The sequence below is a fragment of the Paraburkholderia dinghuensis genome (assembly GCF_003837865.1).
Taxonomy (GTDB): domain Bacteria; phylum Pseudomonadota; class Gammaproteobacteria; order Burkholderiales; family Burkholderiaceae; genus Paraburkholderia; species Paraburkholderia dinghuensis.
The window spans coordinates 1-110,625 of the sequence record NZ_RQIS01000017.1 but is presented as its reverse complement, the minus strand read 5'-3'; the positions used below and the strand labels follow the sequence as shown (position 1 = coordinate 110,625).

General features: G+C 63.5%; 120 protein-coding genes, 1 tRNA gene, 2 pseudogenes and 1 riboswitch. Of the genes and pseudogenes, 25 read left to right on the top strand and 98 right to left on the bottom strand.

Features of this window, described 5'->3' with window-relative positions; all coding sequences use genetic code 11:
- Positions 1–202 precede the first annotated feature (202 nt).
- The 3 genes from ychF (at position 203) to D1Y85_RS21455 (ending at position 4,488) form a co-directional block, all read left to right on the top strand.
- Entirely contained in the window at positions 203–1,297 is a 1,095-nt protein-coding gene (ychF, locus tag D1Y85_RS21465) for a redox-regulated ATPase YchF (RefSeq protein ID WP_124153082.1), read from the top strand.
- Positions 1,298–1,535: 238 nt separating this feature from the next.
- Positions 1,536–3,200, top strand: a complete 1,665-nt coding sequence (ettA, locus tag D1Y85_RS21460; RefSeq protein WP_124153081.1) for an energy-dependent translational throttle protein EttA — start codon at positions 1,536–1,538, stop codon at positions 3,198–3,200.
- A gap of 127 nt (positions 3,201–3,327) precedes the next feature.
- Positions 3,328–4,488: a DUF748 domain-containing protein gene (locus D1Y85_RS21455; protein WP_124153080.1), complete on the top strand. Its 1,161-nt coding sequence runs from the start codon at positions 3,328–3,330 to the stop codon at positions 4,486–4,488.
- A gap of 50 nt (positions 4,489–4,538) precedes the next feature.
- Here D1Y85_RS21455 and D1Y85_RS21450 read toward each other — a convergent pair whose 3' ends face one another.
- From D1Y85_RS21450 to D1Y85_RS21440, 3 genes are all read right to left on the bottom strand, one after another.
- Entirely contained in the window at positions 4,539–5,162 is a 624-nt protein-coding gene (locus tag D1Y85_RS21450) for an HAD family hydrolase (RefSeq protein ID WP_124153079.1), read from the bottom strand.
- A gap of 8 nt (positions 5,163–5,170) precedes the next feature.
- Complete coding sequence (locus D1Y85_RS21445) at positions 5,171–6,985, bottom strand: aminopeptidase P family protein (protein WP_124153078.1); 1,815 nt, start codon at positions 6,983–6,985, stop codon at positions 5,171–5,173.
- A gap of 67 nt (positions 6,986–7,052) precedes the next feature.
- On the bottom strand, positions 7,053–7,307 hold the full coding sequence (locus tag D1Y85_RS21440; protein ID WP_124153077.1) for a hypothetical protein: 255 nt from the start codon (positions 7,305–7,307) through the stop codon (positions 7,053–7,055).
- A 190-nt stretch (positions 7,308–7,497) separates the two neighbouring features.
- Between D1Y85_RS21440 and D1Y85_RS21435 the strand changes: the two genes are divergently transcribed.
- The 7 genes and pseudogenes from D1Y85_RS21435 to D1Y85_RS21405 all read left to right on the top strand — a co-directional run bounded on the left by D1Y85_RS21435 (position 7,498) and on the right by D1Y85_RS21405 (position 13,846).
- Positions 7,498–8,244 carry a response regulator transcription factor gene (locus D1Y85_RS21435; protein ID WP_124153076.1) on the top strand — a complete coding sequence of 249 codons (747 nt, stop codon included), beginning with the start codon at positions 7,498–7,500 and terminating at the stop codon, positions 8,242–8,244.
- 27 nt (positions 8,245–8,271) lie between these two features.
- A pseudogene (hemA, locus tag D1Y85_RS21430) lies at positions 8,272–9,558 on the top strand (glutamyl-tRNA reductase); the annotation flags it as partial.
- Positions 9,559–9,784: 226 nt separating this feature from the next.
- Positions 9,785–10,867 (top strand): peptide chain release factor 1, encoded by a 1,083-nt coding sequence (prfA, locus tag D1Y85_RS21425; RefSeq protein WP_124153074.1) that lies wholly within the window; start codon positions 9,785–9,787, stop codon positions 10,865–10,867.
- On the top strand, positions 10,864–11,730 hold the full coding sequence (gene prmC / locus D1Y85_RS21420) for a peptide chain release factor N(5)-glutamine methyltransferase (protein WP_425466965.1): 867 nt from the start codon (positions 10,864–10,866) through the stop codon (positions 11,728–11,730). The genes prfA and prmC overlap by 4 nt, the downstream gene beginning before the upstream one ends.
- Before the next feature lie 107 nt (positions 11,731–11,837).
- The gene (gene grxD / locus D1Y85_RS21415; protein ID WP_124153073.1) at positions 11,838–12,149 is read left to right on the top strand and encodes a Grx4 family monothiol glutaredoxin; all 312 of its coding nucleotides are present in this window, start codon (positions 11,838–11,840) and stop codon (positions 12,147–12,149) included.
- 109 nt (positions 12,150–12,258) lie between these two features.
- A complete protein-coding gene (locus tag D1Y85_RS21410) occupies positions 12,259–12,861 on the top strand; it encodes a UbiX family flavin prenyltransferase (protein WP_124153072.1) in 603 nt (200 codons plus the stop codon).
- Positions 12,862–13,045: 184 nt separating this feature from the next.
- Positions 13,046–13,846: a DODA-type extradiol aromatic ring-opening family dioxygenase gene (locus D1Y85_RS21405; RefSeq protein WP_124153071.1), complete on the top strand. Its 801-nt coding sequence runs from the start codon at positions 13,046–13,048 to the stop codon at positions 13,844–13,846.
- A 102-nt stretch (positions 13,847–13,948) separates the two neighbouring features.
- Here D1Y85_RS21405 and D1Y85_RS21400 read toward each other — a convergent pair whose 3' ends face one another.
- A complete protein-coding gene (locus D1Y85_RS21400) occupies positions 13,949–15,544 on the bottom strand; it encodes an APC family permease (RefSeq protein ID WP_124153070.1) in 1,596 nt (531 codons plus the stop codon).
- 436 nt (positions 15,545–15,980) lie between these two features.
- Here D1Y85_RS21400 and D1Y85_RS21395 point away from each other — a divergent pair, with 436 nt between their 5' ends.
- Positions 15,981–16,184: a cold-shock protein gene (locus D1Y85_RS21395; protein WP_124153069.1), complete on the top strand. Its 204-nt coding sequence runs from the start codon at positions 15,981–15,983 to the stop codon at positions 16,182–16,184.
- 211 nt (positions 16,185–16,395) lie between these two features.
- On the opposite strand, the gene D1Y85_RS21390 is transcribed toward D1Y85_RS21395, so the two are convergent.
- The 3 genes from D1Y85_RS21390 to D1Y85_RS21380 all read right to left on the bottom strand — a co-directional run bounded on the left by D1Y85_RS21390 (position 16,396) and on the right by D1Y85_RS21380 (position 19,824).
- Positions 16,396–17,658 (bottom strand): Hsp70 family protein, encoded by a 1,263-nt coding sequence (locus tag D1Y85_RS21390; RefSeq protein WP_124153068.1) that lies wholly within the window; start codon positions 17,656–17,658, stop codon positions 16,396–16,398.
- A gap of 175 nt (positions 17,659–17,833) precedes the next feature.
- Complete coding sequence (locus tag D1Y85_RS21385; RefSeq protein ID WP_124153067.1) at positions 17,834–18,436, bottom strand: nitroreductase family protein; 603 nt, start codon at positions 18,434–18,436, stop codon at positions 17,834–17,836.
- A 104-nt stretch (positions 18,437–18,540) separates the two neighbouring features.
- Positions 18,541–19,824, bottom strand: coding sequence for an MFS transporter (locus D1Y85_RS21380; protein ID WP_124153066.1), 1,284 nt, complete (start codon positions 19,822–19,824; stop codon positions 18,541–18,543).
- 172 nt (positions 19,825–19,996) lie between these two features.
- On the opposite strand from D1Y85_RS21380, the gene D1Y85_RS21375 reads away from it, so the two are divergent.
- On the top strand, positions 19,997–20,677 hold the full coding sequence (locus D1Y85_RS21375; RefSeq protein ID WP_124153065.1) for a TetR/AcrR family transcriptional regulator: 681 nt from the start codon (positions 19,997–19,999) through the stop codon (positions 20,675–20,677).
- A 48-nt stretch (positions 20,678–20,725) separates the two neighbouring features.
- Positions 20,726–21,310 (top strand): DUF1415 domain-containing protein, encoded by a 585-nt coding sequence (locus D1Y85_RS21370; protein ID WP_124153064.1) that lies wholly within the window; start codon positions 20,726–20,728, stop codon positions 21,308–21,310.
- A 7-nt stretch (positions 21,311–21,317) separates the two neighbouring features.
- On the opposite strand, the gene D1Y85_RS21365 is transcribed toward D1Y85_RS21370, so the two are convergent.
- Positions 21,318–22,184: a class I SAM-dependent methyltransferase gene (locus D1Y85_RS21365; RefSeq protein WP_124153063.1), complete on the bottom strand. Its 867-nt coding sequence runs from the start codon at positions 22,182–22,184 to the stop codon at positions 21,318–21,320.
- A 380-nt stretch (positions 22,185–22,564) separates the two neighbouring features.
- Here D1Y85_RS21365 and D1Y85_RS21360 point away from each other — a divergent pair, with 380 nt between their 5' ends.
- Positions 22,565–22,885 (top strand): DNA-binding protein, encoded by a 321-nt coding sequence (locus D1Y85_RS21360; RefSeq protein WP_124153062.1) that lies wholly within the window; start codon positions 22,565–22,567, stop codon positions 22,883–22,885.
- Positions 22,886–23,043: 158 nt separating this feature from the next.
- Here the strand turns inward: D1Y85_RS21360 and D1Y85_RS21355 are convergent, their stop codons facing one another.
- A complete protein-coding gene (locus tag D1Y85_RS21355; RefSeq protein WP_124153061.1) occupies positions 23,044–24,177 on the bottom strand; it encodes a methyltransferase in 1,134 nt (377 codons plus the stop codon).
- Positions 24,178–24,273: 96 nt separating this feature from the next.
- Between D1Y85_RS21355 and D1Y85_RS21350 the strand changes: the two genes are divergently transcribed.
- Positions 24,274–27,177 carry a type IIG restriction enzyme/methyltransferase gene (locus D1Y85_RS21350; protein ID WP_124153060.1) on the top strand — a complete coding sequence of 968 codons (2,904 nt, stop codon included), beginning with the start codon at positions 24,274–24,276 and terminating at the stop codon, positions 27,175–27,177.
- A gap of 257 nt (positions 27,178–27,434) precedes the next feature.
- Here D1Y85_RS21350 and D1Y85_RS21345 read toward each other — a convergent pair whose 3' ends face one another.
- Together D1Y85_RS21345 and D1Y85_RS27155 are read right to left on the bottom strand one after the other, a co-directional pair.
- Positions 27,435–27,701, bottom strand: a complete 267-nt coding sequence (locus tag D1Y85_RS21345; protein WP_124153059.1) for a hypothetical protein — start codon at positions 27,699–27,701, stop codon at positions 27,435–27,437.
- A 9-nt stretch (positions 27,702–27,710) separates the two neighbouring features.
- Entirely contained in the window at positions 27,711–27,884 is a 174-nt protein-coding gene (locus D1Y85_RS27155) for a hypothetical protein (RefSeq protein ID WP_185219061.1), read from the bottom strand.
- Between the two features lie 4 nt (positions 27,885–27,888).
- Between D1Y85_RS27155 and D1Y85_RS21340 the strand changes: the two genes are divergently transcribed.
- Positions 27,889–28,224 carry a hypothetical protein gene (locus tag D1Y85_RS21340; RefSeq protein WP_124153058.1) on the top strand — a complete coding sequence of 112 codons (336 nt, stop codon included), beginning with the start codon at positions 27,889–27,891 and terminating at the stop codon, positions 28,222–28,224.
- Between the two features lie 101 nt (positions 28,225–28,325).
- Here D1Y85_RS21340 and D1Y85_RS21335 read toward each other — a convergent pair whose 3' ends face one another.
- From D1Y85_RS21335 to D1Y85_RS21295, 9 genes are all read right to left on the bottom strand, one after another.
- Entirely contained in the window at positions 28,326–29,654 is a 1,329-nt protein-coding gene (locus tag D1Y85_RS21335; RefSeq protein WP_124153057.1) for an ATP-binding protein, read from the bottom strand.
- A gap of 46 nt (positions 29,655–29,700) precedes the next feature.
- On the bottom strand, positions 29,701–30,441 hold the full coding sequence (locus tag D1Y85_RS21330; RefSeq protein WP_124153056.1) for a response regulator: 741 nt from the start codon (positions 30,439–30,441) through the stop codon (positions 29,701–29,703).
- Between the two features lie 214 nt (positions 30,442–30,655).
- A tRNA-Thr gene (locus D1Y85_RS21325) sits at positions 30,656–30,731 on the bottom strand.
- Positions 30,732–30,749: 18 nt separating this feature from the next.
- The gene (locus D1Y85_RS21320) at positions 30,750–31,241 is read right to left on the bottom strand and encodes a ClpXP protease specificity-enhancing factor (protein ID WP_124153055.1); all 492 of its coding nucleotides are present in this window, start codon (positions 31,239–31,241) and stop codon (positions 30,750–30,752) included.
- A gap of 94 nt (positions 31,242–31,335) precedes the next feature.
- Entirely contained in the window at positions 31,336–31,947 is a 612-nt protein-coding gene (locus tag D1Y85_RS21315) for a glutathione S-transferase N-terminal domain-containing protein (RefSeq protein ID WP_027797364.1), read from the bottom strand.
- Between the two features lie 96 nt (positions 31,948–32,043).
- Positions 32,044–32,793 (bottom strand): cytochrome c1, encoded by a 750-nt coding sequence (locus D1Y85_RS21310; protein WP_124153098.1) that lies wholly within the window; start codon positions 32,791–32,793, stop codon positions 32,044–32,046.
- Between the two features lie 61 nt (positions 32,794–32,854).
- Entirely contained in the window at positions 32,855–34,240 is a 1,386-nt protein-coding gene (locus tag D1Y85_RS21305; protein WP_124153054.1) for a cytochrome b, read from the bottom strand.
- Positions 34,240–34,860, bottom strand: a complete 621-nt coding sequence (gene petA / locus D1Y85_RS21300; RefSeq protein WP_124153053.1) for a ubiquinol-cytochrome c reductase iron-sulfur subunit — start codon at positions 34,858–34,860, stop codon at positions 34,240–34,242. The genes D1Y85_RS21305 and petA overlap by 1 nt, the downstream gene beginning before the upstream one ends.
- Before the next feature lie 250 nt (positions 34,861–35,110).
- Complete coding sequence (locus D1Y85_RS21295) at positions 35,111–35,857, bottom strand: Nif3-like dinuclear metal center hexameric protein (protein ID WP_124153052.1); 747 nt, start codon at positions 35,855–35,857, stop codon at positions 35,111–35,113.
- Between the two features lie 19 nt (positions 35,858–35,876).
- On the opposite strand from D1Y85_RS21295, the gene D1Y85_RS21290 reads away from it, so the two are divergent.
- On the top strand, positions 35,877–37,097 hold the full coding sequence (locus tag D1Y85_RS21290) for a Do family serine endopeptidase (protein WP_124153051.1): 1,221 nt from the start codon (positions 35,877–35,879) through the stop codon (positions 37,095–37,097).
- Positions 37,098–37,261: 164 nt separating this feature from the next.
- Here the strand turns inward: D1Y85_RS21290 and tatC are convergent, their stop codons facing one another.
- From tatC to D1Y85_RS21150, 28 genes are all read right to left on the bottom strand, one after another.
- Positions 37,262–38,044 (bottom strand): twin-arginine translocase subunit TatC, encoded by a 783-nt coding sequence (gene tatC / locus D1Y85_RS21285; RefSeq protein WP_124153050.1) that lies wholly within the window; start codon positions 38,042–38,044, stop codon positions 37,262–37,264.
- 40 nt (positions 38,045–38,084) lie between these two features.
- Positions 38,085–38,657: a Sec-independent protein translocase protein TatB gene (gene tatB / locus D1Y85_RS21280; RefSeq protein ID WP_124153049.1), complete on the bottom strand. Its 573-nt coding sequence runs from the start codon at positions 38,655–38,657 to the stop codon at positions 38,085–38,087.
- A 44-nt stretch (positions 38,658–38,701) separates the two neighbouring features.
- Positions 38,702–38,944 carry a Sec-independent protein translocase subunit TatA gene (gene tatA / locus D1Y85_RS21275; RefSeq protein ID WP_124153048.1) on the bottom strand — a complete coding sequence of 81 codons (243 nt, stop codon included), beginning with the start codon at positions 38,942–38,944 and terminating at the stop codon, positions 38,702–38,704.
- 149 nt (positions 38,945–39,093) lie between these two features.
- On the bottom strand, positions 39,094–39,462 hold the full coding sequence (locus D1Y85_RS21270; protein ID WP_124153047.1) for a histidine triad nucleotide-binding protein: 369 nt from the start codon (positions 39,460–39,462) through the stop codon (positions 39,094–39,096).
- 114 nt (positions 39,463–39,576) lie between these two features.
- On the bottom strand, positions 39,577–39,969 hold the full coding sequence (locus D1Y85_RS21265) for a DUF4870 family protein (protein ID WP_124153046.1): 393 nt from the start codon (positions 39,967–39,969) through the stop codon (positions 39,577–39,579).
- A 39-nt stretch (positions 39,970–40,008) separates the two neighbouring features.
- Positions 40,009–40,377, bottom strand: coding sequence for a phosphoribosyl-ATP diphosphatase (locus D1Y85_RS21260; protein ID WP_124153045.1), 369 nt, complete (start codon positions 40,375–40,377; stop codon positions 40,009–40,011).
- Positions 40,374–40,790 (bottom strand): phosphoribosyl-AMP cyclohydrolase, encoded by a 417-nt coding sequence (gene hisI / locus D1Y85_RS21255; RefSeq protein WP_124153044.1) that lies wholly within the window; start codon positions 40,788–40,790, stop codon positions 40,374–40,376. Before hisI ends, D1Y85_RS21260 begins: the two co-directional genes overlap by 4 nt.
- A 2-nt stretch (positions 40,791–40,792) precedes the next feature.
- Positions 40,793–41,566: an imidazole glycerol phosphate synthase subunit HisF gene (gene hisF, locus D1Y85_RS21250; RefSeq protein ID WP_124153043.1), complete on the bottom strand. Its 774-nt coding sequence runs from the start codon at positions 41,564–41,566 to the stop codon at positions 40,793–40,795.
- Between the two features lie 343 nt (positions 41,567–41,909).
- Positions 41,910–42,662 carry a 1-(5-phosphoribosyl)-5-[(5-phosphoribosylamino)methylideneamino]imidazole-4-carboxamide isomerase gene (hisA, locus tag D1Y85_RS21245; protein ID WP_124153042.1) on the bottom strand — a complete coding sequence of 251 codons (753 nt, stop codon included), beginning with the start codon at positions 42,660–42,662 and terminating at the stop codon, positions 41,910–41,912.
- Between the two features lie 180 nt (positions 42,663–42,842).
- Positions 42,843–43,484 (bottom strand): imidazole glycerol phosphate synthase subunit HisH, encoded by a 642-nt coding sequence (hisH, locus tag D1Y85_RS21240; protein ID WP_124153041.1) that lies wholly within the window; start codon positions 43,482–43,484, stop codon positions 42,843–42,845.
- A 240-nt stretch (positions 43,485–43,724) separates the two neighbouring features.
- Positions 43,725–44,312, bottom strand: a complete 588-nt coding sequence (gene hisB / locus D1Y85_RS21235) for an imidazoleglycerol-phosphate dehydratase HisB (RefSeq protein ID WP_124153040.1) — start codon at positions 44,310–44,312, stop codon at positions 43,725–43,727.
- A 57-nt stretch (positions 44,313–44,369) separates the two neighbouring features.
- Complete coding sequence (gene hisC, locus D1Y85_RS21230; RefSeq protein ID WP_124153039.1) at positions 44,370–45,446, bottom strand: histidinol-phosphate transaminase; 1,077 nt, start codon at positions 45,444–45,446, stop codon at positions 44,370–44,372.
- A 196-nt stretch (positions 45,447–45,642) separates the two neighbouring features.
- A complete protein-coding gene (hisD, locus tag D1Y85_RS21225) occupies positions 45,643–46,956 on the bottom strand; it encodes a histidinol dehydrogenase (RefSeq protein WP_124153038.1) in 1,314 nt (437 codons plus the stop codon).
- A 111-nt stretch (positions 46,957–47,067) separates the two neighbouring features.
- Positions 47,068–47,754, bottom strand: a complete 687-nt coding sequence (gene hisG, locus D1Y85_RS21220; RefSeq protein WP_124153037.1) for an ATP phosphoribosyltransferase — start codon at positions 47,752–47,754, stop codon at positions 47,068–47,070.
- Positions 47,751–49,118: a UDP-N-acetylglucosamine 1-carboxyvinyltransferase gene (gene murA / locus D1Y85_RS21215; RefSeq protein WP_425466964.1), complete on the bottom strand. Its 1,368-nt coding sequence runs from the start codon at positions 49,116–49,118 to the stop codon at positions 47,751–47,753. The genes hisG and murA overlap by 4 nt, the downstream gene beginning before the upstream one ends.
- Positions 49,119–49,136: 18 nt before the next feature.
- Positions 49,137–49,376, bottom strand: coding sequence for a BolA family protein (locus D1Y85_RS21210; RefSeq protein ID WP_124153036.1), 240 nt, complete (start codon positions 49,374–49,376; stop codon positions 49,137–49,139).
- Positions 49,377–49,402: 26 nt separating this feature from the next.
- On the bottom strand, positions 49,403–50,167 hold the full coding sequence (locus tag D1Y85_RS21205; protein ID WP_124153035.1) for an ABC transporter permease: 765 nt from the start codon (positions 50,165–50,167) through the stop codon (positions 49,403–49,405).
- Positions 50,164–51,090: an ABC transporter ATP-binding protein gene (locus D1Y85_RS21200; RefSeq protein WP_124153034.1), complete on the bottom strand. Its 927-nt coding sequence runs from the start codon at positions 51,088–51,090 to the stop codon at positions 50,164–50,166. Before D1Y85_RS21200 ends, D1Y85_RS21205 begins: the two co-directional genes overlap by 4 nt.
- A 226-nt stretch (positions 51,091–51,316) precedes the next feature.
- Positions 51,317–51,589, bottom strand: coding sequence for an STAS domain-containing protein (locus D1Y85_RS21195; RefSeq protein ID WP_124153033.1), 273 nt, complete (start codon positions 51,587–51,589; stop codon positions 51,317–51,319).
- The gene (locus D1Y85_RS21190) at positions 51,586–52,215 is read right to left on the bottom strand and encodes an MlaC/ttg2D family ABC transporter substrate-binding protein (RefSeq protein ID WP_124153032.1); all 630 of its coding nucleotides are present in this window, start codon (positions 52,213–52,215) and stop codon (positions 51,586–51,588) included. Before D1Y85_RS21190 ends, D1Y85_RS21195 begins: the two co-directional genes overlap by 4 nt.
- 158 nt (positions 52,216–52,373) lie before the next feature.
- Positions 52,374–53,387 carry an MlaA family lipoprotein gene (locus D1Y85_RS21185; protein ID WP_124153031.1) on the bottom strand — a complete coding sequence of 338 codons (1,014 nt, stop codon included), beginning with the start codon at positions 53,385–53,387 and terminating at the stop codon, positions 52,374–52,376.
- Positions 53,388–53,398: 11 nt separating this feature from the next.
- Positions 53,399–53,944, bottom strand: coding sequence for an outer membrane lipid asymmetry maintenance protein MlaD (gene mlaD / locus D1Y85_RS21180; RefSeq protein WP_185219060.1), 546 nt, complete (start codon positions 53,942–53,944; stop codon positions 53,399–53,401).
- A 77-nt stretch (positions 53,945–54,021) separates the two neighbouring features.
- Entirely contained in the window at positions 54,022–54,798 is a 777-nt protein-coding gene (mlaE, locus tag D1Y85_RS21175) for a lipid asymmetry maintenance ABC transporter permease subunit MlaE (protein ID WP_124153029.1), read from the bottom strand.
- Positions 54,795–55,616: an ABC transporter ATP-binding protein gene (locus tag D1Y85_RS21170; protein ID WP_124153028.1), complete on the bottom strand. Its 822-nt coding sequence runs from the start codon at positions 55,614–55,616 to the stop codon at positions 54,795–54,797. Before D1Y85_RS21170 ends, mlaE begins: the two co-directional genes overlap by 4 nt.
- Positions 55,617–55,788: 172 nt before the next feature.
- On the bottom strand, positions 55,789–56,901 hold the full coding sequence (gene thiE / locus D1Y85_RS21165; protein ID WP_124153027.1) for a thiamine phosphate synthase: 1,113 nt from the start codon (positions 56,899–56,901) through the stop codon (positions 55,789–55,791).
- On the bottom strand, positions 56,901–57,713 hold the full coding sequence (locus D1Y85_RS21160) for a thiazole synthase (protein ID WP_124153026.1): 813 nt from the start codon (positions 57,711–57,713) through the stop codon (positions 56,901–56,903). The genes thiE and D1Y85_RS21160 overlap by 1 nt, the downstream gene beginning before the upstream one ends.
- 35 nt (positions 57,714–57,748) lie before the next feature.
- On the bottom strand, positions 57,749–57,946 hold the full coding sequence (gene thiS / locus D1Y85_RS21155; protein ID WP_124153025.1) for a sulfur carrier protein ThiS: 198 nt from the start codon (positions 57,944–57,946) through the stop codon (positions 57,749–57,751).
- A gap of 37 nt (positions 57,947–57,983) precedes the next feature.
- Complete coding sequence (locus tag D1Y85_RS21150; protein WP_124153024.1) at positions 57,984–59,126, bottom strand: FAD-dependent oxidoreductase; 1,143 nt, start codon at positions 59,124–59,126, stop codon at positions 57,984–57,986.
- Between the two features lie 234 nt (positions 59,127–59,360).
- A riboswitch (TPP riboswitch) is annotated at positions 59,361–59,475 on the bottom strand.
- 257 nt (positions 59,476–59,732) lie between these two features.
- Between D1Y85_RS21150 and D1Y85_RS21145 the strand changes: the two genes are divergently transcribed.
- Positions 59,733–61,484 carry an ABC transporter ATP-binding protein/permease gene (locus D1Y85_RS21145; protein ID WP_124153023.1) on the top strand — a complete coding sequence of 584 codons (1,752 nt, stop codon included), beginning with the start codon at positions 59,733–59,735 and terminating at the stop codon, positions 61,482–61,484.
- 225 nt (positions 61,485–61,709) lie between these two features.
- On the opposite strand, the gene thpR is transcribed toward D1Y85_RS21145, so the two are convergent.
- The 4 genes and pseudogenes from thpR to D1Y85_RS21125 all read right to left on the bottom strand — a co-directional run.
- Entirely contained in the window at positions 61,710–62,264 is a 555-nt protein-coding gene (gene thpR, locus D1Y85_RS21140) for an RNA 2',3'-cyclic phosphodiesterase (protein WP_124153022.1), read from the bottom strand.
- A 203-nt stretch (positions 62,265–62,467) separates the two neighbouring features.
- Positions 62,468–63,934: a glutamate synthase subunit beta gene (locus D1Y85_RS21135; RefSeq protein ID WP_124153021.1), complete on the bottom strand. Its 1,467-nt coding sequence runs from the start codon at positions 63,932–63,934 to the stop codon at positions 62,468–62,470.
- 102 nt (positions 63,935–64,036) lie between these two features.
- Positions 64,037–68,737, bottom strand: a complete 4,701-nt coding sequence (locus D1Y85_RS21130) for a glutamate synthase-related protein (RefSeq protein ID WP_124153020.1) — start codon at positions 68,735–68,737, stop codon at positions 64,037–64,039.
- 582 nt (positions 68,738–69,319) lie between these two features.
- Positions 69,320–70,009 (bottom strand): annotated as a pseudogene (locus D1Y85_RS21125) (transposase); the annotation flags it as partial.
- A 183-nt stretch (positions 70,010–70,192) separates the two neighbouring features.
- Between D1Y85_RS21125 and D1Y85_RS21120 the strand changes: the two are divergent.
- Together D1Y85_RS21120 and D1Y85_RS21115 are read left to right on the top strand one after the other, a co-directional pair.
- Positions 70,193–70,951, top strand: coding sequence for an OmpW/AlkL family protein (locus D1Y85_RS21120; protein WP_124153019.1), 759 nt, complete (start codon positions 70,193–70,195; stop codon positions 70,949–70,951).
- Between the two features lie 336 nt (positions 70,952–71,287).
- Positions 71,288–71,665, top strand: coding sequence for an ElaB/YgaM/YqjD family protein (locus D1Y85_RS21115; RefSeq protein ID WP_124153018.1), 378 nt, complete (start codon positions 71,288–71,290; stop codon positions 71,663–71,665).
- Positions 71,666–71,705: 40 nt separating this feature from the next.
- On the opposite strand, the gene ugpQ is transcribed toward D1Y85_RS21115, so the two are convergent.
- The 8 genes from ugpQ to pilM form a co-directional block, all read right to left on the bottom strand.
- A complete protein-coding gene (gene ugpQ, locus D1Y85_RS21110) occupies positions 71,706–72,452 on the bottom strand; it encodes a glycerophosphodiester phosphodiesterase (protein ID WP_124153017.1) in 747 nt (248 codons plus the stop codon).
- 34 nt (positions 72,453–72,486) lie between these two features.
- Positions 72,487–73,647, bottom strand: coding sequence for a deoxyguanosinetriphosphate triphosphohydrolase (locus D1Y85_RS21105; protein ID WP_124153096.1), 1,161 nt, complete (start codon positions 73,645–73,647; stop codon positions 72,487–72,489).
- 72 nt (positions 73,648–73,719) lie between these two features.
- Entirely contained in the window at positions 73,720–74,802 is a 1,083-nt protein-coding gene (aroB, locus tag D1Y85_RS21100) for a 3-dehydroquinate synthase (protein ID WP_124153094.1), read from the bottom strand.
- A 25-nt stretch (positions 74,803–74,827) separates the two neighbouring features.
- The gene (locus D1Y85_RS21095) at positions 74,828–75,334 is read right to left on the bottom strand and encodes a shikimate kinase (RefSeq protein ID WP_425466963.1); all 507 of its coding nucleotides are present in this window, start codon (positions 75,332–75,334) and stop codon (positions 74,828–74,830) included.
- A 122-nt stretch (positions 75,335–75,456) separates the two neighbouring features.
- Positions 75,457–77,049, bottom strand: coding sequence for a type IV pilus secretin PilQ (locus D1Y85_RS21090; RefSeq protein ID WP_425466962.1), 1,593 nt, complete (start codon positions 77,047–77,049; stop codon positions 75,457–75,459).
- Positions 77,050–77,060: 11 nt separating this feature from the next.
- Positions 77,061–77,924: a hypothetical protein gene (locus D1Y85_RS21085; protein ID WP_124153016.1), complete on the bottom strand. Its 864-nt coding sequence runs from the start codon at positions 77,922–77,924 to the stop codon at positions 77,061–77,063.
- Positions 77,921–78,598: a fimbrial assembly protein gene (locus D1Y85_RS21080; RefSeq protein WP_124153015.1), complete on the bottom strand. Its 678-nt coding sequence runs from the start codon at positions 78,596–78,598 to the stop codon at positions 77,921–77,923. The genes D1Y85_RS21085 and D1Y85_RS21080 overlap by 4 nt, the downstream gene beginning before the upstream one ends.
- The gene (gene pilM / locus D1Y85_RS21075) at positions 78,595–79,593 is read right to left on the bottom strand and encodes a type IV pilus biogenesis protein PilM (protein WP_124153014.1); all 999 of its coding nucleotides are present in this window, start codon (positions 79,591–79,593) and stop codon (positions 78,595–78,597) included. Before pilM ends, D1Y85_RS21080 begins: the two co-directional genes overlap by 4 nt.
- A gap of 247 nt (positions 79,594–79,840) precedes the next feature.
- Between pilM and D1Y85_RS21070 the strand changes: the two genes are divergently transcribed.
- Positions 79,841–82,285: a penicillin-binding protein 1A gene (locus D1Y85_RS21070; RefSeq protein WP_124153013.1), complete on the top strand. Its 2,445-nt coding sequence runs from the start codon at positions 79,841–79,843 to the stop codon at positions 82,283–82,285.
- A 134-nt stretch (positions 82,286–82,419) separates the two neighbouring features.
- Here D1Y85_RS21070 and cyaY read toward each other — a convergent pair whose 3' ends face one another.
- Complete coding sequence (gene cyaY, locus D1Y85_RS21065; RefSeq protein WP_124153012.1) at positions 82,420–82,737, bottom strand: iron donor protein CyaY; 318 nt, start codon at positions 82,735–82,737, stop codon at positions 82,420–82,422.
- 35 nt (positions 82,738–82,772) lie between these two features.
- Between cyaY and lptM the strand changes: the two genes are divergently transcribed.
- Entirely contained in the window at positions 82,773–83,105 is a 333-nt protein-coding gene (gene lptM, locus D1Y85_RS21060) for an LPS translocon maturation chaperone LptM (protein ID WP_124153011.1), read from the top strand.
- Positions 83,106–83,117: 12 nt separating this feature from the next.
- Entirely contained in the window at positions 83,118–84,386 is a 1,269-nt protein-coding gene (lysA, locus tag D1Y85_RS21055; protein ID WP_124153010.1) for a diaminopimelate decarboxylase, read from the top strand.
- A gap of 231 nt (positions 84,387–84,617) precedes the next feature.
- Here lysA and msrQ read toward each other — a convergent pair whose 3' ends face one another.
- The 5 genes from msrQ to D1Y85_RS21030 all read right to left on the bottom strand — a co-directional run bounded on the left by msrQ (position 84,618) and on the right by D1Y85_RS21030 (position 90,867).
- Positions 84,618–85,343, bottom strand: a complete 726-nt coding sequence (msrQ, locus tag D1Y85_RS21050) for a protein-methionine-sulfoxide reductase heme-binding subunit MsrQ (protein ID WP_124153009.1) — start codon at positions 85,341–85,343, stop codon at positions 84,618–84,620.
- A 26-nt stretch (positions 85,344–85,369) separates the two neighbouring features.
- Positions 85,370–86,371 (bottom strand): protein-methionine-sulfoxide reductase catalytic subunit MsrP, encoded by a 1,002-nt coding sequence (gene msrP / locus D1Y85_RS21045; RefSeq protein ID WP_124153008.1) that lies wholly within the window; start codon positions 86,369–86,371, stop codon positions 85,370–85,372.
- Positions 86,372–86,578: 207 nt separating this feature from the next.
- Entirely contained in the window at positions 86,579–87,817 is a 1,239-nt protein-coding gene (gene ccsB, locus D1Y85_RS21040; RefSeq protein WP_124153007.1) for a c-type cytochrome biogenesis protein CcsB, read from the bottom strand.
- A gap of 4 nt (positions 87,818–87,821) precedes the next feature.
- Positions 87,822–90,071 carry a cytochrome c biogenesis protein ResB gene (locus tag D1Y85_RS21035; protein WP_124153006.1) on the bottom strand — a complete coding sequence of 750 codons (2,250 nt, stop codon included), beginning with the start codon at positions 90,069–90,071 and terminating at the stop codon, positions 87,822–87,824.
- Between the two features lie 145 nt (positions 90,072–90,216).
- Entirely contained in the window at positions 90,217–90,867 is a 651-nt protein-coding gene (locus D1Y85_RS21030; RefSeq protein WP_124153005.1) for a c-type cytochrome, read from the bottom strand.
- Between the two features lie 237 nt (positions 90,868–91,104).
- Here D1Y85_RS21030 and yihA point away from each other — a divergent pair, with 237 nt between their 5' ends.
- Entirely contained in the window at positions 91,105–91,776 is a 672-nt protein-coding gene (yihA, locus tag D1Y85_RS21025; RefSeq protein ID WP_124153004.1) for a ribosome biogenesis GTP-binding protein YihA/YsxC, read from the top strand.
- Between the two features lie 323 nt (positions 91,777–92,099).
- The gene (gene hemB / locus D1Y85_RS21020; RefSeq protein WP_124153003.1) at positions 92,100–93,098 is read left to right on the top strand and encodes a porphobilinogen synthase; all 999 of its coding nucleotides are present in this window, start codon (positions 92,100–92,102) and stop codon (positions 93,096–93,098) included.
- 93 nt (positions 93,099–93,191) lie between these two features.
- Here the strand turns inward: hemB and dsbD are convergent, their stop codons facing one another.
- The 32 genes from dsbD to D1Y85_RS20860 all read right to left on the bottom strand — a co-directional run.
- Positions 93,192–95,093: a protein-disulfide reductase DsbD gene (gene dsbD, locus D1Y85_RS21015; protein WP_124153002.1), complete on the bottom strand. Its 1,902-nt coding sequence runs from the start codon at positions 95,091–95,093 to the stop codon at positions 93,192–93,194.
- Complete coding sequence (gene cutA, locus D1Y85_RS21010) at positions 95,086–95,397, bottom strand: divalent-cation tolerance protein CutA (RefSeq protein WP_185219063.1); 312 nt, start codon at positions 95,395–95,397, stop codon at positions 95,086–95,088. Before cutA ends, dsbD begins: the two co-directional genes overlap by 8 nt.
- 215 nt (positions 95,398–95,612) lie before the next feature.
- Positions 95,613–96,005 (bottom strand): 50S ribosomal protein L17, encoded by a 393-nt coding sequence (gene rplQ / locus D1Y85_RS21005; RefSeq protein WP_124153000.1) that lies wholly within the window; start codon positions 96,003–96,005, stop codon positions 95,613–95,615.
- 150 nt (positions 96,006–96,155) lie between these two features.
- Positions 96,156–97,133 carry a DNA-directed RNA polymerase subunit alpha gene (locus tag D1Y85_RS21000; protein WP_124152999.1) on the bottom strand — a complete coding sequence of 326 codons (978 nt, stop codon included), beginning with the start codon at positions 97,131–97,133 and terminating at the stop codon, positions 96,156–96,158.
- 124 nt (positions 97,134–97,257) lie between these two features.
- Positions 97,258–97,881, bottom strand: coding sequence for a 30S ribosomal protein S4 (rpsD, locus tag D1Y85_RS20995; protein ID WP_124152998.1), 624 nt, complete (start codon positions 97,879–97,881; stop codon positions 97,258–97,260).
- 164 nt (positions 97,882–98,045) lie between these two features.
- Entirely contained in the window at positions 98,046–98,450 is a 405-nt protein-coding gene (gene rpsK / locus D1Y85_RS20990; protein ID WP_017777173.1) for a 30S ribosomal protein S11, read from the bottom strand.
- 25 nt (positions 98,451–98,475) lie between these two features.
- Complete coding sequence (rpsM, locus tag D1Y85_RS20985) at positions 98,476–98,841, bottom strand: 30S ribosomal protein S13 (RefSeq protein WP_124152997.1); 366 nt, start codon at positions 98,839–98,841, stop codon at positions 98,476–98,478.
- A 35-nt stretch (positions 98,842–98,876) separates the two neighbouring features.
- Entirely contained in the window at positions 98,877–98,993 is a 117-nt protein-coding gene (gene rpmJ / locus D1Y85_RS20980) for a 50S ribosomal protein L36 (RefSeq protein ID WP_027819338.1), read from the bottom strand.
- 21 nt (positions 98,994–99,014) lie between these two features.
- Positions 99,015–99,233, bottom strand: coding sequence for a translation initiation factor IF-1 (gene infA, locus D1Y85_RS20975; protein ID WP_004521905.1), 219 nt, complete (start codon positions 99,231–99,233; stop codon positions 99,015–99,017).
- A gap of 8 nt (positions 99,234–99,241) precedes the next feature.
- The gene (gene secY, locus D1Y85_RS20970) at positions 99,242–100,588 is read right to left on the bottom strand and encodes a preprotein translocase subunit SecY (RefSeq protein WP_124152996.1); all 1,347 of its coding nucleotides are present in this window, start codon (positions 100,586–100,588) and stop codon (positions 99,242–99,244) included.
- Positions 100,589–100,647: 59 nt separating this feature from the next.
- The gene (gene rplO, locus D1Y85_RS20965; RefSeq protein WP_028206523.1) at positions 100,648–101,082 is read right to left on the bottom strand and encodes a 50S ribosomal protein L15; all 435 of its coding nucleotides are present in this window, start codon (positions 101,080–101,082) and stop codon (positions 100,648–100,650) included.
- A gap of 30 nt (positions 101,083–101,112) precedes the next feature.
- A complete protein-coding gene (gene rpmD, locus D1Y85_RS20960; protein WP_124152995.1) occupies positions 101,113–101,295 on the bottom strand; it encodes a 50S ribosomal protein L30 in 183 nt (60 codons plus the stop codon).
- 11 nt (positions 101,296–101,306) lie between these two features.
- The gene (gene rpsE, locus D1Y85_RS20955) at positions 101,307–101,825 is read right to left on the bottom strand and encodes a 30S ribosomal protein S5 (protein ID WP_124152994.1); all 519 of its coding nucleotides are present in this window, start codon (positions 101,823–101,825) and stop codon (positions 101,307–101,309) included.
- 14 nt (positions 101,826–101,839) lie between these two features.
- Positions 101,840–102,205, bottom strand: a complete 366-nt coding sequence (gene rplR, locus D1Y85_RS20950; RefSeq protein WP_124152993.1) for a 50S ribosomal protein L18 — start codon at positions 102,203–102,205, stop codon at positions 101,840–101,842.
- Positions 102,206–102,217: 12 nt separating this feature from the next.
- On the bottom strand, positions 102,218–102,748 hold the full coding sequence (rplF, locus tag D1Y85_RS20945) for a 50S ribosomal protein L6 (RefSeq protein WP_124152992.1): 531 nt from the start codon (positions 102,746–102,748) through the stop codon (positions 102,218–102,220).
- An 18-nt stretch (positions 102,749–102,766) separates the two neighbouring features.
- Positions 102,767–103,162 (bottom strand): 30S ribosomal protein S8, encoded by a 396-nt coding sequence (rpsH, locus tag D1Y85_RS20940; RefSeq protein WP_124152991.1) that lies wholly within the window; start codon positions 103,160–103,162, stop codon positions 102,767–102,769.
- A gap of 14 nt (positions 103,163–103,176) precedes the next feature.
- Positions 103,177–103,482, bottom strand: coding sequence for a 30S ribosomal protein S14 (rpsN, locus tag D1Y85_RS20935; protein WP_028228152.1), 306 nt, complete (start codon positions 103,480–103,482; stop codon positions 103,177–103,179).
- A 7-nt stretch (positions 103,483–103,489) separates the two neighbouring features.
- A complete protein-coding gene (gene rplE / locus D1Y85_RS20930; protein ID WP_028222621.1) occupies positions 103,490–104,029 on the bottom strand; it encodes a 50S ribosomal protein L5 in 540 nt (179 codons plus the stop codon).
- A gap of 16 nt (positions 104,030–104,045) precedes the next feature.
- On the bottom strand, positions 104,046–104,354 hold the full coding sequence (gene rplX, locus D1Y85_RS20925) for a 50S ribosomal protein L24 (protein ID WP_124152990.1): 309 nt from the start codon (positions 104,352–104,354) through the stop codon (positions 104,046–104,048).
- A gap of 9 nt (positions 104,355–104,363) precedes the next feature.
- Entirely contained in the window at positions 104,364–104,732 is a 369-nt protein-coding gene (gene rplN / locus D1Y85_RS20920) for a 50S ribosomal protein L14 (protein WP_124152989.1), read from the bottom strand.
- 387 nt (positions 104,733–105,119) lie between these two features.
- A complete protein-coding gene (gene rpsQ, locus D1Y85_RS20915) occupies positions 105,120–105,392 on the bottom strand; it encodes a 30S ribosomal protein S17 (RefSeq protein WP_124152988.1) in 273 nt (90 codons plus the stop codon).
- Positions 105,389–105,583 carry a 50S ribosomal protein L29 gene (rpmC, locus tag D1Y85_RS20910; RefSeq protein ID WP_075159014.1) on the bottom strand — a complete coding sequence of 65 codons (195 nt, stop codon included), beginning with the start codon at positions 105,581–105,583 and terminating at the stop codon, positions 105,389–105,391. Before rpmC ends, rpsQ begins: the two co-directional genes overlap by 4 nt.
- A gap of 10 nt (positions 105,584–105,593) precedes the next feature.
- A complete protein-coding gene (gene rplP, locus D1Y85_RS20905; protein WP_092002755.1) occupies positions 105,594–106,010 on the bottom strand; it encodes a 50S ribosomal protein L16 in 417 nt (138 codons plus the stop codon).
- A 2-nt stretch (positions 106,011–106,012) separates the two neighbouring features.
- Entirely contained in the window at positions 106,013–106,807 is a 795-nt protein-coding gene (rpsC, locus tag D1Y85_RS20900) for a 30S ribosomal protein S3 (RefSeq protein WP_028213348.1), read from the bottom strand.
- An 11-nt stretch (positions 106,808–106,818) separates the two neighbouring features.
- Positions 106,819–107,148 (bottom strand): 50S ribosomal protein L22, encoded by a 330-nt coding sequence (gene rplV / locus D1Y85_RS20895; RefSeq protein WP_004199272.1) that lies wholly within the window; start codon positions 107,146–107,148, stop codon positions 106,819–106,821.
- A 12-nt stretch (positions 107,149–107,160) separates the two neighbouring features.
- Positions 107,161–107,436 (bottom strand): 30S ribosomal protein S19, encoded by a 276-nt coding sequence (gene rpsS, locus D1Y85_RS20890; protein WP_027797286.1) that lies wholly within the window; start codon positions 107,434–107,436, stop codon positions 107,161–107,163.
- A gap of 10 nt (positions 107,437–107,446) precedes the next feature.
- Positions 107,447–108,274, bottom strand: a complete 828-nt coding sequence (rplB, locus tag D1Y85_RS20885; RefSeq protein ID WP_124152987.1) for a 50S ribosomal protein L2 — start codon at positions 108,272–108,274, stop codon at positions 107,447–107,449.
- A 2-nt stretch (positions 108,275–108,276) separates the two neighbouring features.
- The gene (gene rplW, locus D1Y85_RS20880) at positions 108,277–108,591 is read right to left on the bottom strand and encodes a 50S ribosomal protein L23 (protein ID WP_124152986.1); all 315 of its coding nucleotides are present in this window, start codon (positions 108,589–108,591) and stop codon (positions 108,277–108,279) included.
- Positions 108,588–109,208, bottom strand: a complete 621-nt coding sequence (rplD, locus tag D1Y85_RS20875) for a 50S ribosomal protein L4 (protein WP_124152985.1) — start codon at positions 109,206–109,208, stop codon at positions 108,588–108,590. Before rplD ends, rplW begins: the two co-directional genes overlap by 4 nt.
- Positions 109,208–109,867 carry a 50S ribosomal protein L3 gene (gene rplC / locus D1Y85_RS20870; protein ID WP_124152984.1) on the bottom strand — a complete coding sequence of 220 codons (660 nt, stop codon included), beginning with the start codon at positions 109,865–109,867 and terminating at the stop codon, positions 109,208–109,210. Before rplC ends, rplD begins: the two co-directional genes overlap by 1 nt.
- A gap of 222 nt (positions 109,868–110,089) precedes the next feature.
- Positions 110,090–110,401 carry a 30S ribosomal protein S10 gene (gene rpsJ / locus D1Y85_RS20865; protein ID WP_017777154.1) on the bottom strand — a complete coding sequence of 104 codons (312 nt, stop codon included), beginning with the start codon at positions 110,399–110,401 and terminating at the stop codon, positions 110,090–110,092.
- Positions 110,402–110,537: 136 nt separating this feature from the next.
- A partial coding sequence (locus D1Y85_RS20860; protein ID WP_080361398.1) for an EF-Tu C-terminal domain-related protein occupies positions 110,538–110,625 on the bottom strand: 88 nt, incomplete at its 5' end.

Sequence of the window (110,625 nt, the reverse complement as noted above, 5' to 3'; positions counted from 1 at the left end):
CCGCCACACTCAGGCCGTAGCGACGCGCGGAGGCAGCACCCGCCCCGAATCCGCACGCAGACAAGGTTACAATTATGGTTTTGGGTGACCTGCGTCACTCCTCCGACGTGCCGCCAGTGCCCGCCCCACCGCTCCTTGCGAGCAAAGCGGCCGCCCGGATCCGGCGAACCGCACGTCCCCACCCTGACATGCAGAGAATTTCATGAGCCTCCAATGCGGCATCGTCGGCTTGCCTAACGTCGGCAAGTCCACCCTGTTCAACGCCCTGACCAAGGCGGGCATCGCCGCCGAAAACTACCCGTTCTGCACGATCGAGCCGAATGTCGGCGTGGTCGAAGTGCCGGATCAGCGTCTGAACCAGCTCGCCGAAATCGTCAAGCCCGAGCGCGTCCTGCCGGCCGTGGTCGAATTCGTCGACATCGCGGGGCTCGTCGCGGGCGCGAGCAAGGGTGAAGGGCTCGGCAACCAGTTCCTCGCCAACATCCGCGAAACGGATGCCATTACGCACGTCGTGCGCTGCTTCGAGGACGAGAACGTGATCCACGTCGCGGGCAAGATCGACCCGCTCAACGACATCGAAGTCATCAACACCGAACTCGCGCTCGCCGACCTCGGCACCGTCGAGAAGTCGCTCACGCGTTACTCGAAGGCCGCGAAGTCGGGCAACGACAAGGAAGCCGCGAAGCTCGTCGCCGTGCTCGAGAAGGTGCGTGCGCAACTGGACCAGGCAAAGGCGGTCCGTGCGCTCGACCTGAGCGACGACGAGCAGGCGCTCCTCAAGCCGTTCTGCCTCATCACCGCAAAGCCGACGATGTATGTGGCCAACGTGAAGGAAGATGGCTTCGAAAACAACCCGCATCTCGACGCTGTGCGCAAGTACGCCGAAGCCGAGAAGGCGCCGGTCGTCGCCGTGTGTGCGGCAATCGAAGCCGAAATCGCAGATCTCGAAGATGCGGACAAGGTCGAATTCCTCGCCGACATGGGCATGGACGAGCCGGGTCTCGACCGCGTGATCCGCGCGGGCTTCAAGCTTCTCGGCCTGCAGACGTACTTCACGGCGGGCGTGAAGGAAGTGCGCGCGTGGACCATCCACATCGGCGACACCGCGCCGCAGGCCGCTGGTGTCATCCACACCGATTTCGAGCGCGGCTTCATCCGCGCGCAGACGATCGCGTTCGACGACTTCATCGCGTACAAGGGTGAGCAAGGCGCGAAGGAAGCCGGCAAGATGCGCGCCGAAGGCAAGGAATACGTCGTGCACGACGGTGACGTGATGAACTTCCTGTTCAACGTCTGACGCTTTCGCCCGACGCCGCCCCGTGCGGCGTTGGTGCATGTCGCACAAGCCCGCACGCCTGCGGGCTTTTTCATGCCCAGCCGGTTCGGCTGTCCTGGCCAGAGGACATAAGCCGGCACCTGCGTCTTCCGCGCCACGTACAATAGCGCCTTGCGCAATGCCCCAGTTCGCGGTCAAGACGCAGCGCGGCACTTCGCGCCTCGTCCCGCCCCTTTTCCCCGTTTCCAAAGAACCCCTCATGGCCCAATACGTCTTCACCATGAACCGGGTCGGCAAAATCGTGCCGCCCAAGCGCCAGATCCTGAAAGACATCTCGCTGTCGTTCTTCCCCGGCGCGAAGATCGGCCTGCTCGGCCTGAACGGCTCGGGCAAGTCCACGCTCATCAAGATCATGGCCGGCGTCGACAAGGACATCGAAGGCGAAGCCACACCGATGCCCAACCTCAACATCGGCTATCTGCCGCAGGAGCCGCAGCTCGATCCGGAAAAGACCGTGCGCGAAGCGGTCGAAGAGGGCTTGGGCGACGTGTTCAACGCGCAGAAGAAGCTCGACGAGATCTACGCCGCCTACGCCGAACCCGACGCGGACTTTGACGCACTCGCCGCCGAACAGGCGAAGTACGAGGCGATTCTCGCCACGACGGATGGCAGCGCGGAACAGCAGATCGAAATCGCCGCCGACGCCCTGCGCCTGCCGGCATGGGACGCGAAGATCGGCAACCTCTCGGGCGGCGAGAAGCGCCGCGTCGCGCTGTGCAAGCTGTTGCTCGAAAAGCCCGACATGCTGCTGCTCGACGAGCCGACCAACCACCTCGACGCCGAATCGGTCGAGTGGCTCGAACAGTTCCTCACGCGCTTCCCGGGCACGGTCGTGGCCGTCACGCACGATCGCTACTTCCTCGATAACGCCGCCGAGTGGATTCTCGAACTCGACCGCGGACATGGCATCCCCTGGAAGGGCAACTATTCGAGCTGGCTCGACCAGAAGGAAGAGCGCCTGAAGCAGGAAGAATCGTCGGAATCGGCGCGCCAGAAGGCAATCAAGAAGGAACTGGAGTGGGTGCGCCAGAACCCGAAGGGCCGCCAGGCGAAGTCGAAGGCGCGTATCGCGCGCTTCGAGGAGCTGTCGAGCCAGGAATACCAGAAGCGCAACGAAACGCAGGAAATTTTCATTCCAGCGGGCGAGCGTCTGGGCAACGAAGTCATCGAGTTCAAGAACGTCAGCAAGTCGTACGGCGACCGCCTGCTCATCGATAACCTGAGCTTCAAGATCCCGGCGGGTGCGATCGTCGGCATCATCGGGCCGAATGGCGCCGGCAAGTCGACGCTGTTCCGCATGCTCACGGGCAAGGAGCAGCCGGATTCGGGCGAGATCGTGCAAGGCCCGACCGTCAAGCTCGCGTACGTCGATCAGAGCCGCGACGCACTGGCCGCGGACAAGACCGTGTTCGAGGAAATCTCGGGCGGTGCGGACGTGCTCACGGTCGGCAAATACGAAACGCCGTCGCGTGCCTATATCGGCCGCTTCAACTTCAAGGGCGGGGATCAGCAGAAGATCGTCGGCAACCTGTCGGGCGGTGAGCGTGGTCGTCTCCACCTCGCTAAGACGCTGATCTCGGGCGGCAACGTACTGCTGCTCGACGAACCGTCGAACGACCTCGACGTCGAAACGCTGCGTGCACTCGAAGACGCGCTGCTCGAATTCGCGGGCTCGGTGATGGTGATCTCGCACGATCGCTGGTTCCTCGACCGTATCGCGACGCACATCCTCGCGTTCGAAGGCGACTCGCAGGTCACGTTCTTCGACGGCAACTACCACGAGTACGAAGCCGACAAGATCAAGCGCCTCGGTGAGGAAGCCGCGCGTCCGAAGCGTCTGCGTTACAAGCCGATCAGCCGCTGAGGCTGAATACGTCCGCCGCCGCGCAGACGGCGGACGCCCGGCTTTCGCACGCGGCATGGCGGTTGCTGACGAGCCGCCGTGACGCGCGTCCTGCGCGCCGTCGTTCCTCAATGATCAGGAACCCTGCATGGCGATGCCGATCCGCTCCCGCACAGGTCTCATCGTGGCAATCGTCGCCGCGGTGCTCGTGCTGGGCGGGCTCGGCGGCCTCTACGCCATCCAGCGCGAGATAAAGCAACGCGTAGCCGAGGCGCTCGCGCCCATCGGCAGTGCAAGCCGCATCGACATTTCGTTCTGGCTCACTTCAGTCGAACTCCGTGACGTCCACCTCAAAGCGCCGCACGGTTGGCCCACCACTGATTCGTTGCGCGCCGGACGCATCACCGTCACCACCGATCCGCGCGCGTTTCTCCAGCATCGCATCCATATCCGCGACGTGACCGTTCACGACTTCGTGATGGTGGTTGTGCGCAATGCTGACGGCTCGATCCAGATCCTGCCGAATCTACGCGACGCAGTAGCGAGTGCAGCGCCTGCGCCCGTGGCCGATACGTCATCACATCCGGGGTTGCCTCGCGAAAACGTCATCGACCGCGTCGCTTTCGAAAACGGCTCGTTCGAGTTCTACGACCGTTCGGTGAGCGATCCACCCCACCGCGTGACATTGAGCGATGCGAAGGCGACGGTCGGCCCCATCCATCTGCCAGCGCTCGCCGATCGGACGCAGGTCGCAGTAACCGGCGAAATCAAGGGGCCGCAGCACACGGGCCAGGTATCGTTCAGCGGCTGGGTGAAGATCGCGAGCGAGGACTCGCAGACCACCACGACACTACGCGGCGTCGATGTCGCGACGCTCGCGCCTTACCTCATCAGGAAGCCCGGCGCGAGGACGCAGATCGCGGGCGGCACGCTCGATCTCGACATCACGGCCACGGTGAGCGCCTTTCACGTGCATGCGCCGGGTACGATCACGCTGCGCCAGCTGCAACTTGCGAGGCCCGCGCAGGGACACGAGGCCCTCGACACGTTCCTCGCGATCCCGACGCACATCGCCATCGACGCGCTCAAGGCGCACAACGGCGACATCACGCTGCATTTCGTGCTCGACGGAGATTTGCACGATCCGAAGTTCAAGCTCGACGAGAGCCTCATGACCGAAGTGCGTGCGGGTTTTGCGAAGGCGCTCGGCGTGAGCGCGGAAGACGTGGTGAAGGGCGCGGGCGAGACCGCGAAGGGCATCGGCGAGGCCCTACGCAGACTGCTCGGCGGTGGTCAGCCGTCGAAGTGAGGTCAAAGTGAGCGGCAGGCGGCCCTACCGTAACACCCGAACGACCGGTATCAAACAGGCAGGCCCAGTTCGCGCAGGCGCGCGTCGGTGGTGGCGTTGCTCGTGTGATGCAGGCCGTGCCAGCCGAGCGCCGTGGCAGCCTCGGCGTTGTGGCGATTGTCGTCGATGAAAACGAGTTCTTCGGGCGCAATGCCCGGCAGTTGCGCGTCGATGCGACGGAACATTTCCTGGAAGATCGCCGGATCGGGCTTCACGAGCTTCACGCGACCCGACACCACGATATCGCGGCAGCGCCGCAGCACGTCAAAACGCTCCCACGCCCACGGAAAAGTCTCCGCCGACCAGTTCGTGAGGCCGAAGAGCGGCACGCCTGCCGCCTCCAGCCGCTCGAACGTCGCAACGCCGCCGTCGAGCAACCCTTGGACCATCTCGCCCCACCGCCCGTAGAACGCACGGATCAGCGCCTCGTGCTCAGGAAACTTCGCGACGAGTTCCGCCGTGCCCTCGGCGATCGGCTGGCCGCCGTCCTGGCGCACCACCCAGTCCATCGTGCAGACGTGGGTGTAGAACCAGCGGCGCGCGTCGTCGTCCGGAATCAGCTTGCGATACAGATACTCGGGACTCCAGTCCACCAGCACACCGCCGAAATCGAACACCACCGCCTTGATCGCCATCGTTTGTCTCAGATGGGTTGCGTGCGCGCTTCGAGCCACGCAAGCGCAGCACCCGAAACGTGCGGCGATACGCGCTGCCGGACCGTCCGGTGGTAGTCGTTGAGCCACGCGCGCTCGTCGTCGCGCAGCAGCGCGAGGTCGATGCAGCGCGTATCGATCGGGCACAGCGTGAGGGTCTCGAATGAAAGGAAGTCGCCGAGTTCGGTCTTCTGCGCGCTCTGGTTCAGCACGAGATTCTCGATGCGCACCCCCCATCTGCCCGGGCGGTAGATGCCCGGTTCGACCGAGGTAATCATGCCCTCCTCCATCGCGGTCCACGGCTCGGGGCTCGCGTAGTGCGAGATCACCTGCGGGCCCTCGTGAACGTTCAGGAAATAGCCGACGCCGTGCCCGGTGCCGTGGCCGTAGTCGGCGCCCGCTTCCCAGATCGGCGCACGTGCGATTGCGTCGAGCATCGGCGAGCGGATGCCGCGCGGAAATTGCGCACGCGAAAGCGCCATCGTGCCCTTCAGGACGATCGTGAAGTCGCGTTTTTGCTCGTTGCTCGGCGTGCCGATGGCAACGACGCGCGTGATGTCGGTCGTGCCGTCGAGATACTGCCCGCCCGAGTCGATCAGCAAGAGGCCATTGCCTTCGATCACGCTGTGCGATTCCGGCGTGGCGCGATAGTGCGGCATCGCGCCGTTCGCGTTGAAGCCCGCGATCGTCGCGAACGACGGCGAAACGTAGCCCGGCCGGCGTGCGCGCGCGGCGGTCAGCTTTTCGTCGATCGTGAGTTCGGTGATGGTCTCGCGACCGAGCGCCGCTTCGAACCACGCGAAGAATTCGGCGAGCGCCGCGCCGTCCTGCTCCATCGTCGCGCGGACATTCGCAGCTTCCGCGGCGCTCTTGCGCGACTTGAGGAACGTGCTCGGATTGACCGACTCGACGAGCTTCACCGCCGACGGTACCGCCTGCAGCAAACCGAACGTCACGCGCCGCGGATCGACGAGGAGCGTGGCGCCCGCGGGCAACGCGGCAAGCGCCTTCGCAGCCTGCGCATAGGGCGCGATGAACACGTTATCGCGCGCGAGCGATTGCGCGAGCGCCTCGGGCACCTTGCCGTCGGCGACGAACACCGTCGCCTGATCCGGCCCGACCAGCGCGTGCGCAACGAACACCGGGTTGTAGCTCACGTCGGCACCGCGCAGGTTGAAGAGCCACGCGAGGTCGTCGAGCGTCGAGATGAAGTGCCACTGCGCGCCCTTCTCTTGCATCGCGCGACGCACCTGGTCGAGCTTGGCGGCCCGGTTTGCGTCGGCATGCGGCGCCGCGTGCTCGTAAACCGGTTCGAGCGGCAGGTCCGGACGCGCGGGCCAGACGACTTCGAGCAGATCGAGGTCGGTGCGCAGCTTCACGCCGCGCGCGGCCAAGGCATCCGAAAGCGCACGCGCCGAGGCGACGCCGAGCACCGCGCCGTCCACCGTCAGCGTGCCGCCAGCGGGGACGTTCTGCGCGAGCCAGTCGATGTGAGGCGAAGTCTGCTGACCGCCAGTCATTTTCATCAGCACGATGCCGGTGCCCGTTAGCTGATGCTCGGCCTGCACCCAGTAGCGGCTGTCGACCCAGACGCCCGCGAAGTCCTTCGTCACGACCAGCGTGCCCACAGAACCGGTGAAACCGGACAGCCACTGCCTCCCCTGCCAGCGCGGCGGCAGATACTCGGAGAGATGTGGATCGGCGGACGGAACGAGAACGGCATCGACGCTCGCGCGCGTCATGGCAGCGCGCAGGGCGGCGATCCGTTCGGGAATCGAAGAGGTTTCGGGGAGTCGTGCGTTCATGGATTCACCTGCGAGAAATGTTCGTGCGGGACGGCGGCCGGATACCGCGAGCGGAGGGTCGATGCGTTCAGCGGCGCGCGCGCAGCGCGATGGCCGTGGCGACAAAGGCAAGCGCGAGCGCCGTGCAGACTGGCCATTCGAGTAGCTCGCCATCGTGGAAGAGCCCGGTGACGCGCCCAGCGAGGCGCGCGAGCACGGCGCCAGACACGCCCGCGACGACCGCCATCACGAGGCCGCCACGCGCGCGCGTGCGCATCGGGTGGAGCCACCGTCCCGCGACGCCGACCACGATGCCGAGCACGACGATGCCAGCCCAGCCCATTAGCGACTCGTCCTATCGTATTTCAGATTCATCCGATAGAACCGCCGCACCATTCGGACTAGCATTTTTGTCTCAATAACTGATTTTCAATGATAAACGGTCGACCCGGCACTTCCCGCGTAGCGGTTGAGTGTAGGTGGCAGGGTGTCGCAAGGCAAGCGCATCCGGCCCGCCGCGGCTGAAATCCGCTATGCGAATTGCACTTGTCGAACCGGATGCGCGCCAGGCTGAAATTCTCCAGCACCTGCTAATTGCAGGCGCGCACGCATGCCAGCCATTTCGCGCCGGCGCATCGCTGCTCGAAACGCTCGGGGATGAAGCGTTCGACCTCATGATCACCGCCTGGTGGTGCGGCGACATCAGCGCGGACGAACTGATTCCGCGCGCGCGCCGTTTGCTGCCCGGTCTTCCGGTGATCGTGCTGATGGTGTCGCCGCACGAAAGCGAGATCGTGGCAGCGCTTCACGGGGGCGCCGACGACTGCATGACCAAGCCGGCAAGCGGCCCGGAACTGCTCGCACGCATCGATGCCCTGTTGCGTCGCGCCGGCGTGCGCCGGCCGCGCAACCGCGCGCACCACGGCTTCGGCGAGTACCTGTTCGATTCAGCACGCCATGGCGTTTCCTTCAGGGGCCAGACCGTCACGCTCACACCCAAGGAATTCCGCTTCGCGCTGCTGCTGTTCACCAACGCATCGCGCCCTGTTTCCCGGGCGCGCATTCTCGAAACGGTCTGGCAACTGAGCCGCGACGTTCAGTCGCGGACGCTCGACACGCACGCCTCCCGGCTGCGCAACAAGCTCCAGCTATCGCCCGAACACGGCTGGCGCCTGACCACGTTGTACGGCGTCGGCTACCAGCTCGACAGACTCTCAACGCCCGGTACGGAACCTTCGGGCTCGGCTGACGGACATATAGGAAGCGAAGAAAAGTTATAATATTTGTCTAAATTTCGCCTCCACGGTATGCAGCTTCTAACGATCGGAATCAATCACCACACCGCGCCTGTCGCCTTGCGCGAGCGCGTGGCATTTCCGCTCGAACAAATCAAGCCTGCGCTCGCCCTGTTCAAGGAGGCGTGGTCGGGCCGTCGTGCGCTCAGCGCACCGGAAGCCGCCATCCTGTCCACCTGTAACCGCACCGAACTCTACTGCGCCACCGACGACCGCGCCGCGCGCGACGCCGCCGTCCACTGGCTCTCGCAGTACCACGGTATCCGCGAAGAGGAACTCGCGCCGCACGTCTACGCGCTGCCGCAGTCCGAAGCGGTGCGCCACGCGTTCCGGGTGGCGTCGGGGCTCGACTCGATGGTGCTCGGCGAAACACAGATCGTCGGTCAGATGAAAACGGCTGTGCGCACCGCCACCGAGGCCGGTGCGCTCGGCACCTATCTGAACCAGCTGTTCCAGCGCACCTTCGCCGTCGCGAAGGAAGTGCGCAGCACCACTGAAATCGGGGCTCAATCCGTTTCGATGGCCGCCGCTGCCGTACGGCTCGCGCAGCGCATCTTCGAGAACATTTCCACCCAGCGCGTGTTGTTCATCGGCGCGGGCGAGATGATCGAACTGTGCGCCGCGCACTTCGCTGCGCACGCACCGCGCGAGCTTGTCGTGGCGAACCGCACCGCCGAGCGCGGCCGCGAGGTCGCCGAGCGCTTCGGCGGCCATGCGATGCCGCTGTCTGACCTGCCCGCGCGCATGCATGAATTCGACATCATCGTGTCGTGCACCGCGTCCACGCTGCCGATCATCGGCCTTGGCGCCGTCGAGCGCGCCGTCAAGGCGCGCCGTCACCGCCCGATCTTCATGGTCGACCTCGCGGTGCCGCGCGACATCGAACCCGAAGTCGGCCAGCTCGAAGACGTGTTCCTCTACACCGTCGACGACCTCGGCACGATCGTGCGCGAAGGCAATGCCTCGCGCCAGGCCGCCGTCGCGCAGGCCGAGACGATCATCGAGACGCGCGTCGCAAACTTCATGCAGTGGCTCGACGCACGCAGCATCGTGCCCGTGATCCGCCACATGCACACCCAGGCCGACACGCTGCGCCGCGCCGAACTCGAGCGCGCACGCAAGATGCTCGCGCGCGGCGACGATCCGGCGGTGGTGCTCGAAGCGCTCTCGCAATCGCTCACGAACAAGCTGATCCACGGCCCGACGCACGCGCTCAACAGCGCAAGCAGCGAGAATCGCGACTCGCTCATCGAAGTCATGAGCGGTTTCTACCGGCACGGCCAGTCGAGCCGCGAGTCCCGCGAATCCCCTGAAACACGCGACGCCCGCGATGAGCAGGCCGCGCCTGCCGCCTCATCCGCGGCGGATAGTCCTTCCGAATCGTCCGGTTCCTCGGACCGTTAGCGGCACGGACCGCTGACCAGCGCGTCCCTTTTTACGCTAACGCGCCCAACGACCGGGCGCACCGCCCGTCCCCCTTTTTCTCTCGCAGTCCTTTTTCGGAATTCCCGCTTCGAACCGCCCGATGAAAACGAGCATGCAATCGAAGCTCGACCAGCTGACTACGCGCCTGGCCGAGCTGAACGACCTGTTGAGCCGTCCCGATGTGACGTCCAACCGCGACCAGTACCGCAAGCTCACGCGCGAGCACTCGGAACTGGAGCCCGTGGTCGAGCACTACGCGCAGTGGCGCCAGGCGAAAGAGGACGAATCGGCGGCGAAGGACCTGCTTTCGGACGCCTCGATGCGCGAGTTCGCCGAAGACGAGGTGAAAAGCGCGCGCGATCGCATGGCGCAATTGCAGACCGACCTGCAGAAAATGCTGCTGCCTAAGGACCCCAACGATGAGCGCAACGTGTTCCTCGAAATCCGCGCGGGCACGGGCGGCGACGAATCGGCGCTGTTCGCGGGCGACCTCCTGCGCATGTACCTGCGCTACGCCGAGCGCAATCGCTGGCAAATCGAAATGATGTCGGCGAGCGAGTCGGACCTCGGCGGCTACAAGGAAGTCATCGTGCGGATCGCGGGCGAGGCCGCCTATTCGAAGCTCAAGTTCGAGTCGGGCGGCCATCGTGTGCAACGCGTGCCGGCCACGGAAACGCAGGGCCGCATCCACACGTCGGCGTGCACGGTCGCGGTGATGCCCGAAGCCGACGAAATCGGCGAAGTCGAGATCAATCCCGCCGATCTGCGCATCGACACGTTCCGCGCCTCCGGCGCGGGCGGCCAGCACATCAACAAGACCGATTCGGCCGTGCGCGTGACGCACCTGCCGACCGGGATCGTCGTCGAGTGCCAGGACGATCGCTCGCAGCACAAGAACAAGGACCGCGCGCTCAAGGTGCTGGCCGCGCGTATCAAGGACAAGCAGTACCAGGAGCAGCACGCGAAGGAAGCGGCGACGCGCAAGAGTCTCGTCGGCTCAGGCGACCGCTCGGAACGCATCCGCACGTACAACTTCCCGCAAGGGCGACTCACCGATCACCGCATCAACCTCACGCTCTATCGCCTTGAATCGATCATGGACGGCGAACTCGACGAACTGATCGGCGCGCTCCTCTCCGAGCATCAGGCCGAACAGCTCGCCTCGCTCGGCGACGCGGACTGAGAACCGCCCCGCCCGTGAGTGTGAACCCCGTCACCGCCGACACCCTGCTGCGCGCCTCGCCGTTGCCAGCCCTGGAGGCTCGCGTACTGCTCATGCACGTGCTTGGCTGGCGCCGCACCGAACTCATCACGCGCGGCGACGAAGCGCTCGATGCAGCCCAGATCGACGCGTATCGCGCGCTCGAGGCACGGCGTGTGGAAGGCGTCCCGGTCGCGCAACTGGTGGGTGCGCGCGAGTTCTACGGCCTCGATTTCGAAGTCACGTCCGATGTGCTGATTCCGCGACCCGAAACCGAACTGCTCGTCGAAACAGCGCTCGCCGCCATCGAGGGCCAAACCGCGCCGCGCGTGCTCGATCTCGGCACAGGCAGCGGAGCGATCGCGGTGGCGATCGCCTCGGCGCGGCCGGACGCGCGTGTGTGGGCCGTCGACCGCTCGGCGGCCGCGCTTGCGCTAGCCGAGCGCAATGCCACGCGGCTTCTCCACGCGAAACGCCCAGGCGGCGCGCTCGCCTTCCTCTCGGGCAGCTGGTACGACGCACTCGATCCGTCACTGCGCTTTGAGGCGATCGTGAGCAATCCGCCGTACATCGCGAGCGGCGATCCGCATCTCGAACAGGGCGACCTGCGCTTTGAGCCGCGCGGCGCGCTCACGGACGAAGCCGACGGCCTCACGGCCCTGCGGGCCATTGTCGCGGGCGCGCTCGCGCATCTCGCTCCGGGAGGCGTGCTGTGGATGGAACACGGCTACGACCAGGCGGCAGCCGTGCGCACCCTGCTCGCTGCGCAAGGCTTCTCCGATGTACATTCACAGCAGGATCTCGCCGGTATCGAGCGCATCAGCGGGGGTCGGTCGCCGCGCTGAGACGCACGGCGAATGTCCCCTCCGCCGACCATGTCGCACCCCGCCTGATCAGGCGAAATCCGCTATCATTTCAGTCTGTTCCGCATCAATACTTTGCAAGGTCACTCATGGAAACCCAACAACGCATCAAGCAGATCGTCGATGAAAACGCAGTCGTCCTGTTCATGAAGGGCAATGCGCAGTTTCCGATGTGCGGTTTCTCGGGTCGCGCGGTACAGATCCTCAAGGCATGCGGCGTCGATCAGTTCAAAACCGTCAACGTCCTCGAAGACGACGCGATCCGCCAGGGCATCAAGGAATTCTCGAACTGGCCGACCATCCCGCAGCTTTACGTGAAGGGCGAATTCATCGGCGGCTCGGACATCATGATGGAGATGTACGAGAACGGTGAACTGCAGCAGCTTTTCGCGCAGGCGTAAGCGCCTCGCCGGGGGGTGGTCTGAACGCGGCCCGAACCGCGCCACCACCCGGCCGTCCCGCCTGGGCAGCCTTTCGATCTCCCGCACGCCCTACGCGCCCCGTCCGTTCGTGAACGCTTCCCATCTCGCTCCGCCGCGCAGGCTGATCGTCGCCATTACCGGCGCGACCGGCGCGATCTACGGCGTGCGCATCCTCGATATGCTGCGCCGCGTCGGCGGCGTCGAGAGCCATTTGCTGGTCTCATCAGCGGGCTGGCTCAACATCCAGCACGAACTGCAGCTCACCAAAGACGACCTCCACGCGCGCGCTGACGTCGTTCATTCGGTGCGGGATGTGGGCGCGAGCATCGCGTCGGGTTCGTTCGCGACGGACGGCATGATCATCGCGCCGTGCTCGATGAAAACACTCGCAAGCGTCGCGCACGGGCTCTCCGATAACCTCATCACCCGCGCCGCCGACGTCACGCTCAAGGAGCGCCGCCGCCTCGTGCTGCTCGTGCGGGAGACGCCGCTCAATCTCGCGCACCTGCGCAACATGACGTCGGTGACCGAAATGGGCGGTGTCATCTTTCCGCCACTGCCCGCGTTCTACAACCAGCCTGCCTCGATCGACGAAATGGTCGATCACACGGTCGCGCGCGTGCTCGACCTGTTCGCACTCGGGCCTGCGCTTGCGCCTGCGTGGCAAGGTCTGCGCGAAAGCGCGGACTAAAGCGGAAAGCGCCCCCGGCACTTTCCGATCGCCATCTGGTCCTGCGAGCCGTTGCTGCGGCAGGCGACTATTATCAACATTCGCGACGCAATCAATTCTCTCGCAGCCGGTTTAATTCCCAGCGGTGGGCATCTATATTCATCGCAACCGAACCTTCAGCGCCGCCTCGCCGCGGCCCTCGATCATGACGACCCCCACCCGCATGCCGGCCGTGTTCCTTTCGCACGGCGCACCCACACTGCCGATCGACCCGTCGCTGCCCTCCGGCGCCTTCGCGACGCTATCCTCCGAGCTGCCGCGCCCCGAGTCGGTGCTGATGCTGTCTGCTCACTGGTGCACGCTGCAGCCCGTGGTCAGCACAGCGGCGCAGCCCGAAACGATCCACGACTTCTACGGCTTCCCGCGTGCGCTCTATGAAATCGAGTACCCCGCGCCGGGGGCGCCCGAGACAGCGCAGCGCGCCGCCGCGCTGCTGCGCGAGCGAGGTGTGCCGGTCGACGAAGAAGAGCACGGCATCGATCACGGCACTTGGGTTCCGATGCTGCTGATGTTCCCGCACGCCGACGTGCCCGTCACCCAGCTCTCGATTCAGCCACGTGCCGACGCCGCGCATCACTTCGCGATCGGCCGCGCGCTGCGCGCATTGCGCGACGAAGGCGTGATGGTGATCGGCTCCGGCCAGATCACGCACAACCTGCGTGCGGCGGATTTTTCGGCACGTCCGGAGGATGCGGACCCGCACGTCGCCGAATTTACGGACTGGTTCGAAGACCGTCTCGCCGCGCGGGACATCGACGCCTTGCTCGACTATCGCCACCGCGCGCCCCACGCGCAACTCATGCATCCGACCGACGAACATCTGTTGCCGGTCTTCGCTGCGCTCGGCGCCGCCGACGATGACTACACGCTCGGCGTCCAGTCGCTCGGCACGTACCAACGCGCGCTCGCGATGACGAACTACGTGTTCGGCTCGGCGCAGCGCTGACCACGCCGCCGCCCCCGGAAACGAAAAAGCCCGCCTGAATCGCTTCAGGCGGGCTTTTTCGTTACATCGATCGCAGCCGGTGCCGCGATCGACGTCCGGCGCTCAGTGCGCGCCGATGCCTTCGAGCACCTCGTCGTGCTCCTGACGCTCGCTGAGGTACGGCGTGCGGTAGCCTGAGTTGATGCCCCAGTAATAGAAGACGAGCGCAACAAGCGCGACCACCAGCATGTCCCAGCCGTAGGGAAGCACGTTGGCACCGCCGAACTGCTTGCTGCCGATCAGCGAGAGAAGCGCCATGACCGGAAGGTACCCGCACAGCCACCAGGCGGCCTTCAGGTCCGCGCCCCAACCTTCAAAGCCTTGCTTGGCCTGGAAATAGAAGTAGACCGGCAGCGCGACGACCATCAGCAGGATGATTTCGCCAGTCAGCGGCCATTTCGCCCAGTACAGGATCAGCGATGCGCAGACGAACGCAAATGGTGCGATCACGTTCATGAACGGCACCGAGAGCGGCCGCTTGAGATCCGTCGCGGAGCGCTTGAGCGCCATCAGGCTGATCGGGCCGGTGAGGTACGAGATGACCGTCGCCACCGAGATCACCGCCGCGAGCGCGCTCCAGCCGCGGAAGAAGAACATGAAGATGAACGAGACCAGCAGGTTGAACCACATCGCGTTGCGCGGCACGCCGTAGAACGGGTGCACGCTGCCGAACATCTTCGGCATCGTATTGTTGCGCTCCATCGCGTAGATCATGCGCGAGGTCGTCGCCATGTATGTCGTACCGGTGCCGCTCGGGCTCACGAATGCGTCCACGTAAAGCAGGATCGCGAGCCAGTTCAGGTTCAGCGCGATCGCGAGTTCAGCGAACGGCGACTTGAAGTCGAACGTGTTCCAGCCGCCGGCGACGTGAGCGGGGTCCACCGCGCCGATGTAAGCGACCTGCAGCAGCACATAGATCACGAGCGCCAGCAGGATCGAGCCGATCACCGCAAACGGCACGCTCTTCGCCGGGTTGCGCGCTTCACCCGCGAGGTTGATCGGGCTCTGGAAGCCGTTGAACGCAAACACGACGCCGCTCGTCGCGACTGCCGTGAACACCGCCGACCAGCCGTACGGCGCGAAGGTGGTCGTCGTGCCGAAGTTTTCGTGGTGGAAGGCGCCGGCCATCAATCCGATGATCGTCAGACCCGGAATGACGAACTTGAACACCGTGATGGCGGTGTTGGCCCGCGCGAAGATCTTCACGCCCCAATAGTTGAGCATGAAGTACACGATCACGAGCAGCGCCGAGAGCCCGAGCCCGGACGGTGTCAGCTCCCCGTGGACGAATAGCGCGTGCGCCCACTCATAGGGCCAGGTGCTCATGTACTGGATCGATGCTTCCGCTTCGATCGGAATCACCGAAACGATGGCGATCCAGTTTGCCCATGCACTGATGAAGCCCACCAGCGCACCGTGGGAGTAGCGGGCATAGCGCACCATGCCGCCCGACTCCGGGAACATCGCGCCGAGTTCGGCGTAAGTGAGTGCAATGGCCAGAATCACCACGGCGCCGATGATCCACGCGCAGATGGCCGCCGGACCCGCAATCTTCGCAGCCTTCCACGCGCCGAACAGCCAGCCCGAACCGATGATCGAGCCGAGACCCGTAAACATCAGTGCGAACGGGCCGATGCTCCGTTGAATAGAACTTTTCACGTCTTCTCCTGTATCAAGAGCGGTTTGATGCCGAGGGTCCCATCTGTTTTGTGGACAGGTTTCCGGGCGGTCGCACCTCCCGCGCACTGAGTGGATTGCACCCCTTGGGCGCAACCTTTGCGCGGCGCGTAGTTTAACGGTTGCACCGAAAAACGGCGTCGAAAGTCCCCTGCTTGCTACAAAAAAAGTTGCGCTCGCGACAAGGCTTGTGTGCTTTTGTTTCGACCCCAGCGTAAAAAAACGTCGAGTTTTCCCCGCTCCCAGTTGACCTTACTGCGATTTCGCCGTATAAAGACCACGCAGGATTTCAAGCGGCGAGTGTGAATTGGTCTTTCGTAGTTCGCCCATCAACGGTACTCCGGCTGGTCCCATACCCCTTCCTTGATTTTCGTGCACCTCTCTGGCTTCGGCCTCAATTTATTTTTAGGAAAGTAATATGGAAACCGGTACCGTCAAGTGGTTCAATGACGCAAAGGGCTTTGGCTTCATCACTCCGGACGGCGGCGGCGAAGACCTGTTCGCGCACTTCTCGGAAATCAAGGTCGACGGCTTCAAGACGCTGCAAGAAAACCAGAAAGTCCAATTCGAAATTCGCACTGGCCCGAAGGGCAAGCAAGCTGCGAACATCAAGCCGGTCTAAGACTGCGTCTTGAGGTAATGTCCGCCAGGATGCCTGCTACGGCATCCTGCCCGACAAGCTTACCGAAAAACCCCACGCTTCCTCTGGAAGGTGGGGTTTTTTCTTGTCTGCTCCCGGCGAAGTGGCGCCAGGTGGGGCTGCAGCATCGCGTTACGCGATGGGAGTGACGGTTTGCGGGCGCCGCGTATCGTGTCCCGCGGCCGCTCCGGCTTCAGCCGAACAGGCGCTGCGCGTGAATGCCAAGGCCTGTCGCCACGCTCGCCAGCCGGTCGCCGAACACCGGCCGCGCCTGCGGGAAGGCCTCTGAGAGCGCCTCGGTGAGGAACCGCAAACCCGTCGAGCCGCCCGTGAAATACAGCGCGTCCACGTTGGCAGGCGCGACACCGGCCGCCTGCACCGTATCGCGCGCAGCCTGCACGATGCGGCGCGTTTCCTCGCGGCCGGCTTCGACCAGTTGCGCGTCGCAGAACGCAAGGCGCAGATCGGCCTCCACCGTTTCCAGATCGATCATCGTCTCGCCGCCCGCCGATACGCCGATCTTCGCCTCCTCGCCACGTGCCGCCAGCGCGTGTCCCAGACGCTGCTCGACCACGCGCATGAGCCGGTCGTGGTGTTGTGTGTCGCGATACAGGTGACGCATCAGCTTCAGCTCGGTCGTGCGCTTCGGCGTGTAGACGGTGTTGATCAGGTGCCACGTCGCGAGATCGAAGTAGACGCGGTTCGGAATCTCCCGGCCTTCCGGATCGAGTGTCTGGTAGCCGAGTTCGCACAGGATCGTCGAAAGCGCCACGCGGCGGTCGTAGTCCGTGCCCGCGACATGCACGCCGTGATGCGCCAGCACGTCATCCTTGCGTTCGAGCCGATGCATACGCTGCGGGCCCACGCGCACGAGCGAAAAGTCCGATGTACCACCGCCGATGTCGGCCACGAGCACGAGACCTTCTTGCGTCAGGCGCGATTCGTAGTCGAATGCGGCGGCAATGGGCTCGTACTGGAAGTGGATCTCGCGAAACCCCACGGCACGCGCAGCCGCTTCGAGCTGATCCTGCGCGAGCTGGTCGGCGCGCGGATCATCGTCGACGAAAAAGATCGGGCGGCCCAGCACCGCACGGGCGATCGGCGCATTCGCGCACGCTTCGGCGCTGCGCTTCAGATGGTCGACAAAAATCGCGATGATTTCCGTGTAGGGAATCGCGCTGCCGTCGCCGAGATCCGTCGTGCTTTGGGCGAGCGGCGAGCCGAGGATGCTCTTCATCGACCGCATGAGGCGGCCGTCGAAGCCGTCGATGTACGACGCCAGCGCCGCGCGGCCGAACTCGCGCGTGTGCTCATCGGCGTTGAAAAATACGGCGGTCGGCAACGTGACGTGGTCGCCTTCCACGGGCGCGAGCCGCATGGTGCCGCCGGGCGAAGCATCGGGCAGCGCCACGGCCGAATTGGAGGTTCCGAAGTCGATCGCGCAGAACGTGGTCATGGCAGGAAGCGCGCCGCACGGGGCATGCACGCGTGCAAGGAAGGGCTGGGAGGGACGGGCTTTGTATCACGAAAGCCTGGCGCGCCGCAACCGCAACGCCGTGATGCGTCCCCGCAAAGAAAAACGCGCGGTCAGGCCGCGCGTTTATTCGTGCTGGTCAGGCGTCGATCGCTCGTCAGCCCTTGAACGGCTGCTTCCACGCGTTCGCGTAAGCGATCTCACCCATCGCCGCGCGCGTGCGCTCCGCCTTTTCCCGATCGCGCAGGACCGGATCGAGCTTCTCGGTTTCGCCGTAGTGGCCAATCGAGATGATCGCGAGCGGTTCCACGTCGTTCGGCAGCGCGAACTCCTTGCGGAATGCGTTGACGTCGAAGCCGCTCATCTGGTGCGCCGCGAGGCCTAGCGCATGCGCCTGCAGCACCAGCGACATCGCCGCCGCGCCCGCGTCGTACTGCGCCATGCGGTTCACTTCGCCCTTCGTGTTGAGCGTCTGCGCGGTCACCGCGATCAGCACCGGCGCCGGCGCGTTCCACTGCTGGTTGAACGGCACGAGCGTTGAAAACGCGCGCTTGAACGCGACTTCGTCAGCCGTGCGGTCGAAGACGATGAAACGCCACGGCTGCAGGTTGAAACTCGACGGCGCCCAGCGCGCCGCTTCGATCACCGCATGCAGCGCCTCACGGCTCACCGGCTCGTTTGAATACGCGCGCGGACTCCAGCGGCCGGCAATCAGTTCGTGGATGGGCACGGCTGTCGGTGCAGGTTTTTGCTTCGTCATGCCTTGTCTGTCCTTTACGTGAGGGCGGCTCGCCCCAGGGGACACTAGCATACCCTCACCTTATCAATCGCGCTGCAGCAATTCCGGAAGGGTAAACGCCCGCCTTATGCTGTTTGCACGGCCACTTCACGCGGGCCGCGGTTGATCCGCAGTACGAGGAACGACGCAATGAGACACAACCCGCCGGAAATCATCGACGCCACCGTGTAAGTGCCAAGGCTCGAGCGCAAAAGTCCCGCGCCGTAGGCCGCGAACGCCGCACCGAGCTGGTGTCCTGCCACCACCCAGCCGAAGACGATTGGCGCGTGCTCCTTGCCGTAGACGTCGGTGGTGAGACGCACCGTTGGCGGCACGGTCGCGATCCAGTCGAGTCCGTAGAACACGGCGAAGATCGGCAGCCCGAAGAACTCAATGCCGAACGCGTGCGGGAGATAGATCAGCGAAAGTCCGCGCAGGCCGTAGTACCAGAAGAGCAACAGACGGCTGTTGAAGCGGTCCGAAAGCCAGCCCGACAACGTCGTGCCGAAGAGATCGAAGATGCCCATCGCCGCGAGCAGCGACGCGCCCTGAACCTCCGATAGACCGTAGTCGCCGCACATCGCGATGAGGTGGGTGCCGACGTAACCGTTCGTGCTCGCACCGCAGATGAAAAAGCTGAAGAAGAGCAGCCAGAAGTCACGCGTGCGGCTTGCCGATGTGAGCGCGCCGAACGCGATCTTCAGCGGATTTCCCTGCGGCTGGGGCGGCGCGGACGGCATGTCGTGGCCTTCGCCATAAGGGCGCAGTTTCATGTCGGCGGGCCGCTCCGGCAACAGCAACGCGACGAGCGGAATCACCACCGCCGACGCCGCCGCGACCACCAGCACCACCGGCTGCCAGCCGTACTTCTGCGCGATCGCCGCCAGGAACGGCAGGAACACGAGTTGACCGGTGGCCGAGCTTGCGGTGAGGATGCCCATCGCCAGACCGCGGTGCGATGTGAACCAGCGCGTCACCACGGTTGCCGACAGCGACAGCGCCGCGACGCCCGTCGCACCGCCGACCATCACGCCCCAGATCAGCACCATCTGCCACGGGTGCGTCATCAGCGACGACAGCGCCACGCCACCGCCCATCGTGCCGAGCGCTGCAAGCAGTGTCGGACGCACGCCAAAGCGCTGCATCGCCGCCGCCGCGAACGGCCCCATCAGGCCATAGAGCGCAATGTTCACCGAAATCGCGAGCGAGATCGTCGCGCGGCTCCAACCGAACTGGTGCTCGAGCGGAATCATCATCACGCTCGGTGTCGCGCGCGTGCCGGCGGCCGCCAGCAAGACGAGAAACACCACCGCCACGACGAACCATCCGTAGTGAAAACGTCCGCCGATCCATCTAGCTGCCCAGTTCATCCGTGCTCCTGTCGCCGCTCGGGGAGCGGTCGCCTGCCTGATTTTGTTATTAGCCCGATTCGAAAACTGTGAACGCTTCGACATCAACTTGTTACCGATCGGTCACAAGTGTGTTGCGATAGTAGTGACCGCTCGGTAACATGTCAAGCGTATCCCTACCGGCGAGACTGCCATGACCGACCACCCACCCACCGCCACGGACCGCCGCACCGGCAAACCGCGTCCGCATACGACGGGCGCTCTTGCGCACGAGCATCTGCTCAACGCGGCGGGCGAACTGTTCTACCGGGATGGCGTGCGCGCCGTGGGCATCGAAGCCGTGGTCGAGCGTGCGGGCGTCAACAAGATGAGCCTGTACCGGCAGTTCTCGTCGAAGGACGATCTGGTGGTCGCCTATCTGAAACGATGCGACGAACGATTCTTCGAACGCTTCGACGCGAGCCTCGCGAAACATCCGGGCGAGCCGGTCAAGCAGTTGCTCCAGTATTTCGACGACCTTGCGCGGCGCGCGTCAGCGCCCGGCTACCGCGGCTGTCCGTTCGTCAACGTTGCGGCGGAATTCCCGGATGTGTCGCACCCTGCGCGGCACGCGGTCGCCGAGAACAAATCGAAGCTGATCGCGCGGCTCACCGCGCTGGCGAAAGACGCGCGCGCAGCGGACCCCGCCGCACTCGCCGATGCGCTTGCACTTCTGGTCGAAGGCGTCTATGCGGCGAGTCAGACATATGGAGCGGGTTGCGGCCCGATCCTTGCGACGCCGCGCGTGGCGAAACTGCTGATCGATGCGGCGTGCCCGGCAGCGCCGGACACGACGGCGCGGCCCAATCAGGCACCGACGCGTAAGGCCGGCTGAGACGCCGCACCGCGCAAGGCCCGCCCCGCCGGCCGGTAAAATGACGGCATGAACGATATCGCCTCCTCACCCACCGACGCCAATCCGGCCCACGCCGAGATCATCGCCGCGACCCGCCACTGGCTCACGCGCGCAGTGATCGGGCTGAACCTGTGCCCGTTCGCGAAGAGCGTGCACGTGAAGAACCAGGTCCGCTATGCGATCAGCGAGGCGACCGATCTGGAGGGCGTTCTGGCCGATCTCGAGACCGAGCTGAAGACGCTCGACGCGGCCGATCCCGAGCAGATCGACACGACGCTGCTGATCCTGCCCCATGCGCTCGCGGATTTCGTCGATTTCAACGACGCGACCTGGTTCGCGGATCGCCTGCTGCAACAGTTGGGGCTCGAAGGCACGCTGCAGGTCGCGAGCTTCCATCCGCAGTTCCAGTTCGCGGGCACCGAGCCCGACGACATCGAGAACTACACGAATCGCACGCCTTACCCCACGCTGCATCTGATACGCGAGGCGAGCATCGCCCGCGCGGTCGAGGCATTCCCCGACGCCTCCGACATCTACGAACGGAACATGGAAGTGCTGCGCCGCCTCGGCCATCAAGGCTGGCGCGAGTGGATGAGCCAGTCCGGCGAATAGCGAGCGCTCAGGCTTCCGTTTCAGCTAAGCCCGCCGCTTCTTCGCCTTCGTCGACGAAGAAGCGCTCCTTCAGTTCGGCAAGGCCAAACGTATCGAGGATTTCGGCGAGCCGTTCCGCGGGCTTGCGTCGCGGCAAATTCTTGTACTGGGCGATGATCAGCTCGTTTTTCATCGAGTGCTCCCAGCCGACCAGTTCCGTCACGCTCACCTGATAGCCGTGCGCCTCAAGCTGAAGGCAGCGCAGCACGTTCGTGATCTGACTGCCGAACTCGCGAGTGTGCAGCGGGTGACGCCAGATCTCGGTGAGCGCCTGGCCGAGCGACTTGCCCTTGTTGCGTCGCAGCACCCCCGCCACCTCTGCCTGACAGCACGGAACGACGACGATATAGCGCGCCTTCTTCTTCAGTGCGAAGCGCAGCGCATCATCGGTGGCGGTATCGCAGGCGTGCAGTCCGGTCACGATATCGACGGTGGGCGGCAGCTGTGTCGACGTAATGGAATCCGCGACCGACAGATTCAGAAACGACATGCCGCCAAAGCCAAGCCGCTGTGCCAGTTCGCGCGAGTGCTGCACGAGATCATCGCGCGTTTCGATGCCGAAAATGCGCGACTTGTCATGCAGCTCCTTGAAAAACAGGTCGTAGAGAATAAAACCGAGGTATGACTTGCCCGCGCCGTGGTCGACGAGCGTGACGTCCCGGCCGTCCTGCTTCAGGTCCTTGAGAAGGGGCTCGATGAACTGGAACAGGTGATAGACCTGCTTGAGCTTGCGGCGGCTATCCTGGTTCATCTTGCCGTCACGGGTCAGGATGTGAAGCTCCTTGAGGAGTTCGATCGACTGGTTCGGGCGGATTTCGTAGGTCTTGCTGGACATCGGAGCGGGCACCAAAGAAACGCCATTTGGCGCGAAACGTGCGACAGGTTACGGAAGGAATACGACTGACCTGCCATTTTACGGAAAAAGTGCAAAGAGGCCGTCAATTCGCCTACAGCGCCGGGAACGTTCACGCGCGACCGGATGCCAGAGATGGATTGGGTTGATTACAAGAGACACCGCGGGTATGCGTCCCCGATGTCCACAAATGAGCAGTCGGGAGTCGGGAGCGCGGCTGGGCGGCAATAGACCGAACAGCGGACTGGACAGCGCGCTCGGGAGGTGGCGCCGGCACTGCCGGTACCGACAGAACAGGCACGTCGCGGCTCGCCGATGCGCACAAAGCGCTCGACCCTGGACGTCCTTGCATGGGGCATGCGATGAACACGATTCCGGACGGAAATGCCGAGCAGAAATTCCAGGAACTGCTCGCCAAACTGCTCGCCGTTCCTGAGTGGACGGAAAAGCAGCAACTGGAACTCGAGATGGCGCGCGACATCTCGATGGAAATGCTGAGGATAGCCGAGGAAATGCGTGACGGCGCCGCCGATCTCGAAACCTGCCTGATCCTGCTGAAATACGCGAAGGTGCTCGACTTCGTGATGTCGGCGCTCGCTGCGCGCCGCGATATCAAGCCGCAGACGCTGCGCGTGATTTTCAAGCTTGCGGGCCTGAAGGTCGACGAGGCCTATCCGGGCTGACGCGCCATGCGCTGCGATCAGCGAGCGGCCGACGCGGGCGCCTGGCGGCCGCGCTTCGGCCACGCCGCTCTTTTCGCGGCGATCACACGTACGCCGTCGCGCCTTAACGCATGCAGCCATACTCCCGCGGTGCGCATCGGTGTATGCACACCCCCGCTTCAAGCGCCCCGAACTTTCAATCGCCAGAGTGAAGTCACTTCCTTCGCGCGCGCTTCGTGGAGGGGATCAGTGCGGTCGGCGGCCTTCGGGTGACGCGCCCGGATATCCTCGCGGCCGATCACCTGGAGACCCGCGTTTGCGATCATTTCGACGAGTGCTTCGCGCGTGCGCAAGCCCAGATGTTCCGCGAAGTCCGAGAGGATCAGCCAACCTTCTCCGCCTGGCTCAAGATGGTCCTTAAGCCCGTCGAGGTAGCCGCGCAGCATGCGGCTGTCGGGATCGAACACCGCATACTCGATCGGCGACGCGGGCCGGGCCGGCACCCACGGCGGATTGCAGACGACGAGCGGCGCACGCCCGGCCGGAAACAGATTCGCTTCTACCACCTGGACGCGCTCGCCGTAGCCGAGACGCGCGAGGTTCTCGCGCGCGCAGGTCAGTGCTCGCGGGTCCTGATCGGTGGCGACGACCTGTTTCACGCCGCGCGCCGCCAGTACGGCCGAGAGCACGCCGGTACCCGTGCCGATGTCGAAGGCCAGATCGATCGAGGGCAACGGCGTGCGCGCCACGAGATCGACATACTCGCCGCGTACCGGTGAAAAGACGCCGTAGTACGGATGAATGCGGGCGTGGTTGAGCGCCGGGATTTCGACGCCCTTCTTGCGCCATTCGTGCGCGCCGATCAGCCCGAGGAGTTCGCGCAGCGACACCGCCGACGCATCGCTCGTCGCCGGTCCCCACGCCTCCTCGCAGGCGAGCCGCACGTCGGGTGCGCGGCGCAGCGGGATTGTGTAGTCGCCTTCGAGCGGAATCAGCACCATCCCCAAAGTCCGCGCGCGTTGGGATTGTGCCTGCCGGTGCAGGTTGAACGCGTCGAGCAGCGAAGCCGGCGCCTTATGTGGCTTGCGGTCGGCGCGGCGCGCCATGGCCTGCAGCAATTGGCGTGCATTCTGGTAGTCGCCGCGCCACAGGAGCGCCGTGCCTTCGCAGGCGAGCCGGTAAGCGGCGTCGGCCGTGGTGCGATCGTCCGCGAGGACAACGCGCTTCGGCGGCGGCACGCCGGCCTCCGAACGCCAGCGGACGGTGCGAGGGCCATCCGTATCGGGCCAGCTGAGGGTGGGAAAGTCGTTCATAGGTAGTGTGTGCAAAGCGGCGTGCAAAACGGCGCTGCCGGAGCGGCGCAATCATATAGCAGAGCGGGACAGAAAGCTTCGCCGACGAGGCTTGCCATGATCATCGCCCACCTGCTTGCGGGCGTCGACCCGTCCGAACGTCATAGGCCCAATGGCGGTGCGATTAAAATGGGCGGCGCCCATCGACACACATCGACGCGCATCGACACCAGGCGAGCCATGCCCGAGACCAAACCGAAGAAACGCGCACGTTCGCGCCGCACCGCGCTCGACGAAGCCTTCTACGCGGAGTTGCTGCACATCGCCGGTCTGCGCGAAGCCATCGCGAACGGGAAACCAGTCATCGTCCGCCAGAGCCAGCACGAACGGTTGCGCGGATCGTTGATCGAGAACGCGCTCGCGTGCATGGAAGCGCACCCGGTCGAACAGTCTGCGGGCGCGGCGCCGTCGAACCGAGAAGCACAACAATTCGGCATCGCACTGCGGCTTTGCATCGCGTGGATCTGCCAGCTTGTCTTTCTGAAGCTGCTCGAAGCGCGGCTCCTCACGCTGCACGACAACGATCCCGCCTGTGCTTTCCTGCGTTCAGACCGTATTCGCTCGTTCGCGGAACTCGAAGCGCTGCGCCGCGAAATACTCGGCGGCGATGACACCTCGACGCCGGTGCGGTTTGAGCCGATCCCGCGCTTGCCCAGCGCCTTCGTCGATCCCCGCGAATCAGGGACCGCGTCGACGACGCTCGGCGCGCTCGCCGACGATCCGCCGCTCCCGCTGTTCGCCCGCTCCGCGCTTACGCAGGCCGATGGTACACCGCGAGCCGGCGCGCTGGCTCCGGTAGCGTATCTGTTCGATTTCCTCGACGCCTTCGATTTCAGCGCCAAGGCGCCGCGTCACGACACGCCGCCCAAACGACGGATCGACGCAGCCACGCCGGGCCTGATCTTCGAAAAGCTCAACGGCTACCGTGACGGCGCCTGGTTCACGCCGGGCCCTGTCGCGACGCTTATGTGCCGCTCGGCGATCGAGTCGGCGGCGCTGCGGCGCTTCAATCGCATCAAGGGCTGGCACTGCGAGACCATTGATCAGTTATGCGAATCTATCGTCGATCGCGATGAGGCACGCCGTATCGTCGATTCGTTGCGCGTTTGTGATCCAGCCGTGGGATCGGGGCATCTGCTCGTTTCGGCGCTCAATGAGTGCGTGGCGCTCAAATCCCGTCTGCGATTGCTGACCGGTCTCGACGGAAAACCTCTCACCGGTTACGTCATCGAGGTCGTTGCGGATCGCCTGATCGTGCAGCGGGCCGACGGCGAGGCGCTCAACACACGCGAAGAGACGCAACGCCTCGACAAAGTGCTGTTCCGCGAGAAATGCGCGATCGTCGAGAACGGGCTGTTCGGCGTAGATATCAACGACGACGCTGTGCAAATGGCACGGCTGCGCCTCTGGGCCGAGCTGCTCGAACACGCTGGCTATGACGAGCACGGCTGCTTCTCCCGACTACCCGACCTCACCGCGAACATCAAGTGCGGCAATGCGACGATCAGCGGGTTCGATATCGACTCGGTATTGCTCCACGCGCCCATCGAGAAACGGCAGGCGGTTGCGTGCGATCGGCAAGCCGTGTCGCAACCACAAGTGGCGTATGCCGCAAACCGCACCGCTCATGCACCCGACGCGTTCATTGAACATCTGCGTCCGCGTGCGGTGGAAACGCGCGACCACGACGCGCGTATTTTGGAAAACGCATTTGAATGGCGCGTCGAATTTCCCGCGATGCTCGACGACGACGGCACCTTCCGCGGCTTCGACGCCGTAATCGCCAACCCGCCCTATATCGACTCGGAGCGCATGGTCAACGAGGGCCAGAAAGACGTGCGCGCGTACCTCGCACAACGATGGCCAGCGGCTAAAGGAAACTGGGACCTGTACGTCGTATTCATGGAACTCGGCCTCTCACTGCTAACGCGCGACGGCGCAATGGCCTGTCTCACACCGGACAAGTGGCTGTCGAAACCGTTCGGCGACGCGTTCCGCGCGATTCACCTCGGCAGGATCGAGCAGATTGTGACCCTGGGCCGCGACGTGTTCGACGAAGCGCTGGTCGATTCGATCGTGACCGTCTACGCGAAATCGGGCACAGAAACCGTTTCGACCGCACGGCTCGACGGCGACACGCTCACGCCGCTCGCGTCGGTTCGCAAAGCGTCCCTGTCTGCGCCGTGGCGGCTCGACGCATTGCTCTCGCCTCATTACGCGTTCGCGCGGCGGATCGAGGCGTCACATCCGCGGCTCGGCTCGCTGCTTGCTTGCGAGAACGCCTGTGCGACATCGGACGCGTATCGGCTCAAACCGCTTATCGAGGAAGCGAGAGGACGCTTGTCCCCGCGACGGCACTATCGCGTGCTCAACACAGGCACGCTCGACCGGTTCGTCTCGCGCTGGGGCGTCAAGCCGATGACCTACCTCGGCGATCGCTACCACGAGCCGGTGGTGGAGCGCACGCGCTTCGCCGCCGAATTTACCAACGGCTACCGCTCGAAGGCTGACGCGAAGAAGGTCATCGTCAAGGGGCTCACGCGGCTGGATGCGACACTCGATCTGACCGGCGACGTGATTCCGGGCAAGACGACGCTGATCCTGCGTTCCGACGATGATGACTTGCTGAAATTCGTTGCGGCGGTGCTCAACAGCCCATTGGCTGCGTTTTATGTGCGCGCGTGCTACCCGTCGTCGAGCTATAACGGCGGCATCGCGTTCACGAAGGCGATGATCGATTCGATTCCGGTGCCTGGGAGTGCGACGTTACGAGCGAACGTGGTGCAGTTGGTCGATCGGTTAATCGAGTTGAGCCAGGCCGAACGCCAGACCGACCACGCAGCGATATCCGAAGCGCTTGTGCGGGAAATCGACTACGAACTGTACAAGGCGTTCGGGTTGTCTCCCGAAGAGCTCGCGCGTATCGAAGGCTCTCTCGTGACGCGCACGGTAACGCGGTGATCTGATTCGGCGTCAAAAACACGCACCTGTACACATCAGCGCAGCGACGGTAATGCGTGAGGTCGAACTGGCTGCAAGGCCAATTCTTACCTGAACCCTTTCCTCCAATTACAAACGCGCCACCCGGTGCAAGAGTCCGCATACGATTGCGCCGACGGAGGGACATGGCCAATCGTCCCCGTCGGAAATCGACCACATCGCACATTCACCGAGGGGTTACACATGTCGATAAGCGCATTATCAAACTCGAATTCACTCTATACAGCCTGGATGACTTCCCTGGCGAACGGGCAAAACGCCAGCAGCAACTCGACGTCCGGCGACACGTCCATCGCTTCGAACGATTCGTCCGGTTCGAACAGCGTCAACCCGCTTGCGGCCGCCATCGCCTCAGCGCTCGAGTCGCTCGGGCTGACGACGGGTAGCGCCTCCAGCACGTCCACTAGCACCAGCAGCACCGATTCGGCATCGAGCTCCACCGATTCGACGTCGAGCACGTCGTCGACGTCAACCGACGCACTCACCGCCGCGCTTCAGCAATTCCTCGGCGCACTATTCCAGTCGGTCGCGCAGCAAAACGGTGTCGCCTCGCCGGTCACGAACGACGGCAGCACGGTCTCGTCGGCAAGCTCCACGAACGCTGCCACCACGGCCGCAAGTTCCACCAACAGCGCCTCCTCCACGTCGAGCGACACGAACAGCACCACGGCGATGATGCCCCCGCCGCCCCCGCCGCCCTCGTCCGGCGGCTACGGCAACGATCTGGCATCGGCGATCGAGGGCCTCGCGCAGTCGCTCTCGTCGACTTCGAGCGGCACGTCCTCCGATTCGAGCACGGCAAGCAGTTCGTCCAGCAGCGGAACCAGCACGAGCAACGAACTGACCTCGGACTTCCAGAATCTGTTGACGGCCATGGGTGCTTCGTCGAGCAGTTCGTCGAGCGACACGACTAGCGAACTCCAGAAGTTCCTCACGACGCTCGCCAGCAACCTGCAACAGCAGGGGCAAGGAGGCGCAAGCGGGCTGTTCGTGAGCACGTCCGCCTGAACGATAGTCGCCAGCGGCTGCTGCGTTTCAAAGCATTGGCCCCTTGACGCGCCGGGCGGTGAAGGCCCGGCGTGTCTTCTTTCGCGGCTGCTGGCCGTGTATCAGCGACGCGTTGCCGGAAAGACCAGTTGCACGAGCAGACCGCCATCGGGATGGTTCTCGACGAGGCATTCGCCGCCGTTATCGCGCGCGAGCCGCGCGACGATGGAGAGCCCAAGGCCACAGTGGCCTACACCGCCCCGCGCCGGATTCAGCCGCACGAACGGCCTCATGGCGGCTGCGATCCGGTCCGGCTCGATACCCTCGCCGTGATCGCGCACACGAATCACGCACGATCCGTTGTCGATCGACGTCGTGATCTCGACCGGCGGAGCGCCGTAGTCGAGCGCATTTTCAACGAGGTTCGTCACGAGCCGGTCCAGCACCACTTGCGGCAACTTGAACTGCGAACCGGCGCGCAGATCAAGCACGAACAGCGGGCCGGTCCCGCTTTCGACTTCGTCCGGGTTGCCGAAATGGCTCTGCAGAAAGCTATCGACTTCGGTCAGCTTGCCTGCGTCGGGCACCTGTTGCGCGTACTCCAGAAACTGCTGAATGATGTGCGCGAGCGAATCTATATCGCCCAGCATGCCCTTGCGTTCGCCCTCTTCGACCATCAAGCTCGCACGCAGCTTGAGCCGCGTGAGCGGCGTCTTCAGATCGTGCGCGATGCCGCTCAGCATCATCACCCGGTCGTCTTCGGCCTCGTTCACGCAACGCATCATGTCGTTGAACGACGCACTCACCTCGCGAAGTTCGCGCGGCCCCTTGCCCATGAGCGGCGCGATGCGCTCGCCGGTACCGAACCGACGCGCCGCCTGCGCGAGGCTCGCGAGCGGCTTTTGAATCTGCCAGGCCGCGAGGAACGAGAGCGTGAGCGCCACCATCAGCATCGAAACCGCCTCGATGACGAAGTGCGGGGGCGGAGGAATATCGACCGGCACGACGACCCACGAAGCGCTGCCTGGATAGAGCACCCATAGCTGCGGTGGCCGGGCGTCGTCGACGGCGAACTGTGTGCCGGGCGGCGACTGTGCACGCAAATGGTGGATCAGCTCGACGAGCGGCCGGCGCGTCGGTTCATGCAGGTGAATGTCGCGTGGCATGTTCCACGCCGGCACCCGGTGCACGCGCAGCATGCCGCTCAGCTCACCGGCCTTCGCGGGGTCGAGCGACTCGCCCAGGTGCACGGGAGGGGGCACGCTCGCTTCATGAGCGTTCTCTTCGCTGGCCACGCGCAGTGCGAGCAGAACACCGCGCGCGAAACCATCCACGTCATGGTGTGGACCCTGCCTGGCCAGCAGCAAAAACCAGCCGAGCTGCATCGCGAGCAATACGGCCGCCGAGAGCAACGCCATGCGCCCGAACAGTGTGTTCAGCGGTCCTCGCATATCGCCCCTGAATAAGCCGGAGCGACGGCTCGTGCCCCGACTCCGTTCAACACGGAACAGGCGCGCCGTGCGCGGATGCGTACGATGCTGGATCGGGCACGAAGACGTACCCCTTGCCGCGCACGGTCTGGATGTGGCGCGGATTCGACGGGTCGGCTTCGATCACGCGGCGCAGCCGCCAGATCGGCACGTCGAGGCTGCGCTCGTGAAACTCGCGCTCGTCGCGATGCACGATGTCGTGGATCAGCGTGCGCGACATCACCTTGTAGGGATGGGTGGCGAACACCTTCAACAGCGCGAACTCACTTTCCCTCAATGCGATTTGCGTGTTCTGGCACGAAAGCGTGCGCATCGTGAAATCGAGTTCGAATTCGCCGAACCGGTAGCGTCCGAGCGCAACGGGCGCGCTCGCCGTGGATGGCCCGCGCCGCCGCAGGATGTTCTGGATTCGCACGAGCAATTCGTACGGATCGAACGGCTTGGGCAAATAGTCGTCCGCGCCCAGCGAGAGCCCGCGTATGCGATCGCTCACCCCGCCGCGCGCCGTGACGAAGATCACCGGAATGTCGTCGCCGGCCGCGCGCAATGCGGCGATGGCTTCGAGGCCGTCGGTGTCGGGCATCATGATGTCCAGCACGACGATGGAAGGGCGTTCGCGTTCGAGCCGGCGCTGGAGGTGAGCGCCGCCGTGCAGCACGGCCGTATCGAAGTTATGGGAGCGCAGGAAGCGGCTTAGCAGATCGCGCACGACGGGATCGTCGTCGACGATGAGGACGCTAGGGTTCATGCGCGCATTTTAAAGCAGCGCGGGGATTGGGAAGCCTTGCCAACTCTTACCGTTCCTTTCCTGGCCGTGCGCGGAGAGCGGACGACATCGCTGCTTGGCACCCGGTCGGCACGGAGGTCCCTTCAGTTGAACACCGAGCGCCCCGAACATGCAGTTTTCAGCACCCGGAAAGCACAAGGGGCCACACGAAACTCGTGTGACCCCTTGATTTATTTGGTGCCGGCTGCAGGACTCGAACCCGCCACCTGATGATTACAAATCAACTGCTCTACCAGATGAGCTAAGCCGGCGTGGCCCGCAATTCTACTTCATTTCACGATCTTGAGGTGACCCTTGCCGCCCTTCGCGCCATCGTCCGTGCTCTTTTCCGGCTGCGACACTGGCGACTCGCCGCCCGCCTCATCGGTGGAGGAAGCCTCGGACACAGCGGCAGGCTCTTCATGCTCATCCTGCGCCGACGGCAGCACTTCGTCGGCGTCGCCAGCGGGCGTCTCGACCGGGAACGCCATCCCCTGCCCGTTCTCGCGCGCATAGATCGCGAGCACATTCGCCACCGGCACCTCGATCTTGTGAGACTTGCCGGAAAAACGCGCGTGAAACTCGATCGTCTCGTTGCCCATCTGCAACTGGCTCGTCGCCTCGAAGCTGATGTTCAGGACGATCTCGCCATCGCGCACGAACTGGTGCGGCACGCGCGTCCGGTTATCGACCCGCACCGCGATATGCGGCGTGAAGCCATTGTCGGTGCACCACTCGTACAGCGCGCGAAGCAGGTACGGCTTCGTGGAAATCTCTTGCATCAACGATCCTTTACCGGAACAGCATGCGGCGCCCGCCCAACCCGCTGCGCACGACGCGCCGCACAGTGTCCCTGATTGCCCTGTCCGCAGGCGCTTAGCGGCGCATCACCTTTTCCGACGGCGTCAGCGCTTCGATATAGGCCGGGCGGCTGAAAATGCGCTCGGCGTACTTCATCAGCGGCGCGGCGTTCTTCGACAGTTCGATACCGTAGTGATCGAGGCGCCACAGGAGCGGCGCGATCGCGACGTCGAGCATCGAGAACTCTTCGCCCAGCATGTACTTGTTCTTCAGGAAGATCGGCGCGAGCTGCGTGAGGCGGTCGCGGATCGCGAGACGCGCCTTCTCGTGGTTCTTCTCGGCAGCCTTGCCCTTCTCGTTTTCGAGCGTGCTCACGTGCACGAACAGTTCCTTCTCGAAGTTGAGCAGGAACAGGCGCGCACGGGCGCGCTGCACCGGGTCAGCCGGCATCAGCTGCGGGTGCGGGAAACGCTCGTCGATGTATTCGTTGATGATGTTCGATTCGTACAGAATCAGGTCGCGCTCGACCAGAATCGGCACCTGACCGTACGGATTCATCACGGCAATGTCTTCCGGCTTGTTGAACAGGTCGACGTCGCGGATTTCGAAGTCCATGCCCTTTTCGAACAACACCAGTCGGCAGCGCTGGGAAAACGGGCAGGTAGTGCCGGAGTACAGAACCATCATGATTTACATTTCCTCAATATACCCAAAAGGCCAGCGGGCGATTTAGCCGTTATGCGGTTTCTTCGCGGCGCCGGCCCCACGTCGGTCAGGACGTGCCTATTTGATATCTTTCCAGTAGGCGGCGTTCAGTCGCCACGCAAAAAAGCTCAGGACGCCAAGGAACAGCATCACCCACACGCCAAGCTGCCTGCGGGTTTTCTGCTCCGGTTCGGACATCCAGCCAAGGTACGCCACCAGATCGGCCACGGCAGCATCATAATCCACCGGCGACAGCGTCCCCGGCGTGACCTGCTGGAACCCGGTAAAGCGGTGGACCTTTTGCCCGGTTTCCTCGTCCACCGCGTCCTCGAACTTCGCCGTGCGGATACCTTGCAACTGCCACAACACGTGCGGCATGCTCACGTTGTCAAACACCCGGTTGTTCCAGCCGGTCGGGCGTGTGTCGTCCCGGTAAAAGCTGCGCAGATACGTGTACAGCCAGTCGCGCCCGCGCGAGCGCGCTTCCACGGAAAGGTCCGGCGGCGTTACGCCGAACCACGCCTTCGCATCATCCGGCCGCATCGCGATCGACATCGTGTTACCGACCTTGTCGGTCGTGAACAGGAGATTCTGCTCGATCTGCTTTTGCGCAATGCCTAGATCCTGCAACCGGCTGTAGCGCATCAGATTCGCACTGTGGCAGTTCAGGCAATAGTTTACAAACAATTGCGCGCCGTGTTGCAGTGAAGCAAGATTTTCGCCGTTATCGGGTGCGCGGTCGAGCGGAATGTTCTCCTGGGCCTGCGCGGGCGCAACCGTCAGTGCGCAGACGAGCGCCAGCGCGGCCACACCGAACCGGGCGCCCATGCGGTTGAGCGTCCCGAAGAGGGATTTTGTCGTCATGTTTTCCTCGTGCACGGGTCGGGGGTTAATGGGGCTTGAACCGCACACGCTCGGGCGGCTGCTTGAAGGTCCCAAGCGGCGTCCAGACCGGCATGCCAAGGAAAAACGCAAAGTAGATGAGCGCACAGATCTGCGCGATCAGCGTCCCCGCCGGTGAAGGCGGTTTCGTCCCCAAAAACGCCAGCGTCAGGAACACTGCGACAAAAATCCCGAGGAAGACTTTGTGGAACAGCGGCCGGTAGCGGATCGACTTCACCGGTGCGCGGTCGAGCCACGGCAGGAAAAAGAGCGAAATCACCGCCGATCCCATCACCACGACGCCCCAGAACTTCGACTGCGTGAAATACATCGCGAGCACCACGAGGGCCGCCAGCACCGGCAATCCCACTCGCCACTTGCCGCGCGCACGCCAGATCGCAATCAATCCAAGCACCGCGATCACGATCATCAGGACGATCTTGAACGGGTCGGTGGTGGCGCGCAGCATCGCGTAGAAGGCCGTGAAATACCAGACCGGCGCGATTTCAGGCGGCGTCTGCAGCGGATTGGCGGGGATGAAGTTATTCGCTTCGAGGAAGTAACCGCCCATCTCCGGTGCGAAGAACACGATCGCCGCGAAGATCATCAGGAAGATGCACACGCCCATGAAGTCGTGCACCGAGTAATACGGATGGAACGGAATGCCGTCGAGCGGCTTACCGTCCGCGTCCTTCTTCTCCTTGATCTCGATGCCGTCGGGATTGCTCGAACCCACCTCGTGCAGCGCGATGATGTGCGCGAACACCAGCCCCAGCAGCACGAGCGGAATCGCGATCACATGCAGCGCGAAGAAGCGGTTCAGCGTGACGTCGGAGACGACGTAATCGCCGCGAATCCAGAGCGACAGATCGGGTCCGATGAACGGAATCGCCGAGAACAGGTTCACGATCACCTGGGCGCCCCAGAACGACATCTGGCCCCACGGCAGCAGATAGCCGAAGAACGCCTCGGCCATCAGGCACAGAAAAATCGCGCAGCCGAAGATCCACACGAGTTCGCGCGGCTTGCGGTAAGAGCCGTACATCAGCCCGCGAAACATGTGCAGATAGACGACCACGAAGAACATCGAGGCGCCCGTCGAGTGCATGTAGCGGATCAGCCAGCCCCACGGCACCTCGCGCATGATGTACTCGACCGACGCGAACGCGAGCGTCGAGTCGGGCTTGTAGTTCATGGTGAGGAAAATGCCGGTGATGATCTGGTTCACCAGCACGAGCAGCGCGAGCGACCCGAAGAAGTACCAGAAGTTGAAGTTCTTCGGCGCGTAGTACTCGGAGAGATGTGCCTTCCACGTTGCTGTCAACGGGAAGCGTTTGTCGATCCAGCCGACGATTCCCGTTGTCTCAACCTTGTGTTCGGTTCCCGTCGCCATCACGCTTCTCCTTGTTCGTCCTGACCGATCACGATCTGCGTCGGGGACGCGAACATGTACCGGGGGATGTCGAGATTCTGCGGCGCGGGTTTGTTCTTGAACACGCGCCCGGCGAGATCGTAGGTGGAGCCGTGGCACGGGCACAGGAACCCGCCGGGCCAGTCGTTGGGAAGATTGGGTTGCGGGCCTTCCTGGAATCGCGCCGTCGGCGTGCAGCCCAGATGCGTACACACGGCGACCGCCACGAGGATGTTCTTGTGGTCCGGACGCGAGCGGTACTGGCTCTTGCAGTACTCCGGCAGGGGCATCGAGAACGGATCCTTCGAGTCGGGATCGGCCAGCTCGGGCGTGGACTTGTCGACATCGGCCATCATGCGGTCGGTGCGGTTCAGGATCCAGACGGGCTTGCCGCGCCAGGCCACTGTCATCATGCTGCCCGGCTCGAGATTGCTGATGTCGACTTCGACGGGCGCGCCCGCAGCGCGGGCCTTCTCGGAGGGCGCAAACGACGCCACGAAGGGTACGACAGTGGCAACGCCTCCGATGCCGCCTGCGACGGACGTCGCGATCAGCCAGGTGCGCCGGCTGCCATCGACGTTGCCATTTTCTTTGTCTCGCATCACATCGCCCCACTTCTGAGTTGGATTTATCTGTCGCTCTGTGCTCACCCGCAGCACTGCCGACCGCTAGTTTGCTCGAACGGAGTTGGCATTTACAAGGGGCGACTTTTAAAAAGCGAGCGAAGTCATTGATATCCCTGGGTTTTCCCGCACGAAAAATTGCAGAATCGCATTCGTCTTTTAAGCGTTAACAGAATAAAGTTCGCGGGCTGAGCACCCCGCGAGGCAACCGGCAGTCCTCCGGGGCCGATCAAACCGGATTGTGGATATCGATGAAAAGATGCTCGACGTCGAATGCTTCCGAGAGATGTGCGCCAAGCGCCTGCACGCCGAAACGCTCGGTCGCGTGATGGCCCGCCGCAAGGAACGCTACGCCGCTCTCGGCCGCCGAATGGGTAGTTTGTTCAGAGATCTCGCCGGTCAGGAAGACATCGGCACCGGCGTCGATTGCGTCGTCGAAGAAACTTTGCGCCGCGCCCGTGCACCAGGCCACGCGGCGCAGTTGCCAGTCGGGGTCGCCGAGCACGAGCGGCGCGCGTCCGAGCGTCTGCTCGACCTGCGCCGAGAAGTGCGCTAGCGTGATGGGCATGGGCAGCGTGGCCATCCAGCCGAGGTCCTGGTCGCCGAAGCGCTGCTCGCCGATCCAGCCAAACTTCGCGCCCAGTTGCGCGTTGTTGCCGAATTCGGGATGGCTGTCGAGCGGAAGATGGTAGGCGAACAGGTTCAGGTCGTTCGCGAGCAGCGTCCTCAGGCGCCGGTATTTGCGGCCCGTGATCTGCGGCGATTCGTTCTTCCAGAAATAACCGTGATGGACGAGCACGGCGTCGGCGCCCCACTCCAGCGCGGCCTCCAGAAACGCGAGCGACGCACTGACGCCCGTTGCGATTTTCTCCACGCGGCGGCGCCCTTCAACCTGCAGACCGTTGGGGCAATAGTCCTTGAAGCGCGCGGCCTCGAGAAGATTGTTCAGATACAATTCCAGTTCGATCCGATCCATATAATCCTCGACTCTTCAGATGCTTAGACGCTTTTGGCTGTTCTTCGCCCAGGCGGTGACGGTCCTGCTAGCGCTGATGTTTATCATCTCGACGCTCAAGCCGCAGTGGTTGCAGCATCAGGGGCAGTTCGGCAGGCAACTCGCCGAACCGATCGTTGCCCTGCGAGAGGTCGCGCCCGGCATCGGCGGCGGCCATCACGCACAGGATTCCTATGCGGACGCCGCCCAGAAGGCGATGCCCGCGGTCGTCAACGTGTTCTCGAGCAAGGACGGATCGCTCCCGCCGGACCCCCGCCAGAATGACCCGCTATTTCGCTACTTTTTCGGCGATCGCAACAAGAACGGCAAACAGCACCAACAGCCTGCAGCGAACCTTGGTTCGGGCGTCATTGTCAGTCCGGACGGTTACATTCTAACGAACCAGCACGTGATCGACGGCGCGGATCAGATCGAAATCGCGCTCTCCGATGGCCGCACCACGAACGCAAAGGTAATCGGTGTCGACCCGGAAACCGATCTTGCGGTGCTCAAGATCAACATGCCGAACCTGCCCACCATCACGCTTGGGCGCATGGACCAGACGCGCGTGGGCGATGTCGTGCTCGCCATCGGCAACCCGTTCGGTGTGGGCCAGACGGTGACGATGGGCATCATCAGCGCGCTCGGGCGCAATCACCTCGGCATCAACACGTTCGAAAACTTCATTCAGACCGACGCGCCGATCAACCCCGGCAACTCCGGCGGCGCACTCGTCGACGTGAACGGCAACCTGCTCGGCATCAACACCGCCATTTACTCGCGGTCGGGCGGCTCGCTTGGCATCGGATTCGCCATTCCCGTATCCACGGCGCGCAGCGTGCTGGAGAGCATCATCACCACGGGCACGGTTACGCGCGGCTGGATCGGCGTCGAGCCGCAGGACGTGACGCCCGAAATCGCCGAGTCGTTCGGTCTGAAGCAGAAGTCCGGGGCGATCGTCGCGGGCGTGTTGCAAGGCGGGCCCGCCGACAAGGCCGGCATCAAGCCGGGCGACATTCTGCTTTCCGTGAACGGTGAGGAAATCACCGATACGACACGTCTTCTTAACGTGATCGCACAGATCCGGCCTGGCACGGACGCCAAGGTCCACCTTGAGCGCAAGAACAAGGATCTGGATCTCGACGTGCTGATCGGCAAGCGCCCTCCGCCGCCGAAGCAGCCAGAACAGGAAGACGGCGAAGGCGATGACAACGGCGGTTGATCCGTTTGCCTTGCTGTTTGCCGGAATCGAAAAAAGGCCGTGAACTCACCGTTCACGGCCTTTTTTCTGGTGCGCCAACTGTGCGGAGCAGCGGCGGCCAGACTGCGGATTCGATGCCTCGGCCCGCGTGTTCACGCGACGTCAGCGGCTTGGCCGCTTGCCGCCTAATTGCTCGCCGCCTCGCTCTCTTCGGCGGGCTTCTCGCCCGTGCCGATAAAGATTCGCGCGGCAATGATCCCGGCCTCGTAAAGCACGATCAGCGGCAACGCGAGAATAAGCTGCGAGAACACGTCCGGCGGGGTGACGACGGCCGCGACAATAAACGCGCCGACGATCACATAAGGCCGGACCTCCTTGAGCTTCTTGATCGTGACGAGGTTCATGCGAACGAGCAGCACGACCACGATCGGCACTTCGAAGGTCACGCCGAACGCAATGAACATGGTGAGCACGAAGCTCAGATAGTTATCGATATCGGTGTTCATCTCCGCGCCGAGCGGCGCGTTGTAGTGCGCCATCACGCGGAAGATGGTCGGAAACACGACGAAGTACGCGAACGCCATGCCGCACAGGAACAGCGTGTAGCTGCTCGCAACGAGCGGCGCGACGAGCTTCTTTTCGTGCTGATAGAGTCCGGGCGCGATGAACGCCCAGATCTGGTAGAGCACGAACGGCAGCGCGATCACGAACGCGACGACCATTGTCACTTTCATCGGCACGAAGAACGATCCGGTGACATCGGTGACGATCATCTTGCCGTCGCGCGGCAAGTTCTGCATGAGCGGACGCGCGAGCAGGTGAAAGATGTCGGGCGCCCAGTAGACAAGCCCGACGAACACGACAATGACCGCGATGCCCGCGCGGATGATGCGGTCGCGCAGTTCTACGAGATGCGAGATGAAGGTCTCTTCGGAGCCTTCATCCGGTTTGTTTTGGGGGTCGCTCACACCGGCCCTTGCTTGAAGATATTCACGCCCGAAAGGGGCATCAGAAGAAGCGCCGCTGACGGCGCAGGCTGTCCGGGGTGTGTTGCGCGACGCGCGCTGCACCCGACTGCACGCGCGTGCGACGCAGCGAAACGCGCTTGTACCAGACAGGCGTCGCGGTCTGCTTCAGGCGCCAGTTCTTGCGTCTCGCCTGCGGGGCGCCCGCGTTGCCGCTGCGCCACGACGATGCCAGATCCGCGCCCGTGCTGCTGTCCGCAACCGCGGACGGATCCCCAACACCCGGCTCCAGGCCGCTCGCGCTGCCAGCAATACCCGGCGATACCGAGGTGCCCGAATTCCACGCGTCGTTCAGTTCGGCTTCGTGCTTGCGCAGGTGGTCCTGGACGGTCTGCTCGACACTCTTCGCAGAGTTCTCGAATTCCGTCTTCATGCGACGCAACTCGTCGAGTTCAATCTCGCGCGTGACTTCCGACTTGACCTCGTTGATGTAGCGCTGCGCGCGGCCGAACAGCGCCCCGGCGGTGCGCGCAACGCGCGGCAACCGCTCCGGCCCGAGCACCACGAGCGCGACGACGCCGATCAGCGCCATCTTGGTGAGACCCAGATCGAGCATGAATGGAGATTCCGGTCAGCCTGAGATGGAACGAATCCGCCGCCTTAGCGGTAGTCGTTCGAACGCGCGGTCTTGTCCTTGGCTTCGACATCGATCGTGTCGCCGCTAGCCGGCAATTCGCGCTTCTGCTGGTCGGCGGCACCCGCTTCGCTCTCGCGCATGCCGTCCTTGAAACCCTTTACCGCACCGCCGAGGTCGCTGCCGATGTTACGCAGTTTCTTCGTCCCGAAGACGAGTGCCACGATCAGCAAAACGATCAGCCAGTGCCAAATGCTCAACGAACCCATGATCCCTTCTCTCCTTAACCCCGTCGTCGCGGCTTGCGCCGCGAAAACGGTCAGTGCGCAATGATCGCGCCTGTTATTTGCGCCCCCCCCAAACCCGGAACGGCGCGAACCGATAATAGTGCTGATGCAATGCCGCGTCGATGTGACGTTCAGCCCATGCGCAGCCAGGGTCGCGGGCCGGCGAGCAGATGCGCGTGCAGGTGATACACCTCCTGCCCGCCACCCGGCCCCGTATTCACGACCGTGCGAAATCCGCTCTCGCCGCCCGTGTACGCGACACCGAGTTCTTTCGCGAGGCGTGCGACCAATACGAGCATTCTACCAAGCAGCGGGGCGTCGTTTTCACCGCAATCTGACAGTGTGGAAATATGCCGCCGGGGGATGACGAGCACGTGTGTCTGCGCAGCCGGGCGAATGTCCCGGAAGGCAACAAATTCATCGTCCTCGTAGACGCGGGAACTCGGAATTTCGCCGTCGGCGATCTTGCAGAAAAGACAGGTACTGCGGTCGTGACTCATGGTGCTCCTGGTGAGCATGGCCGGCGATGGGTGAACGGCGGCGGTGCGCCACTCCGGTGCGCAGCCCCGGTTGCAGCCCGAAAGGCCGTACCGGAAAGCCTGCTGAGCCGGCCTTCAAACCCACCCGCGCGGGTTGGCCAGCGGCTTGTTGTCATACAAATACAACCAGCCTTTAATAATACGGTACAACGTCCAGATAGCGACAGCCCACAAAATAGGTATGCCGATAAGGACGAGGAATAGCGCTATCCCGATCAGATGCCCCGCGAGCCCCAGCCAGAAGGTGCGAATCTGCCACGTGAAGTGCTGCTCGTAAGGCGTGCCGAGCGCCTCGTCGCGCTTGAGGTAATTCAGGATGATCGCAACCAGCACCGATATGCCGCCCGTGAGCCAGTAGACGGCGTAAAGCCCGTAGAGGACGTGCGTGAACGTGCGCAGGCTGCGCAGACGGTCCGCATCGAGCGGATCGTGAACGGTTGGGGGCGGAAAGCCGCCGGGCATGGACATGCTGGTTATCTCCGGGTCGATGGCGCCCCGATTCAGGGCTCAGTCGCCGTTCTGCTCGCGCTCGCGACTCTTGCGCAGCGCCTTTTCCTCGAGCCCCGAAAGTCCTTCACGGCGTTCCAGTTCCGCCAGCACGTCAGCGGGACTCAGGTCGAAATGCGAAAGCGCGACAAGGCAGTGAAACCACAGGTCGGCCACTTCGCCGACCAGCGCCGTCGGAGCACCGCCCTGGCGCACGTCCTTTGCCGCGAGCACCACTTCGGTGGCCTCTTCGCCGATCTTCTTGAGCACCGCGTCGTCGCCCTTGTGGAAGAGGCGCGCGACGTAGGAAGCGTCCGGGTCGCCGCCCTTGCGGCTGTCGATCACCGCCGCGAGGCGCAGCAGCGTGTCATTCGTAGTGAGTTGCGTCATTTGTAGATGTGTTCGGGGTCTTTCAGCACGGGATCGACGGCGACCCACTGGCCATCGTCGACAGTGCCATCGAATTGCTGGAAAAAGCACGAGTGGCGGCCGGTGTGGCACGCGATGCCCGAGACCTGCTCGACCTTTAGCAGCACGACGTCCTCGTCGCAGTCGAGGCGGATGTCGCGGACATGCTGCACGTGGCCCGACTCCTCGCCCTTGAACCACAGACGCTGACGCGAGCGCGAGAAGTACACGGCACGGCCCGTTTCGACCGTCTTCGCCAGCGCCTCGCGATTCATCCACGCGAACATCAGCACGTCGCCGGTCGTGGCTTCCTGCGCGATCACGGGCACGAGGCCGTTGGCGTCCCAGTTGACCTTGTCGAGCCAGGTCGCGCCCGGCGTTGCGTTTGTCGTCACGATCACAACCTCACCGAAATACCCTGGTCGGCCATGAAGCGCTTGGCCTCGCCGACCGTGTGCTCGCCGTAGTGGAAGATGCTCGCCGCGAGTACCGCGTCGGCGTGGCCCTTCACGATGCCATCCGCGAGATCCTGCAGGCCGCCCACGCCGCCCGAGGCGATCACGGGAATCGACACCGCGTCGGAAACCGAGCGTGTCAGGTCGAGATCGAAGCCGCTCTTCGTGCCGTCACGGTCCATGCTCGTCAGCAGGATCTCACCCGCGCCGAGTTCCGCCGTCTTGCGCGCCCATTCGACCGCGTCGATGCCCGTCGCCTTTCGGCCGCCATGCGTGAACACTTCCCAGCGCGATGGTTCGCCCGGCGCCGACGCGCGCTTCGCGTCGATCGCAACGACGATGCACTGCGAGCCGTACTTGTCGGCGGCATCGCGCACGAGCTGTGGATTCGCGACCGCCGACGAGTTCATGCTGATCTTGTCCGCACCCGCGTTCAACAGGCGGCGAACGTCCGCCACGGCCCGCACGCCGCCGCCGACGGTCAGCGGAATGAAGACCTGCGAGGCCACCGCTTCGATGATCGGAAGAATCAGGTCGCGCTGGTCCGAAGTCGCGGTGATGTCGAGGAAGGTGAGTTCGTCTGCGCCCTGCTCGTCGTAGCGGCGCGCGATTTCGACCGGGTCGCCCGCGTCGCGCAACTCGACGAAATTGACGCCCTTGACGACCCGCCCGGCGGTCACGTCGAGACAGGGGATGATGCGTTTGGGTAGAGCCATGATCTTGCCGAAGTAGCCAGTCGATTGAACCAGTGGGAGGGCCTGCTCGTGGGTGGTCTGCCCCCGGATACGGCGTAACGGCGCATCCGGACGCGCACCGCCTGCGCTTTCGCGCACGCGCTTGTGCCAGCTTGTGCCAGACGGCGACGGGTCATTGTCGCGCGCTTTGCTGCTGGTGGCGACCTGCGCGTACCGTCCGCCTCACGCCACTGCTCTGTCGCGAAAATATCGCACGCGTGAGGGTGCGGTGAAGCCGCATCAGATGCCACGCCGACCGGGCTGAAACCAGGGAAGCCTGCGCACGCGCAGGCCCTTCACGAAACGCCAGCGGCGCGTAACGTTCTTACGCGTCGTCCGCTTCGCGCAGGCTGTCTGCGCGCGTTTGCGCGGCGGTAAAGTCGAGATCGCCCGAGTAGATCGCGCGGCCGCAGATCACGCCTTCGATGCCTTCGCCCTCGACCTCGCACAGCGCGTCGATGTCGCCGAGATTCGAGAGGCCGCCGCTCGCGATGATCGGAATCTTCACCGCGCGCGCAAGGCGCACCGTCGCGTCGATGTTGATGCCCTGGAGCATGCCGTCGCGGCCGATGTCGGTGTAGATGATCGATTCGACGCCGTAGTCCTCGAACTTGCGTGCGAGATCCACGACTTCATGACCCGTCAGCTTGCTCCAGCCGTCGGTGGCGACCTTGCCGTCCTTGGCGTCGAGACCGACGATGATGTGCCCCCCGAACGCCGTGCACGCTTCGTGCAGGAAGCCCGGGTTCTTCACCGCGGCCGTGCCGATGATGACGTACGAAAGGCCGTCGTCGAGATAGCGCTCGATGGTGTCGAGGTCACGGATACCGCCGCCCAGCTGCACGGGGATCTCGTTACCGACTTCCGCGATGATCTCGCGGATCGCGTCTTCGTTCTTCGGTTTGCCTGCGAACGCACCGTTCAGATCGACGAGGTGCAGGCGGCGTGCACCGCGCTCGACCCAATGTCGGGCCATCGCCGCTGGTTCCTCTGAAAAAATCGTCGCCTGGTCCATATCGCCTTGTTTGAGGCGCACGCAGTGACCGTCTTTGAGATCGATGGCCGGAATCAGCAGCATAGCTTCGGGTGATGTCTGGGAATGTGGTTGAATTCAACCGGCGCCGGTGGAAAAAAGGCCCGATCCGGAGCCGTTTCGCTAGTTTAGTACAAGTCTTTCGGGGGTCTTGCTGATGTAAGTCGGGTTAGCGGACGCCGCAGCGAGACCGCCACAACCTGCACCTTCAGTGTGCGCGCAATATCACGGGTTCCAGTGGACGAAGTTGCGATAGACGCGCAAACCCGCCGCAGCGCTTTTTTCCGGGTGGAATTGAGTGGCGAAGATGTTATCCCGCGCCACCGCCGAGGTAAAGGCGGCACCGTACGGCGTTTCACCCACAGTGTGCGTCGCATTGTCCGGCACTACGTAATAACTGTGTACGAAGTAAAAATAGCTGTTGTCGGGCACGCCGTCCCACAGCGCGTGGGCATGCGCCTGGCGCACGACGTTCCAGCCCATCTGCGGGACCTTGAAGCGCGAACCGTCGTCCTGAAGCTGGCCTTGCAGTTCGAAGCGCACGACCTTGCCGGGCAGAAGACCCAGGCCCTTCGTGTCGCCCTCCGCGCTCCAGTCGAAGAGCATCTGCTCGCCGACGCACACGCCCATCAGCGGCTTCGTGCGCGCGGCTTCCAGCACGGCGTCCTGCAGGCCGGACTCGGCGAGACTGCGCATGCAGTCGGGCATCGCGCCCTGACCGGGCAGCACGACGCGATCGGCTGCGCGAATCGCCTCGGGACGCTCGACGATCGCCACGTCGGCTTCCGGCGCGGCCGTCCTCAGCGCCTGGGCCACCGAACGCAGGTTGCCCATCCCATAATCCACAATCGCAATTGAAGTTTTCATCTCGAATCAGGCCGCTCGGGCCTTGCCCTTGGCTTTACGTGGCGTTGGCAACGCATACGCGTTCCGAAGCGCCGTCCAGACCCATTCCTGTCCAAGCATCGCGATTCGCTCGCCGCGCGGCAGCGTCCGCGGAGCACGCTGCGCGCCCGGCGCGACTTACAGCCCGGCGACCGCAAAAGTGCGGCGCTGGGCGCACGTCCCGGTGCGCGTGTCCGTTCGCTCGGATCGGTTGATCGTACGTTAGAGGCTACCCTTCGTCGACGGGATCCTGCCCGCCGCGCGCTCGTCCAGTTCGGCGGCCTGGCGCAACGCGCGGCCGAACGCCTTGAACACGGTTTCCATCTGATGGTGGGCATTCAGCCCGCGCAGGTTGTCGATGTGAAGCGTCACGCCCGCGTGGTTCACGAAGCCGCGAAAAAACTCGATCGACAGATCGACGTCGAACGTGCCGATGCGCGCGCGCGTGAACGGCACGTGAAATTCGAGGCCCGGACGGCCCGAGAAGTCGATGACGACGCGCGAGAGCGCTTCGTCGAGCGGCACATAGGCATGGCCGTAGCGGCGGATGCCCTTCTTGTCGCCGATGGCCTGCGCCACCGCCTGTCCGAGCGTGATGCCGACGTCTTCCACCGTATGGTGGTCGTCGATATGCGTGTCGCCGTGCGCCTCGACCTCGAGATCGATCAAGCCGTGTCGTGCGATCTGGTCGAGCATGTGGTCGAGAAACGGCACGCCGGTCGCGAGCTTCTGCTCGCCGGTGCCGTCCAGATTGATCTTGACGCGGATTTGCGTTTCGCTGGTGTTGCGAACGACTTGCGCGACGCGCATGGCAATTTCCTTCAATCAGCCCGTAACAGGAGGGTTAGAGGGGTTGGAGAACGAAGCTCATTTAAGCACGAGCTTCAGGGCGGCGAGCAATTGTGCGTTTTCGTCGGGCGTCCCGACGGTCAAACGAACGCAATTCGCCAGCAATGGGTGCATTTTACCCACGTTTTTGATCAGAACCCTCGCGCCGAGAAGTGTATCGAACACCGCGTCGGCATCAGGCACGCGCACGAGCAGAAAGTTGCCCGCGCTTTCGAAGACCTCGGCGCCCGGCAGCTTCGCCACAGCGGCGGCCAGGTCCGCGCGTTCGGCGCGTAGTTGCGCGGCCTGCGCGTCGAGCACATCGATGTGGTCGAGCAGGAAACTCGCGGTTGCCTGCGTGAGCACATTCACGTTGTACGGCGGACGCACCTTGTCGAACTCATTGAGCCACGACGCCCGCCCCGCGAGATACCCGAGCCGGATGCCCGCGAGCCCGAGCTTCGACATCGTACGCATCACGACCACGTTGTCGAATTCGCCCGCGCGCGGCATCCAGCTTTTCTGTGCGAACGGCTGATACGCTTCGTCGATGACGACGAGACCGTGCGCCGCTCGCGCAGCCGCGATGATGCGTTCGATTGCGGTGTCATCGAAAAGCGTGCCGGTCGGGTTGTTCGGGTACGCAAGCCAGATCACGGACGGACGGTGTTCGGCGATCGCCGCGAGCATCGCTTCGGTGTCGAGCATGAAGTCGGCGGTGAGCGGCACGCCGACGAAATCGACGTGGGCGAACTTCGCCGAAATCGCGTACATCACGAAGCCCGGCACCGGCGCGAGCACCTTCGCGCCCGGCGTCGCGCACGCCATCGTGATCAGGCTGATAATCTCGTCCGAACCGTTGCCGAGCAGCACTTCGCACCCGTCGGGAACGCGCATCGCGGCCTTGAGCTTCGCGATGAGCGCCTCGGGGCGCGGCGCGGGATAGCGGTTCAGCGCAACGGCCGCCAGATGCTCGCCCAGCTTCGCTGCCAGCGCGGCAGGCAGCCCGAACGGGTTCTCCATAGCGTCGAGCTTCACGAAGCCGGTAGCGTCGGGCACGGGATAGCTGGTCATCGCGAGCACATCGCGACGGATGATGTCTTGTGGCGTTGTCATAGTGGACTGACCCGGTCAGGCGGACTTCGCCCTCGCGAGCGGGGCAAGCATCTCACGAGCGGCTTCGAGGCCGCTCAGGTTGTCGTAGGGCTTCTCGCTTGCCAGACGTCTACTGGCAGGACTTCCGATATCGCACTTCGGGCGCGCGCTCACACGATGCATCAACGGCCGTGCGCGCCTGCCCGAAGGCCCGGACTCACTTCATCCGGTATTCGGCGCTGCGCGCGTGAGCCTGCAGGCCCTCGCCGTAGGCCAGCTCCGCGGCGATCTCGCCAAGCGTCTGTGCGCCTTCCGCGCTGACCTCGATGAGGCTCGACCGCTTGAGGAAATCATAGACGCCGAGCGGCGACGAGAAACGTGCGGTACGCGACGTAGGCAGCACATGATTCGGCCCGGCGCAGTAGTCGCCGAGGCTCTCGCTCGTGTAGCGGCCGAGGAAGATCGCGCCTGCGTGGCGGATTTCGGCGCCCCACTTCTGCGGCTCAAGCGCCGAGATTTCGAGGTGCTCCGGTGCGATCTCGTTGGCGATCGCGCAGGCTTCCGCCATATCGCGCACCTTCACGAGCGCGCCGCGGTTCGTGAGCGACGTGGCGATCACGTCGGCGCGCGGCATCGTCGGCAACAGTTCGCCGATCGCGTCTTCCACGCGCTTGATGAACGCTGCGTCCGGGCACAGCAGGATCGACTGGGCGAGTTCGTCGTGCTCGGCCTGCGAAAACAGGTCCATTGCCACCCAGCGCGGATCGGTCGTGCCGTCGCAGATCACGAGGATTTCCGACGGGCCCGCGATCATGTCGATACCGACCGTGCCGAACACGCGGCGCTTGGCCGACGCAACATAGGCGTTGCCGGGGCCGCAGATCTTGTCGACGGCGGGAATCGTGTCGGTGCCGTAGGCGAGCGCAGCGACAGCCTGCGCGCCGCCGATCGTGAACACGCGATCGACGCCGCCGAGCAGCGCCGCCGCCAGCACGAGCGGGTTCTTCACGCCATCGGGCGTAGGCACGACCATGACGATCTCGCGCACGCCCGCGACGCGCGCCGGAATCGCGTTCATCAGCACCGACGAAGGATACGCAGCCTTGCCGCCAGGCACGTAGAGGCCCACGCGGTCGAGCGGCGTGACCTTCTGGCCGAGCACCGTGCCATCGGCTTCGGTGTACTGCCAGCTATGCGAGCCGCATTCGATGCGCTGCTTCTCGTGGTAGCCGCGCACGCGCGCCGCCGCTGCCTCGAGCGCGGCACGCCGCTTCGGTTCGAGGCTCTCAAGCGCCGCTTCGAGTTCGGCAAACGGCAGTTCGAGTGCCGCGACGCTGGTCGCGTTCAGGCGGTCGAAGCGGGTCGTGTACTCGAGCACGGCGGCATCGCCGCGCGCTTTCACGTCAGCGAGGATCTGCGCCACCGAGCGCTCGATCGCCTCGTCCTCGCTCGCCTCGAACGCGAGCACCGCGTGCAGTGCCTTCTTGAAGCCGTCGGCGCTGGAATCGAGTTTGCGAATCGTGATAGCCATGCTGATATCCATCCGTATCGGTTAGGCGCCCGTCACGTTTGAACACGTGACGAGCGGGCGGCGCTTTCGCCTTGTGCGGCCTGAAGCGGCCTCATGCAGCCTTAAGCACCCTCAAGCGTCGCGGTGCGAAGCGCGTTCGAACGCGTCGATGATCGGCCGCAGTGCGGCGCGCTTGAGCTTGAGCGCCGCCTGGTTCACCACGAGGCGCGACGAGATCGGCATGATCTCCTCGACCTCGACCAGGTTGTTCGCGCGCAGCGTGCCGCCTGAGCTGACCAGGTCGACGATTGCATCGGCGAGGCCGACGAGCGGTGCCAGTTCCATCGAACCGTACAGCTTGATGAGGTCGACGTGCACGCCCTTCGCCGCAAAGTGCTGCCGCGCGGTTTCCGTGTATTTCGTCGCGACGCGCAGACGCGCGCCCTGGCGCACTGCACTCGCGTAATCAAAGCCCGCCGCGACGGCCACCGACATGCGGCAACGCGCGATGTCGAGGTCGATCGGCTGATAAAGTCCGCTGCCGCCGTGTTCGAGCAGCACGTCCTTGCCCGCGACACCAAAGTCCGCTGCGCCGTACTCCACGTAGGTGGGCACGTCGCTCGCGCGCACGATGATGACGCGCAGGTTCGGATCGGTCGTCGGCAGGATCAGCTTGCGCGACGTCTCCGGATCTTCGGCCACCTGCACGCCTGCTGCGGCGAGGAGCGGCATCGTCTCTTCGAAGATGCGGCCCTTCGAGAGCGCAAGCGTGAGCGGTGCGCTTGCGGCAGCGGCCGGCGTCGGAGCAAGCGTGCTCATGCTGCGCTCCCCTTGATGCGCTTCACGTTCGCGCCGACCGCGTTGAGCTTCACTTCCATGCGGTCGTAGCCGCGGTCGAGGTGATAGATGCGGTCGATCAGCGTTTCGCCTTCGGCGCACAGGCCCGCGATCACGAGACTTGCCGAAGCCCGCAGGTCGGTCGCCATCACTTTGGCGCCCGACAGCTTTTCGACACCGGCGACAAGCGCGGTATTGCCGTCGATCGTGATGCTCGCGCCGAGCCGGTTCAGCTCCTGCACGTGCATGAAGCGGTTCTCGAAGATCGTTTCGACGACCTGTGACGTACCGTCCGCAATCGCGTTGAGCGCCATGAACTGCGCCTGCATGTCGGTCGGGAACGCGGGGTATTCGGAAGTGCGCAGGTTCACGGCGCGCGCGCGCGTGTTCATGCGTACACGCATCCAGTCGTCGCCTTCCTCGATCGTCACGCCCGCTTCGCGCAGCTTGTCGGTGACGGCGTCGAGAATGCGCGGGCGAATGTTGCGCAACGTGAGCTCGCCGCCTGCGGCCGCGACCGCGCAAAGGAACGTACCTGCTTCGATGCGATCGGGAATGACCGTGTGCTTCGCGCCGTGCAGCTTGTCGACGCCCTGAATGACGAGACGGTCCGTGCCGATGCCGTCGATCTTCGCGCCCATCGCGACGAGCAGATGCGCGAGATCCGCGACCTCAGGCTCGCGCGCGGCGTTTTCGATCACCGTCTCGCCATCGGCGAGCACGGCGGCCATCAGCAGGTTTTCCGTGCCGGTGACCGTGATCATGTCGGTGACGATGCGCGCGCCCTTCAGGCGCTTCGCGCGCGCCTCGATGAAGCCGTGCTCGATGTTGATCTCGGCGCCCATCGCCTGCAGGCCCTTGATGTGCTGATCGACGGGGCGCGCACCGATTGCGCAGCCACCCGGCAGCGACACCTTCGCCTCGCCGAAGCGCGCGACGAGCGGCCCGAGCACGAGGATCGACGCGCGCATGGTCTTGACGAGCTCATAGGGCGCCACGAGATTGCTCACGTTCGCGGCATCGAGCTGCACGCGATGACCCGATTGCTCGGTGCGCACGCCCATCTGGCCAAGCAGCTTGAGCGTGGTGCGCACGTCCTGCAGGTCGGGCACGTTGTCGAGATGGACCGGTTCCGCGCTCAGGAGACCGGCGCAAAGAATCGGCAACGCCGCGTTCTTCGCACCCGAAACGGTCACTTCCCCCGCGAGCTTCTGTCCGCCAACGATGACGAGTTTGTCCATGCCCGAAGTTTCCTGATTGGTTTCCTGATTGCTGCGGCCCGCCTGCGGTGCCGCGTCATTCGATTGAGCGGCGCCGCTGGCGACGCCTTCTTTATCCTGGGTGATTCGCACTGATATTCCGGATTATGCGTTCTGCCATTCTGCTGGCGTGAGCGTCTTCATGCTGAGCGCGTGGATTTCCTCGCGCATGCGCTCGCCGAGCGCCGCATAAACGATCTGATGGCGCTGGATCAGGCGCTTGCCTTCGAAGGCCGGCGAGACGATGGTCGCGAAGAAGTGCTGGCCGTCGCCTTCGACTTCGAGATGCTCGCACGCGAGCCCTGCCGCGATGTACTGCTTGATCTGTTCCGGAGTCGGCAACATGGTGAGAGTTTCCTGGACGTTGATGCTCAGTGGCGCAGCTTGTAGCCGGTCGCGATGAGACGCATCGCAAGCGCGGCGAGCGCCACGAAGAAGACGAAAACGATCGAGAGGCTGATGAACGGGTTCACGTCGGACAAGCCGAAGAAGCCGTAGCGGAAGCCGTCGATCATGTAGAAAAACGGATTGAGCCGCGACACTTCACGCCACACAGGCGGCAGCGAATGCGTCGAGTAGAACACGCCCGAAAGGAACGTGAGCGGCATGATCAGAAAGTTCTGGAACGCGGCGAGCTGGTCGAACTTTTCGGCCCAGATGCCCGCGATGAGGCCCAGTGTGCCGAGAATCCCGGAACCGAGCACCGCGAACGCCAGGATATAGAACGGCGCGGAGAAGGTCATCGGAATGAACCAGATCGTCACGAGGAACACGCCTGCGCCAACCACGAGCCCGCGCACGATCGACGCAAGGACGTAAGCGCCGAACATCTCCCATGCGGCGAGCGGCGGCAAAAGCACGAAGACGAGATTGCCGGTGATCTTGGACTGAATCAGCGACGACGAACTATTCGCGAATGCGTTCTGCAGCACGCTCATCATCACGAGGCCGGGAATCAGGAAGGCCGTGTACTCGACGCCGGGATACACCTCGACATGGCCGCTCAGCGCGTGACCGAAGATCGTCAGATACAGCAGCGCGGTGATGACCGGCGCGAGCACGGTCTGGAAGGCAACCTTCCAGAAACGCAGCACTTCCTTGTAAAACAGCGTGCTGAAACCACTGTAGCCGCTCATGCCAACCCCTCGATGACTTCCGAACCGCTCATCACCTGCACGAAGACATCCTCCAGATCGGCCTTGCGGATTTCCATTTCTTCGAGCGTGCAACCATTCGCGCGGCACAGCGCCAGAATACGCTCGACTTCACTGTAGTCGGCAAGCCGCAGCAGATGGTGGCGCGCATTGACATTCGACGGATCGACTTCGAGTGCGCGCAGTTCGGCTGGCAGCACACCGTCCGAAAAACGCAGGTAGAGCTGCATGCCGGCAAAGCGCTGCAGGAGCGCACTTGTGCGCTCGAGTGCGACGACCTCGCCGCGGCGGAGCATCGCGATGCGGTCGCACAGTTCCTGGGCCTCTTCGAGATAGTGCGTAGTCAGCACGATCGTGTGGCCTTCGCGGTTCAGGCGCGAGATGAATTTCCAGAGCGTCTGGCGCAGTTCGACGTCGACGCCGGCGGTCGGCTCGTCGAGCACGATCACGGGCGGACGGTGCACCAGCGCCTGCGCGACGAGCACGCGGCGCTTCATGCCGCCCGAAAGCGCACGCATGTTGACGTCGGCCTTTTCGGTGAGATCGAGGTTCGCCATGATCTCGTCGATCCACGCGTCGTTATTGCGCAGACCAAAGTAGCCGGACTGGAGGCGCAGCGTCTCGCGGACGGTGAAGAAGGGGTCGAACACGAGTTCCTGCGGCACGACGCCGAGATTGCGGCGCGCGTTGCGATAATCGTGGACCACGTCGTGACCGCGCACGGCAATCGAGCCTTCGTCCGCGCGAGCGAGACCCGCGAGGATGCTGATGAGCGTCGTCTTGCCCGCGCCGTTCGGGCCAAGCAGCCCGAAGAACTCGCCCTCTTCGACCGTGAAGCTGACGCCTTTGAGCGCCTGGAGCGCCTTGAAGCGCTTCTTGACGTTACGAATTTCGATGGCTGGCATGACTGGAGCGCCGCCCGTCTGATCGCGGTGCGGCCGAAAAGTGCATCTATGCTGCGGGGAAGTCCGGAATTGGGGGGCAGCTCGTGTCGCCGTCCGCGCCACCGGAAATCCGGCGGCAAAGCCCAAAAAACGGTTGATTATAGGGCAAAGTCGTGAGGCTCGACCTGGCCTGAGGGGGGATGAGCGGCGGCGGGCCCGGACAAACCGTGGGGAAGGCCGCCGCGCGTCAATGTCGCTCGAAGAGGAGCGGATCGACGCCGTAAGCGTGCGCGAGACTCGCGAGCTTGGGAGGCAGATTGAGGACGTCGAGCCTGGCGCCGCGTTCACGGGCGGCGCGCTGCCAGGCGATCAGCACAGCAAGCGCCGACGAATCGAATTGCGCGAGCGGCGCGCAATCGACGGCAGTGGCGCCCGCCGCGATCCGCGCGAGACCCGCCGAGAGCACGCCATTCGCGCTCTCGTGTGTCAGTGTGGTGCCGGTGTCGAAGCTCGCGCTCACGAGGTCTTGCCCGACGCGAGTTGCTGGTTGCGTTGCGTGAGGAACTGGATCAGGCCATCCACCCCGCCCTGCTGGATCTTTTCCTGGAACTGCTGCTGGTACGCCTGAATCAGCCACGCGCCGAGCACGTTGATGTCATACACGCGCCAGCCTTGCGGCGTCTTGTACAGACGGTAGTCGAGCTCGATCGGCTGGCCGTTGTTCATCACGACCGAACGCACGACAACGTCGGTGTCGTCCGGATTCGCGCGGAACGGCTTGTAGTCGATCTGCTGGTTACGGACCTGGGCGAGCGCGCCCGAGTACGTGCGGATCAGAAGCGTCTTGAACTGCTCGACGACCTGCGTCTGCTGTTCGGGCGTCGCTGCGCGCCAGTTGCGACCCATCGCGAGTTGCGTCGTGCGGCGGAAGTCCGTGTACGGCAGGATCTTTTCGTTCACGAGTTGCGTGATCCTGCCGATGTCGCCCGACTGGATCGTCTTGTCGTTGCGAATCTGGTCCATCACCTGCTGCGTGACGGCCTTGATCAGCGCATCCGGGTTGCTCGTGTCCACCGACTGGGCCGACGCGACACCGGTCAGCGCAAAAAACATGGCGAAAAGCGGAAACAGAAAGAATTTTTTCATATCAAGTCCTGCAAGCTGGGAAGGAAGCACCCCGTTGGACGCCAACGATATCACGCGAGTTCAATCGGGCTCCACCCTTAAACTGCGACGATTCCGAGACAAGCGTTTCTGCTTGTTACTGCCGACACTACGTCTGACAAATACATCCGATCAGTGCTTCAGCGAAGACGCAGCGCCGGATAGCCAAAACGCGCGGGCGGGACCATCTGGTCCGCCGGGACAGTGGTCGAGCCAGGGCCCGAGGCACCCTGCGGCGCAGCGGCGCCCGTCGTTCCGGTCGCACCAGCCGGACCGACGAGCGGCGCCGGCTCGCCCCCCGGATAGGCAGGCGACATGCCAGTCGCGCCCTGCGCAGCCGGGGCCGCGGCTGGAGCCGTGGCGGCCGCACCCGACGCAGCCGGTGCAGCGGCCGTGCCTTGTTCGACGTCTTCGTAGTTCGGCGGCGGCGCGCCTTCGCCGTAGTCCGGCAGATTCGACGACGCACCGCTCCGCCCGTCGGACAGCAGATAGCGGCGGCGCTGCAGATAGGCGTTGCGCACGAACGAATACTTGTCGATTGCAGCGCCTTCGAGCAGGTCGGTTGCACCGAGCAGGTTCGCGCGTGTACTCGTAAGGTTCAGGCCGTACAGCCCCCAACTGGCCGCCGCCGGATTCACGTAAGTGAGCGGATTGATGAAATAGTTGCCGCCCGTACCGATCGCGTCGCGCACCGTGCTCGGTCCGAAGAGCGGCAGCACGAGGAACGGTCCGGCCGGCACACCGTAGTGACCGAGCGTCAGGCCCAGATCCTGGTTGTGCTTGGGCAGCTTTGCGAGCGTCGCCACGTCGAACAGGCCGCCGACACCGAAGACCGTGTTGATCACGATCCGCATGATGTCCTGCACACCGTCGGCGATCTTCAACTGCAGCAGGTTGTTCGCGACGTTGTAGACGTCGCCGATGTTCGCGAAGAAGTTCGTGATGCTGTCACGCACCGGCTGCGGCGTCACCTTCTCATAGCCCTGCGCGACCGGCTTGATCGCGTACTGGTCGACTGTGTCGTTGAACTTGAAAACCGTGCGATTGAAGCCTTCCCACGGATCTTCCTTCGACGGCGTCTGCACCGTCGCGCACCCCGCCATTGCAAACGCCGCGACCCCAATCGCGGCAGCACGCATGCGCATCGTGGTCATTGTCGTTCTCCTTATTTGCCGGCCGCGCCCGAGGCTGCCGCCGGGCTCGCCGGCTCCGGCGCGGCGCCCTGGCCGCTCGCCGGTTTGGCCGCACCGGAATCGGCCGCCTTGCTGTAGAGGAACTGGCCGATCAGGTTCTCGAGCACGATCGCCGACTGCGTCATCGCAATGGTATCGCCCGCCTTGAGCACCTCGGTGTCGCCGCCTGGCTCCAGGCCGATGTACTGCTCGCCGAGCAGCCCCGAGGTCAGGATCTTCGCCGAGGTGTCCTTCGGAAACTGGTACTGCTGGTCGATGTTGATCGTCACCAGCGCCTGGAACGTGTTCGTGTCGAAGCCGATCGACGCCACACGGCCCACCGTCACGCCCGCGCTCTTGACAGCCGCGCGCGGCTTGAGGCCGCCGACGTTGTCGAACTTGAGCTTCACGGGGTAGGTCGACTGGAACGACAGCGAGCTCATGTTGCCAGCCTTCAGCGCGAGAAACAGCAGCGCGATGAAGCCCAACACCACGAACAGGCCGACCCAGAAGTCGAGAGCAGTCTTTTTCATCGTCATCCCAATCAGAATTCTTCGCGGCGCCGATAGCACCGATAACGCCAGCCGCGCGGCCGGGTCTGGCCAAACGCCGGGCCCTAGCTAAACATCAGTGCGGTGAGCAGGAAGTCGAGGCCGAGCACCGCGAGCGACGCGTACACGACCGTCTTCGTGGTCGCGCGCGAGACGCCCTCCGGTGTCGGCTTGGCCTCGTAGCCCTGGTAGAGCGCGGTGAACGTCACGGCGAAACCGAACACGATGCTCTTGATCACACCGTTGCCCACGTCGGCCCAGACATCCACGCCGCCTTGCATCTGCGACCAGAACGCGCCGGCATCGACACCGATCAGCAGCACACCTACCACGTAGCCGCCGAGGATACCGACCGCGCTGAAGATAGCCGCGAGGATCGGCATGGCGATCACGCCGGCCCACATGCGCGGCGCGACGACGACCCGTACCGGATCGACGGCCATCATTTCCATCGCGGTGAGTTGCTCGCCGGCCTTCATGAGACCGATTTCGGCGGTGAGCGACGTGCCTGCGCGGCCCGCGAACAGGAGCGCGGTCACGACCGGCCCGAGTTCGCGCACGAGCGAAAGTGCAACGAGCAAACCGAGCGCCTGCTCGGAGCCGTAGCGGTTCAGCGTGTAATAGCCCTGCAGGCCGAGCACGAAACCGACGAAGAGCCCCGAGACGGCAATGATCAGCAACGAATAATTACCGACGAAGTGGATCTGCTTCGTGACAAGCCGCGGGCGGCGCAGGAGCGGAAAAAATTCCAGCACGAGCCGCACGAAGAAGCGTGTCGCGTGACCGGCGCGCGTGACCTGCTCGATCACGGCGCGCCCGAGCGAACTGATTGCGCCGATCATGAGCGGCCTCCGCCCACGCCGAAGTCCGCGGCGAGCGGCACATTCGTCGGGTAGTGAAAGTGGAACGGACCGTCGGGCGCGCCGTCAATGAACTGGCGCACCGTGGGGTCCGTCGAAGCGCGCAGCTCGGCAGGTGTGCCCTGTGCGTGCACCTTCCCGTTGGCGAGGAAGTAGACGTAATCGGCGATCGCGAAGGACTCGGGCACGTCGTGCGTGACAAGGATCGACGTCGCACCCAGCGCGTCGTTGAGCGTGCGAATGAGGTTCGCCGTGATGCCGAGTGAAATGGGATCGAGACCTGCGAACGGCTCGTCGTACATCATGAGTTCGGGGTCGAGCGCGATGCCACGCGCGAGCGCAACGCGACGCGCCATGCCGCCTGAGATTTCCGACGGCGCCAGGTCACGCGCACCGCGCAGCCCGACCGCATTGAGCTTCATCAGCACGAGGTCGCGGATCAGTTCTTCGGGGAGATCGGTGTGCTCGCGTAGCGCGAAAGCGACGTTCTCGAACACCGACATGTCGGTGAAAAGCGCGCCGAACTGGAACAGCATCCCCATCTTCCGGCGCAGCGCGTAGAGCCCCTCGCGCGTCTGCGCGCCGACATCCTGGCCCTGAAACAGCACCTCGCCGCGGCGCGCACGCACGAGGCCGCCGATCAAGCGCAGCACCGTCGTCTTGCCGCAGCCCGAGCCGCCCATGACCGCCACCACCTGACCACGCGCAAAGCGCATGTTCAGGCCGGACAGGACGAGCCTGTCGCCGTAGCCGAAATCGACATCGCGCAGTTCCAGCAGGGTATCGGTGGATGATGGCACGTGAGCTGACAGTCTATTTACACGAAGGCCGGATTATAGGGCCATCGTGAAAAAGCCGCCGTGATGCGCCCGTCCCAATATGCTGGACTGGTCGGCGTACGCCTGATATAGCGCAAGCGGCCCCTCGACCAGACGGTTGCACACGCGGCGCAACCGTCCGGCCATGGGGCGATTATTGCGTAAACACCTGCTGCAACGCAGCGACGGCGGCGGCCGGGTCGGCGGCCTCCGTGACCGCGCGCACAACCGCCGCGCAGCCCACCCCAGTCGCGAGCACCTGCGGCAAAACCGCACTGTCGATGCCGCCGATCGCTACCATCGGCGCCACGCCGTCCAGCAACTTCACGTAGCGTGCGAGGCGCGCCAGACCTTGCGGCGCGGTCGGCATGGCCTTGGTCGTCGTCGGGAACACCGCGCCGAGCGCAACGTAGCTCGGACGGAAATGCAGCGCCGTGAGCATTTCGAAGTAGCCGTGCGACGAAAGACCGAGCCGCATGCCCGCGGCCGCCAGCGCGTCGAGATCCGCCTCGCGCAGGTCCTCCTGGCCGAGATGCACGCCATATGCGCCCGCCGCGAGCGCCTCGCGCCAGTGGTCGTTGATGAACACGCGCGAGTCGGCGTGCTGGCGCCCTGCCGCAACACAGCGTTCTATTTCGCTCACCAGCGCGGGCGACTTCGGCTGCTTGCTGCGCAACTGCACCGTCTTCGCGCCATAGTCGAGCACGCGTTCGACCCAGTCCGTTGTCGGCAGCACCGGGTACAGGCCGAGCTTCGTCGGACACGGCGCAAACGGCTGCGCGGGCGCATCCGGCAATCCGAGCACACGCGGGAAGCGCGAGAAGTCGACCGGCCACGCATCTTCGCGTGCTTCGTCACCATCGCGCCAGGCGAGCGCCAGCACGAGCGCATCGTGCGGGTCGAATCCACAGTCGAGGAACGCCGCCAGCGCAGGGATCCAGTCTTCCGCCAGTTCACCTTCGAGCGCATAGCGCACGCCGCCGAGGTGCAGCGTCGCACGACCTTGCCCCGCGTCGATTCCCGCTTCAATCACGCCCGCGCCATCGAGCATCCACCGCGCGATGTTCGCGAGGTGCGGTGCGGCGTCGGTCACGACGATCAGGTCGCCGCCGTTCGGCGCGTCGGGCGGCGTCAGGCAGATGCGCCACGGTGCGTGCGTCGGTGGCCAGTCGCCAAGGCGCGAGCGGATGCGCTCGGCCGCGGCGGTGAGTTCATCGGCAGGCGGCCAGAAGAGTTCACGGTCCTGCAATCGCAAGGTTTCGGTCATCAACTGCCTCCGTCTTGATGCCAGAAGGGCATGCCCACGACCGGCGTGCTCGCTACCGCCGCATCGCGCTCGGTCATCGGCCCCGCGAGATACGCGGCCCGACCCGCCTCGACGCCAAGCGCAAACGCGCGCGCCATCGCGTCGGGGTGTGTGGCCTGCGAGACCGCCGTGTTGATCAGCACGCCATCAAAGCCCCACTCCATCACCTGCGCCGCATGCGACGGCAAGCCGAGCCCCGCATCGACGATGAGCGGTACGTCGGGCAGACGCTCGCGCAGCACACGCAGGCCATACGGATTGATCACGCCTTTGCCGGTGCCGATGGGCGCGCCCCACGGCATCAACACCTCGCAGCCGGCATCGAGCAGGCGACGGCCGATCACGAGGTCCTCAGTGCAATACGGCAGCACCTTGAAACCGTCGCGCACGAGGCGCGCGGCGGCTTCGATCAGGCCAACCGGATCGGGTTGCAGCGTGTAATCGTCGCCGATCAGTTCGAGCTTGATCCAGTCGGTTTCGAAGACCTCGCGTGCCATGTGCGCCGTGGTCACCGCCTCGTTGACGGTGAGGCAGCCCGCTGTGTTCGGCAAGAGCGGCACGCGATGGCGCTTGAGCAGTTCGAAGAAGCCCGCGGCGGCCGTGCCGTCGTTCATCTGGCGGCGCAGCGCGACGGTGATCATGCCGGGGCCCGCCGCGTCGATCGAATCGGAGAGCGACTGCAGCGACGGATAACGCGACGTGCCGAGCAGCACGCGGCTGGCGAAGGTTTCGCCGTAGAGCGTGAGCGCGTCGGCGCTCGAAGGAATAGTCATGGTGGTTAGATCCCTGGCAGGTGTGGGGCGACCGGTCAACCGCCCGCCACCGGACTCACGATATCGAGGCGGTCGCCCGCCTGGAGCGCGCGCGCGCCGTGCTGGGCGCGCGCGACGAAATAGCCGTTCAGCGCAACGGCGAACGGCGGTCGCGCACCGTACGCGGTGAGCGCGTCGGCGACTGTCGCGCCATCTGGCAGCGTAAGCAGCTTCTGGTTGACGTGTATGTCCATGTCGATACTTGTTACGTGTGGCTGGTTACCCGCGCGTTCAGGCGTGCTCGCGCGTGCCTTGCACATGAAGCATGTCGCTCCAGCGCGAATCGCGGCGCAGCGTTTCGAAGGCATCCGCATCGGCGACGCGGCCATCGAAAAGCGCCTGTGCGCAGCGCACCGTTTCATCGGCCACTTCTGGCGCGATCATGAAGCCGTGACGGTAGAGGCCGTTCAGGCGCAACGTCTGCGCGCCATCCCAGATCAGCGCGGGGCGATGATCGGGCAGCGTCGGACGGCAATTCGTCGCCAGTTCGAGGACGCGCGCCTCGCCAAACGCCGGATGCACCGCGAACAAGGCGCTCATCAATTCGAGCGCGGAGCGCACGCTCACCGGCGACCTGTCCTCGCCTTCGATCTCGGTCGCGCCAATCACGAAGACGTCGTCCTGTTTCGGCGCGACATAGAGCGGATACCTCGGATGCAGAATGCGCACGGGCCGCGTGATGCCGATACCGGGTGCGTGCACGCGAGCGACCTCGCCGCGAATGCCACGCAGCGTGGGCAGCACGGATTTCGCACCGAGTCCGCGACAGTCGATCGTCACGCGTGCGCGCGGCAGATCGGCATCGTCGACGGTCGTATTCCAGTGCGTTTCGACGCCCCGCTGCGCGAGTCCGGCCGCCAGCGCGCGTAGTGCCTGGCGGTTGTCGAGCTGGCCGTCGCCTTGCAGCAGCCAGCCGCGTGCGAAACGCCCGGCGAGCGCCGGCTCCGCGGCGTCGAGTTGCGCACCCGCGAGCGGCACGAAGCCGTCGTCGGCGAGCCAGTGCGGCGCGTTCGCGCGCACGCGGCGCTCGAAAAGCGGCGCCTCCGTCCGGTCGGCCTGATGCCAGACCACGAGCGTGCCGTTGCGCTGGAAGTAGACCGGCTCGGGCAGCTCCGCGAGAATGCGCGGCCAGCTTTCGAGCGACGCGACACCGAGTTCAGTGATGAGCAATTCGGCGACGGCAGCCTCGGCAAGCGGCGCGAGCATCGCGGCCGCGACCCAGGCGGCGGAGTTCGCTCCATCGGGTCCGCCGCTCTCATAGAGCGCGACGCGATGGCCCGCGCCCGCGAGCCGCCAGGCGACGAGGCGCCCGCTCAGACCGCCGCCGAGGACGGCGAAATCGGGTGCTGTGGAGGTAGCTCGTGCGCCACTCATGACGAGACTCCGACGCGAGCAAACGCAAGGGTGCACGGCGCTGTGAAGCACGCGCCGGGCAGTGGAAGAACTGAATGAACTGAAGAATAGGCGGTCATCGTATCCTTTCCGTACGGTAGTTGCAGACGTACCTAAGGACGAAACCGGCCGGCAAGGCCGGCTGGACAATGCAACACAGACAACGGGACGGCGGCCCCATGCATTTGCCCAGCGGGAAACTGAAGATAACTCCAGTGATGCTTTCCTGAAACTTCCCGCGCCGGTATTACCCGGATCGGGTGCAAAGGGTCTCTCTCAGCCTCGCCGCAACATGCACTGCATGTCGGGCGTAGCACCCCTGTTTCGTCAGCGGACATTAGACCACAAAAGCCGCCGGCCCCGCAAACCTCGGGGGGCGTTCGCGCACGGTGCGCAGCGCACGCCCTCTGGCACAATGCTTCGCAACGGCGCCACGCATCGAGACCCACATCGCGACGTGCGCCAGTGAGACAATGAGCCGCGCGATTAAGCTGCACTTAAGCGGCCCGCGACAGAATCGGAGCGCCAGCGCTGCGCGCAGCACGCTCGCACCTTCGGCCGGTGGCCGGACCACACATCGGAACACACATGACGAACCTTTCTTCCCGCGCCACGCCGGAGCAGAACGAGCGGATTACGGCCTGGAGCCTGATCAAGCCCTACTGGGTTTCCGAGGAACGCTGGATCGCCCTGGGGCTGCTCGTCGCGATCATTGCGATCAATCTGAGCATCGTGTGGATCAACGTGCGGCTCAATTTCTGGAACCGCGATTTCTTTAACGCGCTCCAGGGCAAACAAGCGGCACAGTTCCAGCACCTTTTGCTTGTCTTCACGGGCTACGCGTTCGCGTACATCTTCCTTGCTGTGTATGGGCGCTATCTGCGCCAGATGCTCGGATTCCGTTGGCGTCAGTGGCTCACCACACGCTTCCTGGGTGACTGGCTCGGCGACGGCGCCTTTTACCGCATCGAGCGAGACCGTCTCGCCGACAACCCCGACCAGCGGATCAGCGACGACCTGCAATCGTTCGCAACGGCCACGCTTACGCTCACGCTGGATCTTCTGTCCACGGTCGTCACGCTGTTCTCGTTTGTCACCATCCTGTGGACCGTCTCCGGCGCGCTGTCGTTCGCATTGGCCGGACACGCGATCAGCATTCCTGGCTACATGGTCTGGGTCGCCGTGGTCTACGCCATCTTCGGGTCATTCATCACCCACAAAGTGAATCACCCGCTCGTGTCGATCAACTACCAGCAACAACGGGTCGAAGCCGATTTCCGCTTCGGCCTTATTCGCCTGCGCGAAAACGCAGAGCAAATCGCGCTTTACGACGGCATGGATACTGAGCGAGCCAACGCGCAAGGTCTATTCCAGCACATCCGCGATAACTGGACGCGCGTGATGAAATACACACGGCGACTCACCTTCGTGCAGAACTTCTACGGCCAGGTCGCCATCATCTTTCCGCTCGTGGTCGCTGCGCCGCGCTATTTCACCGGCGCAATTGCGTTCGGCGTAGTTACGCAGATCGCGGATGCCTTCGGCACCGTCAGCGCTTCGCTCTCGTGGTTCGTCGACAATTATTCGACGCTGGTCGAATGGCGCGCCACGGTCAACCGTCTGCGCGAATTCGTGCGCGTGGTCCACGCGCCGCGCCTGAAGGAAAGCGTCTCGCCCGCGACCGAACACGGCGGCATCAACCTGCATTTCGTCGATGCCAACGCGCTCTCGACCGAGCACCTGTTGCTCTCGCTGCCCAACGGCGAACCGCTCTCCGAAGTGCGCGACATCGCCATCAAACCGGGTTCGCGCTGGCTCGTGCGCGGCCCGTCGGGAGCGGGTAAGAGCACGCTGATGCGCGCGCTCGCGGGCCTCTGGCCGTTCGGCGAAGGCTCGATCGACGCACCCGTCGACGCACGCATGATGTTCATCCCGCAGCAGAGCTATCTGCCGATCGGCACGCTCAAGGCGGCGCTCACGTATCCGTCCGCACCGGGCGAATACAGCGACGACGAGTGCCGCGAAGCGCTGCGCGCCTGCCGCCTCGAAGACTACGCGGACCGGTTGGGCGAGTCGGCGCACTGGACGCGCGTGCTCTCGCCGGGCGAGCAGCAACGGCTTGCGGGCGCGCGCGTGCTGCTGCACAAGCCTGACTATCTGTTCCTCGACGAAGCGACGAGCGCTCTTGACCCTGACAATGAAAACCGGCTCTACAAGCTCTTCGACGATCGCCTGCCGAAGGCGGCGATCGTGAGCGTGGCGCATCGCGAGTCGCTTGCGGCTTTCCACGACGAGACGCTTGACATCGAGCGCATGCCGGAAGAACGGATCGCTGCTTGAGCGCGGACGGCAGTCGTGTGTCGACCAGAGTTGGCGCTTTAGCACTTACTCTGGTCCCATGCAGAGCTGTCGATCAGAGTTGGCGCTTTAGCTGTCGGGCGGTGTTGGCGCTTTAGCGCTTACTCCCGCCCCGTGCAGCGCACTTACTCTGGTCCCACGCAAAGCTGTCGATCGAAGTGGGTTTTCTAGCGCTGACCCCAGTCCCACACAGCGTGCTTTGAAGATTCACGCTCCGTCCAGCGCCACGCTCGCCAGCGCGTCGTAGCGCGCTCCCTGGCGAGCGAGTGTGCTCGAATACAGCACGAGCGACGTAAAGCGCAGCGGCGGCAGCGTGTACGCATCGCAGACAAGCGTCGCAGACGTTGCGTCGCGTGTGAAGCGCGCAAGCGTGACGTGCGGACGGAACGCGCGTGCATCGAGCGGCAAACCCGCCTCGAACATCAGCGAACGCACTCGCCAATCAAGCGCGACGAACGCGTCGGACATCTCCAGAGCGGCGACCATCAAGCGCGGATGCGCGCGGCCCGGCCAGCACTCGATCTTCGTGACCGGTGCAGGTGGAATCGGCACGGCGTGGTCCCGCAGGCGGCGCGCGAGCGTTTCGCCCGCGCTTCCGGGCAGCTCACCAATGAACGCGACAGTCAGATGCAACTGCTCATATGGCACCCGCCGCGCGTTGGGCGGGACGTCGAGCGCTGCGAGCGCGTCGCGCGACGCCGCGTCGGGCGCGAGCGCGATGAAGCAGCGTTTCCACGAATCGAGATTCGGGGCTTCGGACATGATCGGAGCGGGATCGGTCAAGCGATTCGTGTCATGGTAACGCCTAGGGCGGCAACTGCCCGCGAACCACGCCGCGAGCCCGTGAGGCCGGACGAAAAAAAACGGGCCACCCGTGAGGGTGACCCGTTTTTATCGCAAACCGCGGTCAGCGGCGTAGTGACCGGAGTTAGCGCTTCAGCACTTACTCCGGTCCCACCGATAACTCAACGCGGCAGTTCCGAACTCCCCATCAGATACGCATCGACCGAACGCGCGCACTGACGCCCTTCGCGAATCGCCCACACGACGAGCGACTGACCACGGCGCATGTCACCTGCGGTGAAGACCTTGTCGACGGACGTGTAGTAAGCCTTCTCGCCTTCAGTCGAGGCACGCACGTTGCCGCGCGCATCCTTGTCGACGCCGAACGCTTCGAGCACCGGCGACACCGGCTGCGTGAAGCCCATCGCGAGCAGCACGAGGTCGGCCTTCATTTCGAACTCCGAACCCGGCACTTCGACCATCTTGCCGTCCTTCCACTCGACGCGAGCAGCGACGAGCTTCTCGACCTTGCCGTTCTTGCCCTCGAAGCGCTTCGTCGCGACCGACCAGTCGCGCTCACAGCCTTCCTCGTGCGACGACGAAGTGCGCAGCTTGATCGGCCAGTACGGCCACACGAGCGGCTTGTTCTCTTCCTCGGGCGGCTGCGGCAGCAGTTCGAACTGCGTGACGCTCTTCGCGCCGTGACGGTTCGAGGTGCCGACGCAGTCGGAACCCGTATCGCCGCCGCCGATCACGATGACCTGCTTGCCCTTCGCCACGAGCTGGTCGGAAACCTTGTCGCCCGCGTTGACCTTGTTCTGCTGCGGCAGGAAATCCATCGCGTAGTGGATGCCCTGCAGCTCACGGCCCGGCACCGGCAGATCGCGCGGCGTTTCCGAACCGCCTGCGATCACCACGGCGTCGAACTGTTCCTTCAGTTCTTCCGGCGTGATGGTTTCCTTGGCCGTGTTACCGATGTACGCCGGCAGTTCGCCCTTGCCGACGAATACGTTGGCGCGGAACGTCACGCCCTCGGCTTCCATCTGGCGCATGCGGCGATCGATCAGCCACTTCTCCAGCTTGAAGTCGGGAATGCCGTAGCGCAGCAGGCCGCCGATGCGGTCGTTCTTTTCGAACACCGTCACTTCGTGGCCGGCGCGCGCGAGTTGCTGCGCGGCAGCGAGGCCCGCGGGGCCCGAACCCACGACGGCAACCTTCTTGCCCGTCTTCTGCTTCGCGACCTGCGGCGCGACCCAGCCTTCGGCCCAGGCCTTGTCGATGATCGCGTGCTCGATCGACTTGATGCCGACCGGGTCGTTGTTGATACCGAGCGTGCACGCCGCTTCGCACGGCGCCGGGCAGATGCGGCCCGTGAACTCGGGGAAGTTGTTCGTCGAGTGCAGCACCTCGATCGCCGACTTCCAGTCCTGGCGGAACACCAGGTCGTTGAAGTCCGGGATGATGTTGTTGACCGGGCAGCCGTTGTTGCAGAACGGAATGCCGCAATCCATGCAACGCGCGCCCTGGATCTTCGCGTCCGCGTCGGACAGCGCCGCCACGAACTCCTTGTAGTGCTTCACCCGCGTAAGCGGTGCTTCGTACGCCTCATGCTGGCGCTCGTACTCGAGAAAACCGGTTGCCTTACCCATATGGTTCCCGTCTATCCATTAACTCGTTCGGTGAGGGGATCGGCGGTCCGCCCGCGCGGCGGACACGCCTTCGTCTATTCGTCTTCGCGGAAATCCGTCGAATCAGGCGGCCAGCACTTCCTGGCTTGCCTTCTTCGCGCCGATCTCGGTTAGTGCGCGCTTGTACTCCGTCGGGAATACCTTCACGAACTGGCGGCGCGACGCATCCCAGTTTTCGAGCAGCGCCTTCGCACGCGGCGAGCCGGTGAACTGGAAGTGGCGCTCGATGATGCCCTTGAGGAGCGCCTCGTCAGTCTCACCCGCGTGCCACAGCGCGCGGTCCACCGTGCGTTCCTGCTCGGCCTGCTGCAGCACCGGCTCCAGCGCGACCATCGAGCGGTTGCATTTGCCCGCGAACGTGCCGTCCGGGTCGTAGACGAACGCGATGCCGCCCGACATGCCGGCCGCGAAGTTACGGCCCGTTTCGCCGAGCACGACGACCGTGCCGCCCGTCATGTACTCGCAGCCGTGATCGCCGGTACCTTCGACAACCGCCGTCGCGCCCGAGTTACGCACGCAGAAGCGCTCGCCCGCAACGCCGCGCAGGTAGGCTTCGCCTTCGATCGCGCCGTACATCACCGTGTTGCCGCAGATGATGTTTTCTTCGGACTTGCCGCGGAAGTCATTCGTCGGACGGATGATGATGCGGCCGCCCGAGAGGCCCTTGCCGACGTAGTCGTTGCCGTCGCCGACGAGGTCCAGCGTGATGCCCTTCGCGAGGAACGCGCCGAAGCTCTGGCCCGCCGTGCCCTTCAACTGGATGTGGATCGCGTCGTCCTCGAGACCGTCGTGGCCGTACTTCTTCGCGACTACGCCCGACAGCATCGCACCGACCGTGCGGTTCACATTGCGCACCGGCTGGATGAACGAGACGTGCTCGCCGCTCTCGATTGCGGCCTTCGCCTTCTCGATGAGCGTGTGGTCGAGCGCGCGCTCGAGGCCGTGGTCCTGCGACTCGACGTGCAGACGCGCGACTTCGGCGCCCACTTGCGGCTGGTAGAACACGCGCGAGAAGTCGAGGCCCTTCGCCTTCCAGTGCTCGATGCCGCGACGCGTGTCGAGCAGATCCGCGCGGCCGACGAGATCGTCGAACTTGCGGATGCCGAGTTGCGCCATGATTTCGCGCACTTCTTCAGCGACGAAGAAGAAGTAGTTGACGACGTGCTCGGGCTGGCCCGTGAACTTCGCACGCAGCACCGGATCTTGCGTCGCAACGCCGACCGGGCACGTGTTCAGGTGGCACTTGCGCATCATGATGCAGCCTTCGACGACGAGCGGCGCCGTTGCGAAGCCGAACTCATCGGCGCCGAGCAGCGCGCCGATCACGACGTCGCGGCCCGTCTTCATCTGGCCGTCGGCCTGCACGCGGATCCGGCCGCGCAGGCGGTTCAGCACGAGCGTCTGCTGGGTTTCGGCGAGGCCGAGTTCCCACGGCGTGCCAGCGTGCTTGAGCGACGAGAGCGGCGACGCGCCCGTGCCGCCGTCATGGCCGGCGATCACGACGTGATCGGCCTTCGCCTTCGCGACACCTGCTGCGACCGTACCGACGCCCGCCTCCGACACCAGCTTCACCGAAACCGACGACGACGGGTTCACGTTCTTCAGATCGTGAATCAGTTGTGCGAGGTCTTCGATCGAGTAGATGTCGTGGTGCGGCGGCGGCGAAATGAGGCCGACACCCGGCACCGAGCAACGCAGCTTGCCGATGTACTCGGATACCTTGTGACCCGGCAGCTGGCCGCCTTCACCCGGCTTCGCGCCCTGCGCCATCTTGATCTGGATCTGGTCCGCCGACGCGAGGTACTCGGCCGTGACGCCGAAGCGGCCCGACGCGACCTGCTTGATCTTCGAGCGCAGCGAATCGCCATCCTTCAGCGGGATGTCCGTCACAACCTCACTGCCGATCACGGAGCGCAGCGTCTCGCCGTTCTTGATCGGAATGCCGCGCAGCTCGTTGCGGTACCGCTTGTCGTCTTCGCCGCCCTCACCCGTGTTCGACTTGCCGCCGATGCGGTTCATCGCGATGGCGAGCGTGGCGTGTGCCTCGGTCGAGATCGAGCCGAGCGACATCGCACCGGTGGCGAAACGCTTGACAATCTCCTTCACCGGCTCGACGTCGTCGATCGAGATCGCGCGCGTCGGATCGAGGCGGAACTCGAACAGACCGCGGAACGTCATGTGACGCTTCGTCTGGTCGTTGATGAGGTGCGCGTATTCCTTGTACGTCTGGTATGAGTTGCTGCGTGTCGAGTGCTGGAGCTTGGCGATCGCATCCGGCGTCCACATGTGCTCTTCGCCGCGCACGCGCCAGGCGTACTCACCGCCCGCGTCGAGCGCGTTCGCGAGAACCGGGTTGTCGCCGAACGCATCGCGGTGCATCCGGATCGCTTCTTCCGCAACGTCGAACAGACCGATGCCGCCGACCTTCGAACCCGTGCCCTTGAAGTACTTCTCGATGAGGTCTTCCCCGAGGCCGACCGCTTCGAAAATCTGCGCACCCGTGTACGACATGTACGTCGAGATGCCCATCTTCGACATGACCTTCTGCAGGCCCTTGCCGACCGCCTTCGTGAAGTTGTAGACGGCCTTCTCGGCGGAGAGGTCGCCCTTCAGGCCGCTTGCCATCTGCGCGAGCGTTTCCATCGCGAGGTACGGGTGAACGGCTTCGGCGCCGTAGCCCGCGAGCAGCGCGAAGTGGTGCGTCTCACGCGCCGAGCCCGTTTCGACGACGAGACCCGTGCTCGTGCGCAGGCCTTGCGACACGAGGTGCGAGTGAATCGCCGACGTGGCGAGCAGCGCCGGAATCGCGACGTTGTCGCGGTCCGCGCGGCGGTCCGAGACGATCAGGATGTTGTAGCCCAACTTGACCGCATCGACAGCTTCCGCGCACAGCGACGCGAGACGCGCTTCGATGCCTTCCTTGCCCCAGGCCACCGGATAGCAGATGTTCAGTTCGTAGGAGCTGAACTTGCCACCCGTGTACTGCTCGATCGCGCGGATCTTCGCGATGTCCTTGAAGTCGAGCACCGGCTGCGACACTTCGAGACGCATCGGCGGGTTGATGTTGTTGGTGTCGAGCAGGTTCGGCTTCGGGCCGATGAACGACACGAGCGACATCACCATGTTCTCGCGGATCGAGTCGATCGGCGGGTTCGTGACCTGCGCGAAAAGCTGCTTGAAGTAGTTGTAGAGCGTCTTGTTCCTGTTGGACATGACCGCCAGCGGCGAGTCGTTGCCCATCGAACCGACGGCTTCCTCACCGGCCATCGCCATCGGCGCCATCAGGAACTTGAGGTCTTCCTGCGTATAGCCGAACGCCTGCTGACGGTCGAGCAGTGCTGCCGCTTCGGTGCGCGCGGCCGCGACGTCTTCCGCCTTCGGCTCGATCTCGTCGAGCTTGATACGCACGGCGTCGATCCAGCTCTTGTACGGCTTGGCGTTGGCGAGGTTGTCCTTCAGTTCCTTGTCGTCGATGATGCGGCCGTGTTCCATGTCGATCAGGAACATCTTGCCCGGCTGCAGACGCCACTTCTTGACGATCTTCGACTCGGGGATCGGCAGCGTGCCCGCTTCCGACGCCATGATCACGAGGTCGTCGTCGGTGACGATGTAGCGCGCCGGACGCAGGCCGTTACGGTCGAGCGTCGCACCGATCTGGCGGCCGTCCGTGAAAGCGATTGCGGCGGGGCCGTCCCACGGCTCCATCATCGCGGCGTGATATTCGTAGAACGCCTTGCGGTTCTCGTCCATCAGCGTGTGCTGTTCCCACGCTTCCGGAATCATCATCATTACCGCGTGGACGAGCGGATAGCCTGCCATCACGAGCAGTTCGAGGCAGTTGTCGAACGAAGCCGTATCCGACTGGCCCGGATAGATCAGCGGCCAGAGCTTCGGCAGGTCGTCGCCGAGGACGTGCGAGGCAATCGCGCCGGTACGGGCGTTCAGCCAGTTCACGTTGCCCTTCACGGTGTTGATTTCACCGTTGTGGGCGATCATGCGGTACGGGTGAGCCAGTTCCCACGCCGGGAACGTGTTCGTCGAGAAACGCTGGTGCACGAGCGCGAGCGCAGAGACAACGCGCTCGTCTTGCAGGTCGCGGTAGTACACGCCGACCTGTCCCGCCAGCAGCAGGCCCTTGTAGACGACCGTGCGGGCCGACATCGACGGCACGAAGTATTCCTTGCCGTGCTTGAGCTTGAGCGCCTGGATGCGGTGGCTCGCGGTCTTGCGGATCACGTAGAGCTTGCGTTCGAGCGCGTCCGTGACCATCACGTCCTTGCCGCGGCCGATGAAGATCTGGCGGATCAGCGGCTCGCTCTTCTTCACCGTGGGCGAGATCGGCATGGCATGGTCGACCGGCACATCGCGCCAGCCGAGCACGACCTGGCCTTCGGCGCGCACCGTGCGTTCGAGTTCCTGTTCGCAGGCGAGACGCGAAGCATGTTCCTTAGGCAGGAAGATCATGCCGACGCCGTATTCGCCGTTCGGCGGCAGCGTCACGCCTTGCTTGGCCATCTCCTCGCGATAGAACGCGTCCGGAATCTGGATCAGGATGCCCGCACCGTCGCCCATGAGCGGATCGGCGCCGACGGCGCCCCGGTGATCGAGGTTCTCCAGAATCTTCAGGCCTTGCTGAATGATTTCGTGGCTCTTCTTGCCCTTGATGTGGGCAACGAAGCCGACGCCACAGGCGTCGTGTTCGTTTTGCGGGTCATAGAGACCTTGCGCGGCGGGCACCGCGGCGCGCTGCTGGTGATCGTTCATAGGGACACCGTCCAAGAATGGCCAATGGGTGGCCGTTGATTCTGTCTTTTACTTTCCGCCGCTTGTGTGACCGCTGTACGGCGTTGTGCAGGCGATGCGAGCTTCCTGCGTCATGCGCCGAGGAGAGCCGAAAGGCGAATATACGCGACGAATCAATGGCATGCAAATAAAACCTCATGATTGAACCCCATTTATCATGATGTTGCATTCGCATATATTTTTAATGGGGTCATATCAATTCAGAACAAAAAGAAACGGCATCCGGGGATGCCGCCTCTTCACCTAACTCATTGATATTAAAACCAATCAATGGGTGCCAGTGCCGGGCTTGCGATCCTCATGAGTCGAAGGCGAACCCGTTGCCGGACCACTATCGGGTCTGGCCGCTCCCGTCGATGAACTGCCCGGACCGTCCGGATGTGCACCTGAATGTCCTCCCGGATGCCCCCCTGCCTGGCCTGCGGCATGCCCACCTGGCGTACCCGCACCAGACCCCGGCGAATCAGTCTGTTGATGAGACCCCATTTCATGGCCGGATGCCGATGCGGTACCGCCTGGCGTTGTACCGGCCGCCACCGGCGCCTCACGCACCTTGCGCGGCCGACCGCGCGGCAGCGGCGACACACGCCGGTTCGCCGTGCGCGACGCCCAGTCGCGCCAGGTCTCGCTGCCGAGCACCCAGCCCTTGAGGGTCGCCTGCATCAGTTGCGTGGTTTCGCGTTCGTCGAGCGGCTGCTCGCACAGTTCGCGATAGACCCGCTGACGCTCGAACGGCGTATTGCCAAGCGCCCAGTAAAGCTGGTGGTCCGTGATGAGACTGTCGACGGTGAGCCCGATGTGATGCCGGTAGCTCGACCAGCGATAGTCCTCGGGCGCCGCGACGAGATGGTTACGCACCGGCGCCAGTTCGACGACGCGACTCGCCAGCAGAAAAAAGCGCTCACCCTCGATTACCGTGGCGCGGTAGCGGCCCTCCCACAACGTGCCGCGCCTGGCATATCGCCGGTTGAAGTGCGCCACGTAGCGCCGGCCGACCGCCTGCATTGCCTTGGGCAGGCTCGATTCGTCGGACGGAGTGGCGAGCAGTTGCACCGCGCCGGGCATCAATACCCACGCATGAACCGCCAGATGATGATCGCGCGCCGCAGCCTTCAGGCAATCGATGAAAAGCTCGTAATCCTGGTCATCGACGAACGCGGGCTGCTGGTCGAGCCCACGAAGGATCACGTGCTGCGGCTGATCAGGAACATAAAGACGTGCAAGCCGTGCCATGCTCGATTTTCCATTAGTCCGTTGGTGAATACCCGCAGACCCGCCAGGCCGCACCGGCGCTCATTGCGCAGGGAAGCGGCTTCGGCGGAAACCCGGCGGTGCTTAGGGAGAAGCCTCTAACCGTCCCATATAGTCTGATGGAAGCCTTTTGTTCATAATGAGCGGGCCCTTAATGGAGGAGATATGAAACTAAAACAGGCGCTGGCAGGTATCGCCGCGCTCGCCAGTCTTTCGGCAGCACATGCACAATCAGCCAACACGTTCTACGTAACAACCGGGTGGTTCCACTTCGCACCGCAGGACAGCAGCGACCCCCTCAAAATTGACAGCGTTGGCGGCGCCTCGGTCGGCGCACCCGTTCCCGGCACCGGCGCTGGCATCAGCTCCGCCGACACGGTCGGCGTGAGCCTCGGCTACTTCATTACCGACAACATCGCCGCTGAAGCCGAACTCGGAATTCCGCCGAAATTCAACCTCAATGGTTCAGGCACGCTCTCCCCGCTCGGCAAGATCGGCGAGGCGACACTCTGGGCTCCGGCACTGCTGCTCAAGTACTACTTCAACAAGCCCGACTCGAAGTTCCGCCCGTATGTTGGCCTCGGCGCCACCTACACCTGGTTTACGGGCGCCAGGATCACGAACCAGAGTTTGACTCAAGGGATCGGGAACATCGCTCTTGGTGGCGCCAACGTAGGGACTCAAACTAGCGTTTCGACAACCAGTTCCCTGGCACCGGTGTTTAACGTAGGCTTCAACTACAACTTCACGAAGCACTGGTTCGCGGGGTTCTCGCTGTCTTACATTCCGGTCAGCGTTACCGCGACGCTCAACACCAGCACTGTCAACCTCGGCACCGGCACCCCGGGCCCCAACGTCAAATCCGAAGCCAAGATCCACCTGAACCCGATCGTGACCTACCTCAAGGTCGGTTACGCGTTCTAAGCACTGCTTCGGCAGCCGCTTCCTCCGCCAGCCCTTCGCCCCCGCTTTCGCGGCACCCGGCGGAGGGTGGCGTCTCCAGCCTCCCATCGGTTTTCTCGCAATCGCGCAAGCGTTTTACTGATTCTATGCCTCTGAGAAAAACCGTGCTGTCCCCGTAATCATCCCCGTCACGCGAAACGCTGGAAAGCCCCGTCCTACAGGCACTTGCGGCAATGCGCCGTGAGCACGCAAACGCGTCGGGTAACGGAATTGCGCAATACTGCGAATCCAGCCGTCCGTTTTTATCCACGGGCGACGCATGCCATTGACCTGGCGTTTTCAACGACGGAGAGAGTCATGAGCGCATTCCCTAATACGCGAGACGCTGTCGAAAAGTCGTGGGGTACGACGGGCCGTCGCGCACGCCGCATCGCGCGCCGCAGTCGCAATGCGGCGGCCGACATTGCCGACGAACTGCGCGACCTGCTCGCCGAACTCGAAACAACCCTTGGCGCAGGCACGCAGGCCGACGCCACCGCGCTACGAGAGGACATTCGCAAACGACTCGACGTAGCGAGCGAGCGCCTGGACGCGTTGCGGGCCGCGGCCCGTGAACAGGCGGATGTAGCCTTTGCCAGTGCCGACGACTACGTGCGTCAGAATCCGTGGCAGGCAATCGCCATCGTCGGTGGTTTGGCGTTGATCGCGGGCGCACTGATAGCGCGCTACCGCTAGGGCGACTGGCGGCACGTCACCATCACTGGCCGCCCACGATTCATACGTCGAGCGCGTGTGGTCCAATCAGGTCGATACGGTCAGTGCAGATCGTATCGACACCCCAGCGCACGAGGCATCGCGCGCGTTCAAGGTCGTTCACCGTATACGCAAGGATGTGCAGACCCGCGGCTTTGATGCGCGCGACGAGCCCTTCATCCAGATGACGATCGCTTGCGTGCAGAGAGACGCAACCGAGATCCGCGGTTTGTTCCGGCCAATCGCCAGGCACGCGCTCGAACAGCAGGCCGCGCGGCAGGTCAGGCGCAGCATCGCGCGCGGCCGCGAGTGCCTCGAAGGAAAACGACGACAAAAGCGGCGGTGGCGTTGCGTCCGACCACAGCCGCGCCGCCTCGCGCGCGACGAGGCGGCCCGTCTCAACCTCCCGTTGCGGGCACGGCTTGATCTCCACGTTCGCCGCTAGTCCAGCCTCGCGACAGCAGGCGGCCACCAGGGCCAGCGTCGGCATCCGCTCGCCGGCGAAGACAGCATCGCGCCAACTCCCAGCGTCAAGCGACGACATTTCGTCGTAGCGCAGGCGCGCCGCCGCGCCGTGCCCGTTCGACGTGCGATCAACCGTATCGTCGTGCAGGAGGAACGCGATGTTGTCCGCGGACAGCTTCGCGTCGAACTCGACCATCTTGTGCCCGAGGCGCGCCCCGGCACGCATCGCCGCGAGCGTGTTCTCCGGCGCGAGCGTGCCGCCGCCACGGTGCGCGCAGACGCGCGGATACGGCCAGGATTTCATCGGATGCGCTCCAGGGCTTTCGAGTCGGACAGCATCAAACCTCGTCTGCGACGACAAAGAGACGCCGATACTCCTTCAGTGCGTACCGGTCGGTCATGCCGGCGATGTAATGTGCGATCAGACGCGGCTGCGATTCGGAATCGGGCGACTGGTAGTCGGGCGGCAGGAGGCGCGGGTCGTCTGAAAACGCGTCGAAGAGGCCCTTCACCACGCGCTGCGCCTTGTTCGCCATGCGCATCACGCGATAGTGCCGGTACAGATTTGCGTACAGGAAGCGCTTGAGCGCCACCGCCTGCGCCGCGACGCCCTCGCTGTGGGCCACGATCTGCGGTGCGGCCCGCACCTCGTCGAGAGAGCGCGGCGCGTGTCTGGCCAGGTTTCGGCTCGTCTCTTCGATGAGATCGACGATCAACGTGTTGATGATGCGCCGCACGGTTTCGTGGATCAGGCGGCGTCCTTCGATCTGCGGAAATTCACCGCGCGCTGCGTCGTAGTGCGTCATCCAGAGCTCGACTTCCGCGAGTTGCTCGATGGTGAGCAGGCCCGAGCGCAGACCGTCGTCGACATCGTGATTGTTGTAGGCGATTTCATCGGCGATGTTGGCGATTTGCGCCTCGATCGACGGCTGGCGTCCCAGCAGGAAGCGCTCACCGAGATCGCCTAGCCGCCGCGCATTTTCGCGCGAACAGTGCTTGAGAATGCCCTCGCGCGTCTCGAAGCACAGGTTCAGCCCGTCGAACGCGCCGTAGTGCTCTTCCAGCTCGTCGACCACCGCGAGGCTTTGCAGGTTGTGCTCGAAGCCGCCGTGGCCACGCATGCATTCGTTTAGTGCGTCCTGTCCCGCATGGCCGAACGGGGTATGTCCGAGGTCGTGTGCGAGTGAAATCGCCTCGACGAGATCCTCGTTCACGCGCAGGTTGCGCGCGACCGAACGTGCGATCTGCGCGACTTCGATGCTGTGGGTGAGCCGCGTGCGAAACAGATCGCCCTCGTGGTTCACGAACACCTGAGTTTTGTATTCGAGCCGACGAAACGCCGTGGAATGAACGATGCGATCGCGGTCGCGCTGGAACTCACTCCGAGCCGCGGGTGGCAGTTCGGGGTAGCGCCGTCCGCGTGAGAGCGACGCGTGTGCCGCATAGGGCGCGAGGCCCGCCTCTAGCATGGCGGTCCGCGACGCGCTCGCGCCGCCCATCGTGCCGGTTGAAGTGTCGTTGCAGGTGTCGCTCACCGGTGTCTCCGCGATGGTGTGTGGGTCGGGCGGCGCTCAGTCCTTCGTCGTGGCGGCGAGCGTGGCAGCAACGGCCTCGTCCGGCGCACGGGTGATGAGCGTTTCGCCGAACCGTTTCAGCAGGATGAACTTGATTGCACCACCCTCGGCCTTCTTGTCGACCTGCATCAGTTCGACGTAGCGTTCGGCGCCAAGAGCGGGCCCGCAAACAGGCAGCCGCGCCGCTTCGATCACGCGCACGAGGCGCGCGCGCGAAGCCTCGTCCAGATGACCGAGCCGCACCGACAGATCCGCCGCCATCACCATGCCGCAGCCGACGCCTTCACCATGCAGCCACTCGCCGTAGCCGAGGCCTGCTTCGATCGCGTGGCCGAACGTGTGACCGAAATTGAGAATCGCGCGCAGACCACCTTCGCGCTCATCGGCGGCGACCACCGAGGCCTTGATCTCGCACGAGCGCTTGACCGCGTGGATGAGTGCCTGTGAATCGCAGTGGTTTAACGCGTTGACGTTGGCTTCGATCCAGTCGAAGAATTCCGCATCGGCGATTGCGCCCGTCTTGATCACCTCGGCAATACCTGCCGCCAGCTCGCGCGCCGGCAGCGTGCGCAGTGTGGCGATATCGGCGATTACGGCCTGCGGCTGGTAAAACGCGCCGATCATGTTCTTGCCGAGCGGGTGATTGATCCCCGTCTTGCCGCCCACAGACGAATCCACCTGCGAAAGCAGCGTGGTCGGCACCTGGATGAATGGCACGCCGCGCATGTAGCAGGCGGCGGCGAACCCGGTCATGTCGCCCGTCACACCACCGCCGAGGGCGATCAGCGTGGTCTTGCGGTCGGCGCGAGAAGCGAGAAGCCCGTCGAAGATCTGGTTCAGCGTTTCCCAGTTCTTGTACACCTCGCCGTCCGGCAACACGACGGTGTGGACATCCTTGCCGAGCGGTGCGAGCGCGTTGCGCAGCGTCTCGCCGTAGAGCGGATCGACGACGGTATTCGTGACGATCGTCACCGACTTGCCGGCGATATGCGGCGCGTAGATCGCGGTCTGGCCGATCAGGCCGGCGCCGATGTGGATGGGGTAGGCACGGTCGCCCAGTTCGACGTTGACGGTAATCATGCTAGCCATTATGACTGACGCGCCCTCAGCGCGCGGGGGTTCGGACGATGCCGGCGACATCGAGCTGCATCAGCACCATGTTGACGAGCCCGTTGACAGACGGACGGCCCGTCTCGACCACGAAGTCGGCAATCTCGCGATAGAGCGGATCGCGGATCTCGTAGAGCGATTCGAGACGCGCCTTCGGGTCTTCGGTCTGCAACAGTGGACGATTCTTGTCGCGCCGCGTGCGCAACCACAGGTCATGCGGATTGGCGCGCAGGTAAACAACGAAACCGCGCTCCTTGAGCGCCGCACGATTCTCGGGCCGCAGCACCGCGCCGCCACCCGTCGCGAGAACGATACCCTCGCGGGCGGTCAGTTCGTCGATCACCTGGACTTCGCGCTCGCGAAAGCCCGATTCGCCTTCCAGTTCGAAAATCACCGGGATGCGTGCGCCCGTGCGCGCCTCGATCTCGTGGTCAGAGTCGAAAAACGGACGCTCCAGCCGGCGCGCAACCGCCCGGCCCACGGTCGTCTTGCCGGCGCCCATGAGCCCTACGAAAAAAACATTGGCGTTAGCGTCCTGCACTTGCAGCGTTTCCTCGGTTTGGTTGGTGTCGCAGCTTACTGGTAAAGCGGTAGCGTTGTCGAGCCTGTCGCCAGCAATTGGGGTCAATTCGCACCAATAACGCGCGGTGTAATGAACACCACTAGTTCGCTGCGATTGTCGCGACGCGCACGATGCGAAAAGAGCTCGCCCAGTATCGGTATTTTGCCAAGGAGCGGCACACGAGTCACATCGTCCCGGTCATCGGTGGCATCGATCCCACCGATTGACACCGTGCCGCCGTCCTCAATCTCGACGCGCGTCTGCACGTGTTTCGTGTTGATCGCGGGCCCACCGGCTGTCTGCTCACCGACGCTGTCCTTGGCGACGTCGAGGTCGAGGATGACACGACCGTCGGGGGTAATCTGCGGTTCGACTTCCAGTTTCAGGGTCGCGCGACGGAACTGCACGCCCGAGACGCCCTGCTCAACCTTGGCCTGATAGGGCAGTTCGGTCCCCTGTTCGACCACGGCACGCGTGCGATCGGCGGTCACGACACGCGGACTCGACACAATGCGCCCGCGGCCCTCCGCTTCGAGCGCACTCAACTGGATATCGAGCATGCGCGTGGCACGTGCAGCGAGCAGCGACAGGCCGACTTGCGCCGCGTCAAAACCCGAAAGCGGACCCGCGGAAAGATCATAGACCGTGCCCTCCTTCCCACCCTGTACGCCGCGTGCCGTGCCGTCCGTGTTGGTTGGCGTCACGCCAAGGCGCACGCCCAGTTCACGCGACAAACCCTGGTCGCCCTCGACAATGCGTGCTTCGATCAGCACCTGACGCGCAGGCGCGTCCAGCATCACGATCAGATCGGCGATCTGGTCCAGACGCGCGGGCAGGTCGGTGACGAAAAGCAAGTTCGTGCGTGCGTCGGCGACCGCCGCGCCGCGCTTCGACAACGCGCGTTGCGTACCGGAACCCGTCAAGAGACGCCGGATTTCTTCGGCGCGCGCGTAGTGCAGTTCGAACGCGCGGCTCGCCAGAGGCTCAAGTTCCGCGGCCCGGGCGTGAGCCTCGTAGCGCTGTCGATCTCGCGCGGCAAGCTCAGCGGCGGGCGCGACCCAGATCACGCTACCGGCACGCTCCATCGCGAGGCCGTTCACCTGCAGCAGCAGATCGAACGCAGTACGCCATGGCACGCGGTCGAGCCGCAGCGTCACCTGACCGCGCACGCGCTCGCTCGCGACGATGTTCAGCTTCGTAAATGCCGCGAACGTGTGCAGCACAGCGGAAAGCTCCGCGTGCTGGAAGTTAAGCGAAATTGGGCGGTCGGGCGGAAGCCCGTCAACGTTCGACCGGGAATCGCCGAGCCGCTGCGGCGCGGGTAGTGGCACAGGCGGGCCCTCGAGCGGCTCTGCCGCCGAACCAGCGACAACGCCCGCATTCTGCGCCGTCGCGCGTGGTGTTTCTGGCGATACCCCCGGCGACTCAGGTGTCTCGTCCGTCTGGGTGGCGGGCCGGTCGATGCCGCCACCTTCCTGCGAAAACGGATTCGCCGCCCATCCACGAGGCGCGTCTGAATCGGCCGACGCAGGCAGCGGCGGGACCTCGTGGCGTGCGATCAATTGCGCATCCAGTCCCAGTGTCGGCAGCGGCGGAGGGACGGCAGACATCACGTTGCCAGCGAACAGAACGCCGTGAAGCATCAGCACCATCATGCAAACAGTCTTCACTTCGCCTCCTCGGCCCAGGTCAAGATCTGACTTTTCCCACCCTCGGTGAAAACCACACGCGATGGCAGCACCTGCTCGACGCGCACGCCCCCGAACACCTGCCCAGCCCGCACCGCTTGAGTACCCGATGCCGACTCGACAAGCGCCACGATGCTCGCACGGTCCTGCAGCACACCGGTTAGCCGCAGCGCACCCTTGCCCGAGCCGTCGGTAGCGCTGCTTGTGAAGGGATCGGTCGCAACGCCATTCCGGTCGCCGCTAGTGGCGTCGAGTTGTATCGGCGGCAGACCATCGAATACCTGCACGGTCGCCGCAATCGACAGACCCTCACCTTCACGCTTGATCGTGAGGTCGCCCGGCAGGACAAGTACTGGCTGCGTCGCTAATCCGGCGAGAAACGCGCGCAATTGCGCAAAGCTTCCTTGAGCGGCGAATTTCATCGACCGGAAAGCCTCCGCTCCAGCGCCCCCCGGAGCCGAAGGCTCCAGCGTCACCAGGGTCAGCCCGGCAGTCGATGTCAGTTCGGACACGAGCCGCACATCATCGGCGGCCGTGCTTTCGCGCGAGCCGCGCGGCACACCCGACACCGCCTGCCTGATCGCCGGCAAGCGGGCAACGACACGTTGCGCGTCGGCGAGCTTGTGTTCGGTGTCGTCCAGTTCTGTTCGCGCCGTCCGCACGCCCAGAAGGTCCGCCTCAACGATGACAACGCCTGCGCTTAAAGCCGCGATCACAGCGATCACTGCAGCAACACCCGAACGGCGCCGTACGCTCCACGCGTGCAAACGCATCCAGTCGCGCAGCCACCCGCTGCCCGGGCGTGCCGTCAGACCCTCGTGCATCATCAGCGCGTCGCTCATTCTGGATTCCTCACTTCCTCACGCGGCCCGCCCTTGGCCGAAGTCGCAGGAACCGGCGTGGCCTGCCAGACAAGTCGAGCGATCAAACGGATAGGCTCGCTGATGCTCGCGCGTTCCTTCGAGTTCCCGCCCCGAACCGCGCGCTTCAACTCGCGAACGCTCACCGTCTCCACATCCGGCACGGCGCGCAGTCGTCCGAGCCATTCGGCCGTCGCGGTCTCATTGGCCACTGCAGCCTGCAGCTCGGTTTCGTAGCCGTGCTGCACGATCTGTTGCAGCGCCACGCCTGGCGTTCCCGCGCTTGCCAGCCTGTCGAGCAGCGCAAGCGTGCGTGTCAGGGGCTTTCCGCGCTGCTGGGCCAGTTGTACAGCACTGCGCTGCGCTGTGACTGCGCCGATCAGCCGTTGCGCTTCGGCGAACGGCACCCGCAACTGCGCCGCCGACGCCTCCACGGCGAGACGCCGCGCATCGAAACGACCGCGCTCCCACGCTTGCCAACCCGCCAGCGGAGTTGCACAGGCGCATCCCACCAGCGCCGCAGCGCCCCACTCGACCACACGACGACGACGCTGCCGCTGCATCTCCCGCGGCCGCCACGGCAGCAGATTGAAGCCGTCCACCTTGTGCGGCCGCCGGTCTCGCTTCATCGCCGGCGCCGTGGTGTCGAGCCTCATTCGCTCACCCCACGCAACGCAAGGCCAAATGCCACCGCACACGAAGGGTCGTGCGACAAAAGCAGCGGAAGCGGCCGGTCGGGGTCGGCAAGCGTGGCGCATTCGAATGGCAAGACCGGGCAGCCGAGCGCGTCGCCGACGTCGGCAAGCGTGAAATGCACGCCGCGCAACATGCTGATGTCGCCAGCCACAAGTGCGCTGCCCGGCTGCTCGCCACGCACGAGATCACGCAGCGCTTCCACGAGGTCGGCATATTCCAGCGCGGGAAAGCGCATCTCGCGCGCGATCGTGTCGTCGGACAAGGTCCAGCCGCGGATGCCCTCCGCACCGATCCAGAGCGCTACATACGGCTCGTGAGGTGACAATTCGAACGCGGCGGCATGGCGCATCGCACGCAACGCCGCGTGCGCTTCGTCGTCCACGGCACACAAGGTAATCCCCGCCATTGCCGCGCATTCGACGCGCGCTTCGAGATGCACGCGCGCCGTAGCGGCGATCGTCACCTGCGTCGTGCCCTCGATCTGGCGGGGCGAAACGCCGCCCGGCGGCGTCACGCACCAGTCGACGGCAAGCTCTTGCCGCTCGACGCCCGCCACGCGCTCGGCTTCCGCCAGAACGAGGGGTTCGAGTTCGACGTAAATCCTCGACTCGTCAACGCCGCACGCTGCCGGCGCGAGCCGCGCAAGCGGCAGCGTCGCGACGAGCGTCGCGCTCGTCGGCAACGCCATCGCGCAGCGCATCGCCGCGCCTGCGCAGTCGCGCGGCAGTTCACCGAACAGGCCGCGCAGCGACTCAACGACCGCCGCTCGGTCGATGATCTCGACACCGGACACTGCCTCCCGTGACATTGGCGCGCTCGCCAACCACTCCACGCGCACGGGTGCAGCGCCGAACAGACGCCGGCTCAACACCACCAGCGTGATTCCGCGCGCTGCAACATCGATACCTGCAGCAAAACGGCGCGTCCCCAACAACATCGGCTTCACGAGGCCCATCGAACTCCCTCTCTTGCATCGCGCGCCACGAACCATTCGGACGCCTGCGGTGAGAGGAATTGTGCAAATCCGCGGCTTGCACGAATACTCGGCCAAATGGCCAATCTTCGAGTTGTCCGCTGTTCACGCGCGAAGGCCGCGTCTAAAGTGCAGATAAGCGCCCGCCGCGTCCCAGCCGGCCACAGTAAGCATCTCGAAAGAAAAGTGGCGGGCTCGCTATAATGCGGGATCGTTTTCCGGTGTTCGTATGCAAGATAGCCCGTCTCCGTCGTCCGTTCCGCCCCCCGCCCCGCAAGCGCCCCAAAGGCGCCGGCGCCCGTGGTGGGCGCGGCTCCTCATCGGCTTCGTCGGCCTGCTCGTGGGAGGCGCAGTCTGTGGGGCGCTAGTGCTCGGCTACGCGCTGATTGTTGCGACACCTAATTTGCCGTCGCTCGAGGCGCTCACCGAATATCGGCCCAAGGTTCCGCTGCGCATCTACACGCGCGACCACGTGCTGATCGGTGAATTCGGCGAAGAGCGACGCAACGTCGTCCATCTCAAAGACATGCCGGACAACCTCAAGAACGCCGTGCTGGCAATCGAGGACGCACGTTTTTACGATCACGGCGGCGTGGACCTTGCCGGCATCGCGCGCGCGAGCCTGGTAGCGCTCACCAACGGCCACGCCACACAGGGCGCGAGCACGATCACGATGCAGGTCGCGCGCAATTTCTTTCTGTCGAGCGAGAAGACCTACACACGCAAGGTCTACGAAATGCTGCTCGCCTACAAGATCGAGTCGAAGCTCTCGAAGGACCAGATCCTCGAGGTCTACATGAACCAGATCTACCTCGGGCAGCGCGCGTACGGCTTCGCGAGTGCGGCACGCGTCTATTTCGGCAAGGACGTGAAAGACCTCACGCTCGCCGAATGTGCAATGCTCGCCGGACTGCCGAAGGCGCCGTCTGCGTTCAACCCGGTGGTCAATCCGAAACGGGCGAAGGTGCGTCAGGCGTACATCCTTGAGCGCATGCGCGACCTCGGCTTCATTACGCAATCGCAGTACGACGTGGCCGTGAAGCAGCCGCTCGTCGTGAAGGGCGTGGGCAAGGAATTCAGCGTCCACGCGGAATATGTCGCCGAAATCGTACGGCAGATGATGTATGCGCAGTATCACGAGGAGGCCTATACGCGTGGGCTGAACGTCGTGACGACCATCGATTCGGCCGATCAGGACGTCGCATATCGCGCGCTGCGCAAAGGTCTGATGGATTACGAGCGGCGCCACGGCTATCGCGGTCCCGAAGCGTTCATCGAACTGCCCGCGGACGCCGACGAGCGTGAACAGGCCATCGACGACGCCCTGCTCGAACACCCCGACAACGGTGAACTCGTCGCGGCGGTCGTCACGTCCGCGAATCCGAAAGAGGTACAAGCTACGTTGATCGACGGCAACGTCGTAACCATTCGCGGCGACGGCCTGCGCTTCGCGCAATTTGCACTCGGAACGCGCGCTCAACCGAACCAGCGTATCCGGCCAGGCGCGATCATCCGGCTTGCGCGCAACAACGCGGACGACTGGTCGATCACACAGTTGCCGCAGATCGAAGGCGCATTCGTTTCGGTCGTGCCCCAGGACGGGGCGATCCGTGCACTCGTCGGCGGATTCGACTTCAACAAGAACAAGTTCAACCACGTCACGCAGGCGTGGCGTCAGCCGGGGTCGAGCTTCAAGCCGTTCATTTATTCGGCATCGCTCGACAAGGGACTCGGGCCCGCTACCGTCATCAATGACGCGCCGCTCTTCTTCAGCGCGGCCGAAACCGGTGGCCAGGCGTGGGAGCCGAAGAACTACGGCGGCGGATTCGACGGTCCGATGACGATGCGCACCGCGCTGCAAAAGTCAAAAAACCTCGTGTCGATCCGCATCCTGAACCACATCGGCACGAAGTACGCGCAGCAATACATCACGCGCTTCGGCTTCGACGCCGAGCGCCATCCGGCCTATCTGCCGATGGCGCTCGGCGCGGGGCAGGTCACGCCGCTGCAGATGGCGGCAGGCTATTCGGTCTTTGCCAACGGTGGCTATCGCATCAATCCGTATCTGATCGCCGAAGTCACCGACCAGCGCGGCGTCATAGTCGCGCAAGCACAGCCGCTGGTCGCACAGAAGAATGCGCCGCGAGCAATTGATCCACGCAACGCGTACATCATGAACAGTCTCCTGCAGAGCGTCGCGCAGCACGGCACGGGCGCGAAGTCGAACGTCCTCAAGCGCACCGACCTCTCAGGCAAGACCGGCACGACCAACGATTCGCACGATGCATGGTTCGCGGGCTACCAGCACACGCTCGTGGCAATCACATGGATCGGCTATGACAATCCGCGCAGCCTCGGCGACAAGGAAACAGGCGGCGGGCTCGCGCTGCCGGTCTGGATCGACTACATGGCCCGTGCGCTCGACGGCGTGCCGACTTACCGGATGCCGATGCCTGATGGCGTCGTCACGCTCGGCGAAGAGTTGTACTACGCCGATCTCACGCCGGGACACGGGTTCGTGTCGACGGTGGGAATCAGTCAGGCTGCGATCGAGGCGGAAGCGAGCGGTACACAGGGTGAGACCGGCGCCGACGACGCCACTGGGACGCCTGCGCCCGAGCACGTCAACGCGAAGGAGAAGGAAGACATCATGAACCTGTTCCGCGGGCACTGAACGGGTTATCGGCCGATGGGCCGTGCGTGGTTCGCTCAGGGCTCAAGCGCGTCATCAGTGATGTAAAGCCACGCCGTATGACGCGCACCGCAGCACGAGCGCAAATCAGGGCCGATAAAGGGTCGATCAGCGAATCAGGGCGCGAAGCTGACCGGCTCGCCCGCCTGCTCAGTCGCGTAGGCCGACAGCGCCGAAAAGAACTCTGTGCCCGTTCGCGTATCGAGCCACTCGCCGCCCTGGAAACGGTAATGAAAACCACCCTCCTTTGCCGCGATCCAGATCTCGCGCATCGGCGGCTGCAGGTTCACGATGATCTTCGTGCGGTTCTCGAATTCGAGTGTCAGAACATTGCCGCTACGTTCGAGTTCGATATCGGCGTCGGCCTCGTCTACGGCGCGCTCCACCGCGGCCAGCACGGCTTCCGCCCTGCTCAGGTAGTCACTGTCGGTCATGCTAAACTCCACCGGTTATTCATTCAGGGACAATTATGCGTGTCATTTTCAGGATGCGCGCAGCGGCGCCCGGCGCAATTCTAGCCGCTTCGGCGATGTTTGCTGTGGTCGCCCTTGCTGGCTGCGGGCAGCGTGGTCCGCTCTACATGCCCACCGTGCCACCGCTCCCGGCAAAACCTGGTTTCGAAACACAGGACACCGGAGCATCGGCGCACGCAGCGGCAAAGGGTGCGTCCGACGTGGACGCAGGGTCGGTTCCCGACACGTCCGGCAAGCCGCTTTCGCTGTCTCCTGACACTGAACTCAGCACGACACCGACGGCGCCGGCAAGTCCGCAACCGGCCTCCGGCGCCAAGCCAACCCCATAAGACGTTCGCCGCATGACTCAACCCGCCCAACCCGCTTTCCATCGCATCGACGGCACGCTGTACGCCGAAGGCGTCAGTGCCGCCGATCTCGCTGCGCAGTTCGGCACGCCGCTCTACGTGTATTCGCGTTCGGCGCTCACCGCTGCCTGGCATGCCTACGCCGACGCATGCGTCGGCCGCCGCGCGTCGGTTCACGTCGCGGTCAAGGCAAACAGCAACCTCGCCGTGCTGAATCTGTTCGCCCGCCTCGGCGCAGGGTTCGACATCGTGTCGGGCGGCGAACTCGCCCGCGTGCTCGCCGCGGGCGGTAGGGCAGAGAACGTCGTCTTCTCGGGCGTTGGCAAGACCGCCGACGAAATGCGCGTTGCGCTCGAAGCCGGCGTGAAGTGCTTCAACGTCGAGTCGATTCCTGAACTCGACCGCCTGAACGCCGTCGCGGGCGCGCTCGGCAAGAAGGCGCCGGTCTCGCTTCGCGTGAACCCCGATGTCGACGCGAAAACGCACCCTTACATCTCCACGGGACTGAAGGCGAACAAGTTCGGCGTCGCATTCGACGACGCGCGCGCTACGTATCGCACTGCCGCGTCCCTGCCGCATCTCGCGGTGGTCGGCATCGACTGCCATATCGGCTCACAGATCACCGAAGTCGCGCCGTACCTCGACGCCATCGACAAGCTGCTCGAACTCGTCGACCAGATCGAGTCGGACGGCGTGAAGATCCGTCACATCGACGTCGGCGGCGGCCTCGGCATCCGTTACGACGACGAGACGCCGCCCGAGATCGGCGCATTCGTGCGCACGGTGCTCGACCGTATCGAGGCGCACGGCGGGCAGCGCGAGGTGTTCTTCGAACCGGGTCGCTCGCTCGTGGGCAATGCGGGCATGCTGCTCACGCGCGTCGAGTTCCTGAAGCCGGGTGCAGAGAAGAACTTCGCGATCGTCGACGCCGCGATGAACGACCTCGCGCGTCCCGCGATGTACGAGGCGTATCACGCGATCGAACCGGTGGTCGAGCGCAGCACGCCCGCGCAGACTTACGATGTGGTCGGTCCGGTGTGCGAAAGCGGCGACTGGCTGGGCCGCGGTCGTACGCTCGCGATCGAGCCAGGCGACCTGCTGGCGATCCGCTCGGCGGGTGCTTATGGCTTCGTGATGAGCTCGAACTACAACACGCGCACGCGTGCGGCCGAGGTCATGGTCGATGACACGCGCGTCCACGTCGCGCGCGCACGCGAGACCATCGCGCAGTTGCTGGCAGGCGAGCAAGTGCTACCGGATTGAAGCGGGCGTGCTTTGCATGGGGCCGGAATAAGCGCTAAGTCTGGTCGACAGCTCTGCATGGGACCAGACTAAGCGCTAAAGCGCTAAGTCTGGTCGACAGCTCTGCATGGGACCAGACTAAGCGCTAAAGCGCTAAGTCTGGTCGACACGCGACACCACGAAAAAAGCGACACTTCTTTCGAAGTGTCGCTTTTTTTATTGCACAACTGACCGTCACGGAATAAACGCGATCTACGTCGTGTGCGCCCCCGCACGCGCCTCGTACCGCGCAAGCAGCCACGCACCAACCCGCCAGCCCAGCAGCACGATCATGATCGCGGCGTAGAGCTTCGGCTGCGCGAGGTCGTGCTTGCCGGCCCTCATCCACCAGAAGTGCAGGATCGCGAGCGCACCGATCGCATAAACGAGGCGATGCAGCGTCTGCCAACGGCGCCCGAGGCGGCGCACCATCGCGCGCGTCGAGGTCGCGGCGAGCGGGATCAACAACACGAACGCCGTAAATCCGATCGTGATGAACGGCCGCTTGCCGACATCCTTGAACATCGCCACGACGTCGAACCACTTGTCGAACCAGATGTATGTGGTGAAGTGAAGCGTCGCGTAGAAGAACGCGTAAAGCCCGAGCATGCGGCGAAAGCGGATCAACGCGTTCCATCCGGTGAGCTTGCGCAGCGGCGTGACGGCGAGCGTGATACACAGGAACACGAGCGTCCAGAGTCCGGTTGAGCGCGTGATGAATTCGATCGGATTCGCGCCGATCTGCCCGGTCACGCCAAAAAAGATGAGGCGCGCGAGCGGATACAACGCCGCGACGAATACAGCGCCCTTCGCCCACGGCAGCCAGCGCGGCCCAGCCACCACTGCCTTCGCCGTGCCGCGGCTCTTCGCAGCACGTGCCGCGCCTGCGCCTGAACTCGCGGCGCGCGGCGCGGCGCTGGATGTCGTCGTCGTTTCCATCGGTTGCTCCATCGCAGCCTCGCGCGCTAGTAATTCTTTCGCAGATCCATGCCCTGATACATCGAAGCGACCAGGTCACCGTAGCCATTGAACATCAGCGTCTTGCGCTTCGGCGTGAAGAAGCCGTCCTCGCCGATGCGCCGCTCCGTCGCCTGGCTCCAGCGTGGGTGATCGACGGTCGGATTCACGTTCGAGTAAAAACCGTATTCGTTCGACGCGTAGGTGTTCCAGCTTGTCGGCGGCTGCGCCTCGACGAAGCGGATCTTCACAATCGATTTCGCGCTCTTGAAGCCGTACTTCCACGGCACGATCACGCGCACGGGCGCGCCATTCTGGTTCGGCAGTACCTGGCCGTATAGACCCACCGTCAGCAGCGTCAGCGGATTCATCGCCTCGTCCATGCGCAAGCCTTCGGAGTACGGCCAGTCGAGGATCGGCTGCGCGAGACCCGGCATCTGCGATGGGTCGGCGAGCGTGATGAACTGCACGTAGCGCGCGTTGCCGGTGGGCTGCGCGCGGCGGATCAGTTCGGAAAGCGGAATGCCGATCCACGGCATCACCATCGACCAGCCCTCCACGCAGCGGTGCCGGTAGACACGCTCTTCGAGCGGCGCGAGCTTGAGGATGTCGTCGATATCGTAGACCTTCGGGTTCTTCACCTCGCCCTCGACACTCACCCGCCACGGACGCGGCCGCAGCGTATGGGCGTTCTCGGCGGGATCGCCCTTGTCGGTGCCGAACTCGTAGAAGTTGTTGTACGTGGTGATGTCCTTGAACGACGTCACTTTGTCGAGCGCGACAAACTTTGCGTCGGTTTTCGCACTGAGCCGCTGTGCTTTGGGATCCGGCGACGAATACTCGGCCAGCGCACGCGTCGCACCGAGCGTGCCGCCAATGCCGCCGAGCGCCAGCGCCCCCGCCGCCTGCAGCACACGTCGACGCTGCTCGAAGATCCGCTGGGGCGTGATCTCGCTCGCGGGGATGTCGTCACCGTTGAGGAGGATCCGGCTGCTGCGTTTCGTCCACATGATGCTGCTCCGTTCCTGGCCGATTCAACGCCGTTGATGGGAATACGAATTGGACCTGCTTCGGCTGCGCCGCGTTCGGGCGGCATCCACGGTGACCCGGGGCCTTACCGGAACAAACACGCACGGCGCGCGAATCTTCCCTCGGGACGAAAAAAAACCGCCGGTGCGAAGCATCCGACGGTTAGTTCGTCCTGCAGGCCCGGAAAGTTACAGCTTGCCGTAACTATGCAGACCGGAAAGGAACATGTTCACGCCAAGGAAGGCGAAGGTCGTGACGAGCAGACCCGTAAGCGCCCACCACGCGGCGACGTTGCCGCGCAGCCCCTTCATGAGCCGCATGTGCAGCCAAGCCGCGTAGTTGAGCCACACGATCAGCGCCCAGGTTTCCTTCGGGTCCCAGCTCCAGTAGCCACCCCAGGCCTGCGCGGCCCACAGCGCGCCGAGGATAGTCGCGATCGTGAAGAACGCGAAGCCGACGGCGATCGACTTGTACATGAGGTCGTCGAGCACATCGAGTGCGGGGAGGCGATCCGCCAGCATGCCGCGCTCTTTCATGATGTACGCGACGCCGACCATCGCCGACAGCGCAAAGCTGCCGTAGCCGATGAAGTTCGCCGGAACGTGGATCTTCATCCACCAGCTCTGCAGCGCGGGCACGAGCGGCTGGATCTGCTGGGCGTCGCGCGCAATCGAGTACCACATGAGGAAGCCGACCGCCGCGCTGATCACGAGCAGCACGAACGCGCCGAGCTGGCGCGTGTTGTAGTGCTTTTCGTAATACAGATAGAAGAGTGCGGTGATGAGGCTGAACAGCACGAACACTTCGTAGAGGTTCGAGATGGGAATGTGGCCGACATCCACGCCGATCAGGTACGACTCGTACCAGCGCACCATCAGGCCGACGAAGCCCATCACCACCGCTGCCCATGTGAGCCGAGTGCCGATCATGCCGCCCGTCGCCGAACGCGAGAGCAGGCCGATCCAGTAGAAGAGCGTCGCGAGCACGAAGAGCGCGCTCATCCAGAGAATCGCGGACTGGCTCGACAGCAGGAACTTGAGGAAAAAGGCTGAATCGGCGCGCGCGAGGTCGCCCTGGTAGATCTGGATCGCGCCGACCGAAAGCACCGCGATCGCGGCCATCAGGAGGCGCGCCGGCTTCCAGCGCCAGCCGAGCACGACGAGCGCTGGCACAGTGCCGCCCAGCACCAGCTTGTCGTAGTAGTTCATGTGCGCGTGATAGCGCGAGAACGCGAAGCCCGCACCCGCCACCAGCGCTAGCGCAAACAGCCAGTCGACCAGCGTCAGTCGCCGCAGAAACGGCCGCTCGTCGAAGAACGCGTCTGGATGAAGATCGTGTGCGACCGACGCGTCGCGCGCGCCGCTCGCATGTGCCGCGCTGCCCGTACGCCGGGCGTTCGCGGAAGAGGAGGCCTGAGTCAAGTCCATGAGCTTACTGGTGATGATCGTGAGGTTCCGTGGAGCGCGGCGCGCGGTCCGACCCGCTTTCGTCGCTCGTGCGTCCGTCACCGCCGTGTTCTGCGGGGCGGGGCGCCACGCCCAGCGTGCGGCCTGCCGCGTCGCGGGTGCGGGCAAACTCCTTTTCGAAGTCGAGGGTCCGGCGTGCAGTCGACATCGCCATGATCACGTCCACGCCGTGACCGTTCCTGTCCTTGATCCAGAACCACAGCCGCCGCTCGCGAACGTAGAACATCGCGAAGATGCCAAGCACGAGCAGCAGGCTGCCAAGATACACGACTTTCGTGCCAGGCGCGCGCGTCAGCTGAAATACCGAAGCTTGCACCTGCTTGAACGAATCGAGTTGCAGATAGACAGGCGCGCCGTAGAGGAAGCTGTCCGAAACGGCGTTGATCGAATCCTGCACGAAGCGTGCCGACGCGGCATCGGGCGTCAGAGCCGGCTCACCGGCGCGCTCGCGCGCGAGTTGCCACAGATCCCACGTCGCACCTTCCAGCATGCGCAGCAGGAGGCCGCCAGCCTTCTCCTGCTGATCCTTCGGTACCGACTGGTCAATGAACGCCGCCACGGCCTGGAACCCACCCGCGCCCTGCGCACCGGGAGCCTTCGTGTCCGGACGAACGTCGCCCGCAAATAGCGTCATCACACGCAGCGCGCTCTCTTCCAGATGCTGCTGAAGCTCCTTGTTCGACGCCGGAACCGAGCGCACCGCAAAGCGATGCGCCGCCTCGGCGCGCAGCGCGGGGTCTGCGTAGGCCGCGCGCAGCATCATCCATTCCTTCATCGTGCCGCCGCTGTCGGCCGGAATGCGCAGGTAGCGGAACGGCGCACCGGGATCGTCGCGCATGCCCGCAAGGAACACCCGCGCGCCGCCTACGTCGACGGGCACCATGTAGTTGTTGTACTCGCGCGCCTGGCCGTCCTTATCGCGCACCTTGTATTGCACCGACGGCCCGACGTTATGCAGATCGACCGGCTTCGAGCTCTTCGCGCCCGAGCCGAGGCGCTCGTCGAGCGCCTCCTTCAGCGAGCCATGCGCGACGCCACGTACGTCATTCGCACCGCTACCGTTCGAGATGTTCTCGACGTTGATTGCGCGGAAATCGGCGAATTCGATGGTCTGCCCATCGACGCCCGGCACCGACTGACCCGCGGGAAGCGCAAGCGGCGTGGCGTTACCGATCGTGCCGCCAAACGGGAAGCTCCTGGCACTCGCGCCAGCCATGGGCCAGGCGGTCATCTGCATCTGCGAGCCGCCGTCCTGGAAGCTCGACTGGTAAATCGACACGCCGTCGTACTCGAACGGCTTATTCACCTCGATGCGCGCCGGAATCCGCTGCCCCGTCTTGTGGTCGATCACGACGATGTCGCTCGCGAAGAGCTTGGGCATGCCGGTCGAGTAGTAATCGACGATGAACTTGTTCAGCTGGATCGAGAACGGCAGATCCTGGATCAGCGAGCCGTCTGCCTGATTCAGGATGGCTGTCGAGACAAACTGTCCCTCGGGCACCCACGCGTAGCCGCGGAACGTCGGATTCGACGTGGACAGGCGATGCTCAGGTCCAATGTCGTTAATGACGGCGTTGGTACGGACCGGCGTCTTGTCGAAGAGCCACATCTGGAATTTGATCGGCAGATTGCTGTCGAGCAGCCCGCCGATGCAGATCACCACGATCGCCAGGTGCGCGAAGATGTAGCCGATTTTCGTGAGCGCGCCACGCTTCGCGGCGATGAGCGTCGCGCCATCGGACTCGCGCGTGACGAACCGGTAGCCGAGACGCCCGGCCAATTTTCCGAGCGCTGCGACGGTGTCTGCCCGCGTGGCGCCATCAAGCGCGAATTCGCCCTTGTGATGGAACGCGCGCAGGCTGCCTTCGCGGACCTTGTCCTTCCAGCTCCGCATGTCGGCGATCATCTTCGGCGCGTTCCGGATCACGCACAGCGAGATCGACACGACGAGAAAACCGAGGATCGTCATGAACCACCAGGCGCTGTACACCGTATAGATGCTCAGCGACCGGAAGATGTCGGCCCAGAACGGGCCGAACTGGTTGACGTAGTTAGGATACGGGTCATCCTGCGTGAGCACGGTGCCGATGATGCTCGCGATCGCAAGCACAACGAGGAGCGCAATGGCAAAACGCATCGAACTGATCAGTTCGACGGCGCTCCTGAGCGCCTTGCGGCGTACGCTCAACTCCAGACCCGACGTGGTGACACTCATTCCAACTCCACTTCAAACTGCGATTCAAACTTCACCGGGCAGCAAAAAAGGGTGCCAGGCCTCCGCTGATGCGCGGCGCCCTCACCCTTTTTGTGTTTTCGACCGGCGGCCAGCGCGCAAGTCGCGCGCCGAACCGTCAAGTGCGTCAGTGCAAGCCAGCGGCGTAGTCGGCGACGGCTTTGATCTCGTCATCCGACATCCGGTGCGCAATCTGGCGCATCGGGTCGCTGTTGTTGCGTGTCCCCTGCTGGAAAGCGTTGAGCTGTGCCACCACGTATTCCGACCACTGGCCCGACAAACGCGGGTACTGGATCGGAATGCCCTGACCGGTCGGCCCGTGGCACGCCGCGCAGGCCGGAACGCCCTTGTCGGCGATGCCCCCGCGCCAGATGGTCTGGCCGAGCGCAACGGTCTTAACGTCGTGGGCAAAACCTGGCTTGGGTGTTTGCGAGGAGAACCACGCCGTGACGTTGATCATATCCTGGTCGGAAAGCACAGCGGCAAAGCCCGCCATAATGAGATTATTACGAAGTGGCGGCTTGCCCCCCTGCGGTTTAAAGTCCCGGAGCTGTTTGACAAGATACTCGGCGTGCTGGCCGGCGAGCTTCGGATAGGCGCCCCCGGCGCTGTTGCCGTCCGCGCCGTGACACGCTGCGCATACCTGCGACGCAATGGCCTGCCCGCGCGCGATATCCGGTTTGGCCGGATCCGCCGACGCTGCCATCGAAAGACCTGCTGCAAGACCTGCCGCGACCGCAAATTGAAATACCTTCAACGACTTACACAGTCGATTCATTCGCGCACCTAGTTTTATCTTGTGGGTATCAGGTTCTGCAAAGTAACGACAGCAACCGATCCATCTCCAGAGACCCGCGCTGGCCTTACAGGTATTCAGTAAACCGTCGCATTGTACAATAGCGCGGTGCGCGCGACCGCGCCAATCGGGCCTCGCCCCGATATCTTCGAATCCCTCCCGGCCGCCTCCGGGTCTGCGGCGATGCCGCCAAGTTTGTCTCACATTGTGGTTTCCCAGATGGCATTGCTGCTGCATCAAGCCCGCTTTTTCACGACCGTCAACCACCTGCGCGATCTGCCCGCGACGGCACGCCCGGAAATTGCGTTCGCCGGCCGGTCCAACGCGGGCAAGTCCACTGCTATCAACCTGTTGTGCAACCAGAAGCGGCTCGCCTTCGCATCGAAGACACCAGGGCGCACCCAGCACATCAACTATTTCGCGGTGGGTACAGCCGACGACCCCGCAGGCTATCTGGTCGACCTGCCCGGTTACGGTTACGCCGAAGTGCCTGAGGCGTCGAAGCAGCACTGGGAAGTGCTGCTGTCCCAGTATCTGAAAACGCGTGCGCAGCTGCGTGGCCTGATCCTGATGATGGATGCACGCCGTCCGCTGACCGAACTCGATCGCCGCATGATCGAGTGGTTTGCGCCCACGGGCAGACCGATCCACGCGCTGCTAACGAAATGCGACAAATTGACGCGCCAAGAGTGCGTCCTCGCGCTGCGTACGGCAAAGAAGGGCTTTGACGAATACAAGCAGCAGGGTTTCGAGGGCGAACTGAGCGCTCAGTTGTTCTCGGCGCTCAAGCGCGTGGGACTAGACGAAGCGCATGCGGTGATCGAGAACTGGATCGTGCCGCCCGCCGACACCAGCGCCGCGGACGAAGCGGCCGAACGCCCCGCTCGATAACTGCCGACCTGGTGCTCGCAAACATGCGGCACCGCTGCCTCCCCCCGCTTTGTGACGTTGCGGCGACGACCTGATCCGCGTGTTGGGTGACTCGCGGCGTGGCATGTTGGCGCACCGCGTTGAACATTTTCGTCGCCCATAAAAAAACCCGCCGTCAATGCCGGCGGGCTAAACAGCCTTATCGAAAAACGACAGGCACCCGCTCAGGGAGGAGAAGCGGGGAGTCTGGCGCAGGGCGCCTCGCTCGACCGTATGATATACCATTGTCCTGAAATGTCGCCGGGGCCCCCGGCGACACAGTTCGATTCACGATATCCGCCGACATGAGCTTCTATCCGCATCATCGTCCGCGCCGCATGCGCCGTGACGATTTCTCGCGCCGCCTGATGCGCGAAAACCTGCTGACCACCAACGATCTGATCTACCCCGTGTTCGTCGTCGCGGGCAACAACGTGCGTGAATCCGTACCGTCGATGCCTGGCGTCGATCGTGTTTCGATCGACCTGCTCATGGGCGTCGCCGAGCAGTGCGTAGAACTCGGTGTACCGGTGCTGTCGCTCTTCCCGGCGGTCGATCCGTCGCTCAAGACGCCCGATGGCATCGAAGCGACCAATCCCGACGGCACAATCCCGCGCGCCGTGCGCGAACTCAAGAAGCGCTTTCCGGAACTGGGCGTGCTCTGCGACGTCGCACTCGACCCGTACACGAGCCACGGTCAGGACGGTGTGCTCGACGAAAACGGCTACGTCATCAACGATGAGACCGTCGAGATTCTCGTTGCGCAGGCGCGCACGCAGGCCGAAGCGGGCGTCGATATCGTCGCACCTTCGGACATGATGGATGGGCGCATCGGCGCGATCCGCGAGATGCTGGAGAGCGAGAACCACATCCACACGAAGATCATGGCCTACTCGGCCAAATATGCTTCGGCGTTCTACGGACCGTTCCGCGACGCAGTCGGATCTGCTTCGAATCTGGGCAAGGGCAACAAGATGACCTACCAGATGGACCCGGCCAACAGCGACGAAGCGCTACGCGAAGTGCGCCTCGACATCGAGGAAGGCGCCGACATGGTGATGGTCAAGCCCGGCATGCCGTACCTCGATATTCTGCGCCGCGTGAAGGACGAATTCCGCTTCCCGACCTACGTGTACCAGGTGAGCGGTGAATACGCGATGCTCAAAGCGGCCGCGCAGAACGGCTGGCTCGATCACGACAAGGCGATGATGGAATCGCTGCTCGCGTTCAAGCGCGCGGGCGCGGACGGCATTCTCACCTATTTCGCGCTCGACGCCGCGCGTATCCTGCGCGCACAGAAGTAAAACGCGCGGCACGCCGAACACCCCAGGCGTCTTCTCCAACAAAAAGGCACGTCGAATCGACGTGCCTTTTTGTTTGTTGCGTCCTCTGAGTGTCTACGACTGCGGTGGGAGCGGCGTCACCGGACCGGCCAGCCGATCGAGGCGCGCGAGGAAGCGATCCGCGTTCTCATATCCCACGACGCGCAGCACTTCGTGGCCCCTGTCGTCGAAGAAGATGATGCCCGGCGGTCCGAACAGGCCAAAGCGCTTGAGCAGCGCCTGATCGTCGGTGTTGTTTGCGGTGACGTCCGCGCGCAGCAGGTGAAGCTGCCTCAAACGCGCCTGCACGCGAGGGTCGCTAAACGTGAACTTCTCCATCTCCTTGCAGCTCACGCACCAGTCCGCGTAGAAGTCGAGCATCGACGGCTTGCCCGCCGTGCCGAGCGCCGCATCGAGCTGCGCGGGCGAAGCCACCTTCGCGAAGGTCAGATCGCTCGCAACGGGGGCGTTTGCGGCCGCCGTCGCCGTAGGGCTCGTGCTGCCAACGCGCGCTGCGAGCACGCTGAGCGGGCGCAGCGGATCGGTCGAGCCTGCGGCAAGCCCGACGAGCAGCGTCGCCGCCCAGATCGCGAAAGCGGCGCCGACGCCACGCCCCAGGCGACGCCAGACGTTCGCTGCGCCCGCGTTCGGCGTGAAAAGCCCGAGCGCCGCGGCAGCGAGCAGCAGCCACAGTGCGGCAAGCAGCATCTGCGCAATGGCACCAAGCACAGGCCACACGATCCACAGCGCCGCCGCGAGCAGCACGACGCCGAAGAACACCTTCACGCCGTCCATCCAGACGCCGGCGCGCGGCAACAACGTTCCTGCACCGAACCCGATGATCATGAGCGGCACGCCAAGGCCAATACCCATCGCGAATAGCGCGGCACCGCCGAGCGCGGCGTTGCCCGTATGGGCGATGAACGCGAGCACTGCGAAGAGCGGCGCGGTCATGCATGCGCCGACGACGAGCGCCGAGAGCGCGCCCATCACGGCGACAGCGGCGAACTTGCCGCCCGAACGCCCCTGCGACGCGCGCGATGCGCCATCCTGCCAGCGCTGCGGCAGGGCGATGTCGTAGCCAGCGATCAGCGTGAGCGCGAACACGGTCAGCAGCAGCGCGAACACGCCGAGCACCCACGGGTTCTGCAGCCACGCACCGAGACTCTGCCCGACGAGCGCCGCAGCGATTCCGAGCACCGTGTAGACCAGTGCCATCCCGAGCACGTAGATGAACGAGAGCGCGAAGCCGCGCGCGCGGGTGACGCGCGCACCTTCACCGATGATGATCGCAGAGAGAATCGGGATCATCGGATACGAGCAGGGAAGCAGACTCAGGACCAGTCCCGCGACAAAGTACAGCCCAACGACGGCAAAGAAACCACCGCCCTGGAGCAGCGACTGTGCGTAGTCGGCGCTGGTCGCACGCTCGTACCAGGGTTCGCTGGCGCCCGGCGCGGCTTGCCCCGGCGAAATAGCGGCAGTCTGCGCTGTACCGGCTACCGCGCCCTGCGCCGCCGATTGCAGCGCCGCACCGCTCACGTGAAAGACATGCACCGCCGGCGGATAGCAAATGCCCGCGTCGGCGCAACCTTGTGACGTCACCGCGAGATCGAATGGACCGCTTGCGCTCTTCACCGGCACGCGGATGGACACCTGGCCGCGATAGGTCTCGACGTTCTTCTGGAACGTCTGGTCGAATTTGACGTGGCCCGCAGGAATAACGGGCGTGCCCAGCGTGGCTGAACCATTGCGCGTCTCAAACGCGAAGCGCTCGCGGTACATGTAGTAACCGTCTGCGATCTTGAAGTGCACGTCGACTGCGCCCGGCTGCTCGGAGGCACTGAACGTGAACGCCTGATCGGGCGGCAGGAAATCGTCGTCGGCGTTCGCGACCGGTGCAAACGCGAGGAACGAAAGCACCGCAATCAGGAAGGAAAGCCCGACGCGCAAGCGCCGTTCGAAACGATTAAACATGAATGGGTCGCTGGGTTTCGGCATCGACCCACTGCCCGTAAGCGTTCGACGCCGCGACTTGCCACGAAAGGATCTCGGGTGTGTCGTAGGGATGCTGGGTCTGGATGAACTGTTCGAGGTCGACTGCGCGGGCTTCGCTCGTCTTGAAGATCAACTGGATTTCGTCGGCAGATTCGATTTTGCCTTGCCAGTGATACTGCGATCGAACCGCGCCCATTCGTGTGACGCACGCAGCGAGACGCCCGGCGAGCGCATCCGCGGTCAGCCGGTCGGCGGTCGCGGCGTCGGGCACCGTGGTCAACATCAGGGTTACATTGAGCGTCAAGGCGAACTCCGGCACGAAGCTTCAGGCAGGACGTAATCGTACCACCGGCGCCGATCGCCTTCTGGCGCCGGCCAGAGCGACAAAGCGCCCCGACAAGGAGCTAACGCCCACAGTACGCGAATATTTCGTGACGGAAACAAAAAAGCCAGGCTAGGCCTGGCTTTTTCATATACGGCTGGAGCGCCGCAGGAAGCTTATTCCGCTTCTTGCACGTTCTCGTCCGCGACTTCCGGACGGTCGAGCAGTTCGACGAGCGCCATCGGTGCGTTGTCGCCGACGCGGAAGCCGAACTTCAGGATGCGCAGGTAGCCGCCCGGACGGTTCGCGAAACGCGGACCGAGCACGTCGAACAGCTTCGTGACCGAGTCACGATCGCGCAGGCGGTTGAACGCCAGACGGCGGTTCGCGAGCGACGGCTTCTTGCCGAGCGTGATGAGGGGCTCGACAACCTTACGGAGTTCCTTCGCCTTCGGCAGCGTGGTCTTGATGACTTCGTGCTCGATCAGCGAGTTGGACATGTTACGGAGCATTGCCAGACGGTGGCTGCTCGTGCGGTTCAGTTTCCGCAGACCATGACGGTGACGCATTTCAATTTCCTTGAAACAGAGTTTTGGTCCAGCTCTTCTATCGCTTCGAGGGTCTTACAACCCAACCAAAGCACGGGCCGGTATCAGAAAAAGGCAAGACGCGGATTTTACAGGAAAAATACGGGAAAATCCGCGTCCTTGCCAGACTACTTACTTGTCGAGACCAGCCGGCGGCCAGTTTTCGAGCTTCATGCCAAGCGTGAGACCGCGCGAAGCGAGCACTTCCTTGATCTCGTTGAGCGACTTGCGACCCAGATTCGGGGTCTTGAGCAACTCGTTCTCGGTGCGCTGGATCAGGTCGCCGATGTAGTAGATGTTCTCGGCCTTCAGGCAGTTCGCCGAGCGAACCGTGAGTTCGAGATCGTCCACCGGACGCAGCAGGATCGGATCGATCTGCGGTGCGCGCGACGGGGCTTCCGCCGCCGTTTCCGTGCCTTCCAGTGCAGCGAACACCGACAGCTGATCCACGAGGATGCGCGCCGATTGACGGATCGCTTCCTCCGGCGAGATCACGCCGTTGGTTTCGATGTTCATCACGAGCTTGTCGAGGTCGGTACGCTGTTCGACACGCGCGCTTTCCACGGCATAGCTCACGCGGCGAACCGGCGAGAACGACGCATCCAGCACAATACGGCCGATGATCTTGGCCGAGTCTTCGCCATAACGGCGCACGTTGCCCGGGACATAGCCGCGGCCCTTCTCAACCTTGATCTGAACGTCGAGCTTGCCGCCCTTCGTCAGATGCGCGATCACGTGATCGGGATTGATGACTTCGCAATCGTGCGACAGTTCGATGTCGCCTGCCGTCACGACGCCTTCGGCTTCCTTGCGCAGCGTAACCGTCACTTCGTCACGGTTATGCAGCTTGAAAACCACACCCTTCAGGTTCAGCAGCAGGTTGACCACGTCCTCTTGCACACCGTCGAGCGTCGAATACTCGTGCACGACGCCTGCGATCGTCACTTCGGTCGGCGCATAGCCCACCATCGACGACAGCAGCACGCGCCGGAGCGCGTTACCCAAGGTGTGGCCATAACCGCGTTCGAACGGCTCCATAACCACTTTCGCATGGTTGTCGCCGAGCGATTCCACAGCGATGATCTTGGGTTTCAGCAAACTGGTTTGCATAGGGTTTCCTTTTCAATACCCTCGGCTCGTTACACCGATAAGGCTGAGATGGCACAACCTGAAAACGAACAGCCGAGGACGCCTCTTGCGCGAAGCACAGAGGCGCCCTCGGCCATCGATCCCATTAACGCGAATACAATTCGACGATCAGGCTTTCGTTGATGTCGCCAGCGATGTCGCTGCGCTCCGGCATGCCCTTGAACGTACCTTCGAACTTCTTCGCATCGACCGAAACCCACTGCGGCATGCCGCCTTGTTCAGCCAGCGACAGTGCTTCGACGATACGAGCCTGCTTCTTCGCCTTTTCGCGGATGGCGACGATGTCGCCCGCCTTGACTTGCATCGACGGCACGTTTGCGACGACGCCGTTCAGCGTCAGCGCCTTGTGGCTCACGAGCTGACGCGCTTCAGCGCGCGTCGAGGCGAAGCCCATGCGGTACACGACGTTGTCGAGACGCGACTCGAGCAGTTGCAGCAGGTTTTCACCGGTGTTGCCCTTGCGGCGGTCCGCTTCCGCGAAGTAGCGGCGGAACTGACGCTCGAGCACGCCGTAGATGCGCTTCACTTTTTGCTTTTCGCGCAGTTGCGTACCGTAGTCCGAGGTACGGGCACCCGAGGTGCGGCCGTGCTGACCCGGCTTGCTGTCGAGCTTGCACTTGTCAGCGAGCGAACGGCGGGCGCTCTTCAGGAAGAGGTCGGTGCCTTCACGGCGGGACAGCTTGGCCTTCGGGCCGATATAACGTGCCACGTTACTTTCCTTCGATGATTGATCACGCGAGGGCTAAGTGGGAAAACCCTGCCTTCGCGCTAGTCCGGCTCTTTGAACCGAACGGTGGGCTTAGTCAATTCAATAACGCCAAGCGCCCGCACACGCCGTTTCCGGCGGCACAGGCACGAGGCAAAAGCGACGCTTTAGATGCGGCGGCGCTTCGGCGGACGGCAGCCGTTGTGCGGAACCGGCGTCACGTCGGAGATCGCGGTGATCTTGATGCCAAGACCATGCAGCGCGCGCACCGCCGATTCGCGGCCAGGACCGGGGCCCTTGATACGCACTTCGAGGTTCTTCACGCCGTATTCCATCGCCACGCGGCCAGCCGACTCGGCTGCGACCTGAGCTGCGAAGGGCGTCGACTTACGCGACCCCTTGAAGCCCTGACCACCCGAGGTTGCCCAGGCAAGCGCGTTGCCCTGACGGTCGGTGATGGTGATGATGGTGTTGTTGAACGACGCGTGAACGTGAACCACGCCCTCGGCGACGTTCTTCTTAACCTTCTTGCGAACGCGTTGCGCCGCGGTGTTGTTCGAAGCCTTAGCCATTACGTTTTCCTGTAACTAGTTCCGCTTACTTCTTCAGCGATTGCGCTGCGCGGCGCGGACCCTTGCGCGTACGCGCATTGGTACGCGTACGCTGGCCGCGCAGGGGCAGGCCCTTGCGATGGCGCACGCCGCGGTAGCAGCCGAGGTCCATCAGGCGCTTGATGTTCATCGTCACTTCACGGCGCAGATCGCCTTCGACGACAAACTTGCCCACTTCCTCACGCAGCTTTTCGAGATCCGCGTCGTTCAGGTCCTTGACCTTTTTGTCAAACGGGACGCCAGCAGTCACGCAGATGTTGCGCGAACGCGTGCGGCCGATACCGAAAATAGCCGTCAGGCCGATTTCAGTGTGCTGGTGGTTCGGGATGTTAACCCCTGCGATACGAGCCATTGTTTTTCCTCAAACAAAAAGCGCAAGCGCGCTAATCAGCCTTGACGCTGCTTGTGGCGCGGGTCCGAGCTGCAGATCACGCGAACGACGCCGTTGCGCTTGATGATTTTGCAGTTGCGGCAAATGCGCTTTACCGATGCCATCACTTTCATGATATTACCCTTTTTCCTAAATCACTTCGCCCGGAACACGATCCGCGCACGCGACAGATCGTAAGGCGTCAATTCAACCGTCACCTTGTCGCCCGGGAGAATGCGGATGTAGTGCATCCGCATTTTTCCCGAAATATGCCCCAGGACGACATGGCCGTTCTCCAACTTCACCCGGAAGGTTGCGTTGGGGAGGTTTTCGATGACCTCACCCTGCATCTGGATTACATCGTCTTTGGCCATAGGTCCTTTCAACGCATCGGGACGCCGCCACCCTTGAAGTTAGCCTTCTTGAGCAGCGATTCATATTGTTGCGACATAACGTACGACTGCACCTGCGCCATGAAGTCCATTGTGACGACGACAATGATCAGCAGCGACGTGCCACCAAAATAGAACGGTACATTCCAGCGCAGCACCAGAAATTCGGGCAGCAAACAAACGAACACGATATAGATCGCACCGGCCAGCGTCAGACGCGTGAGGATGCGGTCGATATAACGGGCCGTTTGATCGCCCGGGCGGATGCCAGGTACGAACGCGCCACTCTTTTTCAGGTTGTCGGCTGTTTCCCTGCTGTTGAACACCAGTGCGGTGTAGAAGAAGCAGAAGAAGACAATCGCCAACGCATACAGCAACACGTACACGGGCTGGCCAGGCTTGAGGGCCTCGGCCACGTTGTGCAGCGTGTTCGCGAACCAGCTGGTTTGCGACCCCGAACTGAACCAGTTCAGGATGGTTGCCGGGAACAGGATGATCGACGATGCAAAGATCGGCGGAATCACGCCCGACATGTTCAACTTCAGCGGCAGGTGCGACGACTGCCCACCGTAAATCTTGTTACCAACCTGACGCTTCGCATAGTTCACGAGGATCTTGCGCTGGCCGCGTTCGATGAACACCACCAGATACGTCACAGCTGCGATCAACACGACCACGATGATTGCGGAGAACGGACCCATCGAGCCGGTCTGCACCAGCGTGAACAACCCGCTGATCGCATTCGGGAAGCCCGCCGCAATCCCGCCGAAGATGATGATCGAGATGCCGTTGCCGAGGCCACGTTCCGTGATCTGCTCACCGAGCCACATCAGGAACATCGTGCCCGTCACGAGCGTCACGACCGTCGTCAGGCGGAACACCATGCCCGGATCGATCACGAGCCCAGGCTGATTTTCCAGCGCGACTGCAATGCCGAACGCCTGAAACGTCGCCAGCACCACCGTGAAGATCCGCGTGTACTGCGTGATCTTGCGTTGTCCGGCCTGCCCTTCTTTCTTCAGCGCCTCCAGCTGCGGCGAGACAATCGCCATCAGCTGCAGGATGATCGACGCCGAGATATACGGCATCACACCCAGCGCGAAGATCGTGAACCGCGACAGCGCACCACCCGAGAACATGTTGAACATGCCAAGGATGCCGCCCGACTGGCTCTGAAAGAGCTTCGCGAGCTGGTCCGGGTCGATGCCCGGAACCGGAATGTGCGCACCGATGCGATAAACGACCAGCGCCAGCAGCAGGAACATTGCACGCCGGCGCAGGTCGCCGAACTTCGGTGCGCTGCGACCGGTTTTTGCGAGACTCGGGCTGTTAGCCAACTAGCTTCTCCGATGCAGATGTTAGTGACGGCGGGCAAGCCCGCACGCACCACTCACAATCACTCGGCAAAAGAACCGCCTGCTGCTTCGATCGCAGCACGCGCGTTCTTCGTCGCACCCAGACCCTTCACGACGACCTTGCGCTTGATTTCGCCGGTGGCGATGATCTTTGCGCTCCTGGTCAGTTCGCCAACGAGGCCTGCCTGCTTGAGAGCCAGCAGATCGATTTCGTCGACCGGCAGCTTCTCGATGTCAGCGAGGCGCACTTCACCGACGAATTCCTTCGTCAGCGAGGTGAAGCCACGCTTCGGCAGACGACGCTGCAGCGGCATTTGACCGCCTTCGAAGCCGACCTTGTGGAAGCCGCCCGAACGCGATTTCTGACCCTTGTGACCACGGCCAGCGGTCTTGCCGAGGCCGGAGCCGATGCCGCGACCGACGCGACGCTTTGCGTGCTTCGCGCCTTCTGCCGGCTTCAGGTTATTCAATTCCATTTTCAACTCCTGGAGTCTTCTGGTGACCGCTTAGGCGATGACCTTAACGAGGTACGAGACCTTGTTGATCATGCCGCGCACAGCCGGCGTGTCCTGCAGCTCGGAGATCGAGTTCAGGCGGCGCAGGCCGAGGCCGCGCACCGTGGCGCGGTGCGATTCGCGGGTCCCAATCAGGCTCTTGACGAGCTGAACCTTGACAGTTTTTTCAGACATGGTGCCCACCCTTAGCCCAGAATGTCTTCGACGGACTTGCCGCGCTTCGCCGCGATGTCAGCCGGGGTCGACTGCTTGCGCAGACCGTCCAGCGTTGCGCGAACGAGGTTGTACGGGTTCGTCGAACCGTGGCTCTTGGCCACGACGTTCTGCACGCCCATCACGTCGAACACTGCGCGCATCGGGCCGCCGGCGATCACACCGGTACCAGCCTTCGCCGGAGCGAGGAGGACCACCGATGCGCCGTGCTTGCCGTGCACTTCGTGTTGCAGGGTACCGCTCTTCAGAGGCACCTTGAACATGTTGCGGCGAGCTTGTTCCATCGCCTTCTGGACAGCGACCGGCACTTCCTTCGCCTTGCCCTTGCCCATACCGACGCGGCCATCACCGTCGCCAACCACGGTCAGTGCGGCGAAGCCGAGAATACGGCCACCCTTCACGACCTTGGTCACGCGGTTGACCGAAATCATTTTTTCGCGAAGGCCGTCGTCGCGTTCGTCAGCCTGAACTTTCGCTTGCATCTTTGCCATGACGAATTCTTCCCTTAGAACTTGAGCCCGGCTTCACGCGCAGCCTCAGCCAGCGCCTTGACGCGGCCGTGGTAGCGGAAACCCGAGCGGTCGAAGGCGACGGATTCGATGCCGGCAGCCTTGGCCTTTTCTGCGATACGCTTGCCGATCAGCGTGGCAGCGGTGACGTTGCCACCCTTGCCCGACTGGTCTGCGAGTTGCGCACGCACTTCGGCTTCGAGCGTCGACGCGCTGGCGAGCACCTTGGTGCCGCAGGGCGAGAACACTTGCGCATAGATGTGCGTGTTCGTGCGATGCACGGCCAGGCGCGCGACTTGCAGCTCAGCGATCTTGAGACGCGTCTGACGAGCGCGGCGCAGGCGAGATTGAGTCTTATCCATGATTGCGCACCCTTACTTCTTCTTCGTTTCTTTGAGGATCACAACCTCGTCGGCGTAACGCACACCCTTGCCCTTGTAGGGCTCAGGCGGACGATAACCGCGCACTTCGGCAGCGGTTTGGCCAACTTGTTGCTTGTTGATCCCCTTGATCACGATTTCCGTTTGCGACGGGGTTTCAGCCTTGACGCCTTCCGGCATCTGGTGCACCACCGGGTGCGAGAAACCCAGCGACAGGTTTAGCTTGTCGCCTTGCGCTTGAGCACGGTAACCGACGCCAACCAGCGTCAGCTTGCGCTCAAAACCCTTCGTCACGCCTTGCACCATGTTCGCGACGATCGCGCGCATCGTGCCAGACATCGCATTCGCTTCGCGGCTGTCGTCGACCGGCTCGAACTTCAGCGTGCCGTTGTCGTTCACCACCTTCACGAGGCGATTCGCAGCCTGCGAAATCGTACCCAGCGGGCCCTTGACGGTAATCTTCTCGTCGCTGAGCGTCGCCTCTGCGCCTTGCAGCGCGATCGGGCTCTTACCTACTCGAGACATGTTTCTTCTCCTTCGGCGTTAAGCGACGTAGCAGATGACTTCGCCGCCCACGCCATTGGCGCGAGCCTTGCGGTCCGTCATCACACCCTTCGGCGTCGACACGATCGCAACGCCGAGGCCATTCATGACCTGCGGGATGTCGTTACGGCCGCGGTACACGCGCAGACCCGGCTTCGAGACGCGTTCGATGCGCTCGATAACGGGACGGCCAGCGTAGTACTTCAACGCGATGTTCAATTCCGACTTCGCACCTTCGGTTTTCACCGCGAAGTCGTCGATATAACCTTCGTCCTTCAGGACCTGCGCGATCGCAATCTTGACTTTCGACGAGGGCATAGCAACCGAAACTTTCTCGACCATCTGCGCATTGCGGATGCGAGTCAGCATATCGGCGATAGGATCACTCATGCTCATTTATGTTTCTCCTATTACCAGCTCGCCTTGGTGACGCCAGGGATCTCACCACGGAACGCGATTTCACGAATCTTGTTACGTGCGAGACCAAATTTGCGGAACGTGCCACGCGGACGACCCGTGATCGCACAGCGGTTACGCTTGCGGGTGGGGTTCGAGTTGCGCGGCAGTTGTTGCAGTTCCAGACGAGCTGCGTAGCGCTCTTCTTCCGACTTGCTTTGGTCGTCGATGATCGCCTTCAGCGCTGCGCGCTTCGGTGCGAACTTCGCTGCCAGACGGGCGCGCTTCTTTTCACGTTCGATCAGTGCCAGTTTAGCCACGGTAACCTCAGTTTCTGAACGGGAACTTGAAGCCGGCGAGCAGTGCCTTTGCTTCTTCGTCGGTCTTCGCAGTCGTCGTGATGCTGATGTTCAGACCACGCAGCGTGTCGACCTTGTCGTAATCGATTTCGGGGAAAATGATCTGCTCTTTCACACCGATGTTGTAGTTACCACGGCCGTCGAACGCCTTACCCGACACACCACGGAAGTCGCGCACACGGGGGAGCGCAACCGTCACGAAACGGTCGAGGAATTCGTACATTGCCTGGCCACGCAGCGTGACCATCGTGCCGATCGGGTAACCTTCGCGGATCTTGAAGCCAGCAATTGCCTTGCGCGACTTCGTGATAACCGGCTTCTGGCCAGCGATCTTCGTCAGGTCGCCAACAGCATGCTCGAGGACCTTCTTGTCAGCGACGGCTTCACCGACACCCATGTTCAGGGTGATCTTGGTGAGGCGCGGCACTTCCATGATCGACTTGTAACCGAACTTCTCGATCAGGCCCGGAACGACCTTCTCTTTATAAAATTCTTGCAAACGTGCCATTTTTTACTCCGCAGCGTCAGGCGCTCAGGACAGCACCGGTCGTCTTAAGGAAACGAACCTTCTTGTCCCCTTCGACCTTGATGCCGACACGCGAAGCCTTGCCATTCGCGTCGACGAGCGCGACGTTCGAAATGTGCAGCGGCATCGCCTTGGCTTCCACGCCACCAGTCGTACCCTTCATGGGATTCGGCTTCACATGCTTCTTCACAATGTTGAGGCCTTCGACGGTCACGCGCTCTTCACCAACGGCCAGCACGACGCCGCGCTTGCCCTTGTCCTTGCCGGTCGTGACGATGACTTCGTCACCCTTGCGAATCTTGTTCATCGCGACTCCTTACAGCACTTCCGGCGCGAGCGAAACGATCTTCATGAATCGTTCGCTACGCAGCTCACGCGTCACCGGCCCGAAAATACGGGTACCGATCGGCTCGAGCTTGGTATTCAAAAGCACGGCGGCGTTGCCATCGAACTTGATCAGCGAGCCGTCTTGACGGCGCACGCCCTTCGCAGTGCGAACCACAACAGCGTTGTAGATTTCGCCCTTTTTCACGCGCCCGCGCGGCGTTGCTTCCTTGACGGTCACCTTAATGATGTCGCCAATGCTGGCATAACGACGCTTCGAGCCGCCGAGCACCTTGATGCACATGACTTCACGCGCACCCGTGTTGTCGGCCACTTCAAGCCGAGATTCGGTCTGGATCATGGTTTATCTTTCCCAACTTAATCCGGTTGCACCACCATGGCACACCCGGTCAGTCTTGGTCCCGTCAGCCGCGCCGCCACTAGAACGACCGCTCAGCTGCTTGGGTAAGAACAGCAGCGACGGCAAACGAAACCGGCCATCGCATTCCGGTGAATCTTGCGAACCCGGGCTGGCGCCCGCATTCGCCTTGCAAACTTCCCCTCACCTTTCACCTGCCGCTTTGCCAACAGCAAGCTCATAAAGAGGGAAGACCAAGATTGTAACCAGACAATCTTGGTCTTGCAAGCGAAATCTTCTGCGATTTCAACTACTTCTACTACCGCACATCACACCGGGGCAGACAGCGATGCCGAGCCCCGGGTGAGCCGTCTTCCAGGGATTACTCCCTTAGATGACGCGAGCCGCTTCGAGCAACTTCGACACGGTCCAGGCCTTCGTCTTCGACAGAGGACGCGTTTCCTGGATTTCAACGAGGTCACCCTCGTTGTACGTGTTCGATTCGTCGTGAGCGTGGTACTTCTTCGACTGCACAACGTACTTGCCGTAGATCGGGTGCTTGACGCGGCGCTCGACCAGGACGGTGACCGTCTTGTCCATCTTGTTGCTGACGACTTTGCCGACCAGCGTCCGCTTAAGCGAGGTTTTCACGCTTTCGTTCATTTCTGGTTCGCCTTCTCAGTCAGGACGGTCCGCACACGTGCGATGTCGCGACGAACCTTCTTCAGCTGGCTCGTGTTCGTGAGCTGCTGGGTCGCGAGTTGCATGCGCAGGCCGAATTGCGCCTTCAAGAGGTCCGACAGCTCTTTGTTGAGCGCGGCCTTGTCTTTCTGGTGAAGTTCGGATGCCTTCATCATTTACTCCTTAGGCGCCGAGCTGGCGAACCATGAAGACCGTCTTCAGCGGCAGCTTCGCTGCAGCCAGACGGAACGCTTCACGGGCCAGTTCTTCGGTCACACCGTCCATTTCATAAAGCATCTTGCCCGGCTGAATCTCGGCGACGTAGTACTCCGGGTTACCCTTACCGTTACCCATACGTACTTCAGCCGGCTTTTGCGAGATCGGCTTGTCCGGGAAAATGCGAATCCAGATGCGGCCGCCGCGCTTGATGTGACGCGTCATTGCACGACGCGCTGCTTCAATCTGACGCGCGGTCAGGCGGCCGCGACCGATAGCCTTCAGACCGTATTCACCGAACGAAACCGCGTTGCCGCGAGTTGCGACGCCGGTGTTACGACCCTTCTGCTCTTTACGATACTTCCTGCGTTTCGGTTGCAGCATCGTTATTCTCCACTCTTGCCATCGCCGCCGGCGGCGCCACGGCGCGGTGCGCCACGACGGGCACCCGGTGCGCCTTCGCCGTCACGGCGCGGACGACGATCACCCGGACGTGCGTTACGGCGCGGACGCTTTTCTTCGGCGACTTCTTCCACCACCGGTGCGTCGTTGCGGCCGAGCGTGTCGCCCTTGTAGACCCAAACCTTCACGCCGATGATGCCGTACGTCGTCTTCGCTTCCGAGGTCGCGTAGTCGATGTCAGCACGCAGCGTGTGAAGCGGCACTCGACCTTCGCGGTACCACTCGGTACGCGCGATTTCGATACCGTTCAGACGGCCGGCGCTCATGATCTTGATGCCCTGGGCACCCAGACGCATCGCGTTCTGCATCGCGCGCTTCATCGCGCGGCGGAACATGATCCGGCGCTCGAGCTGCTGCGTGATCGAATCGGCGATCAGTTGAGCATCGGTTTCCGGCTTGCGGATTTCCTCGATGTTCACGTGAACCGGAACGCCCATGCGCTTCTGGAGTTCGGCCTTGAGGAGTTCGATGTCCTCGCCCTTCTTGCCGATCACCACACCCGGACGCGAGCTGTAAATCGTGATACGCGCATTCTTTGCCGGACGCTCGATCACAACACGGCCCACCGAAGCGTTCTTCAGCTTCTTCTTCAGGTATTCACGAACACCGATGTCTTCCTTCAACATCGCCGCGAAATTGTTGTTGTTCGCGTACCAGCGCGAAGCCCAATTGCGGCTGACGGCCAAACGGAAGCCAGTCGGATGAATTTTCTGTCCCATCGTATGGCTCCTTAATTCCCGACCGTCACAGTGATGTGACAGGATTGCTTCTCGATGCGGTTACCGCGACCCTTTGCGCGTGCGGTGAAACGCTTCAGCGAAGCAGCCTTGTCGACGTAGATGCTCTTGATCTTGAGCTCGTCGATGTCGGCGCCTTCGTTGTGTTCAGCGTTTGCGATCGCCGAGAGCACAACCTTTTTCACGATGCCAGCCGCTTTCTTCGGCGAGAACGTCAGAACGTTCAGCGCCTTGTCGACCGGCAGACCGCGGATCTGGTCAGCCACAAGGCGCGTTTTCTGCGCCGAGATGCGGGCACCGCGATGAATTGCCTTCACTTCCATCTTGATTGCCCCTTATTTCTTGGCCTTCTTGTCGGCCGCGTGACCCTTGAACGTCCGGGTCAGTGCGAACTCGCCAAGCTTGTGGCCGACCATGTTTTCCGTGACATACACGGGAACGTGTTGACGGCCGTTATGGACGGCGATCGTCAGACCGATGAAGTCCGGCAGGATCGTCGAACGACGCGACCAGGTTTTGATCGGTTTCTTGTCACGCGTTGCTGCAGCCGCCTCAACCTTCTTCAGCAAATGGGCGTCGCAGAACGGACCTTTCTTGATAGAACGTGCCATTGCCTACTCCTTAACGCTTGTGACGGCGCTGGACGATCATGCTCGTCGTGCGCTTGTTGCTGCGGGTGCGATAGCCCTTCGTCGGCGTGCCCCACGGGCTCACCGGATCGCGGCCAGCTGCGGTCTTGCCTTCACCACCACCGTGCGGGTGGTCGACCGGGTTCATTGCAACGCCACGCACCGTCGGGCGGATACCGCGCCAGCGGTTCGCGCCAGCCTTACCGATTTGACGGAGGCTGTGTTCTTCGTTGCCAACTTCACCGATCGTTGCACGGCACTCGATATGCACGCGGCGGATTTCGCCCGAACGCAGACGAACCTGCGCGTAGACGCCTTCACGTGCCAGCAGCATTGCCGACGTGCCAGCCGAACGCGCTATTTGCGCGCCCTTGCCCGGCAGCATTTCGACGCAGTGGACCGTCGTACCGACCGGAATGTTGCGAATCGGCAGGGTGTTACCTGCGCGGATCGGCGCTTCCGAACCGGACATCAGTTGCTGACCCACCGTCGCGCCCTTCGGAGCGATGATGTAGCGGCGTTCGCCGTCTGCGTACAGAACCAGCGCGATGTTCGCGCTACGGTTCGGATCGTACTCAAGACGTTCGATCTTTGCGGGGATGCCGTCCTTCGTGCGACGGAAATCGATCACGCGATAGTGCTGCTTGTGACCACCACCCTGGTGACGCGTCGTCACGTGACCGTTGTTGTTACGACCGGCCTTCGAGGATTGCTTTTCGAGCAGCGGCGCGTACGGCGCACCCTTATGCAGATCCTTGTTGACGATCTTAACCATCGCGCGGCGACCCGGCGAAGTCGGCTTAACTTTCACGATTGCCATGATTACTTGGCCTCCGCTTCAAAGTTGATTTCCTGGCCGGGCTTCAGGCAGACGTAGGCCTTCTTCACGTCCTTGCGCTTGCCGTTGAAGCGGCCAAAGCGCTTTTGCTTGCCCTTCTGGACCAGCACGTTGACGGAATCGACTTCCACCTTGAACATCAGCTCGACGGCGGCCTTGACTTCCTGCTTGGTCGCGTCCGGCGCGACTTCGAAGACGACTTGTTCGTTCTTCTCCGCCACCAGCGTCGCCTTTTCGGAGACTACCGGCGCGAGCAGGACCTGCATCAAACGATGATCGTTCTTGCGAATCTCGCTCATGACAGCAACTCCTCGATCTGGGCGACCGCAGCCTTCGTGATCAGAATCTTCTTGAAGAAGATCAGCGAGAGCGGGTCGGCGAAACGCGGCTCAACGACTGCCACGTGGGGCAGGTTGCGCGACGCGAGATACAGGTTCTCGTCGACCGTGTCGGTGATGACCAGCACGGATTCGAGACCCATGGCCTTGAACTTGTCGGCCAGCAGCTTCGTCTTCGGCGCTTCGAGGGAGAGTTCCTCGACGACCGAGATACGGCCTTCGCGGGCCAGCTGCGAGAAGATCGAGCAGAGACCTGCGCGATGCATCTTCTTGTTGACCTTGTGCGAGAAGTTTTCTTCCGGCGAATTCGGGAAGATGCGACCACCGCCACGCCACAACGGGCTCGACGACATACCGGCACGAGCACGGCCCGTACCCTTCTGGCGCCACGGCTTCTTGGTGGTGTGCTTGACCTGCTCGCGATCCTTCTGCGCGCGGTTGCCGCTACGTGCGTTCGCCTGATAGGCGACGACGATCTGGTGAATCAGGGCTTCGTTGTAGTCACGGCCGAACACGACGTCCGACGCGTTGACTGCAGCACCTTCCTGACCATTAGCGTTCAGGAGCTTGAGTTCCATTATTGCGCTCCTTTCTTCACGCGAGCCTTGACCGCCGGCGTCACGAAAACCTTACCGCCCTTCGCGCCCGGAACGGCACCCTTAACGAGCAGCAGCTTGCGCTCTGCGTCGATGCGGGCGATTTCGAGGTTTTGCACCGTAACGGTTTCGTCACCCATGTGACCGGTCATGCGCTTACCCGGGAACACGCGACCCGGATCCTGCGCCATACCGATCGAGCCCGGCACATTGTGCGAGCGCGAGTTACCGTGGGAAGCACGGCCCGAGGCGAAGTTGTAACGCTTGATGGTACCGGCGTAGCCTTTACCGATCGAGGTGCCTTGCACGTCGACCATCTGGCCTTCCGAGAAGAGATCCACACCGATCACAGCGCCAGCGGACAGTTCGGCAGCCTTGGCGGCGTCGATCTGGAATTCCTTGAGGATTTCACCGGCTTGAACGCCAGCTTTGGCGAGATGACCTGCGAGCGGCTTCGTCACGCGCGATGCACGGCGCGTACCGAACGCAACCTGAACAGCCGTGTAGCCGTCGGTTTCAACAGTCTTGATCTGCGTCACGCGGTTGTCGGACACGTCCAGCACGGTGACGGGAATCGAGTCCCCATCAGCCGTGAAGATACGGGTCATGCCAACCTTGCGACCTACGAGTCCAAGGCTCATCGTTTTCTCCATTCCCGACTGCGATTGGTCGGGGCTAATTTACAAAGTGCCAGTGCTTTTTCGCCCGTTTTCAAGGCACTTTTCAGCGAAAAGGCTTGAAAGGGACACACCAGCTTTTTGCGCAAATGCGCGAAAAGACGTCAAGTATAACGTCCATTCTCGTTTTCCGCAAGCAATCAAAGACTTAGCGCCACCGGGACATCCTGGCAGCGCTTGAGAGCCTTACTGCAGCTTGATTTCGACGTCCACACCGGCCGGCAGGTCCAGCTTCATCAGTGCGTCGACGGTCTTGTCCGTCGGGTCAACGATGTCCATCAGGCGCAAGTGGGTACGGATTTCCAGCTGGTCGCGCGACGTCTTGTTGACGTGCGGCGAGCGCAGGATGTCGAAACGCTGGATGCGCGTCGGCAGCGGCACCGGGCCGCGGACGATTGCACCGGTCCGCTTCGCCGTGTCGACGATTTCAGCAGCCGACTGGTCGATCAGACGATAGTCGAAGGCCTTCAGGCGAATACGGATTTTCTGGTTCTGCATGACGATTCCTTGAAAAGAGCGAGGCGGACTTGCGCCGCCAGACTAGGTAAAGAGCGTAGGACCGGACCGCGGTTGAGCACCGCGGCCCGGCCCCTGATACATCAACTTCTACTGCCAAAACAGCAAACCAGCGATTTTACTCGATGATCTTGGCAACGACACCGGCGCCGACGGTACGGCCACCTTCGCGGATTGCGAAGCGCAGACCTTCTTCCATCGCGATC

What these genes read in the sequence shown, in the direction of transcription:
- ychF (WP_124153082.1), top strand. Translation starts at nt 203, where the DNA reads ATGAGCCTCCAATGCGGCATCGTCGGCTTGCCTAACGTCGGCAAGTCC.
- ettA (WP_124153081.1), top strand. Translation starts at nt 1,536, where the DNA reads ATGGCCCAATACGTCTTCACCATGAACCGGGTCGGCAAAATCGTGCCG.
- D1Y85_RS21455 (WP_124153080.1), top strand. Translation starts at nt 3,328, where the DNA reads ATGGCGATGCCGATCCGCTCCCGCACAGGTCTCATCGTGGCAATCGTC.
- D1Y85_RS21450 (WP_124153079.1), bottom strand. Translation starts at nt 5,162, where the DNA reads ATGGCGATCAAGGCGGTGGTGTTCGATTTCGGCGGTGTGCTGGTGGAC.
- D1Y85_RS21445 (WP_124153078.1), bottom strand. Translation starts at nt 6,985, where the DNA reads ATGAACGCACGACTCCCCGAAACCTCTTCGATTCCCGAACGGATCGCC.
- D1Y85_RS21440 (WP_124153077.1), bottom strand. Translation starts at nt 7,307, where the DNA reads ATGGGCTGGGCTGGCATCGTCGTGCTCGGCATCGTGGTCGGCGTCGCG.
- D1Y85_RS21435 (WP_124153076.1), top strand. Translation starts at nt 7,498, where the DNA reads ATGCGAATTGCACTTGTCGAACCGGATGCGCGCCAGGCTGAAATTCTC.
- prfA (WP_124153074.1), top strand. Translation starts at nt 9,785, where the DNA reads ATGAAAACGAGCATGCAATCGAAGCTCGACCAGCTGACTACGCGCCTG.
- grxD (WP_124153073.1), top strand. Translation starts at nt 11,838, where the DNA reads ATGGAAACCCAACAACGCATCAAGCAGATCGTCGATGAAAACGCAGTC.
- D1Y85_RS21405 (WP_124153071.1), top strand. Translation starts at nt 13,046, where the DNA reads ATGACGACCCCCACCCGCATGCCGGCCGTGTTCCTTTCGCACGGCGCA.
- D1Y85_RS21395 (WP_124153069.1), top strand. Translation starts at nt 15,981, where the DNA reads ATGGAAACCGGTACCGTCAAGTGGTTCAATGACGCAAAGGGCTTTGGC.
- D1Y85_RS21390 (WP_124153068.1), bottom strand. Translation starts at nt 17,658, where the DNA reads ATGACCACGTTCTGCGCGATCGACTTCGGAACCTCCAATTCGGCCGTG.
- D1Y85_RS21385 (WP_124153067.1), bottom strand. Translation starts at nt 18,436, where the DNA reads ATGACGAAGCAAAAACCTGCACCGACAGCCGTGCCCATCCACGAACTG.
- D1Y85_RS21380 (WP_124153066.1), bottom strand. Translation starts at nt 19,824, where the DNA reads ATGAACTGGGCAGCTAGATGGATCGGCGGACGTTTTCACTACGGATGG.
- D1Y85_RS21375 (WP_124153065.1), top strand. Translation starts at nt 19,997, where the DNA reads ATGACCGACCACCCACCCACCGCCACGGACCGCCGCACCGGCAAACCG.
- D1Y85_RS21370 (WP_124153064.1), top strand. Translation starts at nt 20,726, where the DNA reads ATGAACGATATCGCCTCCTCACCCACCGACGCCAATCCGGCCCACGCC.
- D1Y85_RS21365 (WP_124153063.1), bottom strand. Translation starts at nt 22,184, where the DNA reads ATGTCCAGCAAGACCTACGAAATCCGCCCGAACCAGTCGATCGAACTC.
- D1Y85_RS21360 (WP_124153062.1), top strand. Translation starts at nt 22,565, where the DNA reads ATGAACACGATTCCGGACGGAAATGCCGAGCAGAAATTCCAGGAACTG.
- D1Y85_RS21355 (WP_124153061.1), bottom strand. Translation starts at nt 24,177, where the DNA reads ATGAACGACTTTCCCACCCTCAGCTGGCCCGATACGGATGGCCCTCGC.
- D1Y85_RS21350 (WP_124153060.1), top strand. Translation starts at nt 24,274, where the DNA reads ATGATCATCGCCCACCTGCTTGCGGGCGTCGACCCGTCCGAACGTCAT.
- D1Y85_RS21340 (WP_124153058.1), top strand. Translation starts at nt 27,889, where the DNA reads ATGATGCCCCCGCCGCCCCCGCCGCCCTCGTCCGGCGGCTACGGCAAC.
- D1Y85_RS21335 (WP_124153057.1), bottom strand. Translation starts at nt 29,654, where the DNA reads ATGCGAGGACCGCTGAACACACTGTTCGGGCGCATGGCGTTGCTCTCG.
- D1Y85_RS21330 (WP_124153056.1), bottom strand. Translation starts at nt 30,441, where the DNA reads ATGAACCCTAGCGTCCTCATCGTCGACGACGATCCCGTCGTGCGCGAT.
- D1Y85_RS21320 (WP_124153055.1), bottom strand. Translation starts at nt 31,241, where the DNA reads ATGCAAGAGATTTCCACGAAGCCGTACCTGCTTCGCGCGCTGTACGAG.
- D1Y85_RS21315 (WP_027797364.1), bottom strand. Translation starts at nt 31,947, where the DNA reads ATGATGGTTCTGTACTCCGGCACTACCTGCCCGTTTTCCCAGCGCTGC.
- D1Y85_RS21310 (WP_124153098.1), bottom strand. Translation starts at nt 32,793, where the DNA reads ATGGGCGCCCGGTTCGGTGTGGCCGCGCTGGCGCTCGTCTGCGCACTG.
- D1Y85_RS21305 (WP_124153054.1), bottom strand. Translation starts at nt 34,240, where the DNA reads ATGGCGACGGGAACCGAACACAAGGTTGAGACAACGGGAATCGTCGGC.
- petA (WP_124153053.1), bottom strand. Translation starts at nt 34,860, where the DNA reads ATGCGAGACAAAGAAAATGGCAACGTCGATGGCAGCCGGCGCACCTGG.
- D1Y85_RS21295 (WP_124153052.1), bottom strand. Translation starts at nt 35,857, where the DNA reads ATGGATCGGATCGAACTGGAATTGTATCTGAACAATCTTCTCGAGGCC.
- D1Y85_RS21290 (WP_124153051.1), top strand. Translation starts at nt 35,877, where the DNA reads ATGCTTAGACGCTTTTGGCTGTTCTTCGCCCAGGCGGTGACGGTCCTG.
- tatB (WP_124153049.1), bottom strand. Translation starts at nt 38,657, where the DNA reads ATGCTCGATCTGGGTCTCACCAAGATGGCGCTGATCGGCGTCGTCGCG.
- tatA (WP_124153048.1), bottom strand. Translation starts at nt 38,944, where the DNA reads ATGGGTTCGTTGAGCATTTGGCACTGGCTGATCGTTTTGCTGATCGTG.
- D1Y85_RS21270 (WP_124153047.1), bottom strand. Translation starts at nt 39,462, where the DNA reads ATGAGTCACGACCGCAGTACCTGTCTTTTCTGCAAGATCGCCGACGGC.
- D1Y85_RS21265 (WP_124153046.1), bottom strand. Translation starts at nt 39,969, where the DNA reads ATGTCCATGCCCGGCGGCTTTCCGCCCCCAACCGTTCACGATCCGCTC.
- D1Y85_RS21260 (WP_124153045.1), bottom strand. Translation starts at nt 40,377, where the DNA reads ATGACGCAACTCACTACGAATGACACGCTGCTGCGCCTCGCGGCGGTG.
- hisF (WP_124153043.1), bottom strand. Translation starts at nt 41,566, where the DNA reads ATGGCTCTACCCAAACGCATCATCCCCTGTCTCGACGTGACCGCCGGG.
- hisA (WP_124153042.1), bottom strand. Translation starts at nt 42,662, where the DNA reads ATGCTGCTGATTCCGGCCATCGATCTCAAAGACGGTCACTGCGTGCGC.
- hisH (WP_124153041.1), bottom strand. Translation starts at nt 43,484, where the DNA reads ATGAAAACTTCAATTGCGATTGTGGATTATGGGATGGGCAACCTGCGT.
- hisB (WP_124153040.1), bottom strand. Translation starts at nt 44,312, where the DNA reads ATGCGCGTCGCGCAAGTCGTTCGCAACACCAGCGAAACGCAAATCCGC.
- hisC (WP_124153039.1), bottom strand. Translation starts at nt 45,446, where the DNA reads ATGACAACGCCACAAGACATCATCCGTCGCGATGTGCTCGCGATGACC.
- hisD (WP_124153038.1), bottom strand. Translation starts at nt 46,956, where the DNA reads ATGGCTATCACGATTCGCAAACTCGATTCCAGCGCCGACGGCTTCAAG.
- hisG (WP_124153037.1), bottom strand. Translation starts at nt 47,754, where the DNA reads ATGAGCACGCTTGCTCCGACGCCGGCCGCTGCCGCAAGCGCACCGCTC.
- D1Y85_RS21210 (WP_124153036.1), bottom strand. Translation starts at nt 49,376, where the DNA reads ATGTTGCCGACTCCGGAACAGATCAAGCAGTACATCGCGGCAGGGCTC.
- D1Y85_RS21205 (WP_124153035.1), bottom strand. Translation starts at nt 50,167, where the DNA reads ATGAGCGGCTACAGTGGTTTCAGCACGCTGTTTTACAAGGAAGTGCTG.
- D1Y85_RS21200 (WP_124153034.1), bottom strand. Translation starts at nt 51,090, where the DNA reads ATGCCAGCCATCGAAATTCGTAACGTCAAGAAGCGCTTCAAGGCGCTC.
- D1Y85_RS21190 (WP_124153032.1), bottom strand. Translation starts at nt 52,215, where the DNA reads ATGAAAAAATTCTTTCTGTTTCCGCTTTTCGCCATGTTTTTTGCGCTG.
- D1Y85_RS21185 (WP_124153031.1), bottom strand. Translation starts at nt 53,387, where the DNA reads ATGACCACGATGCGCATGCGTGCTGCCGCGATTGGGGTCGCGGCGTTT.
- mlaD (WP_185219060.1), bottom strand. Translation starts at nt 53,944, where the DNA reads ATGACGATGAAAAAGACTGCTCTCGACTTCTGGGTCGGCCTGTTCGTG.
- mlaE (WP_124153029.1), bottom strand. Translation starts at nt 54,798, where the DNA reads ATGATCGGCGCAATCAGTTCGCTCGGGCGCGCCGTGATCGAGCAGGTC.
- thiE (WP_124153027.1), bottom strand. Translation starts at nt 56,901, where the DNA reads ATGACCGAAACCTTGCGATTGCAGGACCGTGAACTCTTCTGGCCGCCT.
- D1Y85_RS21160 (WP_124153026.1), bottom strand. Translation starts at nt 57,713, where the DNA reads ATGACTATTCCTTCGAGCGCCGACGCGCTCACGCTCTACGGCGAAACC.
- thiS (WP_124153025.1), bottom strand. Translation starts at nt 57,946, where the DNA reads ATGGACATACACGTCAACCAGAAGCTGCTTACGCTGCCAGATGGCGCG.
- D1Y85_RS21150 (WP_124153024.1), bottom strand. Translation starts at nt 59,126, where the DNA reads ATGAGTGGCGCACGAGCTACCTCCACAGCACCCGATTTCGCCGTCCTC.
- D1Y85_RS21145 (WP_124153023.1), top strand. Translation starts at nt 59,733, where the DNA reads ATGACGAACCTTTCTTCCCGCGCCACGCCGGAGCAGAACGAGCGGATT.
- thpR (WP_124153022.1), bottom strand. Translation starts at nt 62,264, where the DNA reads ATGTCCGAAGCCCCGAATCTCGATTCGTGGAAACGCTGCTTCATCGCG.
- D1Y85_RS21135 (WP_124153021.1), bottom strand. Translation starts at nt 63,934, where the DNA reads ATGGGTAAGGCAACCGGTTTTCTCGAGTACGAGCGCCAGCATGAGGCG.
- D1Y85_RS21130 (WP_124153020.1), bottom strand. Translation starts at nt 68,737, where the DNA reads ATGAACGATCACCAGCAGCGCGCCGCGGTGCCCGCCGCGCAAGGTCTC.
- D1Y85_RS21120 (WP_124153019.1), top strand. Translation starts at nt 70,193, where the DNA reads ATGAAACTAAAACAGGCGCTGGCAGGTATCGCCGCGCTCGCCAGTCTT.
- D1Y85_RS21115 (WP_124153018.1), top strand. Translation starts at nt 71,288, where the DNA reads ATGAGCGCATTCCCTAATACGCGAGACGCTGTCGAAAAGTCGTGGGGT.
- ugpQ (WP_124153017.1), bottom strand. Translation starts at nt 72,452, where the DNA reads ATGAAATCCTGGCCGTATCCGCGCGTCTGCGCGCACCGTGGCGGCGGC.
- D1Y85_RS21105 (WP_124153096.1), bottom strand. Translation starts at nt 73,647, where the DNA reads ATGGGCGGCGCGAGCGCGTCGCGGACCGCCATGCTAGAGGCGGGCCTC.
- aroB (WP_124153094.1), bottom strand. Translation starts at nt 74,802, where the DNA reads ATGATTACCGTCAACGTCGAACTGGGCGACCGTGCCTACCCCATCCAC.
- D1Y85_RS21095 (WP_425466963.1), bottom strand. Translation starts at nt 75,334, where the DNA reads ATGGGCGCCGGCAAGACGACCGTGGGCCGGGCGGTTGCGCGCCGGCTG.
- D1Y85_RS21090 (WP_425466962.1), bottom strand. Translation starts at nt 77,049, where the DNA reads ATGATGGTGCTGATGCTTCACGGCGTTCTGTTCGCTGGCAACGTGATG.
- D1Y85_RS21085 (WP_124153016.1), bottom strand. Translation starts at nt 77,924, where the DNA reads ATGAGCGACGCGCTGATGATGCACGAGGGTCTGACGGCACGCCCGGGC.
- D1Y85_RS21080 (WP_124153015.1), bottom strand. Translation starts at nt 78,598, where the DNA reads ATGAGGCTCGACACCACGGCGCCGGCGATGAAGCGAGACCGGCGGCCG.
- pilM (WP_124153014.1), bottom strand. Translation starts at nt 79,593, where the DNA reads ATGGGCCTCGTGAAGCCGATGTTGTTGGGGACGCGCCGTTTTGCTGCA.
- D1Y85_RS21070 (WP_124153013.1), top strand. Translation starts at nt 79,841, where the DNA reads ATGCAAGATAGCCCGTCTCCGTCGTCCGTTCCGCCCCCCGCCCCGCAA.
- cyaY (WP_124153012.1), bottom strand. Translation starts at nt 82,737, where the DNA reads ATGACCGACAGTGACTACCTGAGCAGGGCGGAAGCCGTGCTGGCCGCG.
- lptM (WP_124153011.1), top strand. Translation starts at nt 82,773, where the DNA reads ATGCGTGTCATTTTCAGGATGCGCGCAGCGGCGCCCGGCGCAATTCTA.
- lysA (WP_124153010.1), top strand. Translation starts at nt 83,118, where the DNA reads ATGACTCAACCCGCCCAACCCGCTTTCCATCGCATCGACGGCACGCTG.
- msrQ (WP_124153009.1), bottom strand. Translation starts at nt 85,343, where the DNA reads ATGGAAACGACGACGACATCCAGCGCCGCGCCGCGCGCCGCGAGTTCA.
- msrP (WP_124153008.1), bottom strand. Translation starts at nt 86,371, where the DNA reads ATGTGGACGAAACGCAGCAGCCGGATCCTCCTCAACGGTGACGACATC.
- ccsB (WP_124153007.1), bottom strand. Translation starts at nt 87,817, where the DNA reads ATGGACTTGACTCAGGCCTCCTCTTCCGCGAACGCCCGGCGTACGGGC.
- D1Y85_RS21035 (WP_124153006.1), bottom strand. Translation starts at nt 90,071, where the DNA reads ATGAGTGTCACCACGTCGGGTCTGGAGTTGAGCGTACGCCGCAAGGCG.
- D1Y85_RS21030 (WP_124153005.1), bottom strand. Translation starts at nt 90,867, where the DNA reads ATGAATCGACTGTGTAAGTCGTTGAAGGTATTTCAATTTGCGGTCGCG.
- yihA (WP_124153004.1), top strand. Translation starts at nt 91,105, where the DNA reads ATGGCATTGCTGCTGCATCAAGCCCGCTTTTTCACGACCGTCAACCAC.
- hemB (WP_124153003.1), top strand. Translation starts at nt 92,100, where the DNA reads ATGAGCTTCTATCCGCATCATCGTCCGCGCCGCATGCGCCGTGACGAT.
- dsbD (WP_124153002.1), bottom strand. Translation starts at nt 95,093, where the DNA reads ATGTTTAATCGTTTCGAACGGCGCTTGCGCGTCGGGCTTTCCTTCCTG.
- cutA (WP_185219063.1), bottom strand. Translation starts at nt 95,397, where the DNA reads ATGTTGACCACGGTGCCCGACGCCGCGACCGCCGACCGGCTGACCGCG.
- rplQ (WP_124153000.1), bottom strand. Translation starts at nt 96,005, where the DNA reads ATGCGTCACCGTCATGGTCTGCGGAAACTGAACCGCACGAGCAGCCAC.
- D1Y85_RS21000 (WP_124152999.1), bottom strand. Translation starts at nt 97,133, where the DNA reads ATGCAAACCAGTTTGCTGAAACCCAAGATCATCGCTGTGGAATCGCTC.
- rpsK (WP_017777173.1), bottom strand. Translation starts at nt 98,450, where the DNA reads ATGGCTAAGGCTTCGAACAACACCGCGGCGCAACGCGTTCGCAAGAAG.
- rpsM (WP_124152997.1), bottom strand. Translation starts at nt 98,841, where the DNA reads ATGGCTCGTATCGCAGGGGTTAACATCCCGAACCACCAGCACACTGAA.
- rpmJ (WP_027819338.1), bottom strand. Translation starts at nt 98,993, where the DNA reads ATGAAAGTGATGGCATCGGTAAAGCGCATTTGCCGCAACTGCAAAATC.
- infA (WP_004521905.1), bottom strand. Translation starts at nt 99,233, where the DNA reads ATGGCCAAAGACGATGTAATCCAGATGCAGGGTGAGGTCATCGAAAAC.
- rplO (WP_028206523.1), bottom strand. Translation starts at nt 101,082, where the DNA reads ATGGAATTGAATAACCTGAAGCCGGCAGAAGGCGCGAAGCACGCAAAG.
- rpmD (WP_124152995.1), bottom strand. Translation starts at nt 101,295, where the DNA reads ATGTCTGAAAAAACTGTCAAGGTTCAGCTCGTCAAGAGCCTGATTGGG.
- rpsE (WP_124152994.1), bottom strand. Translation starts at nt 101,825, where the DNA reads ATGGCAAAGATGCAAGCGAAAGTTCAGGCTGACGAACGCGACGACGGC.
- rplR (WP_124152993.1), bottom strand. Translation starts at nt 102,205, where the DNA reads ATGGATAAGACTCAATCTCGCCTGCGCCGCGCTCGTCAGACGCGTCTC.
- rplF (WP_124152992.1), bottom strand. Translation starts at nt 102,748, where the DNA reads ATGTCTCGAGTAGGTAAGAGCCCGATCGCGCTGCAAGGCGCAGAGGCG.
- rpsH (WP_124152991.1), bottom strand. Translation starts at nt 103,162, where the DNA reads ATGAGCATGAGTGATCCTATCGCCGATATGCTGACTCGCATCCGCAAT.
- rplE (WP_028222621.1), bottom strand. Translation starts at nt 104,029, where the DNA reads ATGGCACGTTTGCAAGAATTTTATAAAGAGAAGGTCGTTCCGGGCCTG.
- rplX (WP_124152990.1), bottom strand. Translation starts at nt 104,354, where the DNA reads ATGAACAAGATTCGCAAGGGTGACGAAGTCATCGTCACGACCGGCAAG.
- rplN (WP_124152989.1), bottom strand. Translation starts at nt 104,732, where the DNA reads ATGATCCAGACCGAATCTCGGCTTGAAGTGGCCGACAACACGGGTGCG.
- rpsQ (WP_124152988.1), bottom strand. Translation starts at nt 105,392, where the DNA reads ATGAACGAAAGCGTGAAAACCTCGCTTAAGCGGACGCTGGTCGGCAAA.
- rpmC (WP_075159014.1), bottom strand. Translation starts at nt 105,583, where the DNA reads ATGAAGGCATCCGAACTTCACCAGAAAGACAAGGCCGCGCTCAACAAA.
- rplP (WP_092002755.1), bottom strand. Translation starts at nt 106,010, where the DNA reads ATGCTGCAACCGAAACGCAGGAAGTATCGTAAAGAGCAGAAGGGTCGT.
- rpsC (WP_028213348.1), bottom strand. Translation starts at nt 106,807, where the DNA reads ATGGGACAGAAAATTCATCCGACTGGCTTCCGTTTGGCCGTCAGCCGC.
- rplV (WP_004199272.1), bottom strand. Translation starts at nt 107,148, where the DNA reads ATGGAAGTGAAGGCAATTCATCGCGGTGCCCGCATCTCGGCGCAGAAA.
- rpsS (WP_027797286.1), bottom strand. Translation starts at nt 107,436, where the DNA reads ATGGCACGTTCTATCAAGAAAGGTCCGTTCTGCGACGCCCATTTGCTG.
- rplB (WP_124152987.1), bottom strand. Translation starts at nt 108,274, where the DNA reads ATGGCAATCGTGAAAGTTAAGCCGACTTCGCCGGGTCGCCGCGCGATG.
- rplW (WP_124152986.1), bottom strand. Translation starts at nt 108,591, where the DNA reads ATGAGCGAGATTCGCAAGAACGATCATCGTTTGATGCAGGTCCTGCTC.
- rplD (WP_124152985.1), bottom strand. Translation starts at nt 109,208, where the DNA reads ATGGAACTCAAGCTCCTGAACGCTAATGGTCAGGAAGGTGCTGCAGTC.
- rplC (WP_124152984.1), bottom strand. Translation starts at nt 109,867, where the DNA reads ATGAGCCTTGGACTCGTAGGTCGCAAGGTTGGCATGACCCGTATCTTC.
- rpsJ (WP_017777154.1), bottom strand. Translation starts at nt 110,401, where the DNA reads ATGCAGAACCAGAAAATCCGTATTCGCCTGAAGGCCTTCGACTATCGT.